The 112,719-nt window shown below is 65.3% G+C and carries 108 protein-coding genes and 5 tRNA genes (2 of these 113 only partly in view); 71 read left to right on the top strand and 42 right to left on the bottom strand.

Features of this window, described 5'->3' with window-relative positions; translation table 11 throughout:
• The 4 genes from nusA to truB form a co-directional block, all read left to right on the top strand.
• Positions 1-918, top strand: the 3' portion of a protein-coding gene (nusA, locus tag U5809_RS19570; RefSeq protein ID WP_322087762.1) for a transcription termination factor NusA. Its footprint begins 558 nt before the window's first position; 918 of the gene's 1,476 nt are visible here — the last part of the coding sequence; its start codon lies off the left edge, out of view; its stop codon occupies positions 916-918.
• A gap of 91 nt (positions 919-1,009) precedes the next feature.
• A complete protein-coding gene (infB, locus tag U5809_RS19565) occupies positions 1,010-3,925 on the top strand; it encodes a translation initiation factor IF-2 (protein ID WP_322087761.1) in 2,916 nt (971 codons plus the stop codon).
• A 114-nt stretch (positions 3,926-4,039) separates the two neighbouring features.
• Entirely contained in the window at positions 4,040-4,438 is a 399-nt protein-coding gene (gene rbfA / locus U5809_RS19560; protein WP_282507357.1) for a 30S ribosome-binding factor RbfA, read from the top strand.
• A gap of 13 nt (positions 4,439-4,451) precedes the next feature.
• Positions 4,452-5,384 carry a tRNA pseudouridine(55) synthase TruB gene (gene truB, locus U5809_RS19555; RefSeq protein ID WP_322087760.1) on the top strand — a complete coding sequence of 311 codons (933 nt, stop codon included), beginning with the start codon at positions 4,452-4,454 and terminating at the stop codon, positions 5,382-5,384.
• A 99-nt stretch (positions 5,385-5,483) separates the two neighbouring features.
• Here the strand turns inward: truB and U5809_RS19550 are convergent, their stop codons facing one another.
• The 4 genes from U5809_RS19550 to U5809_RS19535 form a co-directional block, all read right to left on the bottom strand.
• Positions 5,484-7,043: a DHA2 family efflux MFS transporter permease subunit gene (locus U5809_RS19550; protein ID WP_322087759.1), complete on the bottom strand. Its 1,560-nt coding sequence runs from the start codon at positions 7,041-7,043 to the stop codon at positions 5,484-5,486.
• A 28-nt stretch (positions 7,044-7,071) separates the two neighbouring features.
• Positions 7,072-8,286 (bottom strand): efflux RND transporter periplasmic adaptor subunit, encoded by a 1,215-nt coding sequence (locus U5809_RS19545; protein WP_282507360.1) that lies wholly within the window; start codon positions 8,284-8,286, stop codon positions 7,072-7,074.
• Between the two features lie 52 nt (positions 8,287-8,338).
• A complete protein-coding gene (locus U5809_RS19540; RefSeq protein ID WP_322087758.1) occupies positions 8,339-9,835 on the bottom strand; it encodes an efflux transporter outer membrane subunit in 1,497 nt (498 codons plus the stop codon).
• A gap of 87 nt (positions 9,836-9,922) precedes the next feature.
• On the bottom strand, positions 9,923-10,414 hold the full coding sequence (locus tag U5809_RS19535) for a MarR family winged helix-turn-helix transcriptional regulator (RefSeq protein WP_114176862.1): 492 nt from the start codon (positions 10,412-10,414) through the stop codon (positions 9,923-9,925).
• A gap of 328 nt (positions 10,415-10,742) precedes the next feature.
• Between U5809_RS19535 and typA the strand changes: the two genes are divergently transcribed.
• The 6 genes from typA (at position 10,743) to U5809_RS19505 (ending at position 20,424) form a co-directional block, all read left to right on the top strand.
• Positions 10,743-12,569 carry a translational GTPase TypA gene (typA, locus tag U5809_RS19530; RefSeq protein WP_176051239.1) on the top strand — a complete coding sequence of 609 codons (1,827 nt, stop codon included), beginning with the start codon at positions 10,743-10,745 and terminating at the stop codon, positions 12,567-12,569.
• A 318-nt stretch (positions 12,570-12,887) separates the two neighbouring features.
• Complete coding sequence (locus tag U5809_RS19525; protein ID WP_282507362.1) at positions 12,888-15,752, top strand: 2-oxoglutarate dehydrogenase E1 component; 2,865 nt, start codon at positions 12,888-12,890, stop codon at positions 15,750-15,752.
• 135 nt (positions 15,753-15,887) lie between these two features.
• A complete protein-coding gene (gene odhB, locus U5809_RS19520; protein ID WP_322087757.1) occupies positions 15,888-17,162 on the top strand; it encodes a 2-oxoglutarate dehydrogenase complex dihydrolipoyllysine-residue succinyltransferase in 1,275 nt (424 codons plus the stop codon).
• Positions 17,163-17,243: 81 nt separating this feature from the next.
• Complete coding sequence (gene lpdA / locus U5809_RS19515) at positions 17,244-18,674, top strand: dihydrolipoyl dehydrogenase (RefSeq protein WP_176051242.1); 1,431 nt, start codon at positions 17,244-17,246, stop codon at positions 18,672-18,674.
• 97 nt (positions 18,675-18,771) lie between these two features.
• Entirely contained in the window at positions 18,772-19,869 is a 1,098-nt protein-coding gene (gene zapE, locus U5809_RS19510; protein WP_322087756.1) for a cell division protein ZapE, read from the top strand.
• A gap of 144 nt (positions 19,870-20,013) precedes the next feature.
• Positions 20,014-20,424: a transposase gene (locus U5809_RS19505; protein WP_322087755.1), complete on the top strand. Its 411-nt coding sequence runs from the start codon at positions 20,014-20,016 to the stop codon at positions 20,422-20,424.
• A 102-nt stretch (positions 20,425-20,526) separates the two neighbouring features.
• On the opposite strand, the gene U5809_RS19500 is transcribed toward U5809_RS19505, so the two are convergent.
• From U5809_RS19500 to U5809_RS19485, 4 genes are all read right to left on the bottom strand, one after another.
• Positions 20,527-20,988, bottom strand: coding sequence for a DUF2147 domain-containing protein (locus U5809_RS19500; protein ID WP_322087754.1), 462 nt, complete (start codon positions 20,986-20,988; stop codon positions 20,527-20,529).
• A 166-nt stretch (positions 20,989-21,154) separates the two neighbouring features.
• Positions 21,155-22,840 carry a ShlB/FhaC/HecB family hemolysin secretion/activation protein gene (locus tag U5809_RS19495; protein ID WP_282507365.1) on the bottom strand — a complete coding sequence of 562 codons (1,686 nt, stop codon included), beginning with the start codon at positions 22,838-22,840 and terminating at the stop codon, positions 21,155-21,157.
• Positions 22,841-22,988: 148 nt separating this feature from the next.
• Positions 22,989-24,410, bottom strand: a complete 1,422-nt coding sequence (locus U5809_RS19490) for a collagen-like triple helix repeat-containing protein (RefSeq protein WP_322087753.1) — start codon at positions 24,408-24,410, stop codon at positions 22,989-22,991.
• Positions 24,411-24,450: 40 nt separating this feature from the next.
• Entirely contained in the window at positions 24,451-26,127 is a 1,677-nt protein-coding gene (locus U5809_RS19485) for a collagen-like triple helix repeat-containing protein (RefSeq protein ID WP_322087752.1), read from the bottom strand.
• Positions 26,128-26,803: 676 nt separating this feature from the next.
• Here U5809_RS19485 and U5809_RS19480 point away from each other — a divergent pair.
• The 14 genes from U5809_RS19480 to U5809_RS19415 all read left to right on the top strand — a co-directional run bounded on the left by U5809_RS19480 (position 26,804) and on the right by U5809_RS19415 (position 40,266).
• Complete coding sequence (locus tag U5809_RS19480) at positions 26,804-26,974, top strand: Flp family type IVb pilin (RefSeq protein WP_049032155.1); 171 nt, start codon at positions 26,804-26,806, stop codon at positions 26,972-26,974.
• 88 nt (positions 26,975-27,062) lie between these two features.
• Positions 27,063-27,557 (top strand): prepilin peptidase, encoded by a 495-nt coding sequence (locus U5809_RS19475; protein ID WP_322087751.1) that lies wholly within the window; start codon positions 27,063-27,065, stop codon positions 27,555-27,557.
• Positions 27,554-28,048 carry a TadE family protein gene (locus U5809_RS19470; protein ID WP_322087750.1) on the top strand — a complete coding sequence of 165 codons (495 nt, stop codon included), beginning with the start codon at positions 27,554-27,556 and terminating at the stop codon, positions 28,046-28,048. Before U5809_RS19475 ends, U5809_RS19470 begins: the two co-directional genes overlap by 4 nt.
• 95 nt (positions 28,049-28,143) lie before the next feature.
• Positions 28,144-29,043, top strand: a complete 900-nt coding sequence (cpaB, locus tag U5809_RS19465; protein WP_322087749.1) for a Flp pilus assembly protein CpaB — start codon at positions 28,144-28,146, stop codon at positions 29,041-29,043.
• 53 nt (positions 29,044-29,096) lie between these two features.
• Entirely contained in the window at positions 29,097-30,428 is a 1,332-nt protein-coding gene (locus U5809_RS19460) for a type II and III secretion system protein family protein (RefSeq protein ID WP_322087748.1), read from the top strand.
• A 75-nt stretch (positions 30,429-30,503) separates the two neighbouring features.
• Entirely contained in the window at positions 30,504-31,742 is a 1,239-nt protein-coding gene (locus tag U5809_RS19455; protein ID WP_322087747.1) for a fimbrial protein, read from the top strand.
• Between the two features lie 3 nt (positions 31,743-31,745).
• Entirely contained in the window at positions 31,746-33,089 is a 1,344-nt protein-coding gene (locus U5809_RS19450) for a CpaF family protein (protein ID WP_322087746.1), read from the top strand.
• On the top strand, positions 33,082-34,062 hold the full coding sequence (locus tag U5809_RS19445; RefSeq protein ID WP_322087745.1) for a type II secretion system F family protein: 981 nt from the start codon (positions 33,082-33,084) through the stop codon (positions 34,060-34,062). Before U5809_RS19450 ends, U5809_RS19445 begins: the two co-directional genes overlap by 8 nt.
• A 4-nt stretch (positions 34,063-34,066) precedes the next feature.
• Complete coding sequence (locus tag U5809_RS19440; protein ID WP_322087744.1) at positions 34,067-35,065, top strand: type II secretion system F family protein; 999 nt, start codon at positions 34,067-34,069, stop codon at positions 35,063-35,065.
• Positions 35,066-35,094: 29 nt separating this feature from the next.
• Positions 35,095-35,922: a pilus assembly protein gene (locus U5809_RS19435; RefSeq protein ID WP_322087743.1), complete on the top strand. Its 828-nt coding sequence runs from the start codon at positions 35,095-35,097 to the stop codon at positions 35,920-35,922.
• Between the two features lie 23 nt (positions 35,923-35,945).
• The gene (locus tag U5809_RS19430; RefSeq protein ID WP_322087742.1) at positions 35,946-36,275 is read left to right on the top strand and encodes a DUF3613 domain-containing protein; all 330 of its coding nucleotides are present in this window, start codon (positions 35,946-35,948) and stop codon (positions 36,273-36,275) included.
• Positions 36,276-36,287: 12 nt separating this feature from the next.
• Positions 36,288-38,099 carry a TadG family pilus assembly protein gene (locus tag U5809_RS19425; protein ID WP_322087741.1) on the top strand — a complete coding sequence of 604 codons (1,812 nt, stop codon included), beginning with the start codon at positions 36,288-36,290 and terminating at the stop codon, positions 38,097-38,099.
• Between the two features lie 13 nt (positions 38,100-38,112).
• Positions 38,113-39,504: a sigma-54 dependent transcriptional regulator gene (locus U5809_RS19420; protein ID WP_322087740.1), complete on the top strand. Its 1,392-nt coding sequence runs from the start codon at positions 38,113-38,115 to the stop codon at positions 39,502-39,504.
• 54 nt (positions 39,505-39,558) lie between these two features.
• Complete coding sequence (locus tag U5809_RS19415) at positions 39,559-40,266, top strand: DUF2968 domain-containing protein (RefSeq protein WP_322087739.1); 708 nt, start codon at positions 39,559-39,561, stop codon at positions 40,264-40,266.
• A gap of 77 nt (positions 40,267-40,343) precedes the next feature.
• Here U5809_RS19415 and hfq read toward each other — a convergent pair whose 3' ends face one another.
• Positions 40,344-40,925, bottom strand: coding sequence for an RNA chaperone Hfq (hfq, locus tag U5809_RS19410; protein ID WP_176051275.1), 582 nt, complete (start codon positions 40,923-40,925; stop codon positions 40,344-40,346).
• Positions 40,926-41,220: 295 nt separating this feature from the next.
• On the opposite strand from hfq, the gene U5809_RS19405 reads away from it, so the two are divergent.
• Positions 41,221-41,502, top strand: coding sequence for a PXPV repeat protein (locus U5809_RS19405; RefSeq protein ID WP_124454877.1), 282 nt, complete (start codon positions 41,221-41,223; stop codon positions 41,500-41,502).
• A gap of 27 nt (positions 41,503-41,529) precedes the next feature.
• On the opposite strand, the gene U5809_RS19400 is transcribed toward U5809_RS19405, so the two are convergent.
• The 4 genes from U5809_RS19400 to U5809_RS19385 all read right to left on the bottom strand — a co-directional run bounded on the left by U5809_RS19400 (position 41,530) and on the right by U5809_RS19385 (position 46,643).
• On the bottom strand, positions 41,530-42,447 hold the full coding sequence (locus U5809_RS19400) for a DUF1571 domain-containing protein (protein WP_322087738.1): 918 nt from the start codon (positions 42,445-42,447) through the stop codon (positions 41,530-41,532).
• A 29-nt stretch (positions 42,448-42,476) separates the two neighbouring features.
• The gene (locus U5809_RS19395; protein WP_322087737.1) at positions 42,477-44,231 is read right to left on the bottom strand and encodes an AMP-binding protein; all 1,755 of its coding nucleotides are present in this window, start codon (positions 44,229-44,231) and stop codon (positions 42,477-42,479) included.
• Between the two features lie 157 nt (positions 44,232-44,388).
• Positions 44,389-45,207 (bottom strand): TetR/AcrR family transcriptional regulator, encoded by an 819-nt coding sequence (locus U5809_RS19390; protein ID WP_322087736.1) that lies wholly within the window; start codon positions 45,205-45,207, stop codon positions 44,389-44,391.
• Positions 45,208-45,422: 215 nt separating this feature from the next.
• Positions 45,423-46,643: an MFS transporter gene (locus tag U5809_RS19385; protein ID WP_322087735.1), complete on the bottom strand. Its 1,221-nt coding sequence runs from the start codon at positions 46,641-46,643 to the stop codon at positions 45,423-45,425.
• Positions 46,644-46,924: 281 nt separating this feature from the next.
• Here U5809_RS19385 and U5809_RS19380 point away from each other — a divergent pair, with 281 nt between their 5' ends.
• From U5809_RS19380 to U5809_RS19370, 3 genes are all read left to right on the top strand, one after another.
• On the top strand, positions 46,925-47,467 hold the full coding sequence (locus tag U5809_RS19380) for a GNAT family N-acetyltransferase (RefSeq protein ID WP_322087734.1): 543 nt from the start codon (positions 46,925-46,927) through the stop codon (positions 47,465-47,467).
• Between the two features lie 130 nt (positions 47,468-47,597).
• Positions 47,598-48,224: a ParB-like protein gene (locus tag U5809_RS19375; RefSeq protein WP_322087733.1), complete on the top strand. Its 627-nt coding sequence runs from the start codon at positions 47,598-47,600 to the stop codon at positions 48,222-48,224.
• 24 nt (positions 48,225-48,248) lie between these two features.
• The gene (locus U5809_RS19370) at positions 48,249-49,979 is read left to right on the top strand and encodes a SulP family inorganic anion transporter (RefSeq protein WP_322087732.1); all 1,731 of its coding nucleotides are present in this window, start codon (positions 48,249-48,251) and stop codon (positions 49,977-49,979) included.
• A gap of 22 nt (positions 49,980-50,001) precedes the next feature.
• Here the strand turns inward: U5809_RS19370 and U5809_RS19365 are convergent, their stop codons facing one another.
• From U5809_RS19365 to U5809_RS19345, 5 genes are all read right to left on the bottom strand, one after another.
• A complete protein-coding gene (locus U5809_RS19365; RefSeq protein WP_322087731.1) occupies positions 50,002-50,937 on the bottom strand; it encodes a carbohydrate kinase in 936 nt (311 codons plus the stop codon).
• Between the two features lie 128 nt (positions 50,938-51,065).
• The gene (locus U5809_RS19360) at positions 51,066-52,010 is read right to left on the bottom strand and encodes an ABC transporter substrate-binding protein (RefSeq protein WP_176051271.1); all 945 of its coding nucleotides are present in this window, start codon (positions 52,008-52,010) and stop codon (positions 51,066-51,068) included.
• Positions 52,011-52,093: 83 nt separating this feature from the next.
• Positions 52,094-53,131, bottom strand: a complete 1,038-nt coding sequence (locus U5809_RS19355; protein ID WP_282507386.1) for an ABC transporter permease subunit — start codon at positions 53,129-53,131, stop codon at positions 52,094-52,096.
• A 40-nt stretch (positions 53,132-53,171) separates the two neighbouring features.
• Complete coding sequence (locus tag U5809_RS19350; RefSeq protein WP_322087730.1) at positions 53,172-54,725, bottom strand: sugar ABC transporter ATP-binding protein; 1,554 nt, start codon at positions 54,723-54,725, stop codon at positions 53,172-53,174.
• A complete protein-coding gene (locus U5809_RS19345; RefSeq protein ID WP_322087729.1) occupies positions 54,712-55,959 on the bottom strand; it encodes an ROK family protein in 1,248 nt (415 codons plus the stop codon). The genes U5809_RS19350 and U5809_RS19345 overlap by 14 nt, the downstream gene beginning before the upstream one ends.
• Before the next feature lie 149 nt (positions 55,960-56,108).
• Here U5809_RS19345 and U5809_RS19340 point away from each other — a divergent pair, with 149 nt between their 5' ends.
• Positions 56,109-56,468, top strand: a complete 360-nt coding sequence (locus U5809_RS19340) for a hypothetical protein (protein WP_322087728.1) — start codon at positions 56,109-56,111, stop codon at positions 56,466-56,468.
• 42 nt (positions 56,469-56,510) lie between these two features.
• Here the strand turns inward: U5809_RS19340 and U5809_RS19335 are convergent.
• The 4 genes from U5809_RS19335 to U5809_RS19320 all read right to left on the bottom strand — a co-directional run bounded on the left by U5809_RS19335 (position 56,511) and on the right by U5809_RS19320 (position 58,601).
• A tRNA-Leu gene (locus U5809_RS19335) sits at positions 56,511-56,597 on the bottom strand.
• Positions 56,598-56,989: 392 nt separating this feature from the next.
• A tRNA-Leu gene (locus tag U5809_RS19330) sits at positions 56,990-57,076 on the bottom strand.
• A 110-nt stretch (positions 57,077-57,186) separates the two neighbouring features.
• Complete coding sequence (locus U5809_RS19325) at positions 57,187-58,176, bottom strand: aliphatic sulfonate ABC transporter substrate-binding protein (protein ID WP_322087727.1); 990 nt, start codon at positions 58,174-58,176, stop codon at positions 57,187-57,189.
• Between the two features lie 338 nt (positions 58,177-58,514).
• A tRNA-Leu gene (locus tag U5809_RS19320) sits at positions 58,515-58,601 on the bottom strand.
• 251 nt (positions 58,602-58,852) lie between these two features.
• Between U5809_RS19320 and rnr the strand changes: the two genes are divergently transcribed.
• From rnr to U5809_RS19290, 6 genes are all read left to right on the top strand, one after another.
• On the top strand, positions 58,853-61,327 hold the full coding sequence (rnr, locus tag U5809_RS19315; protein ID WP_322087726.1) for a ribonuclease R: 2,475 nt from the start codon (positions 58,853-58,855) through the stop codon (positions 61,325-61,327).
• Between the two features lie 148 nt (positions 61,328-61,475).
• On the top strand, positions 61,476-62,219 hold the full coding sequence (gene rlmB, locus U5809_RS19310; RefSeq protein WP_176048207.1) for a 23S rRNA (guanosine(2251)-2'-O)-methyltransferase RlmB: 744 nt from the start codon (positions 61,476-61,478) through the stop codon (positions 62,217-62,219).
• Between the two features lie 99 nt (positions 62,220-62,318).
• On the top strand, positions 62,319-63,191 hold the full coding sequence (locus U5809_RS19305; RefSeq protein ID WP_322087725.1) for an N-acetylmuramoyl-L-alanine amidase: 873 nt from the start codon (positions 62,319-62,321) through the stop codon (positions 63,189-63,191).
• A gap of 92 nt (positions 63,192-63,283) precedes the next feature.
• Positions 63,284-63,979 (top strand): ribose-5-phosphate isomerase RpiA, encoded by a 696-nt coding sequence (gene rpiA / locus U5809_RS19300; protein ID WP_322087724.1) that lies wholly within the window; start codon positions 63,284-63,286, stop codon positions 63,977-63,979.
• 279 nt (positions 63,980-64,258) lie between these two features.
• Positions 64,259-64,975 carry a FadR/GntR family transcriptional regulator gene (locus U5809_RS19295; protein ID WP_175961523.1) on the top strand — a complete coding sequence of 239 codons (717 nt, stop codon included), beginning with the start codon at positions 64,259-64,261 and terminating at the stop codon, positions 64,973-64,975.
• A 101-nt stretch (positions 64,976-65,076) separates the two neighbouring features.
• On the top strand, positions 65,077-66,063 hold the full coding sequence (locus U5809_RS19290; protein WP_322087723.1) for a Gfo/Idh/MocA family oxidoreductase: 987 nt from the start codon (positions 65,077-65,079) through the stop codon (positions 66,061-66,063).
• 55 nt (positions 66,064-66,118) lie between these two features.
• On the opposite strand, the gene U5809_RS19285 is transcribed toward U5809_RS19290, so the two are convergent.
• From U5809_RS19285 to U5809_RS19255, 7 genes are all read right to left on the bottom strand, one after another.
• Positions 66,119-66,811, bottom strand: coding sequence for an amino acid ABC transporter permease (locus tag U5809_RS19285; RefSeq protein ID WP_176048203.1), 693 nt, complete (start codon positions 66,809-66,811; stop codon positions 66,119-66,121).
• Positions 66,812-66,933: 122 nt separating this feature from the next.
• Complete coding sequence (locus tag U5809_RS19280) at positions 66,934-67,728, bottom strand: cystine ABC transporter substrate-binding protein (RefSeq protein ID WP_322087722.1); 795 nt, start codon at positions 67,726-67,728, stop codon at positions 66,934-66,936.
• 100 nt (positions 67,729-67,828) lie between these two features.
• Positions 67,829-68,866, bottom strand: coding sequence for a quinone-dependent dihydroorotate dehydrogenase (locus U5809_RS19275; RefSeq protein ID WP_282507397.1), 1,038 nt, complete (start codon positions 68,864-68,866; stop codon positions 67,829-67,831).
• 99 nt (positions 68,867-68,965) lie between these two features.
• Complete coding sequence (locus U5809_RS19270; protein WP_282507398.1) at positions 68,966-69,796, bottom strand: arginyltransferase; 831 nt, start codon at positions 69,794-69,796, stop codon at positions 68,966-68,968.
• 33 nt (positions 69,797-69,829) lie between these two features.
• Entirely contained in the window at positions 69,830-70,594 is a 765-nt protein-coding gene (gene aat, locus U5809_RS19265; protein WP_322087721.1) for a leucyl/phenylalanyl-tRNA--protein transferase, read from the bottom strand.
• A gap of 11 nt (positions 70,595-70,605) precedes the next feature.
• Positions 70,606-71,151 (bottom strand): NUDIX hydrolase, encoded by a 546-nt coding sequence (locus tag U5809_RS19260; protein ID WP_021161562.1) that lies wholly within the window; start codon positions 71,149-71,151, stop codon positions 70,606-70,608.
• 185 nt (positions 71,152-71,336) lie between these two features.
• A tRNA-Met gene (locus tag U5809_RS19255) sits at positions 71,337-71,413 on the bottom strand.
• A gap of 198 nt (positions 71,414-71,611) precedes the next feature.
• Here U5809_RS19255 and U5809_RS19250 point away from each other — a divergent pair.
• From U5809_RS19250 to U5809_RS19240, 3 genes are read left to right on the top strand one after another with little or no spacing between them, the layout of a single operon-like run.
• A complete protein-coding gene (locus U5809_RS19250) occupies positions 71,612-72,109 on the top strand; it encodes a heme-degrading domain-containing protein (RefSeq protein WP_322087720.1) in 498 nt (165 codons plus the stop codon).
• A gap of 9 nt (positions 72,110-72,118) precedes the next feature.
• Positions 72,119-72,451, top strand: coding sequence for a DMT family transporter (locus U5809_RS19245; RefSeq protein WP_376698763.1), 333 nt, complete (start codon positions 72,119-72,121; stop codon positions 72,449-72,451).
• Positions 72,452-72,482: 31 nt separating this feature from the next.
• A complete protein-coding gene (locus U5809_RS19240; RefSeq protein WP_322087719.1) occupies positions 72,483-73,625 on the top strand; it encodes an enoyl-CoA hydratase/isomerase family protein in 1,143 nt (380 codons plus the stop codon).
• A gap of 120 nt (positions 73,626-73,745) precedes the next feature.
• On the opposite strand, the gene U5809_RS19235 is transcribed toward U5809_RS19240, so the two are convergent.
• A complete protein-coding gene (locus tag U5809_RS19235; protein WP_043182670.1) occupies positions 73,746-74,174 on the bottom strand; it encodes a hypothetical protein in 429 nt (142 codons plus the stop codon).
• 341 nt (positions 74,175-74,515) lie between these two features.
• Here U5809_RS19235 and ssuD point away from each other — a divergent pair, with 341 nt between their 5' ends.
• The 10 genes from ssuD (at position 74,516) to U5809_RS19185 (ending at position 81,111) form a co-directional block, all read left to right on the top strand.
• A complete protein-coding gene (gene ssuD, locus U5809_RS19230; RefSeq protein ID WP_059234577.1) occupies positions 74,516-75,673 on the top strand; it encodes an FMNH2-dependent alkanesulfonate monooxygenase in 1,158 nt (385 codons plus the stop codon).
• Positions 75,674-75,690: 17 nt separating this feature from the next.
• Positions 75,691-76,503 (top strand): aliphatic sulfonate ABC transporter permease SsuC, encoded by an 813-nt coding sequence (ssuC, locus tag U5809_RS19225; protein ID WP_176048197.1) that lies wholly within the window; start codon positions 75,691-75,693, stop codon positions 76,501-76,503.
• Entirely contained in the window at positions 76,500-77,459 is a 960-nt protein-coding gene (locus tag U5809_RS19220) for an ATP-binding cassette domain-containing protein (RefSeq protein ID WP_322087718.1), read from the top strand. The genes ssuC and U5809_RS19220 overlap by 4 nt, the downstream gene beginning before the upstream one ends.
• Before the next feature lie 57 nt (positions 77,460-77,516).
• Positions 77,517-77,732 (top strand): TOBE domain-containing protein, encoded by a 216-nt coding sequence (locus tag U5809_RS19215; protein WP_006476104.1) that lies wholly within the window; start codon positions 77,517-77,519, stop codon positions 77,730-77,732.
• Positions 77,733-77,876: 144 nt separating this feature from the next.
• The gene (locus tag U5809_RS19210; RefSeq protein WP_059234572.1) at positions 77,877-78,074 is read left to right on the top strand and encodes a hypothetical protein; all 198 of its coding nucleotides are present in this window, start codon (positions 77,877-77,879) and stop codon (positions 78,072-78,074) included.
• 55 nt (positions 78,075-78,129) lie between these two features.
• A complete protein-coding gene (locus U5809_RS19205) occupies positions 78,130-78,378 on the top strand; it encodes a hypothetical protein (protein ID WP_176048195.1) in 249 nt (82 codons plus the stop codon).
• Positions 78,379-78,507: 129 nt separating this feature from the next.
• Positions 78,508-79,494, top strand: a complete 987-nt coding sequence (dusA, locus tag U5809_RS19200) for a tRNA dihydrouridine(20/20a) synthase DusA (RefSeq protein WP_282507403.1) — start codon at positions 78,508-78,510, stop codon at positions 79,492-79,494.
• A 54-nt stretch (positions 79,495-79,548) separates the two neighbouring features.
• Positions 79,549-79,624: transfer RNA gene (locus tag U5809_RS19195), tRNA-His, on the top strand.
• A gap of 216 nt (positions 79,625-79,840) precedes the next feature.
• The gene (locus tag U5809_RS19190) at positions 79,841-80,071 is read left to right on the top strand and encodes a DUF6566 family protein (protein WP_322087717.1); all 231 of its coding nucleotides are present in this window, start codon (positions 79,841-79,843) and stop codon (positions 80,069-80,071) included.
• Positions 80,072-80,595: 524 nt separating this feature from the next.
• On the top strand, positions 80,596-81,111 hold the full coding sequence (locus U5809_RS19185) for a GNAT family N-acetyltransferase (protein ID WP_322087716.1): 516 nt from the start codon (positions 80,596-80,598) through the stop codon (positions 81,109-81,111).
• Positions 81,112-81,153: 42 nt separating this feature from the next.
• Here the strand turns inward: U5809_RS19185 and U5809_RS19180 are convergent, their stop codons facing one another.
• A complete protein-coding gene (locus U5809_RS19180) occupies positions 81,154-81,618 on the bottom strand; it encodes a plasmid fertility inhibition factor family protein (RefSeq protein ID WP_322087715.1) in 465 nt (154 codons plus the stop codon).
• 313 nt (positions 81,619-81,931) lie between these two features.
• Between U5809_RS19180 and U5809_RS19175 the strand changes: the two genes are divergently transcribed.
• Positions 81,932-82,342 (top strand): hypothetical protein, encoded by a 411-nt coding sequence (locus U5809_RS19175; RefSeq protein ID WP_322087714.1) that lies wholly within the window; start codon positions 81,932-81,934, stop codon positions 82,340-82,342.
• A 964-nt stretch (positions 82,343-83,306) separates the two neighbouring features.
• Here the strand turns inward: U5809_RS19175 and U5809_RS19170 are convergent.
• Positions 83,307-84,050 carry a DUF695 domain-containing protein gene (locus U5809_RS19170; protein WP_322087713.1) on the bottom strand — a complete coding sequence of 248 codons (744 nt, stop codon included), beginning with the start codon at positions 84,048-84,050 and terminating at the stop codon, positions 83,307-83,309.
• A 182-nt stretch (positions 84,051-84,232) separates the two neighbouring features.
• Between U5809_RS19170 and U5809_RS19165 the strand changes: the two genes are divergently transcribed.
• The 4 genes from U5809_RS19165 (at position 84,233) to U5809_RS19150 (ending at position 86,255) form a co-directional block, all read left to right on the top strand.
• Entirely contained in the window at positions 84,233-84,541 is a 309-nt protein-coding gene (locus U5809_RS19165; protein ID WP_282507419.1) for a phosphatidylserine/phosphatidylglycerophosphate/cardiolipin synthase, read from the top strand.
• 205 nt (positions 84,542-84,746) lie between these two features.
• The gene (locus U5809_RS19160) at positions 84,747-84,986 is read left to right on the top strand and encodes a hypothetical protein (RefSeq protein ID WP_322087712.1); all 240 of its coding nucleotides are present in this window, start codon (positions 84,747-84,749) and stop codon (positions 84,984-84,986) included.
• A gap of 107 nt (positions 84,987-85,093) precedes the next feature.
• Complete coding sequence (locus U5809_RS19155; protein ID WP_322087711.1) at positions 85,094-85,633, top strand: aspartyl-tRNA synthetase; 540 nt, start codon at positions 85,094-85,096, stop codon at positions 85,631-85,633.
• 148 nt (positions 85,634-85,781) lie between these two features.
• Positions 85,782-86,255 carry a VOC family protein gene (locus U5809_RS19150; protein ID WP_322087710.1) on the top strand — a complete coding sequence of 158 codons (474 nt, stop codon included), beginning with the start codon at positions 85,782-85,784 and terminating at the stop codon, positions 86,253-86,255.
• A 63-nt stretch (positions 86,256-86,318) separates the two neighbouring features.
• Here the strand turns inward: U5809_RS19150 and U5809_RS19145 are convergent, their stop codons facing one another.
• Positions 86,319-87,290, bottom strand: coding sequence for a sensor domain-containing diguanylate cyclase (locus U5809_RS19145; protein ID WP_282507423.1), 972 nt, complete (start codon positions 87,288-87,290; stop codon positions 86,319-86,321).
• Positions 87,291-87,554: 264 nt separating this feature from the next.
• Here U5809_RS19145 and U5809_RS19140 point away from each other — a divergent pair, with 264 nt between their 5' ends.
• On the top strand, positions 87,555-87,770 hold the full coding sequence (locus U5809_RS19140; RefSeq protein ID WP_322087709.1) for a hypothetical protein: 216 nt from the start codon (positions 87,555-87,557) through the stop codon (positions 87,768-87,770).
• Positions 87,771-87,921: 151 nt separating this feature from the next.
• On the opposite strand, the gene U5809_RS19135 is transcribed toward U5809_RS19140, so the two are convergent.
• Both U5809_RS19135 and U5809_RS19130 read right to left on the bottom strand, forming a co-directional pair.
• Positions 87,922-88,545 (bottom strand): phospholipase D family protein, encoded by a 624-nt coding sequence (locus tag U5809_RS19135; protein ID WP_174991448.1) that lies wholly within the window; start codon positions 88,543-88,545, stop codon positions 87,922-87,924.
• A gap of 140 nt (positions 88,546-88,685) precedes the next feature.
• The gene (locus U5809_RS19130; protein ID WP_322087708.1) at positions 88,686-89,174 is read right to left on the bottom strand and encodes a helix-turn-helix domain-containing protein; all 489 of its coding nucleotides are present in this window, start codon (positions 89,172-89,174) and stop codon (positions 88,686-88,688) included.
• 182 nt (positions 89,175-89,356) lie between these two features.
• On the opposite strand from U5809_RS19130, the gene U5809_RS19125 reads away from it, so the two are divergent.
• Positions 89,357-89,794 carry a PaaI family thioesterase gene (locus U5809_RS19125; protein WP_322087782.1) on the top strand — a complete coding sequence of 146 codons (438 nt, stop codon included), beginning with the start codon at positions 89,357-89,359 and terminating at the stop codon, positions 89,792-89,794.
• A 146-nt stretch (positions 89,795-89,940) separates the two neighbouring features.
• Complete coding sequence (locus U5809_RS19120) at positions 89,941-90,993, top strand: NADP(H)-dependent aldo-keto reductase (RefSeq protein WP_282507427.1); 1,053 nt, start codon at positions 89,941-89,943, stop codon at positions 90,991-90,993.
• Positions 90,994-91,071: 78 nt separating this feature from the next.
• On the opposite strand, the gene U5809_RS19115 is transcribed toward U5809_RS19120, so the two are convergent.
• Together U5809_RS19115 and U5809_RS19110 are read right to left on the bottom strand one after the other, a co-directional pair.
• On the bottom strand, positions 91,072-92,358 hold the full coding sequence (locus U5809_RS19115; protein WP_322087707.1) for an MFS transporter: 1,287 nt from the start codon (positions 92,356-92,358) through the stop codon (positions 91,072-91,074).
• A gap of 35 nt (positions 92,359-92,393) precedes the next feature.
• Positions 92,394-93,815 (bottom strand): M20 family metallopeptidase, encoded by a 1,422-nt coding sequence (locus U5809_RS19110; protein ID WP_322087706.1) that lies wholly within the window; start codon positions 93,813-93,815, stop codon positions 92,394-92,396.
• Positions 93,816-93,980: 165 nt separating this feature from the next.
• Between U5809_RS19110 and U5809_RS19105 the strand changes: the two genes are divergently transcribed.
• From U5809_RS19105 to U5809_RS19090, 4 genes are all read left to right on the top strand, one after another.
• Positions 93,981-94,934 carry a LysR family transcriptional regulator gene (locus U5809_RS19105; RefSeq protein WP_176048112.1) on the top strand — a complete coding sequence of 318 codons (954 nt, stop codon included), beginning with the start codon at positions 93,981-93,983 and terminating at the stop codon, positions 94,932-94,934.
• Positions 94,935-94,998: 64 nt separating this feature from the next.
• Positions 94,999-96,126, top strand: a complete 1,128-nt coding sequence (gene mnmH / locus U5809_RS19100; RefSeq protein WP_322087705.1) for a tRNA 2-selenouridine(34) synthase MnmH — start codon at positions 94,999-95,001, stop codon at positions 96,124-96,126.
• On the top strand, positions 96,123-97,181 hold the full coding sequence (locus U5809_RS19095) for a permease (RefSeq protein ID WP_322087704.1): 1,059 nt from the start codon (positions 96,123-96,125) through the stop codon (positions 97,179-97,181). The genes mnmH and U5809_RS19095 overlap by 4 nt, the downstream gene beginning before the upstream one ends.
• Positions 97,182-97,277: 96 nt before the next feature.
• Positions 97,278-97,700, top strand: coding sequence for a hypothetical protein (locus U5809_RS19090; protein WP_176048109.1), 423 nt, complete (start codon positions 97,278-97,280; stop codon positions 97,698-97,700).
• 37 nt (positions 97,701-97,737) lie between these two features.
• Here the strand turns inward: U5809_RS19090 and U5809_RS19085 are convergent, their stop codons facing one another.
• Together U5809_RS19085 and nodI are read right to left on the bottom strand one after the other, a co-directional pair.
• A complete protein-coding gene (locus U5809_RS19085; RefSeq protein WP_176048108.1) occupies positions 97,738-98,571 on the bottom strand; it encodes an ABC transporter permease in 834 nt (277 codons plus the stop codon).
• A gap of 6 nt (positions 98,572-98,577) precedes the next feature.
• Positions 98,578-99,492, bottom strand: a complete 915-nt coding sequence (gene nodI, locus U5809_RS19080) for a nodulation factor ABC transporter ATP-binding protein NodI (protein ID WP_282507433.1) — start codon at positions 99,490-99,492, stop codon at positions 98,578-98,580.
• A gap of 332 nt (positions 99,493-99,824) precedes the next feature.
• Between nodI and U5809_RS19075 the strand changes: the two genes are divergently transcribed.
• The gene (locus U5809_RS19075) at positions 99,825-100,322 is read left to right on the top strand and encodes a universal stress protein (protein ID WP_166964207.1); all 498 of its coding nucleotides are present in this window, start codon (positions 99,825-99,827) and stop codon (positions 100,320-100,322) included.
• 85 nt (positions 100,323-100,407) lie between these two features.
• Here U5809_RS19075 and U5809_RS19070 read toward each other — a convergent pair whose 3' ends face one another.
• Genes U5809_RS19070 through lexA form a run of 3 tightly spaced genes read right to left on the bottom strand, consistent with a single transcriptional unit; the run spans position 100,408 to position 102,157 of the window.
• A complete protein-coding gene (locus U5809_RS19070) occupies positions 100,408-101,118 on the bottom strand; it encodes a DUF2939 domain-containing protein (protein WP_322087781.1) in 711 nt (236 codons plus the stop codon).
• 29 nt (positions 101,119-101,147) lie between these two features.
• A complete protein-coding gene (locus U5809_RS19065; RefSeq protein ID WP_322087703.1) occupies positions 101,148-101,483 on the bottom strand; it encodes a hypothetical protein in 336 nt (111 codons plus the stop codon).
• A 26-nt stretch (positions 101,484-101,509) separates the two neighbouring features.
• Complete coding sequence (gene lexA, locus U5809_RS19060) at positions 101,510-102,157, bottom strand: transcriptional repressor LexA (protein WP_006754655.1); 648 nt, start codon at positions 102,155-102,157, stop codon at positions 101,510-101,512.
• A gap of 264 nt (positions 102,158-102,421) precedes the next feature.
• On the opposite strand from lexA, the gene U5809_RS19050 reads away from it, so the two are divergent.
• From U5809_RS19050 to U5809_RS19005, 10 genes are all read left to right on the top strand, one after another.
• On the top strand, positions 102,422-103,459 hold the full coding sequence (locus U5809_RS19050; protein ID WP_059234392.1) for a sulfate ABC transporter substrate-binding protein: 1,038 nt from the start codon (positions 102,422-102,424) through the stop codon (positions 103,457-103,459).
• A 121-nt stretch (positions 103,460-103,580) separates the two neighbouring features.
• On the top strand, positions 103,581-104,474 hold the full coding sequence (cysT, locus tag U5809_RS19045) for a sulfate ABC transporter permease subunit CysT (protein ID WP_176048105.1): 894 nt from the start codon (positions 103,581-103,583) through the stop codon (positions 104,472-104,474).
• Complete coding sequence (cysW, locus tag U5809_RS19040; RefSeq protein WP_322087702.1) at positions 104,471-105,415, top strand: sulfate ABC transporter permease subunit CysW; 945 nt, start codon at positions 104,471-104,473, stop codon at positions 105,413-105,415. The genes cysT and cysW overlap by 4 nt, the downstream gene beginning before the upstream one ends.
• A gap of 13 nt (positions 105,416-105,428) precedes the next feature.
• A complete protein-coding gene (locus U5809_RS19035; RefSeq protein WP_322087701.1) occupies positions 105,429-106,487 on the top strand; it encodes a sulfate ABC transporter ATP-binding protein in 1,059 nt (352 codons plus the stop codon).
• A 75-nt stretch (positions 106,488-106,562) separates the two neighbouring features.
• Positions 106,563-107,489 (top strand): CysB family HTH-type transcriptional regulator, encoded by a 927-nt coding sequence (locus U5809_RS19030; protein WP_006484201.1) that lies wholly within the window; start codon positions 106,563-106,565, stop codon positions 107,487-107,489.
• A gap of 334 nt (positions 107,490-107,823) precedes the next feature.
• The gene (locus U5809_RS19025) at positions 107,824-108,210 is read left to right on the top strand and encodes a DUF805 domain-containing protein (protein ID WP_322087700.1); all 387 of its coding nucleotides are present in this window, start codon (positions 107,824-107,826) and stop codon (positions 108,208-108,210) included.
• A gap of 325 nt (positions 108,211-108,535) precedes the next feature.
• Positions 108,536-109,486 carry a sugar ABC transporter substrate-binding protein gene (locus U5809_RS19020; protein ID WP_322087699.1) on the top strand — a complete coding sequence of 317 codons (951 nt, stop codon included), beginning with the start codon at positions 108,536-108,538 and terminating at the stop codon, positions 109,484-109,486.
• A 145-nt stretch (positions 109,487-109,631) separates the two neighbouring features.
• Positions 109,632-111,245, top strand: coding sequence for a sugar ABC transporter ATP-binding protein (locus U5809_RS19015; protein WP_322087698.1), 1,614 nt, complete (start codon positions 109,632-109,634; stop codon positions 111,243-111,245).
• On the top strand, positions 111,242-112,261 hold the full coding sequence (locus U5809_RS19010; protein WP_322087697.1) for an ABC transporter permease: 1,020 nt from the start codon (positions 111,242-111,244) through the stop codon (positions 112,259-112,261). The genes U5809_RS19015 and U5809_RS19010 overlap by 4 nt, the downstream gene beginning before the upstream one ends.
• Positions 112,262-112,296: 35 nt before the next feature.
• Positions 112,297-112,719: the beginning of a LacI family DNA-binding transcriptional regulator gene (locus U5809_RS19005; protein ID WP_176048098.1), read on the top strand. Its footprint extends 609 nt past the window's final position; only the first 423 of its 1,032 coding nucleotides appear in the window; the start codon lies at positions 112,297-112,299; the stop codon falls past the right edge of the window.

Genomic DNA, 112,719 nt, shown 5'->3' with positions numbered 1-112,719 from the left:
AAGGTCGACCGTACCGCGCGCGGCCCGCAGATCGACCTGTCGCGTACGGCGCCCGAATTCCTGATGAAGCTGTTCGAGATGGAAGTGCCGGAAATCGAGCAGGGCCTGCTCGAAATCAAGGCGGCTGCCCGTGATCCGGGCGTGCGCGCGAAGATCGGCGTCATCGCCTACGACAAGCGGATCGATCCGATCGGCACCTGCGTCGGCATCCGCGGCTCGCGCGTGCAGGCTGTGCGCAACGAGCTCGGTGGCGAAAACATCGACATCGTGCTATGGTCGGAGGATCCCGCCCAGTTCGTGATCGGCGCGCTCGCGCCGGCAGCTGTCCAGTCGATCGTCGTCGATGAAGAAAAGCATTCGATGGACGTCGTCGTCGACGAGAACGAACTGGCTGTCGCGATCGGCCGCAGCGGTCAGAACGTTCGCCTTGCCGGTGAGCTGACCGGCTGGCAGATCAACATCATGACGCCGGACGAATCCGCCCTGAAGCAGGGTGAAGAGCGCGACCGGCTGCGTGCACTGTTCATGGCGCGTCTCGACGTCGACGAAGAAGTTGCCGACATCCTGATCGACGAAGGCTTCACGAGCCTCGAAGAGATCGCCTACGTGCCGCTCAACGAAATGCTCGAAATCGAAGCGTTCGACGAGGACACCGTGCACGAACTGCGCAACCGCGCACGCGACGCGCTGTTGACGATGGCCATCGCGAACGAAGAAAAGGTCGAGAACGCAGCGCTGGATCTCAAGAGCCTCGACGGCATCACGCCGGAGCTGCTCGCGAAGCTGGCCGAACACGGTGTGCAGACGCGGGACGATCTCGCCGAGCTGGCTGTGGATGAACTGGTCGACATGACCGGGATGGAAGAGGATGCCGCTAAGGCGTTGATCATGAAAGCACGTGAACACTGGTTCCAGTGAGAAATGACCATGGCGCACTGATTTGATGGCGGCCGTATGGCCTGACCCGATGCTAACCGCAAGGAATCGGTCCTTGCACTAAGAGGAATGAATGGCGAGTAACAACGTAGCCCAATTTGCCGCGGAACTGAAAATGCCTGCTGGTGTGCTGCTCGAACAGCTGCAGGCAGCGGGCGTCCAGAAAGCGAGTGAGGACGATGCGCTGTCCGAAACGGACAAGGCGCGTCTGCTCGATCATTTGCGCAAGTCGCACGGCGCAACCGACGGCGACAAGCGCAAGATCACGCTGACCCGCAAGCATACGTCGGAGATCAAGCAATCTGACGCGACGGGCAAGGCTCGCACCATTCAGGTCGAGGTCCGCAAGAAGCGCACGTTCGTCAAGCGCGACGACGTGAGCGAGGGTGCGGAACAGGGTCAGGCGCAGGTCGCCGAAGCGGACGACGATGCGGAACTGAAGCGTCGCGAAGAAGAAGCGCGCCGCGAGGCCGAGCTGCTCGAGAAGCAGGCGCAGGAACTGCGCGAGCGCCAGGAACGCTTGGAGCGCGACGAAGCCGAACGCCGCGCCCGCGAGGAAGCGGCCGAAGCCGAGCGTCGTCGTGCCGAGGAAGAAGCGGCGAAGCGTGCCGCGGCCGAAGCCGCTGTGGCACAGCAGCAGGCGGCAGCGCAGCAGGCTGCCGCGGCCGAGCAGGAAACGGCAAGCGCACAGTCCGCGCAGGACGAGGCACGTGCGGCCGCCGAACGTGCGGCCCAGCGCGAAGCAGCGAAGAAGGCCGAGGACGCAGCCCGCGAGGCGGCGGACAAGGCACGCGCCGAGCAGGAAGAGATCAGCAAGCGTCGCGCGGCGGCAGAAGCCGAAGCACGCGCGATCCGCGAAATGATGAACACGCCGCGCAAGGCCGTGGTCAAGGCAGTCGAGCCGCCGAAGCCGGTCGAGCCGCCGAAGCCAGCCGAAGCGAAGGGTACGCTGCACAAGCCGGCGAAGCCGGAAGGCGCGCAGGCGCGTCCGGCCGTGAAGAAGCCGGCCGGTGCTGCCACCCCGGCAACGACGCAGGCGCCGGCAGGCGCGGGCGACCGCAACAAGAAGCCGGGCGCAGGCAAGGGCGGCTGGCAGGACGACGCATCGAAGCGCCGCGGCATCAAGACGCGCGGCGATTCGAGCGGCGGCGTCGACCGCGGCTGGCGCGGCGGCCCGAAGGGTCGCGGCCGTCACCAGGACAGCTCGACGTTCCAGGCGCCGACCGAACCGATCATCCGTGAAGTGCACGTGCCGGAAACCGTGTCGGTTGCCGATCTCGCGCACAAGATGTCGATCAAGGCCTCCGAAGTCATCAAGGTGATGATGAAGATGGGCCAGATGGTCACGATCAACCAGGTGCTGGACCAGGAAACGGCGATGATCATCGTCGAGGAACTGGGCCACCGCGCGGTTGCCGCGAAGCTGGACGATCCGGAAGCGCTGCTCGTCGAAGGCGAAACGGGTACCGATGCGGAGCAACTGCCGCGTCCGCCGGTCGTCACGGTCATGGGTCACGTCGACCACGGCAAGACCTCGCTGCTGGACCACATCCGCCGCGCGAAGGTTGCCGCTGGCGAAGCGGGCGGCATTACGCAGCACATCGGCGCTTATCACGTCGACACGCCGCGTGGCGTCATCACGTTCCTCGATACGCCGGGTCACGAAGCGTTCACGGCAATGCGCGCACGCGGCGCGAAGGCGACCGACATCGTGGTGCTGGTGGTGGCAGCCGACGACGGCGTGATGCCGCAGACGAAGGAAGCCATCGCCCACGCGAAGGCGGGCGGTGTGCCGATCGTCGTGGCGATCAACAAGATCGACAAGCCGGACGCGAACCTCGATCGCGTCAAGCAGGAGCTGGTCGCGGAAGGCGTCGTGCCGGAAGAGTACGGTGGCGATTCGCCGTTCGTGCCGGTGTCGGCCAAGACGGGCGCGGGTATCGACGATCTGCTCGAGAACGTGCTGCTGCAAGCCGAAGTGCTGGAGTTGAAGGCACCGGTCGAAGCACCGGCCAAGGGCATCGTGATCGAAGCGAAGCTCGACAAGGGCAAAGGCCCGGTCGCGACGATCCTCGTGCAGTCCGGTACGCTGAACCGCGGCGACATCGTGCTGGCGGGTACGGCCTACGGCCGCGTGCGTGCGATGCTCGACGAGAACGGCAAGCCGGCGAAGGAAGCCGGCCCGTCGATCCCGGTCGAAATCCAGGGTCTGTCGGAAGTGCCGGGCGCGGGCGAAGAAGTGATCGTGCTGCCGGACGAGCGCAAGGCGCGTGAAATCGCCCTGTTCCGTCAGGGCAAGTTCCGCGACGTGAAGCTGGCGAAGCAGCAGGCCGCGAAGCTGGAAAGCATGCTCGAGCAGATGGGCGAAGGCGAAGTGCAGAACCTGCCGCTCATCATCAAGGCAGACGTGCAGGGTTCGCAGGAAGCACTCGTGCAGTCGCTGCTCAAGCTGTCGACCGACGAAGTGCGCGTGCAGATCGTGCACAGCGCGGTGGGTGGCATCAGCGAAAACGACGTCAACCTCGCGACGGCATCGAAGGCGGTCATCATCGGCTTCAACACGCGTGCGGATGCACAGGCACGCAAGCTGGCCGAGTCGAACGGCATCGACATCCGTTACTACAACATCATCTATGACGCAGTGGATGAGGTGAAGGCGGCGATGTCGGGCATGCTGGCGCCGGAGAAGCGCGAAGTCATCACCGGCATGGTCGAGGTGCGCCAGGTCTTCAAGGTGCCGAAGATCGGTGCAGTCGCCGGCTGTATGGTGACGGACGGTATCGTCAAGCGCTCGTCGTCGGTGCGCGTGCTGCGCAACAACGTCGTGATCTTCACGGGCGAACTCGAATCGCTGAAGCGTTTCAAGGACGACGTGAAGGAAGTGAAGCAAGGCTTCGAGTGCGGTATGTCGGTGAAGAACTTCAACGACATCGTCGAAGGCGACCAGTTCGAAGTCTTCGAAGTGACCGAAGTCGCGCGTACGCTGTAATCGTCGCGCATCGGCTCATGGGCGGGGCAGGCTTGGGCCTGTCCCGCCCATTTTCATGGTGGCGTGCCGACAATGGCTGCCGCTTTATCCTGATAAACGGATCACGGATCGATCATGTCCAGGAAGCGTACTTCCCCCAATCGCAACGTTCAGATCGCCGACCAGATTCAGCGCGATCTGTCCGAACTCATCATGCGCGAGGTCAAAGACCCGCGTATCGGCATCGTGACCATCCAGAGTGTGGAACTCACGCCTGACTATGCGCACGCGAAGGTCTACTTCACTGCGCTCACGGGCGATCCGGAAAAGACGCAGGAGGCGCTGAACCACGCGTCGGGTCACCTGCACAACCTGCTGTTCAAGCGCCTGCACATTCATACGGTGCCGACGCTGCATTTCCATTACGACCAGACGATCGAGAAGGCCGTCGAAATGTCGCGCCTGATCAAGGAAGCGAACTCGACGCGCGCGAAGGACGACGACGAGGCCGATGCGCCCTCCAAGGACGACTGAGCTCGACCGGCCTATGACGACTGCAGCACCCCAACGTCCGCGCGTGCCCCGGCGCGTCCTGGACGGCGTCCTCCTGCTCGACAAGCCGGTCGGCCTGTCGAGCAACGATGCGCTGATTCGCGCGAAGCGCCTGCTCCTCGCGAAGAAAGCCGGTCACACCGGTACGCTTGATCCACTGGCTTCTGGCCTGCTGCCGCTGTGTTTCGGCGAGGCGACCAAGTTTTCTCAGGATTTGCTCGAGGCTGACAAGACCTACGAAGCGACGATGCGTCTTGGCCAGCGTACGGCCACCGGCGATGCGGAAGGCGACGTGATCGACACACGGCCCGTCGAATGCGACCGGGCCGCGGTGGACGCCGCGCTCGTGCGCTTCACCGGCGAGATTGTGCAGGTGCCGCCGATGTATTCGGCGCTCAAGCGTGATGGCAAGCCGCTGTACGAATACGCGCGTGCGGGCCAGACTGTCGAGCGGGAAGGCCGTAACGTGACGATTCATCTGCTCGAGCTACTCGCTTGCGAGTTGCCCGACGTGACGTTTCGCGTGACCTGCAGCAAGGGCACGTACGTGCGTACGCTCGCGGAAGACATCGGCGAGGCGCTCGGTTGCGGCGCGCATCTGACGATGCTGCGTCGCACGGGCGTCGGCGCGCTGACGCTCGAACATGCGGTGACGCTCGATGCGTTGTCGGATGCAGCCGAATCGGCGCGCGATGCATGGCTCCAGCCGGTCGATGCGTTGTTGTCGACGTTTCCGCTCGTTCGTCTCGACGACGCGTCCGCGAAGCGGTTCCTGCACGGCCAGCGCCTGCCGCTGTCGGAGCTCGGGCCGGTCGATGCGGCCGACGGCGAGCGTGTGCGCGTCTATGACGCCACGCGGCTGCTCGGCGTGGCGCGCAAGGCAAATGGCGTACTTGCACCGGAACGGCTCGTTGTGACGGCGGCCTGACGCAGCAGCGCGAATATGCCGCAGTCGGCACAAGAAAAAGCCCGGTCGAATCGACCGGGCTTTTTAGTTTGATGCGTCAGCAGCGTTGCGGCATCGCGCTCAGTGCGCCGCCGATGCGGCCGCCCCGGCATCGCCGCCGCCCGAGCGCTCGGGCTTGGTGATCCAGATCAGCGCGATCAGCAACACGAAGATCGCCGCGGAGATGTAGAACAGATCGTTGACACCGAGCTGTGCGGCCTGTTGGGTAGCCAGGTTGTTGATCAGCCCGTGTGCCTGGTCCTGCGTCAGCCCGAGGTTGCCCATCTGCGTGACGGCCTGGTTGAACGTCGGGTTGTACACGTTCGTCTGTTCGACCAGTTGCGCGTGATGGAAGTTGTTACGGTGATCCCACGCAGTCTGGAAGATCGACGTGCCGATGCCGCCACACATGATCCGCACGAAGTTCGACAGGCCGGACGCCGCGGGAATGCGGTGGCCGGGCAGGCCGGATAGCGTGATCGACACGAGCGGGATGAAGAAGCCGGCCATCGCGATGCCCTGTACGAGCGTCGGCAGCGTCAGCGACCATTCGTCGACACCGGTCGTGTAGCGTGAGCGCATCCAGAAGCACAGTGCGAACGTCAGGAATGCGGCGGTCGCGATGTAGCGCGGATCGGTGCGCGGCAGGAACTTGCCGGTCAACGGCGACAGCAGGATCGCGAACAGCCCGACCGGTGCCATCACGAGGCCGGCGTCGGTCGCCGTGTAGCCGATCTGGGTCTGCAACCACAGTGGCAGCAGCACGAGGTTGCCGAAATAGAGCCCGTAACCGACTGCCAGTGCGACCGTACCACCCGTGAAGTTGCGCCGGCGGAACAGCGACAGGTCGACGACGGGGTGCTCGGCGGTCAGTTCCCAGATCACGAAGAACGCGAACGAGATGATTGCGATCAGCGCAAGCGCGATGATCGTCGTCGACGAGAACCAGTCCAGATCCTTGCCCTTGTCGAGCATGATCTGCAGCGAGCCGACCCACAGCACGAGCAGTGCCAGGCCGACACCGTCGATCGGCGCGCGGCGCACCGTCGATTCACGCGTGCGATAGATCGACCACGTGGCAAGCGCGGCGGCGATGCCGACCGGGATGTTCACGTAGAAGATCCACGGCCACGAGTAGTTGTCCGAAATCCAGCCGCCGAGAATCGGGCCCGCGACCGGCGCGATCAGCGTCGTCATCGACCACAGCGCAAGCGCCATCGGCGCCTTCGCACGTGGATAGCTCGACAGCAGCAGCGATTGCGACAGCGGAATCATCGGGCCGGCGACCGCGCCCTGCAGCACGCGCGACGCGAGCAGGAACGGCAGGCTCGGCGCGAGGCCGCACATCCACGACGAGATGACGAACAGGATGATCGACGCGAGGAACAGGCGGACCTGCCCGAAGCGATCGGTCAGCCAGCCCGTCAGCGGCACCGAGATCGCGTTCGCGACCGCGAACGACGTGATGACCCACGTGCCCTGGTCGGACGACACGCCGAGATCGCCCGAGATGGTCGGGATCGCGACGTTCGCGATGGACGTGTCGAGCACGTTCATGAACACCGCGAGCGATACCGCGATCGTCCCGAGCAAAAGTTTCCCGCCCTGCAAGGGCGGGTACGAGACAGGAGCCTGTGCCATGTCGGTTGTCTTTCCGGAGTCGGAACGATTACATCATTTTCGCGGCGCTGTTCGGCTTCGCTGCGACGGGTGCCGACGCGTTGCCGCCTGCGTTCTCGGCGATGACGCGCGCGATTTCCGCATCGGCTTCGTCGCCGTACTTCGCGAACACGTTGGTCTCGTAGACGGTGTTCGGCGCGTTGACGAGCTGGTCGCCGCGTTCGTCCTTGATGTCCACGTCGACCTGCATCGACAGGCCGATGCGCAGCGGATGCTTGTCGAGATCCTTCGGGTCGAGCTCGATCCGCACCGGCAGGCGCTGCACGACCTTGATCCAGTTGCCGGTCGCATTCTGCGCCGGCAGCAGCGAGAACGCCGAGCCCGTACCGGCCGAGAAGCCGATGACCTTGCCGTGGTAGGTGACCGACGAGCCGTAGATGTCGGCCGTCATCTCGACCGGCTGGCCGATGCGCATGTGCTTCAGCTGGACTTCCTTGAAGTTCGCGTCGACCCACACGGCGTTCAGCGGCACCACCGACATCAGCGGCGTGCCCGGCGACACGCGCTGGCCGACCTGCACCGAGCGCTTCGCGACGTAGCCGGTGACCGGCGCCGGCAGCACGTTACGTGCATTCGCGAGGTAGGCGTCGCGAACCTTCGCGGCTGCGGCCATCACGTTCGGGTGCGATGCGATCGTCGTGTTCGCGGTCAGCGCGCGATTCGACGCGAGCTGCTGCTGCGCTGCGTCGACCGATGCCTGCGCGGCCTTCACGGCGTCGCGTGCGTGCGAGATTTCTTCCTGCGACACGGCGCCCGTCTGCGCGACGGCCATGCGACGACGCAGGTCGTCCTGGGCCTTCGACAGGTCGGACTGGCGCAGCGCGACCTGCGCGCGGTACTGGTCGTCGTTGACGAACAGGCCGCGCACCTGACGCACCGTCTGCGCGAGATTCGCTTCCGCCTGCTGCAGCGCGACCTGCGAATCGGCCGGGTCGAGCACGACCAGCGGGTCGCCGGACTTGACCGTCTGCGTATCGTCCGCCTTCACGGCAATCACGGTGCCGGTGACCTGCGGCGTGATCTGCACGACGTTGCCGTTCACGTAAGCATCGTCGGTGCCTTCATGGAAGCGGGCGACGAGGAAGTAATACAGGCCGTACGCGATGGCCGCGATCACGATGACCGCGACGAGCAGCGTCATCATTCGTTTGCGCTTGCCGTTGTTCTGCGGCTGCGCGCTGGCGGCGTTTTGTTGGTCGCTCATGGCGATTTTCTCCGTCCGTTATTTCGAGTGTCTGCGTATTGGTGGCGCCGGATCAGTTGGCGGCCTGTTTTGTCGGCTTGGCTGCGTCGGGCGCGGCGAGCGGCGTACCGGTCGCATCGAACCCGCCGCCCAGTGCCTTGATCAGCGCGAGCTGCATGTCGCGACGGCGCATCTTCAGGTTGGTCACCGTCTGTTCGGATGCGAGACGGTTGCTGTCCGCGGTCAGCACCTGCAGTTGCGGCGACAGGCCGGCCTTGTAACGAATTACCGCGAGATCGTAGGCGCGCGTCGACGCGTCGAGTGCGTTTTGCGCGTCGCCCATCTGGCGGTCGACCGCGCGGATCGACGCGACCTGCGTCGCGACGTCGTTCAGCGCGCTGATCAGCGTCTGGTTGTAGTTCGCCACCGACAGGTCGAAGTCCGCATAGCGGCCCTTGAGCTGGGCGCGCAGCGCGCCGGCATCGAAGATCGGCAGGTGGATCGCCGGGCCGAACTGCGCCTGGCGGCTCGCGAAGTTCAGGAATTTGCCCCAGCCGAACGCATCGAAACCGAAGCCGGCCGCGAGGTTCACGTCGGGGTAGAACTCGGCCTTCGCTTCCTTGACGTCGTGCATCGCGGCCTCGACCTGCCAGCGCGCGGCGACGATGTCGGGGCGGCGCGACACGAGATCGGCCGGCAGGTTGCCGGGCAGCGCGACTTCAGCGGTCGGGTTCATCACGGGCGCCGCGATCTGCAGCCCGCGATCCGGACCCTTGCCGAGCAGCGCGGCGAGCTGGTAGCGCACCGTCGTGATCTGGCCGTCGAGGTCCGACAGCGAAGCCTGCGTCGTCGCGATGTTGCCGCGGGCCGTCTGGCGTTCGACGTTGGTATCGAGGCCGGCCGACACACGGCCGTCGGTGATCTTGCCGACCGTTTCGCGATTGGAGATCTCGCGTTTCGCGATGTCGCGCAGCGCATAGAGCTGCGCGAGCGAGTTGTAGGTGCGCGCGACCGACGACGCGAGCGTGATGCGCGCCTGCTGCATGTCGGCTTCGGCGGACTTCTCCTGCGACACGGCGGTGTGCAGGCGTTCGCGGTTCTTGCCCCACAGGTCGAGTTCCCACGACGCGCTCGCGAGCGCGTTGTTCTCGCTGTACCACTGGCCGCCGTACGGGGGCGGGAACAGCGCGTTCGACGAGTACAGCTCGCGCGTCCACGAGTAGCTGGCTTCGGCCTTCGGCATCAGGTTCGAACGCGACGATTCGATGTACGACGATGCCTTCGCGATGCGTGCCTGCGCCTGCGCAATCGACGGATTGCCCTGCAGCGCTTCGTCGATCAGCTTCGGCAGTTGCGGATCGCCGAACTGGTTGGCCCAGTCGAGCGCCGGCCACTGGCCGCCCTGGGCCGGGAGGCTCTGGGCGGATTCGAATTGCGATGCGGGGGCGATCTGCTTGTCGCTCTTGATGCCGATGTAGTTTGCGCAGCCCGCCAGTGCGAATGCGGCGACCGCGGCGGCAACGGCAGCGCGGCACGACCCGGCGCGCACGGACAACGGGGAGGATTTCATCGCGCTGACCCCTGACTCGGAATGAATGATGGACACTGCAAGGATTTCCTTACATTAATCTGTCAAAAGTAATTGTTATGGCAACTATTACGCGATGCTACCGCCGGCCGTCTCGCAATAGTTGCTGAGAATGCGGCGCAGCATGCTCTTCAGGAACCCGACTTCTTCCGGCGTAAACCCGTCCAGCACCTGGTCGAGCACGCTGCGGAAAATGGGCGGCAGCCGTTCGGCAAGCGCGCGGCCTTCGTCGGTCAGTTCGAGGCGGACGACGCGACGATCCTCGATGCTGCGCACGCGGGACAGCAGGCCGCGTTTCTCGACCCGGTCGAGCAGGCGCGTGACCGCGCTCGCATCGATCCCGTATTCGCGCGCGAGCTCGGCGGCCGTCGAGCACTTGCCGACCGCGATCATGAACAGCATGCTCGCCTGCGTGCCCGTGATGCCGAGCTCTTCCTGCGTGCGTTGCGTGACGAGGTTGGTCATCACCGACTTCACGCGCGACATCAGATAGCCGACGCTGTCGTTCATCTGATACGAAGACAGCGGCGAAACGGGCGGTTGGGTAGAAGAATCCGACATAAAACCCTGAAGCTGCAATAGTTGACTAGGCAGCATTATAGGTACAATTGCTTGCCGCGGCAAATGTTAATCGAACGGCAAAGGGCGCGCTTCGCGGTGCGAAAATCCCTTATGTAGGTAAGGTTTTTCGGCGTGCCGGGCGGCGATGCATTCGATCGCTTCGCCGGTTCGAGGGGAGGGGCGCGGCCCCGGTTTTGTTGCGTCGTGACGTGTCCGTCAGCTCTCGACATTCTCACGTGCTATAATTTGTGGCTTTCCAAGCTGCAACAGCGCGCGCCCGTGAAAACGAGCGGGCGCGTTTGCGCGTTCAAACGATTTCCAGGTTTCTATGACCCGCGCCCTTCGCAATATCGCCATCATCGCTCACGTCGACCACGGCAAGACGACGCTCGTCGACCAACTGCTTCGCCAGTCCGGCACCTTCCGCGACAACCAGCAAGTCGTCGAGCGTGTGATGGACTCGAACGACATCGAAAAGGAACGCGGGATCACGATTCTCGCGAAGAACTGCGCGGTCGAATACGAAGGCACGCACGTCAACATCGTCGACACCCCGGGGCACGCAGACTTCGGTGGTGAAGTCGAGCGCGTGCTGTCGATGGTCGACTCGGTGCTGCTGCTGGTCGACGCGGTCGAGGGCCCGATGCCGCAGACGCGCTTCGTCACGAAGAAGGCGCTGGCGCTCGGCCTGAAGCCGATCGTCGTCGTCAACAAGATCGACCGCCCGGGCGCACGGATCGACTGGGTGATCAATCAGACCTTCGACCTGTTCGACAAGCTCGGTGCGACCGAAGAGCAGCTCGACTTCCCGATCGTCTACGCGTCGGGCCTGAACGGCTACGCATCGCTCGACCCGGCTGCACGCGAAGGCGACATGCGCCCGCTGTTCGAGGCGATCCTCGAGCACGTGCCGGTTCGTCCGGCCGATCCGGAAGCGCCGCTGCAGCTCCAGATCACGTCGCTCGACTATTCGACGTACGTCGGCCGGATCGGCGTCGGCCGTATCACGCGCGGCCGCATCAAGCCGGGTCAGCCGGTCGTGATGCGTTTCGGCCCGGAAGGCGACGTGCTGAACCGCAAGATCAACCAGGTGCTGTCGTTCAAGGGTCTCGAGCGCGTGCAGGTCGAGTCGGCCGAAGCGGGCGACATCGTGCTGATCAACGGTATTGAAGACGTCGGCATCGGCGCGACGATCTGCGCGGTCGATACGCCGGAAGCGCTGCCGATGATTACCGTCGACGAACCGACGCTGACGATGAACTTCCTCGTCAACTCGTCGCCGCTCGCGGGCCGCGAGGGCAAGTTCGTGACGAGCCGCCAGATCCGCGACCGCCTGATGAAGGAACTGAACCACAACGTCGCGCTGCGCGTGAAGGACACGGGCGACGAAACGGTGTTCGAAGTGTCGGGCCGTGGCGAACTGCACCTGACGATTCTCGTCGAGAACATGCGCCGCGAAGGCTACGAGCTGGCCGTGTCGCGTCCGCGCGTCGTGATGCAGGAAATCGACGGCGTGCGTCACGAGCCGTTCGAGCTGCTGACCGTCGACGTCGAAGACGAACACCAGGGCGGCGTGATGGAAGAGCTCGGTCGCCGCAAGGGCGAAATGCTCGACATGGCGTCGGACGGCCGTGGCCGCACGCGTCTGGAATACAAGATCTCGGCACGTGGCCTGATCGGCTTCCAGAGCGAATTCCTGACGCTTACGCGCGGCACGGGTCTGATGAGCCACATCTTCGATTCGTACGCACCGGTCAAGGACGGCTCGGTCTTCGAGCGCCGCAACGGCGTGCTGATCTCGCAGGACGACGGCGCGGCCGTGGCCTACGCACTCTGGAAGCTGCAGGATCGCGGCCGCATGTTCGTGAAGCCGGGCGACGCGCTGTATGAGGGCATGATCATCGGCATCCACAGCCGCGACAACGACCTCGTCGTGAACCCGATCAAGGGCAAGCAGCTGACCAACGTGCGTGCGTCGGGTACCGACGAAGCCGTGCGTCTCGTGCCGCCGGTCCAGATGTCGCTGGAATACGCGGTCGAATTCATCGACGACGACGAGCTCGTCGAAGTGACGCCGCAGTCGATTCGCCTGCGCAAGCGCTTCCTGAAGGAGCACGAGCGTCGCCGCGCGAGCCGCGAAGGCGCGGTCGACTAAGCGGTTCGACTGTTCGCTGCATCACGGAAAAGGCTGCCTTCGGGCAGCCTTTTTTGCATCTGCGCGATACGCAACCGGATTGCCTGCAAAACACTGTTCCCGCGGGTCGTGGCAATCCGGCAAAACCCCGTCGCGCGGTGCTTTCAGGCACATTTCGCCGTGAACTCCGGTATCGGTTCTGTGATATGCTGCGCGCACGCAAGTTTTAGGTCCTTCCAAGCAAGACTTGATTCGCAATCCGCTAAACGGTCAGGCCGTGTCGCGGAAGGTTGAGTAACCCGCTATTTCTCGAGAAGCTCGAAGAAAGGTGAGCGTAAAATGTCAGATGTAATGAAGCAGTTTCAGCTGAACTCCTATCTGTTCGGCGGCAATGCTTCGTACGTTGAAGAACTGTACGATGCATACCTCAACAATCCGGCGTCGGTGCCGGAGAACTGGCGAGAGTATTTCGACGCGCTGCAGAACGTTCCTGCAACGGACGGCTCGAGTGCCAATGACGTCGCTCATTTTCCGATCGTCGAATCGTTCGCCGAGCGTGCAAAGGCCAATGCCTTCATCCCGCGCGAAAGCAGCACCAACCTTGCTGCAGCGCGCAAGCAAGTTCACGTGCAGTCCCTCATCAGCGCTTATCGCTTCCTTGGCTCGCAATGGGCCAATCTCGATCCGCTGAAGCGTCGCGAACGTCCCGCCATTCCCGAACTCGAACCCGCGTTCTACGACTTCTCCGAAGGCGACCTCGACCAGACGTACAGTGCCAGCAACCTGTATTTCGGTTTCGACCAGGCTTCGCTGCGCGACATCGTCAAGGGCCTGCGTGACACGTACTGCGGCACGATCGGCGCCGAGTACATGTACATCAGCGACCCGGAACAGAAGCGCTGGTGGCAGGAGCGCCTGGAATCGACCCGCGCGACGCCGAACTTCTCGGCAGACGAGAAGAAGCACATCCTGAATCGCCTGACGGCCGCTGAAGGCCTCGAGCGCTACCTGCACACCAAGTACGTCGGCCAGAAGCGCTTCTCGCTCGAAGGCGGCGAAAGCTTCATCGCGGCGATGGACGAAGTCGTCCAGCACGCAGGCAAGAGCGGCGTGCAGGAAATCATCATCGGCATGGCCCACCGCGGCCGTCTGAACGTGCTGGTCAACACGCTGGGCAAGATGCCGGCCGACCTGTTCGCCGAATTCGAAGGCAAGCACGTCGACGACCTGCCGGCAGGCGACGTGAAGTACCACAAGGGCTTCTCGTCGGACGTGTCGACGCAAGGCGGCCCGGTCCACCTGTCGCTCGCGTTCAACCCGTCGCACCTCGAAATCGTGAACCCGGTGGTCGAAGGTTCCGCGAAGGCGCGGATGGACCGTCGCGGCGACGAAGACGGCCTGCAAGTGCTGCCGGTGCAGATCCACGGCGACGCGGCCTTCGCTGGCCAGGGCGTCGTGATGGAAACGCTGAACCTCGCGCAGACGCGCGGTTACGGCACGCACGGCACGCTGCACATCGTCATCAACAACCAGATCGGCTTCACGACGTCCGACCCGCGCGACGCGCGCTCGACGCTGTACTGTACCGACGTCGTCAAGATGATCGAGGCGCCGGTGCTGCACGTGAACGGCGACGATCCGGAAGCCGTGATCCTCGCGACGCAGATCGCGATCGATTACCGGATGCAGTTCCACAAGGATGTCGTGATCGACATCGTCTGCTTCCGCAAGCTGGGTCATAACGAGCAGGACACGCCGGCCGTCACGCAGCCGCTGATGTACAAGAAGATCGCGCAGCACCCGGGCACCCGTGCGCTGTACGCCGAGAAGCTCGTGCAGCAGGGTGTGATCACCGCGGAAGACGCCGACGGCTACGTGAAGGCGTACCGCAAGGCGATGGACGACGGTCACCACACGGTCGACCCGGTCCTGTCGAACTACAAGAGCAAGTACGCGGTCGACTGGGTTCCGTTCCTGAACCGCAAGTGGACGGATGCGGCCGACACGGCCGTGCCGCTCGCCGAACTGAAGCGTCTCGGCGAGCGCATCACGACGGTCCCGGAAAACTTCAAGGTCCACCCGCTCGTCGAGCGCGTGATCAACGACCGCCGCAACATGGCGCGTGGCGACCAGCCGCTCGACTGGGGCATGGGCGAACACCTCGCATTCGCGTCGCTCGTCGCATCGGGCTACTCGGTGCGCCTGACGGGCCAGGACTCGGGCCGCGGCACGTTCACGCACCGTCACGCGGTGCTGCACGACCAGAACCGCGAGCGCTGGAACGACGGTACGTACGTGCCGCTGCAGAACATCGCCGAAGGCCAGGCGAAGTTCACGGTGATCGACTCGGTGCTGTCGGAAGAAGCGGTGCTGGGCTTCGAATACGGTTACTCGACCGCCGAGCCGAACACGCTCGTGCTGTGGGAAGCGCAGTTCGGCGACTTCGTCAACGGCGCACAGGTCGTGATCGACCAGTTCATCTCGTCGGGCGAAGTGAAGTGGGGCCGCGTGTCGGGTCTCACGATGCTGCTGCCGCACGGCTATGAAGGGCAAGGTCCGGAACACTCGTCGACGCGTATCGAGCGTTTCCTGCAGCTGTGTGCAGATCACAACATGCAGGTCGTTCAGCCGACGACGCCGGCACAGATTTTCCACCTGCTGCGCCGCCAGATGATCCGCTTGTTCCGCAAGCCGCTGATCATCGCAACGCCGAAGTCGCTGCTGCGTCACAAGGAAGCGGTGTCGGACCTGTCGGAACTGGCGAAGGGTTCGTTCCAGCCGGTGCTGGGCGAGACCGACGGCGGCATCGACGCGAAGAAGGTCAAGCGCGTGCTGGCCTGCTCGGGCCGCGTGTATTACGACCTCGTTGCGCATCGCCGCGAAGCGAAGGCGAACGACGTCGCGATCATCCGTATCGAGCAGCTGTATCCGTTCGCGCACAAGCAGTTCGAAGCCGAAATGAAGAAGTACGAGAACGCGACTGAAGTGGTCTGGGTGCAGGACGAGCCGCAGAACCAGGGCCCCTGGTTCTACGTCGAGCACCACCTGAAGGAAGGCATGAAGGAAGGGCAGAAGCTGGCATACAGCGGCCGTCCGGCTTCGGCCTCGCCGGCGGTTGGCTACTACGCGAAGCACTACGAGCAGCAGAAGGCCCTGATCGAAGGTGCTTTCGGCCGCCTGAAGAGCGGATCGATCGCGAAATAACCGACGGAAGCGAAACGGGAAGGCGCGCGGCGCTTTCCCGTCTCTTTTGGCCTGCCGGGCGCGTGGCGCGCCGTACCGGCCAAAGGAATCGCACGAACCTCGTCATTACCCAGATTAAGCATCCAGGAAAATCACATGGCTATCGTAGAAGTCAAAGTCCCCCAGCTTTCGGAGTCGGTTTCGGAAGCGACCATGCTGCAGTGGAAGAAGAAGCCGGGCGAAGCAGTCGCGCAGGACGAAATCCTGATCGAACTCGAGACCGACAAGGTCGTGCTCGAAGTGCCGGCACCGGCAGCGGGCGTGCTCGCGCAAGTGCTGCAGAACGACGGTGATACGGTCGTTGCCGACCAGCTGATCGCGACGATCGACACCGAAGCGAAGGCAGGTGCCGCCGAAGCAGCGGCGGGCGCCGCCGAAGTCAAGCCGGCAGCAGCGCCTGCTGCAGCCGCGCCGGTTGCACAGCCGGCCGCTGCAACGGCATCGAGCTCGGCTACGGCATCGCCGGCCGCATCGAAGCTGCTGGCCGAGAAGGGCCTGTCGGCAGGCGACGTCGCAGGTTCGGGTCGCGACGGCCGCGTCACGAAGGGCGACGCGCTGGCCGCTGGCAGCGCACCGAAGGCTGCTCCGGCTGCCGCACCGGCAAAGACCGCGGCGAAGCCGTCGCTGCCGGAAGTGAAGGTGCCGGCGTCGGCGACGACCTGGCTGAACGATCGTCCGGAGCAGCGTGTGCCGATGTCGCGCCTGCGTGCGCGTATCGCCGAGCGTCTGCTCGAATCGCAGCAGACCAACGCGATCCTGACGACGTTCAACGAAGTCAACATGGCTCCGGTCATGGAACTGCGCAACAAGTACAAGGACAAGTTCGAGAAGGAACATGGCGTGAAGCTCGGCTTCATGTCGTTCTTCGTGAAGGCGGCCGTGCACGCGCTGAAGAAGTTCCCGCTCGTGAACGCGTCGATCGACGGTAACGACATCGTCTACCACGGCTACTTCGACATCGGTATCGCTGTCGGCTCGCCGCGTGGCCTCGTCGTGCCGATCCTGCGCAACGCGGATCAACTGAGCCTCGCCGAGATCGAAAAGAAGATCGCCGAATTCGGCCAGAAGGCGAAGGACGGCAAGCTGTCGATCGAGGAAATGACGGGCGGTACGTTCTCGATCTCGAACGGCGGCGTGTTCGGCTCGATGCTGTCGACCCCGATCATCAACCCGCCGCAGTCGGCCATCCTCGGCGTGCACGCGACGAAGGAGCGCCCGGTTGTCGAAAACGGCCAGATCGTGATCCGTCCGATCAACTATCTCGCGCTGTCGTACGACCACCGCATCATCGACGGCCGCGAAGCCGTGCTGTCGCTCGTCGCGATGAAGGATGCGCTGGAAGATCCGGCCCGCCTGCTGCTCGACCTGTAAGCCGAGTCTCACTGCATTGACCCGCTCCGCGGGTTCGCGCCCACGCGCGAACCCGCGGGCGTACAAGTAGAAAGGATTGTCATGTCCAAGGAATTTGACGTCGTCGTGATCGGCGCCGGCCCCGGCGGCTACATCGCCGCGATTCGCGCCGCGCAGCTCGGCAAGACCGTTGCCTGTATCGAGAAGTGGAAGAACCCGGCCGGCGCGCTGAAGCTCGGCGGCACGTGCCTGAACGTCGGCTGCATCCCGTCGAAGGCGCTGCTCGCGTCGTCGGAAGAGTTCGAGAACACGTCGCATCACCTGGCCGACCACGGCATCACGGTCGACGGCGTGAAGATCGACGTCGCGAAGATGCTCGGTCGCAAGGACGCGATCGTCGAGAAGATGACGAGCGGGATCGAGTTCCTGTTCAAGAAGAACAAGATCACCTGGCTGAAGGGCCATGGCAAGTTCACCGGCAAGACCGACGCCGGCGTGCAGATCGAAGTGAGCGGCGAGGGTGAAACCGAAGTCGTCACCGCGAAGAACGTGATCATCGCGACGGGCTCGAAGGCGCGTCACCTGCCGGGCATCCCGGTCGACAACAAGATCGTGTCGGACAACGAAGGTGCGCTGACGTTCGACGCGGTGCCGAAGAAGCTCGCCGTGATCGGCGCAGGCGTGATCGGCCTCGAGCTCGGCTCGGTGTGGCGCCGCCTGGGTGCCGAAGTGACGGTGCTCGAAGCGCTGCCGGCATTCCTCGGCGCAGCCGACGAAGCGCTCGCCAAGGAAGCGGCCAAGCTGTTCAAGAAGCAGGGCCTCGACATCAATCTCGGCGTGAAGATCGGTGAAGTGAAGGCGACCGCCGACGGCGTGTCGATCGCCTACACGGACAAGGACGGCAACGCGCAGACGCTCGACGCCGACCGCCTGATCGTGTCGGTCGGCCGCGTGCCGAACACCGACAACCTCGGCCTCGAGGCAATCGGCCTGAAGGCGAACGAGCGCGGCTTCATCGACGTCGACGATCATTGCCGTACGGCGGTGCCGAACGTGTACGCGATCGGCGACGTGGTGCGTGGCCCGATGCTCGCGCACAAGGCGGAAGACGAAGGCGTGCTGGTCGCGGAAGTGATCGACGGCCAGAAGCCGCACATCGACTACAACTGCATTCCCTGGGTGATCTACACGTACCCGGAAATCGCATGGGTCGGCAAGACGGAGCAGCAGCTGAAGGCGGAAGGCCGCGAGATCAAGTCGGGCAAGTTCCCGTTCTCGATCAACGGCCGCGCGCTCGGCATGAACGCGCCGGACGGCTTCGTGAAGATGATCGCGGATGCGAAGACCGACGAACTGCTCGGCGTGCATGTGATCGCCGCGAACGCGTCGGACCTGATCGCGGAAGCCGTGGTGGCGATGGAATTCAAGGCGGCGTCGGAAGACATCGCCCGCATCTGCCATCCGCACCCGTCGATGTCGGAAGTGATGCGCGAAGCGGCGCTCGCCGTCGACAAGCGCTCGCTGAACAGCTGAGCACGGTAAGCGCCTGCCGGCCGCCGGCCGGCGCAACCGTCTCATGACGAGGGCGGGCGGGGTTTCCCGTCCGCCTTCGTTTTTTCCGGTTTGCCCGATGAACGTCACCGAATACTACACGCGCGAACTGAGCACGCGCGGCTATCAGTCCGATCCCGCGCAGCGCGCGGCCGTCGATCGCCTGCAGCAATGTTTCGACGAGTGGGTCGAGTACAAGGCGCGCCGCTCGAACGCATTCAAGAAGCTCATCAATCATCCCGACCTCCCGCGCGGCGTCTACATGTGGGGCGGCGTCGGTCGCGGCAAGAGCTTCCTGATGGACAGCTTCTATGCGGTCGTGCCCGTGCAGCGCAAGACGCGCCTGCATTTCCACGAGTTCATGCGCGAAGTACATCGCGAACTCGAGGAACTGAAAGGGCAGGCCGATCCGCTCGACGAACTCGCGCGGCGCATTGCGAAGCGCTACCGGCTGATCTGCTTCGACGAATTCCACGTGTCGGACATTGCGGACGCGATGATCCTGTACCGTCTGCTCGACCGCCTGTTCAACAACGGCGTGCAGTTCGTGATGACGTCCAACTACGATCCCGACGACCTGTATCCCGATGGCCTGCATCGCGACCGCATGCTGCCGGCGATCGCGCTGATCAAGGACAGGCTCGACGTGCTGAACGTCGACGCGGGCGTCGATTATCGCCAGCGCACGCTCGCGCAGGTGAAGATGTATCACACGCCGCTCGGCGCGGACGCCGATCGCGAACTGCGCCATGCGTTCGGCAAGCTCGCGGCGGTACCCGACGAAAGCCCGATCCTGCATATCGAGAAGCGCGAGTTGAAGGCGCTGCGCAAGGCGGACGGTGTCGTCTGGTTCGACTTCGCGACGCTGTGCGGCGGTCCGCGTTCGCAGAACGACTACCTCGAACTGGCGAGCCGCTTCCATGCGATCGTGCTGTCCGAGGTGCCCCAGATGTCGCCGCGGATGGCGTCCGAGGCGCGCCGCTTCACGTGGCTCATCGACGTGCTGTACGACCACAAGGTCAAGCTGCTGATGTCGGCGGCGGTGCCGGCGGAGCAGTTGTACGTCGAAGGCCCGATGGCCAACGAATTCGCGCGCACGGTGTCGCGAATCGTCGAGATGCAGTCGAAGGAGTATCTCGAAACGCCGCGTCGCATCGTCGATACCTCGCTGACCTGATTGCGTCGTCCGGTAATTGACGGGATTCAAACGTCAATTTCGGTCAAATTCGCGCAATCTCGGGGTATTTTCGGATTTGTCTTATATGCATCGTTGAGGTGAGCCGATATCGTTGTGTCATGGTTACCAAGGCTGGAGATGTCCATGACACCGTATCGCGATCTGACCGACCACGAGTGGCGCAGCGTTGTGCCACTTCTGCCCGAAATGCAGCCGCGCACCGAGTTGCGCGGCCGTCCGTTGGCCAATACGCGGGCCGTCCTGAACGGCGTGCTCTGGGTGATTTACAGCGGCGCAACGTGGTCCGCGATACCGCGTCGTTACCCGTCGTATCAAACGTGCCATCGCCGCTTCAAGGTCTGGCATGAGACGGGCACGCTGTTGAGTGTGATGCGCGAACTCTATGGCGACCCGGGCGTGAATCTGTGCAACGAATTGACCGCACGGATGCGCAAGCACACGCAATCGAAGGCGGCGGAGGCACGTGGCAACGCGGTACCCGCGTATCGCACGCCGGGCAGTTATGCACCCGATTCGCTGAAGCATGCGGCGTGATACCGATCAATTTCTGTTGCGCCCGCACCCAAATAAAATCGGCCTGACGACTTAGTCGCAGGCCGATTTTTCATTGCGCCGCGCGTCTGCGCGCGTGCTGCGTTACTGCTGGCGAACCCAGGTCTGCGACCGGCCGAGCAGCGATACGCCGATGTAACCGCGCACCACGAGTTTCTGGCCGCCGTCTTCAAGCGTCATCTTGCACTTGTAGACCTTGCCGTTCTCCGGATCGAGAATGTTGCCACCGTCCCAGTGGTCGCCTTCCTTCTTCATTGCCTTGATGATCGTCATGCCCTTGATGAGCTGATCCTTGCGCTCGTCCGTGCAGGCGGAGCAGCGGCGGTCGGGCGTATCGTTCGCGCCGAGGCCCTTGACGACCTTGCCCGTCAGCGCACCGTCGCTGTCTTCGGCGATCTGCACGAGTGCCTTCGGCTGATGGGTGTTGTCATCGATCGTCTGCCACATGCCGACGGGATTGTCGGCTTGTGCGAACGTGGGGGCTGCGCAGGCGAGCAGTGCGCCGGCAACGGCGATTGCACGCAACGGGCGGGTCAGTTGAATCATTGTCGTCCTCCTTGTTTTGCAAGTCGTGTTCGATTCGCCCGCACGACCGTCTGCATGGGGCGGGCATGTTGCGAGCTTCGCCAGAATACGTGAAACCGCGCGGCAAGTTTGATAGAGGGGACTCTAATCGAAACAGCCCGCGTGACGCGGGCTGTTTGGTGTCCGATCAGTTGAGCTGATACGAGAATGCGGCGTTGATGCGTGGGCTGCGCGATGCGCTTTCGACGGGCGCGTCGCCGATCGGCTTCGCAACATTCAGGTCGAGACTGTAGAAACGGCTGTCGGTAAACCGCACACCGATGCCGACCGACGACATGCGGTTGGGTGACGGTGTGCCCGAGTGCAGGTAGACGCGTGCCATGTCGTACGCGACGTACGGCGTGATCGATTTCAGATACGTCCAGCCCGGCGTGAAGCCGCGATTGACCTCAAGCGACATCCCCCAGCCCGAGTCGCCCGATGCTTCGCCAGGCTGGTAGCCGAGCGCGTAGCGGGTCGAGCCGAACGAGATCTGTTCGGACGTCGGCAGCGAGTCGGGGCTGTATTGGCCGGTCAGCGAAACCGACGTGCCGATCCGGAACGGCCATTCGTTGGTTTGCGTGACAGTCGCGCCGGTGCGAACGAAGGTGAGCGAAATCGGATCTGCATAGGTGACCCCCACGCCGTTAACCAGGCCGGTCTGTGATTTCGATGCGCCGAGGATGTCGAACGCCTTGGCCACGTTGACGCTCAGTTTTCGCACCTGTTTCGGTTCGACACTGGTGTAGTCGAGTTGCAGTTGCAGCACGCGAACTTGAGACCGGTTGTCGAGCGTATTGCCGTTGAGCTGGCTTTGATAGCGATCTTCGTTATGCGCTGCGTAGCCCGATACCGTGCCGAGCAAGCTGCGCTGGTTGTTCAGCAGGATTGGGTAGGATGCCGAAAGACCGAGCTTCTCGTTCTTCACAGTGCGCTGAACGGTTGACGGCAGCCCCGGGTTGTCGGTCGGCTTGCCGCGATACGTGCTTGCGTCGAGGCGCGTGATCAGGCCGCTGCTGCCGACGGGCACCGCGCCACTGAACGCGAAGTAGGTCTGCTTGTCACGTCCCGGCGGCGCGAGCGCCGAGATGCTCAGCTGCTCGCCGAACCGCGTGAGGCCGTTTTCGGTCGCGGTGATGAGGCCTTGGACGCCCGGGTGGTTGAAGTCGATGCCGGTGCTGACGTTGAACGCCTTGCGGTCGACCGCGAGTTCGAGCGTCGTGGCGCCGTCGGTGGTTTGCGGCGGCGGGACATTCGCCTTCACCGTGAGGCCGGGCAGCAGGCCGAACGTGTTTACGTAGCGTTCGAACGTCGCGCGACGCAGCGGGCGATCGGCCGTGATGTGCGCAGCGATCGCGCGGATCTTCGGTTCCATCGCACCGGGCTTGCCGGTGACCTTGACGTCGGACACATAGCCTTCGACAACCGTGATGCGCACGACGCCGTTCTCGAACGTCTGCGCGGGAACGAACGCGAACGACAGCGCGTAGCCGCGCTCCTGGTACAGCTTCGTCACGCCGTTGGCGGTTTCGATCAGGTCGCCGATCGTGATGTCCTTGCCGACGAGGGGGGTGAAGCGGCGCGAGATTTCCTCGAACGGCACCGACTTCACGCCTTCGACCTGAAACGTCGACGGTGTCAGGTGGCGCGACAGCAGTTCCTGTAACTGCGGCGCTTGCGGCGCGACCTGCACGGTCACGTTCGGGCCGGATTTCGGTGCGTTGATCTGGGGAAGGGAGTCGAGCGGGTTACCGCCGACGCGCGATTGCGCATGTGCCGTGCCTGCCGCCGCGATCGCGAGCAGCACCATCCATCTGTCGAGTCTGGATTTCATTGTTCTTTCTTCCTCGTAGGCCTTGCTTTTCGTCTTCTTTGTAATGCCGACGCGCGACACCAGGGTGTCGCGCGTCGCGTGCCGCCATGCCGGTTGTGTTTGTACGGCCGCGCCATTCGCTCCGGCTGCGATGGTGCGACCGTCCTCCTTACTTGCCAACGCTACCCAGCGTGCCCAGCAACCCCGTTACCGGTGCCAGCAGGCCTGTCGAGCCGCTACCCGACGAGGCCGTACCCGTGACACTGCCGACCAGCGAGGTGACCGGCGCGAGCGGGCTCGCGCCCCCCGATCCCGCTGCACCGCCCACTGCTCCGGTGACAGTATTCAGCAAACCGGTGACGGGCGCGAGAGGGTTTGCACTGCCTGCGCCGCCCGTTGCGCCACCGAGCGTGCCCGTCACCGTCGACACGAGATTCGTGACGGGGGCGAGCGGGCCGCCGCTGCCGCCTGCCGCGCCGCTCAGTGCGCCGGTGACCGTCGACACCAGGCCCGTGACCGGTGCGAGCGGGCCGCTGCCCGAGCCGCCCGTTGCGCCGCCGAGTGCACCCGTGAGCGAGCCGAGCGGCGTCGAGCCGAGACCGGACAGCAGGCCGCCGAGCGGGTTCGTCGAGCCGGAACCCGACGACGTGCCGTTCTGGACGGTCGCCGTCGAGCCGCCGACGAGGCTCGTGATCAGGCCGGGGATCGGTGCTGCGCCGTTCGGGCCGTTCGGGTTGACGAGGCCGCCCGCGTTGGTCACGGTGTTGCCGACTGCGGTCACGAGCTGACCGACGTCGCCGACGAGCGGCTGGCTCGACGTGCCACCGACCTGCTTGCCTGCCGAGCTGATTGCGCCGCCGACCTGGCCGAGCAGGCCGGAGACGGGCTGGCCGAGACCGGTCGTCGTACCGACCTGTTGCGTGACCTGGCCGGCCGTGATCACGAGCGGCGTGATCGCCGAGCTGATCGGTTGCGTGACCTGCTGGACGGCACCCGACGACAGCGTCGAGCCGATCGTCGTGCCGGCGGCCGTCAGGCCGTTGGCGACCGTGTCGAGCACGGTGCCGACCGGGGTCGTGACCGGAGCGAGCGGCGCGAGCGGGCCCGTACCGAGCGCCTTCACCGTCGAGCTCAGGCCGGACACCGTGTTGCTCGTCGCACCGACGACATTGCCGAGACCGGCAACCGTCGTGCCGACCGGATCCTTCGTCGAGCCGATCTGTCCCAGCCCGTTGCTCACGGCATCGGCGGCTGCGCCGACGATCGTGCCGGTGCTGGAGAGCGTGCTGCCGACGCCCTTCGTCACGCCGTCGCCGAGGCCCGGCAGGCTGATGTTGCCGACCGTGCTGCCGAGGTCGGTGGCCGTCTGGCCGACCGTGCTGACGACACCCTTGGTGCCGGTCGGCGAGCCGCTGGTGCCGCTCGTGCTGGGCGTACCGCTCGTGCTCGGGTTGTTGTTATTGCTGCTGGTCGGCGGCGAGCTGACGCCGCCGCCGCCGCAGGCGGCCAGCAGGCAGGCTGCGGCGAAGGCGGTGAGGGGGGCGCGCCACTGGCGCAGGGCGACGGTCGTGATGGAACGTTGCTGGGACATGATGGACTCCTCGCTGTCTTTTCGATGAATGGATGTCGGATTACTTGCCGTGCGTGCCGCCAAGCAGGCCGCCGATCAGCGACGTGACGGGCGCGAGCGGGTTCGACGACGAGCCCGAGTTCGTGACGGCACCCGTGCCGCCGCTCAGTGCCGGTGCGCCGACCGCGCTGGTGACCGTGGAGACGACGTTCGTCACAGGAGCGAGCGGGCTGCTGCCGCCTGCGCCGCCCGTCACGCCGCCGAGGGCACCCGTGACCGCGCCGAGGAGACCCGTGACCGGTGCGAGCGGGCCGCCGCTCGTTCCGCCCGTTGCACCGCCGAGCGCGCCGGTGACCGTCGAGACGAGGCCGGTGACCGGCGCGAGCGGGCCGCCGCTGCCGCCCGCTGCGCCACCGAGTGCGCCGGTGACTGTCGAGACGAGGCCGGTGACCGGTGCGAGCGGGCCGCTGCCACCGCCTGCCGCGCCGCCGAGTGCACCGGTGACCGTGGAGACGAGGCCGGTGACCGGTGCGAGCGGGCCGCTGCCGCCACCCGTTGCGCCGCCGAGTGCGCCGGTGACCGTCGAGACAAGGCCGGTGACCGGTGCGAGCGGGCCGCTGCCGCCGCCCGTTGCGCCGCCGAGTGTGCCGGTGAGCGTCGAGACGAGGCCCGTGAGCGGGGCGAGCGGGTTGGTCACGCCGCCGGTGCCGCCCGTGAGCAGGCCGCCGACGGCCTTCACGGTATTGCCCGTCGCCGAGACGGTGTTGCCGAGGCCCGTCGTGACAGGGTTGCCGCCGGTCGACGCGAGCAGTGCGCCGGCCTGGTTCAACCCGTTGCCGACCGTGCCGAGCAGCGTGTTGACGGGGGCGCCGAGGCCGGTCGCCGTGCCGATCGTCTGGGTCGTCTGGCCGACCATCGTCGTGATCGGCGTGATGGCCGAGCTGACCGTCTGCGTGACTTGCTGGATCGGGCCGGTCGACAGTGCATTGGTAAGGGTCGTGCCGCCGTTCGATACGGCGCCGCCGAGCGTCGACACGAGGCCGCCGACGGCACCCGTGACCGGTGCGAGCGGCGACAGCGGGCCACTGCCGAGGCTCGTGACCAGCTTGCCCGTGTCCGTGACTGCGCCGCCGAGCTGGTTGACCACGCCACCCGTGCTGGCGAGCGTGGTGCCGAGCGGATCCTTCGTTGCGCCGAGCTGGCCGAGACCGTTGCCGAGGCCGTTGCCGAGCGCGGTCACCGCGCCGCCGACGCTTTGCACGATGCCGCCCGCGGCTTGCGTGGTGGCCGGGTTGACGCCCGGCAGCGACTGGCTGCCGATGACGGAGCCGAGGCCCGATACGGTGCCGCCGGCACCCGTGATGATATTGCTGCTGTTTGCGAGGACTTGTCCCACCGGGTTCGCCGACACACCCGACGTACCGCTCGTGCCCGAGGAGGTTCCGCTGGTACCGGAGGTGCCGCTCGTGCCCGAGGTTCCGCTGGTACCGGACGTACCGCTCGTGCCCGAGGTGCCGCTGGTGCCGGACGAACCGCTCGTACCCGAGGTGCCGCTCGTGCCGGAGGTGCCGCCACCCGACGTCGAGATCGAATCACCGCCGCCCGAGCTCGAGCCGCCGCCGAGCCCCTGGCTGATCGAACCGGAACCGCCGCACGCGGAGAGGGAAAGCATGGCTGCAACGGTGGCCGCGATCAGAGTCGTCCGGAGCACGCCATGAGGGATAACCTTGATGTCCATTTCTTCCTCGCATTAAAGATGTGTTGTGAACTGCGTTGTGTTGGGTGGTGCGAGGACTACTCTGCAACTGTCGTGCCATTTCGATGCCCGACGGTTCGACAACGGGTTTTAAACGAGCCAATTCCTTGTCGGGAAAGGAAGTTATGGAAATTGAAAGATTGTTGAATCTGTTTAAGTGCAGACGAATGAGAACGGTTTCGGCCGTTTCGTAACGTAACGTCACAACATTGGCGTTACGCGTGCGGCGTAACGTGGGAGGGGAACAGGCTTGGTGGACGAGGCAATTGTTTTACTGGTGGATTAGGCGTGCACATCTAACCTATCGTAAATCCTATGTGTAAGTCGTACCGAAACGCCGTACAAATACGTTGTGCTCCTGAAGACTTTTTTTCCGGCAGAGTCGTTAAAAGAGGTTGGAACTTAAATAGGATCGGATATAGAATCCGGAGCAGATGTAAGGAAATGTACGGTTCGGTACACAACGTTCGAGGAGGATCACTATCGCGAATGTTAACTTCCATCAAATTGTGAGCAATGCCCTTTGGGGCGACCTATAAAGAAAGCGCACCTGGTTGTCGTTACAGCAGATGTGGCGAACAGCGGGGCAAGGGCCAGATATGCGGGGATGTATACGTATAAAAGGCCAAAGAACGTAAATACAGGCACGAGGAATAAAATGAAAGCAATCATCAAGCGTTTCCTTTCGGAAGAAAACGGGGTTACCGCAGTCGAGTACGGACTCATTGCCGGACTTATCGCAGTCGCTCTCGTCAGTGCCATGAGCACGTTGACGGGCGGCATCTCGGGGGCGTTCAGCTACATCGCGAGCAAGTTGCCGGCGGCATAACGAACGAGCTTTCGCTCAATTCCCTGCAGATAGGGGCGCGGATTGCTTCGGCAATCCGCGTAGGTAAGTTTTGCCGCTCGGGGCGTAAATGATCCTGCTAACTGGCGTCGGGGTTTTCCTCGCGTGGGCGGTACTCGTCGCGCTCGAGGACATTCGCCACAGGCGTATCCCAAATTCACTGGTGGTCGGTGGACTCGTGTCTGCGTTTCTGCTCTCCGGACACAATCCATTCGGCATATCCGTAAATCAGGCGCTCATCGGCGTACTGATCGGCTTTGTCAGTCTTTTTCCATTTTTCGTGCTGCGCGTAATGGGTGCCGCGGATGTCAAGGTATTCACGGTGCTGGGTGCGTGGTGCGGTCCCCATGCGCTGTTGTGGCTCTGGATCGTTGCGAGCCTGCTCGCGTTTGCCCATGCCGGCACGCTGATCTTTGCCACTCGTACACCGGTATCTGCGCTCTGGCAGCGGCGGGCTCCGACGATGGAGATTGCCGGTTTTCGCGCGTCGCCGTATGCCGCGTTTCTCGTGATTCCAGCGGCGTTGTGGTGCCTGTACCGGATCGCAATCGGGGGAATGCAATGACGCTTTCTCGTCGTGCATCAGGAGGGCGGCGTCGCGAGCGCGGTGCGACGGCTATTGAATTTGCATTGATGCTGCCGGTGTTCTTTCTGATCCTGTACGCCATCATCACGTACGGAATGATCTTCGCCGCGCAGCAAAACCTGACACTTGCGGCGACAGAGGGCGCTCGCGCTGCGCTGAATTATCAGCAGGTGGGAGCGGCTGCGTCGGTACAGGCGGCACAGCAAGCCGCACTTGCCGCGCGGGCCCAGGCCGCCTGCACGGCCGCAACGAACCTGACCACTTGGCTGAAAGGATCGACATGCACGCCGACGCAGCAAGGTAGCTGTTCGTACGACACGACGATGCTGTGCGTGCAGATCACGCTGACCTATCCGTACTCGCAGAACCCGCTGGTCCCGCCGTTTCCGCTGCTCGGCTCGCTGTTGCCGGTGCCCTCGGCACTCATCGGAACTGCGATGGTGCAGATCAGCCCGGTCAACATCATATAGACGGCAGCGATGGCGTCGTGCCGGGTCAAGAGCGCCCGATCGGTAACGTCGCGCGAAGAATTCAATCGTGAGTAGCGGGGAAGCATAACAACACTATGGCCAACAACCTGACGAAGATCATTGCGGGCTTGCTGATCGCGATAGCGATCCTGCTCGGAGTCTATGCGTGGATGCTCGGTCGCAAGCCGGCCGACGTCGCGCCGGTGGCCGCGACGGTGGCGACGCAAAGCGTGCCTGTCGTCGTGGCGACCCGGCCATTGCAGGCCGGTCAGCCGATTCCAGCCGATGCGCTGAAAGTTCAGCAGTCGACTGCCGCGCCGACGGGCGCGTTTGCCGATCCGCTGCAACTGGTTGGTCGCATCCCGGCCGCCGACATTCCCGCGCAAGCGGCCGTCGTCGCAAGCGCATTGTCATCCGGTCTGGCCGAGCAGATCGCGCCGGGAGAACGCGCCGTCGCGATCAAGGTCGACGAGACCAACGCGGTCGGCAACCGCGTGCGGCCCGGCAACTATGTCGACGTGTTCCTGAACCTGAAACGCGATGGGACTGGCGTGGCGATTGGCGGGACGTCGACGGCCGAGATCGTGAATACCCAGGCGCGATTGCTGATGTCGAAGGTCCGCGTGCTGTCGTTTGGCGATGCCACAACCGAGCGAGATAGTTCGAACGGTTCCGTGGTCGGGATGCGGACCGCGGTGCTGGCAGTGCCGACCGCGCTGGTGGATGCGCTGACGCTCGCGGAGCAGAGCGGCCGGCTCGTGCTCGCACTTCGTAGCCCGCGCGACGACGATGTCGCAGCGCAGACCGTCGCGGTTCGGGTGGGCGACGACAAGAGCCCGTCGGCGCTTGCCGCAGCAGGTGTAATGCTGGGCGAGTTGTCGAAGAGTGCGACGGCGCCGGCTCCGCGTGCGGTTGTGCGGACAGCCACGCGGCATGCGGGCGGTGGCAGCATCGAAGTGATTCGGGGTGGGCGGACCGAGACGGTCGCCTATTGAGCAGGACGAAGACGACAACCAGAGAAGGGGGGCGGACCGATGCCTCCAAAACAATGAAAAAGAAACTGATTGGATTGGCTATTGCATTGAGCGCGCTGGCAATGCCGCCGCTGTCGGACGCGGCCGACACGAGCGGGACGATCAGCCTTGCGATCGGCGCACAACGGCAGCTTGCAATGGGGCATGCGCTGCAGCGGGTTGCGGTCGGCGATCCGTCGGTTGCCGATGTGCTTGTCGTGAAGGGCGGGCGCGGCGGTGTGCTGCTTGTCGCGAAGAGCGCCGGGTCGACGAACGTGATGATATGGGAGCGCGGCCGCGACGAACCGACCGTCTACAACGTGAGTGTCACGAGCGGTGCCGCGCGTGCGCTGCTTGACGGCGCATCGCCGAGCGTGAACACGTACGGCGGCACGACGGTGATCGGCGGTGCGTCCGGGACGCTCGACGGGCATCAGCGGGCGGTTCATGCGGCGAAGACGGTCAGCGGCAAGGATGGGACGACTCTTGATGCATCGACGATTTCCGGCAAGAACGTCGTGCAGGTCGACGTGCGTGTCGTCGAATTCAGCCGTTCAGTGCTGAAGCAGGCGGGTCTCAACTTCTTCAAGCAGAGCAATGGTTTTTCGTTCGGTGCATTCGCGCCGACAGGGCTGACGTCGATTACCGGTACGCCGGGCGGCTCGCTCACCTACAACACGAACGTGCCGATCTCGTCGGCATTCAACCTCGTCGTCAATTCGGTGTCGCATGGGCTGTTCGCGGATCTGTCGATTCTCGAAGCGAACAATCTTGCTCGCGTGCTTGCACAGCCTACGCTCGTCGCGTTGTCGGGCCAGAGTGCGAACTTCCTCGCAGGCGGAGAAATTCCGGTGCCGGTGCCGCAATCGCTCGGCACGATTTCCATCGAGTGGAAACCTTATGGCGTCGGACTCACTGTCACACCGACCGTGCTGAACCCACGGCGAATCGCGCTGAAGGTCGCGCCCGAGTCGAGCCAGCTCGACTTCGTGCATTCGATCACGATCAACGGAGTTCAGGTGCCCGCACTAACGACGCGGCGCGCGGACACGACGGTCGAACTTGGCGATGGGGAAAGCTTCGTGATCGGCGGCTTGGTCGACCGGGAGACGACGTCCAACGTCAACAAGGTGCCGTTTCTGGGCGATTTGCCCATCATCGGCGCGTTTTTCAAGAATCTGAGTTACCAGCAGAACGACAAGGAACTCGTGATCATCGTGACGCCACACCTCGTCGCACCGATTGCGCAAGGCGCATCGCTGCCGGCGACGCCGGGTGAACTGTCCGAACAGCGCGATGCTCCCGTGTGGCGTTCCTATCTGGGTGGCATGGCATCGCCGGACGCAGGGCCGGGGTTCTCGAAATGAGCGCGCCGATTCAATACGGGACAGCGCAGGCCGTCGCGCGCGACGCGATGCCTTGCTTCATTGGGAGTATCCAAGATGAATGCGAGAACCTATTCTTTGGCTGAGCCCGCCGTCACCGACCACTTCGTGTGCGCATCCTCGCTTGCGGAGCATGTGCAATGGCTGTCGCAGTCGCTGGTCTCGGCCGGCGCAGTCGAGGGCGCACCGCTCGACGGTGCGGCGTTGTCGCAGCGCATCGGCGTGTTGAATCCGGCGCTGGTATTCATCGATTTTTCGGGTGATTGCACGGCGGCGAGCACGGTTGTCGCCGCGGTACGCGTGTCGCATCCGGGAGTGCCGGTCGTCGCGCTGGGTTCGCTTGCGCAACCGGAGGGGGCACTCGCCGCGCTGCGCGCGGGCGTGCGCGATTTCGTCGATTTTTCCGCACCGGCCGACGAGGCGTTGCGGATCACGCGAGTGTTGCTCGATAACGTAGGCGAGCCGGCGAATCGCCACGGGAAGGTCACCGCGTTGCTCGGCGCTCGCGCCGGAATGGGTGTGAGCACGCTGGCTGCGAACTTGTCGGTGCTGATGCAGCGACGGCCCGCCGATCCTGCACTGACGGCGGCACTCCTTGATCTCGGATTGCCGGCTGGCGACGGTGCATTGTTCCTGAACACGCGCTGTGAATTCCATTTCGTCGAGGCCGTCCGCAACCTGCGTCGAATCGACCGCACGTTCGTGACGACCGCGCTTGCACGCCATTCGAGCGGTGTTGCACTGACGACGTTGCCGCCGAACCTCGCCGATCTGCGCGAGGTTGCAACGGCGTCGTGTTCGGCATTGCTGAATCGGCTGCGGGCATTCTTCGATCACCAGATTGTCGATCTCGGTGGTTTCCCGAATCGCGAATTCATCGCACAGGTCGTGAATCTTGCGGACGAAGCATGGCTCGTTTGCGACCAGGGTGTGGCGTCGGTCGTATCGGCGGTCGAGATGCTGGACGGGCTGCGCGATGCGGGGGCCGCGACTGAACGGATTCGGCTCGTCGTCAACCAGTTCGACGCAGATCTCGGGCTAATGCCTGCACAGATCGCCGAGCGGTTGGAGTTGTCGCTGGTTGCGACGTTACCGTCACGGCGCGTGTCCATCGGGCATGCAGCGAACCAGGGCAAGCTGATTGCGGAAGTCGCGGAACGCGACCCATACGTACGTGCGCTTGGACCGTTGGTCGAGCGCCTCGTGGGTGCGCCTGCGCCAGGAGCGGCACAGCGCGCGGCCGGTGGCCTCTCGGCGCTCAGGCGAATCATTCAATCCTCAACGAAGCGGTCGTAAGTGATGGCACACGACATTCAATTTGCCGACGGCGCAGCGCCGTTCTCGCAAACGCAGCAGTTCCACGACATCAAGAATGCCGCTCACGAACATCTGCTCACGCGGATTGAGGAACTGGGTGCCGAATTCGGCCGTTGGTCGCGGCAGGCGATCAACCAGTTCGTCGATCTCGAGATCGACAGCTTCGTGCGGCTACGGCGGATCCCGCTCAACGAGAGTGAGGTGCGTGCGGTTGCCGAGGCGCTGACGAAAGAGCTCGCCGGTTTCGGGCCGATCGAAGACCTGTTGGCCGATCCGCACGTCGAGGACATCCTGATCAACGGCTACAACGATATCTACGTGTCACGGCACGGGATACTGTCGAAGCTGCCGATTCGCTTTACCGATAATGCCCATCTGCTGCGAATCGTGCGGCGGATTCTCGCGCCGGTCGGCCGGCGACTCGACGAATCGAATCCGATGGTCGATGCGCGACTGCCCGATGGCGGCCGTGTCAACGTGGTGATCGAACCGCTGTCGATCGACGGTCCGGTCGTGTCGATCCGTAAGTTTCGCAAGGACCCGCTGAAGCCCGAGGACCTGCTGGGCAACGGTACCTACAACGAAGAAATCGGCCGGCTGCTCGAGGCCGCGGTCGAGGCGCGCTGCAATGTCCTCGTGTCGGGTGGCACCAGTTCGGGCAAGACGTCGCTGCTGAACGCGCTAGCGTTCCATATCCCCATGGCCGAACGCGTCGTGACGATCGAGGATACGGCCGAACTTTCGCTGAATCACCCGCACGTTGTGCGGCTCGAGAGCCGTCCGGGCGGGTTCGACGGCAGCGGCGTCGTGACGATTCGCGATCTGTTGCGAAACACGTTGCGGATGCGGCCGGACCGGATCATCGTCGGCGAAGTGCGCGGCGGCGAAGTGCTCGAAATGCTGCAGGCGATGAATACCGGCCACGACGGATCGATGGGCACGGTGCACGCGAGTTCGCCGCGCGAGTGTCTGTATCGGCTCGAGATGCTTGCCGGTTTCGCGGGTTTTCAGGGGACCGAGGCAAGTCTGCGCAGGCAGATCGCCAACGCGATCGATTTCATCGTGCAGATTGGCCGGCTGTCCAACGGTCGTCGGCGCATCCTGTCGATCACCGAAGTCACCGGCATGTCGGACAACATCGTATCGACGCAGGAACTGTATCGCTACGAGGCACGCGTTACGCCTGAGGGCGACGAGATCGATCATTGGGAGTCGCTCGGCATTCATCCGCATTCGCCGAAGCTCGCACGTTTCCGCAACACGCTGGTGGCGAGCGGCGGCGGGTTCGGCGGCAGTTTCGGGCGAGGCGGAGGTTTCAATGTCTAGCGGCACCTTGCTCGCGCTGATGTTCGCGCTGATCTGCGCGGCGGCCGGGTTGCTGCTGTGGCGCGGAAGCCAGGTGCGGGAAGGGCGTGCGCATACGCAACGGTTCTTCGACAGCCGGGTGGGTCAGGGCGCGCGTACCGAACTGCCGGCTGGCGACGCACGCACCATGCGTACCGCGGCGGCCGGTATGGTGAACGCGCAGGAGCCGGAACAGGGTTTGGCGCGCTGGCGATCGTTGGTGCTCGGCGGGTGGACTGTGCTGTCCGACCGCGCGGGGCTCGATGAAGTGCGCGCTGGCCTCGTGCTGGGTCTCGCGATCATTGCGCTGCTCGCGCTGTGGGCAGGCACGGCTGGCGGGCTGCTCGCGGCAGCAGCTGCGCTCGTTGCGGGCGGGGTGCTCGTCATCCTGTGGATCACGTCGCGCATCAGCAGGCGCCGCCTGAAGATCGTCCGTCAGTTGCCGTCGTTCCTCGACGGGATCGTGCGGCTCGTGACCCTCGGGAACAGCGTGCCGGCGGCCTTCCAGTCAGCGCTTCAGACGGCCGAGATGCCGCTGCGCCGCTGCCTCGACGACGTTTCACAGATGCTGCGCTCAGGCGTCGAGATCGATCGCGCGATGCTGCACATTGCACACACGTACCGGATCCGCGAATTCGAACTGGTCGGTGCGGTGCTGCGTCTGTCGGTCCGCTACGGTGGGCGGGCGGACGTGATGCTCGATCGGATGTCGACGTTCATGCGCGATCTCGAGCAGGCTGAGCGCGAACTGTCCGCGATGTCGGCCGAGACCCGGCTGTCGGCATGGGTGCTGGCGCTGTTGCCGATCGCAGTCGGCAGTTTCGTCATCTCCACGAGCCCGCGCTACTTCACGGCGATGTGGAATGACGACTCTGGGCGCCAGCTGATTTATCTGGCGTTTGCGCTGCAGGCGGTGGGCGGTTTTTGGCTGTACCGGCTCGCGCGGCTGAGGTGAATCGATGGATGCAAACCGTTTAGGCGCACTGGCGCTGGTGCTCGGATCGGTCGGCGTGCTGCTGCTTGCCGTGCTCGCGATCGTTCGCGTTGTGCTCGTGCAGCGTGCCGAGCGCGCGCTGGTGAATGCGCTTGACCGCCGGACCGCGGCAATCGAAGCGGCCGCTGCGCGAGCCGGTTCCGCCGAGCCTGCGCGCGATGCGGCTGCACCTGCTGCTGCGCGCGGACGTTTCGCGGGGCTGCGAGAACGCTTCGAAGCTGTCGGGATGCGGTGGCTCGAGACCGGCTTCAGCCGATATCTGATTGCCGACGAAGATCGTCAACTGCTGGATCAGTGCGGTTTTGTCGACGTCCGTGCGAGAGCGCTGTTCGTCAGTGCGCGCATCGTTGGCGCCATCCTGCTGCCGGCGTTCGCCGTGTTGATACTGATCAGCCGCGGACACGAGGCGCGCTGGCCGCTCTGGATCTCCTTCGCGCTCGTGACCGGCTACATGTTGCCGAAAATATACGTGCGCCGGCGTGCCGCTGCGCGCCGACAGAGTATCGCGGCCGAATTGCCGCTGCTCGTTGACATGCTGAGGCTTCTGCAGGGTGTTGGCCTGTCGCTCGACCAGAGCATTCAGGTTGTTACGCACGATTTCCAGACCATGCTGCCCGTATTGTCGTGGGAGCTCGGCGTTGCGCAACGGCAGTTCGCGGCCGGACGCACGCGCGAACAATCGCTGCAACGTCTCACGAACAGCTTCGACAACGAGGATCTGCGTGCGATCGTGCGATTGCTGATCCAGGTGGACAAGCACGGCGGCGCGGTGCAAGAGCCGCTGAAGCAGTTTGGCGATCGACTGCGGGAAGGGCGTCGCGCGACGCTGCGTGAGCAGATCGGCCGCCTGACGGTGAAGATGACCGGCGTGATGATCGTCACGTTGTTGCCTGCGCTGTTGATCGTTACCGCGGGGCCCGGGATCATGACCGTGCTGTCCGCGCTTGCTGCGTTTCAGCACTGACGCGGCACGAGGGGAAGGAGCGACACAAGATGAATCGATTTGGTTGGATCCGCGCGATCGCAGGGGCGACGGCGTTCGGGTTGCTCGCCAGCGGGTGCTCGGTGTTCAAGGAGTCCGGATACGGGATCGGTGCGCAGGCCGAGCGCGGCGCGCTGATGCAGGCTGCTGCCGACAAGAGTGCGCCGCCCGATACGCCAGGCATGTACCTGGGCCTGATCGAGCGGATGCAGGGGCAAGGACTGTATTTTGCGTCACTGGCGCACATCGATCAGTACGAGAAGCAATATGGTGCATCGCCGGACACGATCCTGCTGCGTGCCGACGCATTGCGCGCGACGGGCCAGTACGACGCCGGCGTGGCTGCCTATACGAAGTTGCTGACGACGCCGCTCGCCGCGCGCGGGTATCGCGGGCTGGGTCTGACCGCCGGCGCCCGCGGCGATTTTGCGCTTGCCGCGCAGCAACTCGAACAGGCGACGGTGCTTGCGCCGACCGACGCGGCGACGCTGTCCGACCTCGCATATTCGAAGATGCGCGAAGGCGATCTGGCAGGCGCACGCGTGCCGCTGCTGAAGGCAGCCGAACTCGAGCAGAAGAACCCGAAAATCCTCAGCAACTTTGTGCTTTACCTGCTCGCGAGCGGCCATGCGAAGGATGCGCGGCGACTGATGGATCAGCAGAAGCTTTCGTCCGCGGTACGTGGCCAGATCCACGACGACGAGACGAAGGTCGAGGCCGCGATGCGCGCAAAGCAACGCGCAGTCGCACACGTGCCGGGCAATGTGTCCGCGCCCTCGGTCGCGAGCAGCGACAACTTCGATCTTGCGGTGCCGCTGCTGCAGCGTTTCGCGCGATAACGACGATATTCACGGAGGCCATCATGTTTCACCTTTCCTCAATCCGCGTGCGAGCCGTGTGCATTGCGTTCGCGTGCGCGCTTGGCGCGGGCATCGCGCATGCGCAGGGCGATACGCCGGTGTCCGAAATCGGTCATGCGACGAACGCGCTGCTCGACCTGCAGCGCTCGAATCGCGCGGCCGTCACGCCGCAACCGATCGACGGCGCGGCCGGGACGTATGCCTATCAGCGCTATATCGACTCGTTCAAGACGACGATTCCGCAGTGGTTCGGCACGATGTCGGCGTCGGGCGGCGGTAATGGCGGTGGCAGCGGCGGCGGTGGACTGTCCGGTGGCGACCTCGCGCGCTGACGGAGCAAAACGGTGAATACCCGGCACAGTGGCGGTGTTATCCGCCGCGCGTCACGGCAGCGCGGCGCGTTCTCGGTGATGGCGATCATCGCGACGCTGATCGCCATTACGACGCTCGGCGCCATTGGCGTCGGTAATCTCTTTTATCAGCGTCGGGACGTGCAGCGGATTGCCGACATGGCGGCGCTCGCGGCCGTGCAGCGGATGGATGACGCGTGTTCACAGCCGACGGCCACCGCGACCAGCAATGCGCAGTCGAACGGGCTCAACGCATCGAACGGCGACACGATCAGCGTCGAATGCGGCCGCTGGGACACGGCGGTCAACCCGAAACCCAGCTACTACGCTTCCGCGACCCCAGGGACCACGCAGTTGAACGCGGCCAAGGTGATCGTCACGCGTCAGGTGCCGTTTTTCTTCGTCGGACCGCCGCAGCCCGTATCCGCGGTATCGACCGCGCGTTCGACGAACATCGATACGTTCTCGGTCGGCGCAACCCTTGCCGCGCTCGGCGGTGTCGGCTGCGCTGGCGGATCCGCACCGACATCCGGCAATCCGGGGCTCGTCAACGGACTGATTGGCGGGCTGCTCGGCGCCAGCCTGAACCTGAATATCGGGTCGTATCAATCACTCGCATGTACGAACGTGACGGTCGGCGATCTCGTCGTGGCGGCTGGTGTCGGCACGGTCGATCAGTTGCTCGCATTGAAGCTAACATTGCCACAACTGGTCCAGCTGATGGTGAACGCGGCCACGCAGACGACCGTCGCGAATGCAAACCTGCAGGCGAGCCTCGCCACGCTGCAGGCGATCCTGAGCGCCAACATTCCGGGGACGTCGATCGGCCTCGGCGGAGCGGGCGGGTTGCTGAACGTCGCACTCGCGGATACGCAGGCGGCGCTCAACGCGCAGGTGGACCTGCTCGACCTGCTGCTCGTCAGCGCGGAAATCGCGGCAACGGGCAAGCCGGCGGTCACGGTCAATGTGCCGTCGTTGAATCTCGGCGGGCTGACGGGGACGCAACTGCAGGTGCAGATCATCAGCCCGCCTTCGATCGGCATCGGCGAAGGCGGGATCGATCCGTCGACGGGAACGTGGCGCACGAAGGCGTCGACCGCTGCGGTGGGCGTGTATCTCAATGTCGATCTTGGCACGACGCAGTTGCCCCTGGTCGGCGCATTGCTGAATTTGCTGAACGTGAATGTCGATGTGAATCTGCCGATCTATCTGCAAGTCGGTACCGGCACTGCGACGTTGAATTCAACGCAGTGTGCGTCCACACAGGCGGCAAGCACGGTCGTCATTACCGCGCAACCGGGCGTAGCCAATCTGTGCATCGGCCAGCCGCCACTCGATTCGTCCGGCAAGATCAGCCTGTCGTCGACTTACAGTTGTACGTCGCCCGGGCAGATCATCAATGCGAATGTGCTCGGGCTTGCGCAGTTGACGGCGACCCTGTCCAACGTATCGGTTCAGGTGCAAGGCGCTGCCCAATCGCATACCTTCAATGGCGTGCCCGGGATCGATGCGGACTACTGGACAGTGAACTCGAATGCGCTCGGTTCGGCGCTTAGTTCGGCCTTGACGCAGCTCGCGGCTGCGAAGATCACCGTCAACCTCGGCTTGTTCGGTGCGAATATCCTGACAGTCCCAGGGAACTTCGTTTCCACCTTGCTCTCGTTTTTGACCGGCCTGCTCGGCCCGCTCCTGTCGAGTCTTGACGCAGTCCTCGTTCCGCTGCTGAATCTGCTTGGCGTTCAGGTCGGCGCGGCGACGGTCCATCAGATCTCGCTCAATTGCGGGGTCGCCCAAACGGTTTACTGAAGAAGCAGATCAGATGAGAAATACGCCCGCAATCGAAGAGCTCGACCTGTACGTCTGGGAAGGCAAGGCGGACATCGTCGACCGCGTCGCCCGGTGCATGGCGAGCTTCGACGTCGAAGTGATCCGCGCCGACAACGCGGAGATCTCGCCCGAGCGCGCCGCATTGCGGCCGTCGCTCGCGATCATCAGCGTGACGATGATCGAAGGCGGCGCCGCGTTCCTGCGCGACTGGCAGGCCAACATCGGCATGCCGGTGGTCTGGGTCGGCGCGGCGCGCGACCACGACGCGTCGCAGTATCCGCCCGATTATTCGCACATCCTGCCGCTCGACTTCACGTGCGCCGAGCTGCGCGGCATGATCGGCAAGCTCGTCACGCAACTGCGTGCGCACTCGGCCGAAACGTTGCAGCCGTCCGAACTCGTCGCGCACTCCGAATCGATGCAGGCGCTGCTGCACGAAGTCGATACGTTCGCCGACTGCGATACCAACGTGCTGCTGCACGGCGAAACCGGCGTCGGCAAGGAGCGCATCGCGCAACTGCTGCACGCAAAGCATTCGCGCTACCGGCACGGCGAATTCGTGCCGGTGAACTGCGGCGCAATCCCCGACGGCCTGTTCGAATCGCTGTTCTTCGGTCATGCGAAAGGATCGTTCACGGGCGCGGTTGTTGCGCATAAAGGCTATTTCGAGCAGGCGGGCGGCGGCACGCTGTTCCTAGACGAAGTCGGCGATCTGCCGCTGTATCAGCAGGTCAAGCTGCTGCGCGTGCTCGAGGACGGCGCGGTGCTGCGCGTCGGCGCGACGGCGCCGGTCAAGGTCGATTTCCGGCTGGTCGCGGCGAGCAACAAGAAGCTGCCGCAGCTCGTGAAGGAGGGGCTGTTCCGCGCCGATCTCTACTACCGGCTCGCGGTGATCGAGCTGAGCATTCCGTCGCTGGAAGAGCGCGGTGCAGTCGACAAGATCGCGCTGTTCAAGTCGTTCGTCGCGCAGGTCGTTGGCGAGGAGCGGCTCGCGGAGTTGTCCGATCTGCCTTACTGGCTGACGGATTCGGTCGCGGACAGCTATTTCCCCGGCAACGTGCGCGAACTGCGCAACCTCGCCGAGCGTGTCGGCGTGACGGTGCGGCAGACGGGCGGGTGGGATGCGGCGCGGCTGCAGCGGCTGATCGCGCACGCGCGCAATTCGGCTCAGCCGGTGCCGGTGGAGAGCGCGGCGGAGGTGTTCGTCGATCGCAGCAAGTGGGACATGAACGAGCGCAGCCGCGTCATTGCGGCGCTCGACGCAAACGGTTGGCGTCGTCAGGATACGGCGCAGCAACTCGGCATCAGCCGCAAGGTACTGTGGGAAAAAATGCGCAAATATCAGATCTTTGACGAAGAGCCCGAGACACGCGAAAGCGAGTAATTAATGAGATAAAATCGCGCTGAATTACAACGACTCGGGCGGGAATAAAACTTCATGAGCCATATGACGGGGTTGGGGCGGGTGAGCGTGTTGCTCGCCCTGGTGGGAGGCATGCAGGGCGCGTTCGCGCAGGGGCTGGCCGGCAGCGATTCGCCGGCGGTGCAGCAGGCGTCGGCACCGGTGGCGGCGATTCCGGTGATCGATCAGCAGGGCCAGATGTCGGTGCAGCCGCAGGCGGGCGAATCGACGGGGCCGAGCACGGTCGACGATCTGCAGCGCCAGATCCAGGCGCATTCGCTGACGGAAATGCGCACGAGCTACAACGGCAGCTACGGCGCGAGCCTGCTGTTCAATGTGAAGGACGGTGCGTACTTCGTCGCGCTGTTCCAGCAGAAGGCGTTCTGGCGCGTGATCAAGACGTACGACGAAACGCGCGCGGAAGCGATCTATCGCGATTTCTCGCGTCAGGCGGAGCGGCTGGCCATCAACGAACTGCGGGCGGCGAAGCTGGAATCGCAGAAGGCGCAAATGGACAAGCAGATCGAGGTCACGCAGGATCGTGCAAGGCGCCTGCAGGCCGACATCTCGATCGCACGCCAGCAGCAGGCGGCGGTCGCGGATCGCCAGAAGAGTGTGCGCAGCGAGACGGCGGCATTGCAGGCGCAACAGGCCGAACTTCAGTCGCAACTGCGCGCGTTGCAGCAGCAGGTGCGTTCGCTGCAGCGTGAGGCCGATGCGGGCCTGCCGACGACGGCACGCTGAACCCGGCAGCGGTGCGGCGACATGCCGCGCCGGCTGCACAAGTAAAAAGGGCAAGCCGGTTGGCTTGCCCTTTTGTTTTACTGGCCGTCCGGCACGATTCGCCGACGGCGTGTGACGATCACCGGACCGTTGCCGCCGCGTGCATCCGACGACGACGCGTTGCCGGAAGCATCACCGCTGTCGCGCGGCGCGCCATAGCTTTCGCGCGGTTCACGGGGTTCGCGCGGGGCGCCGTAGCCTTCACGCGGCTCACGCGAGCCGTAACCTTCGCGCGGTTCGCGCGAGCCATAGCCTTCACGCGGTTCGCGGGAACCGTAGCCGCCGCCGTCGCCGCGTGATTCGCGCGGGCCGCCGTGCGAGCCGTACGGGCTGTGACCGCCGCCTTCACGGCCGCCGGGGCGACCGCCGGTGCGCGGCCCGCGAGGACCGCCGCCGCCCGGGCGCGAGCCGCCGGTGTCGAGCTGGATGGTGGAAATCGCGCGCTTGTAGATGCCTTGCAGACCCACGGGGGTGCGCAGCATCACCAGGTACTGGTCGAACGACTCGATGCACCCCGTCAGACGAATGCCGTTGACGAGATAGATTTCAACGCGCTTACGTTCCTTGCGCGCCGAATTGATGAAGTCGTTTTGCGGATGGGATTCTGCGGGATTGGCCATTGAGGTGCGGCAGGAGCCTGCGTCAGAGAATATGTTGTGCGTGTGTGTGGCGTGTTCGTCCACAAGGTGTTTGGCGGGATTCTACCCTGTTCAATAGGGAAGCGCGCAGTCGTCATTGTGTCGAACCGTAACCCACTATAGACGTTCCAGCGCATTTTCGCGATTCGGCCGAATAGCTAAAGCCGTTTCGTTACGTCGCGTTACGACTCTCGCAGCGCCGTATCACCTCGCCGCGTGCGGTGCGCTTACATTCGTCGCGTGAGCCGGGCGGGCCGGCGTATCAGGGATGCAGAACATGAACATGAGGCAATGGGCAGGGTGGGTCGGCGGCGTGGCGTTGCTGGCTTCCGGCAGTGCAATGGCGCACGTCGACCTGTCGGTCGGCATCGGCGTACCGGTCGCACCGGTCTATGTCGAGCCGGCACCGGTCTATGTGGCGCCGCAGCCGGCCGTCGTCGCTTATCCGGGCTACGGATACGGCTACTATGGCGATGACGACGACGATCGCTACCGGAAGTGGCGCAAGCACTATTACAAGCATTGGCGCAAACACCACGGCGACGACGATGACGATTGATCCCGACTTCAACCGCGCCGGTACGCATCAGAACGCGTAGTCCGGGTTTTTCGGATCGAATGCGGTGTCGTCGAGCGTGGCCGGCGCGATTTTCTCGATGACGATCCGCTCGAAGATCTTGCCGTCGTTGTCATAGGACTCGACGGTCCGGAAATAGGGCGCGTGCAGGTCGAGCCCGAGGACTTCCTTCTTCGCGTAGAACTGCGGCCGGCCGGTCGGCGTCTCGTAGGTGAGCGCGACGACGCGTACGCCGCCGATCGATTTTGCTTCGACCTGGGTCGGCCGTTGCACGCCGGCTTCCAGGTACTTCTTCCCTTCGGTCAGGTACAGGTTCGTGATGAACTCGGTGCCGAGATCCTTCACCTGGTGATTCGACTGGGCACGCGCCAGCGCGCCGTCGAGCGCCGTCCACAGCGGAATCTTGCCGAGCAGGCCGCCGAGATGGCCGTACATCTCGTCCTTGCGCTGCGTCGTGTCGTAGATGGTTTCCTGTCCCGCATGCGCGCCGCCCGGCAGCCACTTTGCATATACGCGCAGCGGTTCACGGGTGGTCTTCACCAGCATGCGGTCGGGCGTGTCGGACCATTTCCCGCTGATGCGCTCCTGGCGCACCATCGTGAACTGGTACGCCGGATAACCGTTAGGACCATTTCGGATATAGAGCGGCACGGCGAGCGGGTCGAGCGCCTTGAAGAGCGCGGTGAGCGTCGCGTCGTCGAGCTGCGCGAGCGTGCCGCGCTGCGCGGCCGCGCGCAGCCAGCGGGCCTGTTGCGCGATCGGTTCGCGCGTGACTTTCGCCAGGTCCGCCGGCAGCGCGACCTCCTGTGCCGCACTCGCGGCATCGGCCGTTTCCTGCGCATGCAGGCCCGCGTGCGCGAGCGACAGCACGCAAGCGACTGCCGCAGCGGCCGCATGCCGCTTATAGCGCTTCATTCCTTGGTTCATCGACAGCGTCTCCCGGAGCGATGGATCGTTCAGCCTTGCTTCGCGGCCTTGATTTTGGCGAGTTCCTCGTCGCGCAGCGCGCGGCGCAGGATCTTGCCGACGTTCGTCTGTGGGAGAGCGTCGCGGAACTCGACGAATTTCGGCATCTTGTAGCCGGTCAGGTTCTTGCGGCAGTGCGCGAGCACGTCCTCGACCGTCAGCGACGGGTCGCGGCGCACGACGAACACCTTGATCCGTTCGCCCTGTACCTCGTCAGGAATGCCGATCGCCGCGGCCTCGCTGATGCCCGGATGCATCACCAGCACTTCCTCGATCTCGTTCGGATATACGTTGAAGCCCGACACGAGGATCATGTCCTTCTTGCGGTCGATCAGGCGGATGAAACCGCGCTCGTCCATCACGCCGATGTCGCCGGTGCCGAGCCAGCCGTCGGCGTCGATCACCTTGGCCGTCTCGTCCGGGCGCTGCCAATAGCCGCGCATCACCTGCGGGCCGTGCACGCACAGCTCGCCGGGCTCGCCGACGGGCGCCCAGGTGCCGTCCTCGCGGCGAAAGCGCACGACGGTCGACGGCGCGGGCAGGCCGATCGAGCCGCTGAACGCGGCCATGTCGTTCAGGTCCACGGGGTTCATCGTGACGATCGGCGAGCATTCGGTGAGGCCGTAGCCTTCGACGACCGGCCGCCCCGTCACCTGCTGGAAGCGCTCCGCGACCGCGCGCTGCATCGCCATCCCGCCGGCCATCGCGAGCTTGAGCTTCGAGAAGTCGCGCTTGCGGAATTCCTCGTTGTCGAGGAACGCGTTGTACAGCGTGTTGATGCCGGTGATCCCCGTGAACGTTTCGTTGCGGATGATCTTCATCACCATCTTCATGTCGCGCGGGTTCGCGATCAGGATGTTGCGCCCGCCGAGTCCCATGAAGATGAACGCGTTCACCGTCAGCGAATAGATGTGATACAGCGGCAGCGGCGTGAGCACGGTTTCGACGTCGCCCGACACCTGGTCGGCGATCCACGCCTTCGCTTGCAGCAGGTTCGCGATCAGGTTGCCGTGCGTGAGCATCGCGCCTTTCGCGACACCGGTCGTGCCGCCCGTGTATTGCAGGAACGCGAGGTCGTCGCGCGTCGTCTGCACCGGCTGCGGCTTGCCGCGCGCGCCGAGCGCGAGGGCGGAGCGCAGCCGGATGGCCTGCGGCAGGTGGTAGGCCGGCACGAGCTTCTTCACGTGCTTCAGCACGAAATTGATCAGGCGTCCTTTCGCATTGAAACCGTCGGCGAGCAGATCGCCGAGCGCGGTGACGACGATGTTCTTCACCTGCGTTTCCGGCAGCGCGTCCTGCAGTGTGCGCGCGAAGTTCTCGAACACGACGATCGTCTGCGCTCCGCTGTCCTTCAACTGGTGTGCGAGTTCGCGCACGGTGTAGAGCGGATTGACGTTGACGACGATCGCACCGGCCTTCAGCGTGCCGAACAGCGCGACCGGGTACTGGAACGTGTTGGGCAGCATGATCGCGACGCGATCGCCCGGCTTCACGCCGAGGCTTTGCAGGTACGACGCGAATGCGTCGACTTTCCGCGCGAGCGTGCGATAGGTCATCGACGCGCCGGCGCTCACGTACGCGACGCGATCGGCGAAGCGGGTCGTGCATTCGTCGAAGAACTGCACGAGCGACGCGTATTGCGCGACGTCGATTTCGTGCGGGACGCCGGGCGGATATGACGCGTACCAGATGCCGTCGGTGTTCGGCGGGATCTGGGCCGCTGTGGTTGCTGCGGAAGATGACATGACGTGTCTCCGGTCTTTGCTCTCGGCGAGGGCGGGCGTTTCGACGCCTGCCCATGCCCCGTGCTTCGCGGTCGATCGGCGTGGGCGCCTCGACGCCCCGCAGGACCGCGCGTATCAATCAAATCATGAACAGGAAGCCGCGCGTGGCCCCGCGCGCTCAGTTCGTGGAATGCAGTGTCGCCGTATCGGCAGCGGCCGCAGACGACGGCAGCCCGAACACTTCGCTGGCGCCCGCGTCGTCAAGCACTGCCGCGAAGATCGACAGCTGCGCGCTGTCGGGCATCGGCGCCTTCAGCGCGGCGACGATCAGCGACGACAGCCGGGCGATCATCTGCACGTCGTTCATCGTGCGGCCCTGCGAGAACTCGTCGATCAGGCTTTCCGTCTCGGCGCCCGCGAGTGCGCCGGACAGCGCGCCGATCGCGAAGTGCAGCCGCCAGCCGAGCTCGGTGCGCGGCAGATGCGGCAACGCGCGCTGGAACGCGTCGAAGAAGCGGCCCGCGACGCTCGCGTAGTGCGCGGTCAGGAAGTTGCGCACGAACGGCGATGGATCGGTGTACGCGCGGCCGATCAGCCGGAGGAACCCGGGCCCGCCGCGTTCGGGATTGCGCGACGCCTTCAGCGCGGGAATGAACATCGCGCCGAGTACGTGCTCGCAGGTGATGTGCGTGCCGAGCTGTGCGTCGAAGCGGTCGAGGATGCCGAGACGCTCCTGGTTGAGCTGGTCGAGCCGACGCGACAGCATTGCGTGGATCAGCGCTTCCTTGCTGCCGAAGTGGTAGTTGACCGCCGCGAGGTTGACCGCCGCGCGCGATGTGATCTGCCGCATCGACATCGCTTCGAAGCCATGCTCGATGAACAGGTCCTCGGCTGCATCGAGGATGCGCGCCTTCGTCCCGCCGGTCTGCCGAGTGCCGGATGACCGCGCGCCGGACGGCCGTCCCGCGGATGGCCGCCCCTCCTGACTTACTGCCATGTTCCGCCTCCCATGCCGGTTTCCCGGCCGCGAACAGGTGATTTGATTATCTGATTCAAACAGTCGTTTTTATTAAGATAAAAAAACGCGGGCATGGCGGGCAAGCAGGGAATCTGGACAAATTCCTCTAGTTCGATGTGCGAATGCGGAAAGTATGACGCGCGGCCCCGGCCAGGCGGGGCACGCGCGATGGTGCGGTGCGACAACGCGTGGAGTCAGCCGACGCTGCTACGCGTATTGACCGATTGCGTCATGTCGATGCCGCGCCTTTCGCGGCTGAACAGGATCAGCACGGCGATCACGACGGCGACGGTGCCGGCGACAAGCGCAAGCGCAAGGCCGTAGTTGTTGCCGTGCGAAACGGCGAGCGACGCCTGCATCGTCGCGTTGCCGGACGCGAGCAGGTTGCCGAGCTGATAGACGACACCGGGGAAGGTCGCGCGGATTTCGTCGGGCGAGATCTCGTTCAGGTGGACCGGGATCACCCCCCACGCGCCCTGGACCGAAATCTGCATCAGGAACGCGCCGGCGGCGAGCGCAACCGGGCCGCTCGAGAACGCCCACAGCGGCAGCACGGGCAGTGCGATCAGCGCGGCGATGAAGATTGCGCGGCGCCGGCCGATCCGCTCCGAGATCGAGCCGAACGACAGGCCGCCGACGATCGCGCCGATATTCAGCACGATCGTGATCCACGACACGGTATGCGGATCGAAGTGATGCTGTTCGCGCAGGAAGGTCGGATAGAGATCCTGCGTGCCGTGCGAGAAGAAGTTGAACGCGGTCATCAGCACGATCGCGTAGATCGTGAGCTTCCAGTTCTGCTTCATCGTGGCGCCGAGGCTTGGGCGCGGGCGCTTCTCCATCTGTTTCCACGCGGGCGATTCGGGCACGTGCGCCCGGACGTACAGCACGAGCAGCGCGGGCAGCACGCCGACCATGAACATTCCGCGCCAGCCAATGTACTGGTAGAACAGACCGAACACGACGGACGCGAGCAGGTAGCCGCTCGGATAGCCGGCCTGAAGCAGCCCCGACACGAAGCCGCGCGCATGGGTCGGCACGGTCTCCATCGTCAGCGCGGAGCCGACGCCCCATTCGCCGCCCATCGCGACGCCGAACAGTGCGCGCAGCACGAGCAGCGCCGTGAGGCTCGGCGCGAAACCCGACGCGAGCTCGAGCAGCGAATAGCACGCAATGTTGACCATCAGCGTCGGGCGTCGGCCGAAGCGATCGGCGAGCCGGCCGAAGATCAGTGCGCCGAGCGGGCGCATCGCAAGCGTCAGCGTGAGCGCGAACGCAACGGCGGGGATCGTCGACGCGAATTCCGCGGCGATGTCCTTCAGCACGAAGACCATCAGGAAAAAATCGAACGCATCGAGCGTCCAGCCGAGATAGGCGGCGATCGTGACGTTGCGTTGTTCGCGGGTCCAGCTCATGTCCGAAATCTCCACGTTGGCTTGCGCGCTCACGATGTGCATGCGGATGCCGGTCCGGCCTGCGCGCGGTGCGGGGGCATGGATCGAGTGTAGGCCGCAGCGCCGCGCGATGTAGGGCGCGATAACGCCGAATCGGGAATAATCCCTACGAAATGAACTGTTTCGGAAACGGAAACGGCGCCGCGCGAGCCAGGCGACAGGCATCTGTATCATTCCGGAAGGCTGTTTGTATTTGTTCTGTAATGCGCTCGATGCGCATCGTCACCGAATCAGGAGTCCCGATGACCGAACGTTCCATCGACGCGCTGCCCGTGCTCGAAACGGCGAGGTTGTGGCTGCGTCCGCGCGTGCTGGCCGATCTCGATGCGTGCCTCGCGATGGATCGCGATCCCGAGGTCACGCGGCACATCGCGGGCCCGTGGCACGACCCTGACGAGCATCGCCGCTTCGTCACGCACCGGATCACGCGCGATTATCCGCCGGGCCTCGGTTACTGGTCGATCTTCGAGAAGGCCGCGCCCGACGCGTTCATCGGCTGGATCCTGCTGATTCCCGACTATGCGGATGGCGCGCGCGACGTCGAGATCGGCTGGCGGCTCGTGCGTGCGACCTGGGGGCGCGGCATCGCGAGCGAGGCCGCGCAAGCCGTCGTGAGTCACGCGTTCGACACCGTGCGCCTGCCGCGCGTGATCGCCGATATCGCGGAAGCCAACAGCGGCTCGTTGAACGTCGCGCGCAAGCTCGGAATGCATCGCGTGAGTGTCGTGGCAGACGGCATTCCTTACATTCGTCATCGACTCGAACGCAACGATCTGCGCGCGTAGCGCAGCGTCGTGCGCAGGCATGGACGGTTGTCAGAAATCGTCAATCGAATGCGTATCGAGGTCATGACGTATTAACGGTTCGCGCGATCAGGAGTATCGTTGCCGGAATTTCGCAACATGGGGTACGACCATGGCACTCGGCAACGATGTTCACCTGATTCCCGTCAAGCTGGAAGAACTGCGTCCCACGCAGATGACGGTCGGCTATCGCGAAGTCAAGGCGAAGCGCAAGCACTGGAAGGCGCTCAGCAAGCGCGCGCGCAAGGCAGCGATCGAATCGCACTGGTTCCCGGCCGTGCTCGGCCCGGACGGCCTGCACTACATCACGGATCATCACCATCTCGGCCTCGCGCTGATCGAGGAAGGCGAGGCGCGCGTGAACGCGATGCTGCTGAAGGATCTGTCCTGGCTCGACGACACGATCTTCTGGCGGATGATGGAACACAACCAGTGGGTGCATCCGTTCGGCGCGGACGGTACGCGCCGCGACTATGAGTATTTGCCGAAGGCGCTGACGGGGCTCGTGGACGATCCGTACCGCAGCCTCGCGGGCGAGCTGCGCACCGCGGGCGGCTATGCGAAGGACGCGACGCCGTTCCGCGAATTCCTGTGGGCCGACTACCTGCGCCAGCACATCTCGCTCGACCAGATTCGCAAGAATTTCGCGAAGTCGCTCGACGTCGCGCTGCACCGCGCGCATGAGCAGGATGCGCGTTATCTGCCCGGCTGGTCGGGCGTCATCGCCGTCAAACCCTGACCGGCACACGGCGCCGACCGCCTCATGACGACCGCTCCGATCCGCCCCGACGCCGGCCCGCAGCATGCCGATCATTTCGCGCCGCTCGATGCGGCTTCGCCGCCGCCCAGGCGACGCATCGGCCTCGATGCGCTGGCCGGCCTGTCGATTGCCGGGCTGCTGATTCCTGAAGCGGTCGCGTATGCGGGGCTCGCCAACTTGCCGCCGCAAGCCGGCCTGATCGCGCTGTTGTCGGGGCTCGTCGTCTACGCGCTCACGGGCAGCAGCCGCTTCGCGATCGTGTCGTCGACGTCGTCGTCGGCCGCGGTGCTCGCGGCAACCGTGCTCGCCGAATCGGGGATGGCGCTGGCCGCGCAGCTCGCGCTCGCGGCCGCGCTCGTCGCGATGACGGGCGTGCTGTTCATCCTCGCGGGCGCCGCGCGGCTCGGCGGCATGTCGGATTTCGTCGCGCGGCCCGTGCTGCGCGGCTTCACGTTCGGCCTTGCGCTGACGATCGTCATCAAGCAGTTGCCGAAGATTCTCGCGATCTCCGTGCAGCACAGCGATGCGCCGCATGTCGCGCTCGACCTGATTACCGGCGCGCCGCATGCGAACCTCGCGAGTGTCGTGCTCGGCGCGACCGCACTGGCGTTGCTGTTCGCGCTCGGGCGGAGCTCGCGCGTGCCCGCGACGCTCGTCGTGATCGTGCTGTCGATCGCGGCCGGCTATGCGATCGACTGGCAGCGATACGGGATCGCGATCGTCGGCCGCATCGACTTCCGGCATCTCGAGTTCGGCCTGCCGACGCTCGACCGCAACGCTTGGATGCAGACCATCGAGCTTGCGTTCGCGTTGATGCTGATCCTGTACGCGGAATCGTACGGATCGATCCGCAACTTCGCGCTCAAGCACGGCGACAGCGTGTCGCCGAACCGCGATCTCGTCGCGCTCGGCTGCGCGAATCTCGTATCGGGCCTGTTGCACGGGATGCCTGTCGGCGCCGGCTATTCGGCGACGTCGGCGAACGAGGCGGCCGGCGCGCAGTCGCGTTTTGCCGGCCTGTGGGCGGCCGGCGTGGTTGCATTGATCGTCTGGCTGCTGCTGCCGCAGCTCGCGCGCACGCCGGAGCCCGTGCTCGCGGCGATCGTGATTTTCGCGGTCAGCCACTCGCTGCATCCGTCGGTATTCCGGCCGTACTGGGCGTGGCATCGCGACCGGCTCGTCGTGATCGCGGCGCTGCTCGCGGTGCTCGTGCTCGGTGTGCTGCACGGGCTGCTCGCGGCCATCGGCGTGAGCCTGCTGCTGACTCTGCGCAAGCTGTCCGAACCGAACGTGAGCGTGCTCGGCCGGCTGCGCGACAGCCACGATTTCGTCGACGTCGCGAGCCACGCCGATGCGAAACCGGTGCCGGGCGTGCTGATCGTGCGGCCCGAGGCGCAGCTGTTCTTCGCGAACGCGGACCGGATGCTCAATCGCGTGCGTGCGCTGATGAAGGCCGCGCCGGATACGCATACCGTGATGCTGAGCCTCGAGGAAACGCCGGATGTCGACGGCACGACGATCGAATCGTTGCGCACCTTCGCGGCTGAATGCGCGGCGCGCGGGTTGCGGCTCGCGCTGGTACGACTGAAGGTGCATGCACTGCATGCATTGCGTCGCGCGGCGGACGATACGCTTCACGACGATGCGATGTCGGAGCTGAGCGTCGACGAAAGCCTGCAACTGCTGAAGGCAGGCATGCCGCCGGACGGCAGCGACGGCACGACCGCCGCGTGACACGGCGGCGCGACGGCGCCGTCTAGAGCGAAAGCGCGGCGCCGGCCGTGCGATCGATCATGTCGATCACTTCCTCTGCAGTCGGCGCATAGGCGCCTGCGTGCGCACAGGCGACCGCCGCGCACGCGGCCGCGTAGCGCAGATGTTCAACGGCCGTTGCATCGGGGCGCGCAAGCTGGCTCGCGAGCCAGCCGCCGATGCTCGCATCGCCGCAACCGACGGTGTCGGCGACTTCGGTCGGGAACGCGGGCTGGAACAGCTCGGTGTCGCGATGCAGGAGCTGCATGCCCGATGCGCCGCGCGTGACGAGCAGTGTCGCGTCGGGTGCCCATTCGCGCAGTTGCGCGAGCGCGGCTGCCTCGTCGAGTTCGGGAAACAGCCCGCGCAGATCCTCGTCGGATACCTTGATCCAGTGCGCGAGCGCGGACAGCCGGCGCAGCGTGTCGCGATACGACGGCGCGGCCATCGGCGCGCGGAAGTTCGGGTCGAACGAAATCCGCTTGCCGGCCGCATGCGCGGCCTGCGCGACATCGATCAGGCGCGACGCGAGCGGCTCGCGCACGACGCCGAGCGAGCCGACGTGCACGATTTCGGCCGCATCGAAGGCGCCGGCGGGCAGGTCTGCCGGATCGAAGGCCAGATCGGCGCTGTTTTCACCGATGAAGAAATAGTGGGGCGGTTGCTTCGACACGACCATCGCGAGCAGCGGCGCGCGGTCGACCTGCCGGATGAAGCGCATGTCGAGCCCTGCGTCGGCGCTCTCGCGCATCAGCTCGTCGCCGAAGGTGTCGCGGCTGACCGTGCCGGCGAAGGCCGTCGGCATGCCGAGCCGCGCGCCGACGCGCGCGACGTTCCAGCATGAGCCGCCGGCGACGCTGTGCCAGTGCTGCGCGTCGTCGCGGATGAAGTCGGTCAGCGCTTCGCCGAATACGATCAGGCGGGGGAACGTCGTCGTCATGTCGAAACCTTGTGCCGTGGCGTGGCGCACGGCCGTACAGCGGTTGATCCGAAAAGGCGGGCAGTGCGGGGCCGTCGCGCATGGCGACACGGCCCCGCACCGCCCGGTTGCGCGGGCGGGCGGCGCGATCAGCGCGGCGTGCTCCAGCCCTTGTAGGTTTTCACGTTGTCGCGCGTGATGAGCGTCGGCTCGATCAGGATCATCGGATTGGCCGGCTTCTGTCCGTTCATGATCCCGTAGCCGACGTTGACCGCCTGCTGCGCCATCGCCCACGGATCCTGGCTCGACGACGCCTGCACGAGCGTGTTGGACTTGAGCGCGACTTCGATGTCCGGTGCGCCGTCGACCGACGTGATCACGATACCCGGGCGATTCAACTGCTTCGCGGCGAGGTCGCTGCCGATCGCCTGCGGGTCGTTGATCGTGAACACCGCATCGAGCTTCGGAAAGCGCGTCAGGTAGCCCTGCATCGCGTTCATCCCGCCTTCGCGCGAGCCCTTGCCGTCCTGGTCGCTCGACAGCAGCTTGATGCCGGCGTTTTTCGCGAGCACGGTCTTGCAGCCGTTGACGCGATCGATCACGGCCGATACCTGCGGGCCGTTCTCGATGATCACGTTGCCCTTGCCGTTGAGTTTCTTCGCGATGTAGTCGCACGCGAGTTCGCCGGCCTTCACGTTGTTGGTCTGCACGGTCGCGTTTGCGCCGGCCGCGGCCACGTCGACCGCGACGACCGTGATGCCGGCCGCCTGCGCTTTCTTCACCGCCGGCTCGATCGCCTTCGGATCGGTCGCGTTGAGCAGGATCATGTCGACGTGCGCGGAGATGAAGTTGTCGATCTGCGTGAACTGCTTGTTCAGGTCGTAGTCGGCCGAGACGGCCGTGACCTTTGCGTTCGGGTTGAGCTGCTTCGCGCGTGCTTCGGCACCCTTGACGATCGTGACGAAGTACGGATTGCCGAGCGACCCGACCGTGACGCCGATCGATTTGAGCGGCTTGTCGGCCGCGTGTGCGGCGGAAGCGCCGAAGGCGAGTGCGCAGGCGACGGCGGTCAGGGCGGCGGTGTGCTTGAACATGTCGTTGTGTCTCCGTGAGGTCTGTTGGTGAACGGGCGCAGGCGACCCGGCCTGCGCCGCAAGGTTGAATCGACGGGAAAGGCTCAGGTGCGCGCCGAGTCGCGCTGGCGGTAGCGATCGAGCGCGACGGCGCCGATGATCACGAGCCCCTTGATGATGTACTGCCAGATGTCGGATACGCCGAGCAGCACGAGGCCGTTCGTCAGGACCGCGATGATCAGCGCACCGATCAGCGTGCCGACGATCGAGCCGACGCCGCCGACGAAGCTCGTGCCGCCGAGGATCACCGCGGCGATCGCGTCGAGTTCGTAGGACTGTCCGAGCTGCAGGCCGTTGGCCGCATAGAGCCGCGCGGCCGACATCACCGCGCCGAGGCCCGCAAGCAGCCCGGATGCGGCATAGACGAACATCTGGATCGCCCGCACGTTGATGCCCGACAGGCGCGCGGCTTCCGGATTGCCGCCGACCGAATAGATCCGCATCCCGAGCACCGTGCGGCGCAGGATGAACCACGAGATCGCGATCACCGCGCATGCGATCACGACGAGCCACGGCACGCCGAGGATCGTGCCGTTGCCGATGAACGCGAACGGCAGTTGCGGATTGAACACGGTCGTGTCGTTGCCGATCAGGCGCGCGACGCCGCGCACGGCCGTCATCGCGCCGAGCGTGACGATGAACGGCGGCAGGCGCAGGAACGAGATCAGCCCGCCGTTGATCGCGCCGAACGCGAGGCCGACGACGAGTGCGAAGGGCACGCCGAGCCAGCCCCAACCGGGGATCGTCGACGCGAGCAGCGCGGCAACGGCCGCGGCGGCGAGCACCGAGCCGACCGACAGGTCGATGCCGCCCGTCAGGATCACGAAGGTCATGCCGGCCGCGAGCACGATGTTGATCGACGCCTGCTGCGTGACGATCGACAGGTTCTGCAGCGTGAAGAAGCCGTCGGTCAGGACGCCGAATCCGATGCACAGAACCAGCAGCACCGGCAGCATGCCGGCCGTGCGGATCAGCGATTGCATGCGGGCGCGTTGATCGGCGCCGCGCAACAGCGGCGTACGGTTGGCCGCCGGATGGGCCGTCGCGGAAGCGAGGTTCCGCTGCTTGGTCGGGTTGATCATTTCGGTAACCTGAATGTAAGAGTGAAATGAAAGGGCGGGTTCAGTGCGTGGCGGCGAGTTCGGCCTGCGAGCCGGTGGCGAGCGCGATGATCGCTTCCTGCGTGATCGGCGTGTGCGTGTGGCCGCCGAGTTCTCCCGCGATCTCGCCTTCGCGCATCACGAGCACGCGATCCGCGACGCCGATGATTTCCGGCAGCTCGCTCGAGATCACGATCACGCCCACGCCGGCGCGCGCCAGTTCGTTGATGATTCGGTAGATCTCGGATTTCGCGCCGATGTCGACGCCGCGCGTCGGTTCGTCGAGGATCAGCACGCGCGGCTTCGTCTCGAGCAGCCGCGACAGCAGCACTTTCTGCTGGTTGCCGCCCGACAGCGCGCCGACGTTGACGTTCGCGTGAGGGACGCGGATCGACAACGACGCGATCGCGTCGCGCGCGCGCTCGGCGCCGCGTGCGAGATCGAGCGCGCCGAGCCGGGCATCGCGGTTGCATACCGAGATGTTGATGTTGTCGCGCACGCTCATGTCGAGGAACAGGCCCTGGCGTTTGCGGTCTTCGGTCAGGTAAACGAGGCCCGCGTCGATCGCGTCGCGCGGCGAGTGTGCGCCGAACGTGCGGTCGCCCAGCTTCACGTCGCCGCGCACGCGCGGCTCGGCGCCGAAGATCAGCCGCGCGAGTTCGGTGCGACCCGCGCCGACGAGGCCGGCGATGCCGAGCACTTCACCGGCATGCAGGTCGAGGCTGCAGCCGCGCACGCGGGTGCCGTCGGCAATGTCGCGGACCGACAGCAGCAGGTGGCCGGGATCGTACTGCGCGTGTTCCTTCTTGTAGAAGCCGGAGATGTCGCGGCCGACCATCATCGCGACGAGCCGCTCGGCCGATAGCGATGCGCGTTCGAGCGTGCCGACGTATGCGCCGTCGCGCAGGACCGACACGCGATCGGACAGTTCGTAGATCTCCGCCATCCGGTGGCTGATGTAGATGATCGCAAGGCCTTCCTCGCGCAACTGGCGGATCAGGCTGAACAGGTGCTCCGTTTCGCGCGACGACAGCGGCGTCGTCGGCTCGTCCATCACGAGGATGCGGGCACGCGTATGCACGGCGCGTGCGATTTCGACGAGCTGCTGTTCGGCGATCGACAGCGTGTCGACCAGCGTGTCGGGTCCGAACGGTGCGCCCAGGCGCGCGAGCACGTCCTGGCAGCCGCGCGCCATGGCCGCGCGGTCGATCGTGCCCCAGCGCCGGTTGCCGCGCCGCAGTTCGCGGCCGATGTAGATGTTCTCGGCGACGGTCAGGTTCGGCGACAGGCACAGCTCCTGGTAGATCACCGCGACACCCGCATCGCGCGCGGCAAGCGGGCCGTCGATTTCGATGCGTTCGCCGTCGATCAGGATCTCGCCGCCGGCGTCGGCGCGGTACGCGCCCGACAGGATCTTCATCAGCGTCGATTTGCCCGCGCCGTTCTCGCCCATCAGCGAGTGGATCTCGCCGGGATAGACGGTCAAGCTGACTTTGTCGAGCGCGCGTACGGCCGGGAACGTCTTGCTGATCCCGCGCATCTCGAGCAAAGGACGGGGCGACTCAGATCGCGACATGGTTGACCTCCTGCGAGTCGGTGCGGGCGCCCTTGAGGATGCCGGCCCGCGGGGAGAAGTTGAAGAACATCGGTAGCGTCGCCGCGCCGATCGCGCCGGCGTCGGCGCCGAACGTGCCGCGCACGAGCGTCGGCGTGCCGCGCGCTTCGGGCGCGGTGGCCACCAGCGCCGAGCGCAGGCGCGTCGTGACCGCGTCGAGCAGGCCCGCGTCGGTATCGGCATCGAGCACGACCACCGGCGCATCGACCACGCACAGCACCGAGCGCAACGCCGGGGCAAGCGCGTCGACACAGTCGTCGATCCACTCGTCCACTGCTGGCAGGCCGCGGGCGATGCACGCTTCGAGATCGGCGCGGTTGTCGACCGTCTCGCCGTGATGGCGCAGATGGCGCACAAGCGCATGCAGTGACGCGCGCGCGAGCAGGATGTCCCACGGGCCGCGCGGCGTCGGCGCGGAAGTGAGCCGGCTCGGCGGCACCGGAATCACGGCGATGTCGCCTGCATTGCCGGTCACGCCGCGCAGGCAGTCGCCGTCGATCGCGATGCCGCCGCCGATCGCCGGCCCGATGAACAGGTAGACGAAGTCGTCGCACTGTCGGCCGTATCCGTAGAACAGTTCGGCGATCGCGGCTGCGTTGCCGTCGTTTTCGCCGAAGACGGGCAGCGACAGCGTGCGGCCGAGGTCGGCCGCGAAATCGACGTCTTCCCACGCGCGGAATGTGTCGGGCGCAAGGCCGAGCTCGCGCATCCACGCGCCGAGGTTGTACGGCTGCGCGACGCCGATGCCGCTCAGGCGTGCGCGTTCGTGGTCGGGGAGCAGGGCCTGCATTGCGTCGATGTCGTGACGCACGATCTCGAGCACGTTGGCAGGAGGCGGCAGCAAGGTGTCGTGCGAGCGGCGGCCGAGCACGTCGCCTGCGAAGTTGACGAGTGCGGTCTCGATGCGCATCCGGTCGAGATGGACGCCGATGCCGAACGCGCCGCGCGGGTCGAGACGGATCAGCGAGGCCGGCTGGCCGCGCTGGCCTTCGGTGCGGCCCGCGAATTCGATCAGCTTCGCGTCGGCGAGCGAGTCGATGATGCTGCCGACCGCCGTGCCCGTCATGTTCGCGAGACGGGCGAGGTCGGCCTTCGACGCGCTGCCCACGCGGCGCAGCGTCTTCAGCAACAGGCGCTCGTTGTAACGGCGCACGTTGGCCGAATTGCTTCCCTGGCCGATGTGCGGGCTTCTCATGGCGTCTCCTTCCATGTTGCACCGCTCGGCGGCGCATTAAATAAATCACGTTGATTTATTTAACCGCGTGAGCGCGGGCATGTCAGCCTAGGGAAATCCCGGTTTGGTGGGCGGCAGGAAGGGTTTTATGCCGGCAAGGGGAATCGGGGATGGATCGCGAATGCCCGGACATCGGGAATTCGTCGGATGGCATGTTTGCGCTCGAGCTGGATGTCGAGGTCCGCATGCCGGCTGTCGATCTTGTTAGCGCGGGTGCGTTGGCGGCGGAAACGGAAGCGATATGTCCGTACGCCAAGATGGCGGGAGATGTGCGCGCGATCGGAGCGAGGCAAGTTGCGATTTCGGCGCCGGAAATACAAAAAGGTCGGCTAGAAGCCGACCTTTTTGTATCAATCGAGTGGTGCCCAGGAGAGGACTCGGTCACACATGCGCGACCCCGGCTGCGCTTGCAAGCGCAGCCTTTCGAGGCCTCACGCAAAGCGCGCAGGCGCTTTGCTTCCTGGGCTTGAAAAAGAAAAAGGCCGGCTAAGAAGCCGACCTTTTTAAATAAGTGGTGCCCAGGAGAGGACTCGAACCTCCACGATGTTGCCACCGCTAGGACCTGAACCTAGTGCGTCTACCAATTCCGCCACCTGGGCACGTTTTGCAGTGAGCTGCTTGCTGCAAAGAAGCGAAATTATAGCGCGTCTTGCCGAGCTGTCAACACTATTTGAGGTCGCGAACGAAAATATTTGATCGGACGTGTTCGGGTGGGGCGGGTAGCGCGCTAACCCGTTGCGACGAACGTGAGCACCGATATCGGCGTGCGTGCTCGGGCATCGATTCCGGCGCTGGAAATGAAAAAAGGCCGGCTAGAAGCCGACCTTTTTAAATAAGTGGTGCCCAGGAGAGGACTCGGTCACACATGCGCGACCCCGGCTGCGCTTGCAAGCGCAGCCTTTCGAGTCCTCGCGCAAAGCGCGCAGGCGCTTTGCTTCCTGGGCTTGAAATGAAAAAAGGCCGGCTAGAAGCCGACCTTTTTAAAAACAGATGGTGCCCAGGAGAGGACTCGAACCTCCACGATGTTGCCACCGCTAGGACCTGAACCTAGTGCGTCTACCAATTCCGCCACCTGGGCACGTTTCGCTTGCTGCAGTGCGAAGACCGCTATTCTAGCGTGTCAGCAGAGTCTGTCAACACAATTTCATCCGAAGTGATAAAAATATCCGCCCCTTGCGTGGCAGGTCCTCACGCGCTGACCGGCTCCGCACGCTTTGCCGTGAAATTCCAACGCTGCGCCTGTCCCGTATCGACGCGAGCGGGTAGCAGTCCGGCCGCGAGGAAGGTGTCGGCGATCTTCTGTTGTTCACCGAAGTTTTGCGCGACCACGGCACGGACGAGATAGCTGCGTCGCGCATTCGCGCGCGCGATCGTTGCCGCGTCGAGTCCCCAGATCGGCGCGAGCGTACTCGCGGCTTCCTGCGGGTGGTCACGCAGCCACGTGCCGGCTTGCGACAACTGGTCGAACAGGATCTGGACGGCATTGGGTCGCGCGGCGGCGAAACTGCTCGATGCGAGGTAGTAGCGCTGGTACGACGCGAGCCCGTCGCCGTCGGCCAGAATCCGCACGTCGGGATTCCGGTCGACCGACGCGACATAGGGATCCCACGTGATCCATGCGTCCACGCTGCCGCGCTCGAACGCTGCGCGGCCATCCGCGGGCGTCAGGTAGTGGATCGCCGCGTCGGCGGGCGCGAGCTTCGCGCGTGCGAGCGCGGCAAGCAGCAGGTAATGGCTGCCGGCCGCCTTCGTGACCGCGATGCGTTTGCCTTTGAGGTCGGTGAGCGTGCGCAGCGCGCTGTCCTGCTTCACGACGATCGCCTGCGCTTTCGGTGAAGGCGCTTCCTGCGCGACGTACACGAAACGCGCATGCGCGGCTTGTGCGAAGACCGGAACCGTATCGGCCACGTCGGCGCTGAAATCGACGGCGCCCACGTTGAGTGCTTCGGTCAGCGGCAATCCGCTTGCGAATTCATGCCACGTCACACGCAGGCCGAGCGGTGTCAGCACCTGCTCGAGCGTGCCGCGCGTCTTCAGCAGTGTGATGAGCGTCGACGACTTCTGGTAACCGATGCGTAGCGTGGCAGGCGTGTTCTCGGCGCGCGCCCGGATGCCTGCGACAGTGAGGCCTGCGGCCAGCATCGCACGCGCGAACGCGCGGCGGTTCATCGACGTCATGAAGCGTGCTCCTCGTTGGATGCGTTGAAAGCAAGGCGGCTAACGTAACAACGGGGAGGGCGATTGATAACCGATTAATTCTGCTATCGATCGGAGCGGCGGACATAAGGCTGATGGCAGCGCGCGTCGAGATACGGGCGCTGAAATGAAAAAAGGTCGGCTAGAAGCCGACCTCTTTAAATAAGTGGTGCCCAGGAGAGGACTCGGTCACACATGCGCGACCCCGGCTGCGCTTGCAAGCGCAGCCTTTCGAGGCCTCACGCAAAGCGCGCAGGCGCTTTGCTTCCTGGGTTTGAAAAAGAAAAAGGCCGGCTAAGAAGCCGACCTTTTTAAATAAGTGGTGCCCAGGAGAGGACTCGAACCTCCACGATGTTGCCACCGCTAGGACCTGAACCTAGTGCGTCTACCAATTCCGCCACCTGGGCACGTTTTGCAGTGAGCTGCTTGCTGCAAAGAAGCGAAATTATAGCGCCCCAATTATTCGTGTCAACACTTTTTTGCGATGCATCGCAAACCGGCTGCCGTCGCGCCTGCTCGCGGCAATCCCCGTCATTTGGCGACACAGGCGGGTGATAGAATGACCCGCCGCCGTCAATATAGAACTGTCTGACGGACACCTCTATGTTGATGCCGTGCACCATCAGTCAACGCAACGAGAACAATCATCGACAAACCCTTGAGCAAATATCCGTACCCCATTCCGAGCCGTGAAGAAATTCTCGGCGTGCTGCGTACGAGCGACGCGTCGCTGGCTGCCAACGACATCGCCGAAGCCCTGTCGATCAAGCGTCAGGAGCGCGAGGGGTTCTTCCGGCGTGTCGCCGCGATGGAGCGCGACGGCCAGATCCGCCTCGACAAGCGTGGCCATTATCAGTTGACCCATCCGTCGAACTTCGTCGCCGGGCGCGTGCAGGGGCATCGCGACGGCTACGGGTTCGTGATCCGCGACGACGGCCAGGACGACCTGTTCCTGCCGAACGGCGAAATGCAAAAGGTGATGCACAACGATCGCGTGCTCGCGCGAATCGTCGGCTACGATCGCCGCGGCCGCCCGGAAGGGCATGTGGTCGAAGTCACCGAACGCGCGAACAAGCGCGTGATCGGCCGCCTGCTCAACGAGAACGGTGCGCTGATCGTCGCGCCGGAAGACAAGCGCATCGGCCACGACATCCTGATCACGCAGAACGTGAAGAAGGCGAAGGTCGGGCAGGTCGTTGTCGTCGAGTTGACCGATTTCCCGAGCCGTCATTCGCAGCCGCTCGGCCGTGTCGTCGAAGTGCTCGGCGACATCGACGATCCGGGCATGGAAATCGAAATCGCGGTGCGCAAGTACGGCGTGCCGCACGAATTCAGCCAGCCGGCGCTCGACGAAGCCGCCGCGCTGCCCGACAAGGTGCGGCCGACCGACCTGCGCTTCCGCGTCGACCTGCGCGACGTGCCGCTCGTGACGATCGACGGCGAGGACGCCCGCGACTTCGACGACGCCGTCTACTGCGAGCCGGTCAAGGTCGGCCGTGGCGACGGCTACCGGCTGATCGTCGCGATCGCGGACGTGTCGCACTACGTACAGCCGGGCACGGGCCTCGATGCCGATGCGCTCGAACGCAGCACGTCGGTGTATTTCCCGCGCCGCGTGATCCCGATGCTGCCGGAGAAGCTGTCGAACGGCCTGTGCTCGCTGAATCCGCACGTCGACCGCTGCGTGCTCGCGTGCGACATGGTGATCACCGCGCGCGGCGAGATCAAGGCGTACCAGTTCTACCCGGCCGTGATCCATTCGGCTGCACGTCTCACGTACACCGAAGTCGCGGCCGTGCTGTCGAACACGAAGGGCCCGGAGGCCGCGCGCCGCGCGGACCTGTTGCCGCATCTGCAGGATCTGTACGGCGTCTACAAGTCGCTGTTCGCCGCCCGTCAGAAGCGCGGCGCGATCGACTTCGACACGACCGAGACCTACATCGTCTGCAACTCGCAGGGCAAGATCGAGCAGATCGTGCCGCGTCAGCGCAACGACGCACACAAGCTGATCGAGGAATGCATGCTGGCCGCGAACGTCTGCGCGGCCGATTTCCTGAAGCGCAACAAGCATCCGGGCCTGTACCGCGTGCACGCGGGGCCGACGCCGGAGAAGCTCGAGAACCTGCGTGCATTCCTGCGCGGCATGGGCCTGTCGCTCGGTGGCGGCGACAAGCCGCATGCGAGCGACTACGCTGCGTTGATGGCACAGATCCGCGACCGGCCCGATGCGCAGATGCTGCAGCCGATGCTGCTGCGCTCGATGCAGCAGGCCGTCTACAGCCCGGACAACATCGGCCACTTCGGTCTCGCCTACGAGGCGTACGCGCACTTCACGAGCCCGATCCGCCGTTATCCCGACCTGCTCACGCACCGTGCGATCTACGCAATCCTGTCCGGCAAGAAGTACGTGCCGAAGGCGCCGGACGGCTTCGAGCTGAACACCGCGCTGTCGCCGCGTGCGCGCGCCATGCAGCAGGCCGACGACGAATCGCGCGGCCGCTCGCGCTCGAACACGGCGATCTGGGAAGAGCTCGGCCTGCACTGCTCGGCGAACGAGCGTCGTGCGGACGAAGCGTCGCGCGACGTCGAGGCATGGCTCAAGTGCTACTTCATGCGTGACAAGCTCGGCGAGGAGTACGGCGGGATGGTGAACGGCGTCACGTCGTTCGGCATCTTCGTGCAGCTCGACACGCTGTTCATCGAAGGGCTCGTGCACGTCACGGAACTCGGCTCGGACTACTTCCAGTACGACGAGATCAAGAACGAGCTGCGCGGTGAGCGGACGGGTATTCGCTATCGTCTGTCGGATCGCGTGCGCGTCCAGGTGAGCCGCGTCGATCTCGACGCGCGCAAGATCGACTTCCGCCTCGTGCGCGATACGCCGGTGAAGGCGCCGCGTCCGTCGCCCGCGCCGGCTGCCGGCGGTGCCGATCGCAACGGCAACGGCCCGCGCGTGCGCGCGCTGCCGGCGTCGTCGGAAGAGTCGGCGCCGCGTCGCAAGAAAGCGGCGAGCGCGCCGAGCGTCGCGGTGCAGGAAGCGCGCGCCGCGCGTGGTGCCGCGAAGAAGAAGGCCGGGGGCGGTGCGCCCGCGAAGCCGACCGCGAAGAAGACTCGCGCCCGCAAGAAGTATTGAGCGTTCGGGGCGGCGCACGCGCACGCCCTGCAGTATCGAGAGACGCCGCGTCACCGGTCATCGGCCGGCAACGCGGCGCTTTCCTTTTCCATGGATCGCGGTTGCGCGCGTTGCGCGACCGCACGTTTGATCGAAGGTTGTTCCAGTCATGTCACGTCTGAAGGTTCTTTACGGTTTTCATGCGGTGACCGCACGTTTGCGGCACGATGCATCGACGGTTGCGGAGGTGCTGTACGACCAGACGCGCCGCGACCGCCGCATGCAGGACTTCCTGCACACCGCGAAGGAAGCGGGCGTGCGGTTGATTGCAGCCGACGAAACGCGCCTGTGGGGTCTTGCTCACACCGAGCGCCACCAGGGCGTCGTCGCGCGTGTCGAGGACATGCCGCTCGCGCAGAACCTGTCGGAGCTGCTCGACGGCATCCACGGCCCGGCGCTGCTGCTCGTGCTCGACGGCGTCACCGATCCGCACAACCTCGGCGCGTGCCTGCGTGTCGCCGATTCGGCCGGCGCGCATGCGGTGATCGCCCCGCGCGACCGTGCAGTCGGCCTGAACGCGACGGCAGCCAAAGTGGCAAGCGGCGCCGCCGATACCGTGCCGTACATCACGGTGACGAACCTCGCCCGCGCGTTGCGCGAGCTGAAGGAAGCCGGCGTGTGGATCATCGGCACGTCGGACGAGGCGTCGGCGACGCTCTACGAAACCAAGCTCGACGGCCCCGTTGCGCTCGTGATGGGCGCCGAAGGCGAAGGCATGCGCCGGCTCACGCGCGATACCTGCGACGAAGTGATGAGCATCCCGATGGCCGGCAGCGTGGAAAGCCTGAACGTGTCGGTCGCCAGCGGCGTGTGCCTGTACGAGGCCGTGCGCCAGCGGCGCGTGAAGGGCTGACACCAGCTCGGTCCCGCGCGATCCGCGCGGGCCTCGAATGACCCGAACGACGCGTGCCGTGATGCGGTGTGGCACGCGCCTCTCCGGAACCCGTGACCGATGCACCTGTTTCGTGTTGGCGCCTCTTGCGCCGTGTTGTGCCTGCTGGCGGCCTGCACGTCGCCGTCGCTCGTCGAACGCGGCACGTACTACGCCGACACGAGCCTGCATGCGCGCGGTGCCGATTCGCGGGTTCGCTTTCTTGTGATGCATTACACCGAAAGCGACGAGGCGAAGTCGCTGCGCACGCTGACGGGCGATTCGGTCAGCGTGCATTACGTCATCCCGCCGCAGCCGCGCACCGAACACGGGATGCCCGTGGTCTACCAGCTCGTTCCTGAAGCGCAACGCGCGTGGCACGCAGGCGTGAGCGAGTGGCAGGGCACGACGGAGCTGAACGCGGTGTCGATCGGCATCGAGAACGTGAACCGCGGCCCGCTCGATGCGCAGAATCGTACCTGGCAGCCGTATCCGCCCGAACAGGTCCACGCATTGATCAACCTGTCGAAGGACATCGTCGCGCGCTACGGCATCCCGCCGACGCGCGTGGTCGGGCACAGCGACATCGCACCGCAACGCAAGATCGATCCGGGTCCGTTGTTTCCATGGCGTGCGCTCGCGCAGGCCGGCGTCGGTGCGTGGCCGGACGAGGCGACCGTGGCCGCGCGGCTTGGCGGCCGCGATCCGCGTGCGCCCGTCGATGTGCGCGAACTGCAGCTCAGGCTCGCGCGCTACGGCTACGACGTGCCGATCGACGGCGTGCTCGACGCACGCACGCGGCGTGTGTTCGCGGCATTCCAGATGCATTTCCGGCCGTCGGACTATGCGGGCAACCCGGACGCCGAAACCGATGCAATTGCGCAGGCGTTGCTCGACAAATACCTTCCCGGCGCGCAACCGTCGGACAACGCGCCCGCGGCAGGCGCACCCTGAATACGCGGGCGCGTCACGCGCCGAAAAACCCGGGCCGTCATCCGAGTCCGGTAAACTGGCGGTTTTCCGTAATCCCGCAGCACGACCACTCCATGACTCAAGACGAACTCAAACGCCTCGTCGGCCAGGCCGCCGCCGACTACGTGATCCAGAACGTGCCGGAAGGCGCCGTGATCGGCGTCGGCACCGGCTCGACCGCCAACTGTTTCATCGACGCGCTCGCCGTCGTCAAGTCGCGCTATCGCGGCGCCGTGTCGAGTTCCGTTGCCACGACCGAGCGCCTGAAATCGCACGGCATCAAGGTATTCGACCTGAACGAGGTCGACTCGCTGCAGGTGTACGTCGACGGCGCCGACGAGATCGATGCGAGCGGCGCGATGATCAAGGGCGGCGGCGGTGCGCTGACGCGCGAGAAGATCGTCGCGTCGGTGGCCGACACGTTCGTCTGCATCGCGGACGGCAGCAAGCGCGTGCCGGTGCTCGGCGCGTTCCCGCTGCCGATCGAGGTCGTGCCGATGGCGCGTACGGCGATCGGCCGGCGCGTGACCGCGCTCGGCGGCGTGCCCGTGCTGCGCGTGACGAAAGACGGCGCACCGTACATCACCGACAACGGCAACGAGATCATCGACGTGAAGGGGCTGCAGATCGCCGATCCGCGCGGCTTCGAAGCGCAGGTGAATGCATGGCCGGGCGTCGTGACGGTCGGCCTGTTCGCCGAGCGCGGCGCAAATCTGTGCTTGCTCGGCACGGAAAACGGCGTTGAAACGATCGTTTATTCGGCTAATTGAAAGAAATGGCAAGCAGTCCGTAGCGGCACGTTATCGACCGCAATGGACTGAATGTTTAAATCTTGTGGAAATCGGGACCCGGCAGGCGCGGCGCGCTTTCCGGGTCTTTTTTTTAGACGTATAAATCACCCCGTCAAAAAGAGGGATAACCCTGTCAGGTGTTTACCAGATAGCGAAATATCCTCGAACTCATCAACTTATAGATCATAAGAACAGTAGTAACCAGGGCCGGCGGAACTGCGGAGCAGGTGTTCGCAAATCGACGCACGGGGAGGTGTCATGGAGCAGGGCAAAGACCGGTCACTGGTCGCCAAAGTGATGGATGGGCTTGTCTCGGGTATCGTCGAAGACAAGTACGGCGGCATCTTGCCGCCACAGGACGTGCTGTCGAAAGAGTTCGATGTGAGCCGCACTGTGATGCGGGAAGCGTTGTCGATGTTGCTTGCGCGCGACATGCTGGACGTGCGGCCGAAAGTCGGCACGCGCGTGCGGCCGATGCGCGACTGGCGCATGATCGACGAAGACGTCGTGAGCTGGCGGTTTCGGGCAAAACCCGATCCGCAGTTCATGCGCGACGTCATCGAATTCCGGATGCTGATCGAACCACGGGCGACCGCGCAGGCGGCGGTGCGTGCGACGGCAGCCGACATCGCGGGCATTCGCGAGGCGTTCGATGCGTTCAAGGTGCTGCAGCCGGGAGACCCCGGCTACGACACGGCGGACGAGTTGCTGCACACGCGGATCGTGCAGGCAAGCGGCAACCAGTTCTTCCAGCAGATGGCGGCGATCGTGCGCGGTGCAGTGCGCCTCGTGAATCCGCGCGTGGTGCAGAAGGAAGGGGCGCACGAGATCGCGGTGAAGGCGCATGCGCGTGTGGTTGACGCGATCGAGCGGCGCGATCCGCGCGAAGCCGAAGCGGCGTCGCTCGCGCTGATCGATTTCAGCGCCGACGAAATCTCGCGCGATTTCTCCGTCGACGTGCCGGTGCGTGCCTGACGTTGTTCGTGTCGCTCTTCCGAGTGCTGGCGAGCCGTTTATCATGACGGCCGACCGGCAGCGTGCCGGTCACCGTCATATGACCGACACGGAAGATCAGGATGAACGACAACGACCAACGCCCGGTGCGCTTCGGCATCGTCGGCGCGGGCAGCATTGCGCGCCGCTTCGCGCAAAGCCTCCCGCACGTGCCCGGTGCCACGCTCGCCGGTGCCTGGGCCCGCCGCGCCGACGCTGCGGCAGCCTTTTGCGACACTTGCGGCGGCACACCTGCCGCGAGCCTCGAAGCGCTCCTCGCGAGCGATATCGACGCGGTTTATATCGCGACACTCCATGACAGTCACGCGCAGTACACGCTGGCCGCACTGGCCGCCGGCAAGGCCGTGCTGTGCGAAAAGCCCGCGACGCTGAATGGGGCGCAACTCGACACCGTGCTGCAGGCGGCACGTGACGCCGGATTGCTGTTCATGGAAGCGATGAAGCCGCCGTTCTTTCCGCTGTACCGTCAATTGCGGGCGCATCTCCATAACGATCCGATCGGCGAGATCCGGCTCGTCCGTGCAGGATGCGCATCGTCGTCGGTGCCCGGCGACCATTCCGTCTATCGCCTCGACCGCGCGGGCGGCGCGCTGCTCGATATCGGGATCTACGAGGCATTTCTCGCGGTCGACTGGCTTGGCGCGGCGCTCGACGTGCAGACGCTCGGCCGTGTCGGCGCGACGGGCGTCGACGTGTTCGCGAGCCTGAACAGCGTGCATGCGAACGGCGGGATCGCCCAGCTCTTTTGCGGGCTCGATATGATGGGGCGCGGCGACGCGCTGATCGCCGCGGCCGGCGGCCATGTGACGATCCACGAGAAGTGGTGGAACCCTGCACGCGCGACGATCCGCTATGCGGACGGGCGTACCGTCGAACTCGATGCACCGGTCGACGGCGGCGGGTTGAACTACGAGACCGCGCATTTCTGCGACCTGCTGCGCGCGGGCAAGACAGAAAGCCCGATCATGACGCACGACCATTCGCGGCAGATGATCGCGATGACCGATGCGGCGCGCGCCGCGCTCGGCGTGCGTTATTCGGGCGAGTAGGCGGGAAAAACGGGGCGCCGGGCGCGCGTGCGCGGCCCGGCGGAGTTGCGTGCGCTCAGTGCCGCGACGGCAGCGACAGGCGTTTTTCGTACCAGCGCTGCACCCATTCGAGGATCTGGCACAGGATCCAGTACACGGCCGCGGCGGCGAGATAGAGCGGCAGCGGCTGATAGGTCGCCGCGATGACTTCCTGCGCGCTGCGCAGCAGTTCGGTGACGGTGATCACGGAGACGAGTGACGTGTCCTTGATCAGGCTGATCAGGCTGTTCGACAGGCTCGGCACCGCGATGCGCAGCGCCTGCGGGCCGATCACGTAGCGTAGCGTCTGCCCCCACGACAGCCCGAGGCTGTACGCGGCGAGCCACTGGCCGCGCGCGATTCCGTTGATGGCGCCGCGCATGCTTTCGGACATGTAAGCCGCGACGTTCGCGGACAGCGCGATGACGCCGGCCGGCGTCGGGTCGAGCGAGATGCCGAGGCTCGGCAGCCCATAGTAGATGACGAAGATCTGCACGAGCAGCGGCGTGCCGCGCATCAGGCTCACGTACGCGCGTGCGAGCCACGCGAGCGCGTTGACCCAGACGCGTTCGAAGCCGTCGAGTGCTTCGCTTTGCCGGATGCCCATCATCGCGAGCACGACGGCGCCAAAGAGGCCGAACACCATCGACAGCACGGCGAACTTGACGGTCAGTACGGCGCCCTGGGCGAGCACCGGCAGCGATTGGACGAGCAGGGACGTTGTCGACATGGAATGCGAATCGAATGCGTGCGCGAAAGCGCAATCATAAACCGGACGAATAAAACAAAGGGCGGCATCGTAACGGATGCCGCCCTTTCCGCCCCGCCGTCAGGCGGGCAATGCAGGCGTACTTACTTGATCGGTTTGGTCACGTCGATGCCGAACCACTTGTCCGAGATCTTCGTGAACGTGCCGTCGGCCGCGAGTTGCGCCATCGCGTCGTCGATCGCCTTCTGGAACTTCGGGTTGCCCTTCTTGAACGGGATGCCCGACGGGTTCGCCGAGCCGACGTTCGCACCCGGGCGCAGCGGCAGCTGCGAGTTCTTGGTCAGGTACGCGAGCATCAGGCGGTCGTTGAGCGCGGCGTCGAGGCGGCCGGCCGCGAGATCGCGCAGGTACTCGGGCGCACCCGGGTACGTCTTCACGTCGATGCCGGGCACCGACTTCGCCATGTCCATGTAGTTCGTGCCGAGCGCGACGCCGAGCTTCTTGCCCTTCAGGTCATCCAGCGACTTGAATTCGCGCGTGTCGTCCTTGCGCTGGATCAGCTGCGCGGACGAGAACGTGTACGCCGGCGAGAAGTCGAGCGTCTCCTTGCGCTTGTCGGTGATGCCGACCTGGTTGGCGATCACGTCGAACTTGCCGGCTTGCAGGCCGGCGATGATGCCGCTCCATTCGGTCGTCACGAATTCCGCCTTCACGCCGAGCTTCGCGGCCACGGCTTTCGCGATGTCGACGTCGAAGCCGACGAGTTCGCCTTGCGGGTTCTTCGAGTTGAACGGCGGGAACGTGCCTTCGAGGCCGACGCGCAGCGTGCCGCGCTGTTTGACCTGATCGAGGAGGTCGGCCGCATGCGCGGTCGCGGCGGCGAACGACGTGCCGATCAGGCCGGCAACCAGCAGCTTCTTCAGCAGCGAAAATTTCATCGTGTGTGTCCTTGCCCTGTCCGGGTCAATGATTCTGATAGTGCGGCTGATGATAGCAAAAACGCTATCGACCATTAAATACAGTTTGTTTATGTCTATATTACGCGGTGCGTTCGCGGGCGATCGCCTTCACGCACTCCGACACGAGCGCCGGGCCGCGGTAAATGAATCCGGTGTAAAGCTGGACGAGCGCCGCGCCGGCCGCGAGCTTCGCGCGGGCGTCCTCGCCCGAGAAAATGCCGCCGACGCCGATGATCGGCACGTCGTTGCCGACTTCGGCGTGCAGCTTGCGGATCACTTCGTTCGACGCGTCGAACACCGGGCGGCCCGACAGGCCGCCGGCTTCGTCCGCATGCGGCAGGCCCTGGACGGCCGCGCGCGACAGCGTCGTGTTGGTGGCGATGACCGCTTCGATCTTGTGGCGCAGCAGCGTGTCGCCGATTTCCTTGACCTGTTCGTCGTCGAGATCGGGCGCGATCTTCAGTGCGAGCGGCACGAGCTTGCCGTGCATGTCGGCGAGGCGTTGCTGCTTGTCCTTCAGCGCGGCGAGCAGGGCGTCGAGTTCGCCGGCGCCTTGCAGCTGGCGCAGGTTCTTCGTGTTCGGCGACGAGATGTTGATCGTCACGTAGCTCGCGAACGGGTACACGCGCTCGAGACAGTACAGGTAGTCCTCGGCGGCGCGCTCGATCGGCGTGTCGGCGTTCTTGCCGATGTTCAGGCCCAGGATGCCGCGATAACGGGCGGCCTGGACGTTCTTCACGAACTGGTCGACGCCGTGATTGTTGAAGCCCATCCGGTTGATCAGCGCCTCGGCCTGCGGCAGGCGGAACATCCGCGGGCGCGGGTTGCCGGGCTGGGCGCGCGGCGTGACCGTGCCGACCTCGATGAAGCCGAAGCCGAGCGCCGCGAGGCCGTCGATGGCCGCGCCGTCCTTGTCGAGGCCGGCCGCGAGGCCGACCGGGTTGCGGAACGTGAGCCCCATCACGGTGCGCGGCGCGTCGGGCACGCGGGCCGACAGCGCGCAGGCGAGGCCCGTGCGGCCGGCCGCGCCGAGCGCGCGCAGCGTGAGGTGGTGAGCGTCTTCCGCATCCATTTTGAACAGGGATGCGCGGGCCAGCGGATAGAGGGAACTGAACACGGGAATTGGGCGGACAGCCGGAATGAATGACAACCCACTATTTTACCGGGAGTTGCGCGGCAGGGGCGTGCTTCGCTTCGTAGCCCCCTGCGGCGTGCATCAATTCGAGCCGGAATGCCCGCCCGGCAACGGCGCGCGGGCCAGCGCCGCGTCGACCGGCGGCAGGTCGATCCGTTCCGGATCGAGCGTCTTCCAGCGGCCGTCGATCAGCCCCTCGAGCGGGTGGAAGTTCGCCTTGTACGCCATCTTCGGGCTCTCGCGGATCCAGTAGCCGAGGTACACGTACGGCAGGCCGAGGCTCTTTGCCTGCTCGATCTGCCACAGGATGTTGTACGTGCCGTAGCTCGTGTGGTGGTCGTCGGGCTCGAAGAACGTGTAGACCGACGACAGCCCGTCGCCGAGGATGTCGATCATGCTGACCATGCGCAGCTTGCCGGGCTCGCCGCCCGGCGCGTCGAGGTCGCGGAATTCGACGAGGCGCGAGTTGATCCGGCTCTGCAGCAGGAACTGCTCGTACTGGTCGCGGCTGTCGCGATCCATGCCGCCGCCCGCGTGGCGCGCGGACTGGTAGCGCATGTAGAGCGCGTAGTGCTCTTCGTCGTAGTGCAACGGCGAAACCGTTGCGATCAGCGCGCGGTGCCGTTTCCACATCCTGCGCTGCGTGCGCGACGGCACGAACTCGCCCACGGGTACGCGCACCGGCACGCATGCGCGACAGCCGTCGCAGTACGGGCGGTACGTGAACACGCCCGAGCGACGGAAGCCGGCCTTGACGAGCTCGGTGTAGATGTCGGAGTTGATCAGGTGGCTCGGCGTCGCGACTTGCGAGCGTGCGATGCGGCCGTCCAGATAGCTGCACGGATAGGGCGCCGTTGCATAGAATTGCAGCGCCGAAAGCGGTGAAAGCGGCAGCTCAGTCGGGTGAGTCATGGGCAGCTCTCGATGCAGGGAAGGAGTGCCGCGCTAGCGCTCGATCCCGGAGGGCGCCGCCGTTTCGGCGGGGCCCGTCAGCGCGGCGAGCACGCGCTTGTCGAACTGCCACGGAATCGGCGGCTCGGCTACCGCGCTGCGCACGTGAGCGACAAACGCCTTGCGTGCGATCTCGCGGCCGCCGAGCGACGCTAGATGCGACGTATTCTGCTGGCAGTCTATCATCTCCAGCCCCTGCCCGCGAAGGTGCGCGATGAGCGTGGCCAGTGCGATCTTCGACGCGTCGGTCACGTCCGCATACATCGATTCGCCGAAAAACATCCGCCCGAACGACACGCCGTACAGGCCGCCGACACGGCGCCCGTCGTGCCACGTCTCGATGCTGTGCGCATTGCCGGAGCGGTAGAGCGACGTATAGGCGTCGATGATCTCGGCCGTGATCCACGTGCCGCGCTGCCCGCGGCGCGGCGCCTGTGCGCACGCGCGCATCACGCCCGGAAAGTCGTGGTCGACGCGCACTTCCCATTCGGGCTCGCGCAGCACGCGCTTCAGCGTCTTGCGCAGCGAAGGCGACACCTTGAATTCGGCCGGCGCGAGGATCATGCGCGGGTCGGGGCTCCACCACAGCACGGGCTGGCCGTCCGAGTACCACGGGAAAATGCCGCGCAGGTACGCGTCGATGAGGCGCGACGGCAGCAGGTCGGCGCTCGCGGCGAGCAGCCCGGGCGCGCCGGTCGCGGGACCGAGCGCGCGCTCGATGGGCGGAAACGGATCGTCCGGGCCGAGCCAGGGGACCATGGGTCGCGGGCTCAGCCGTTGCGCAGCGAGCGGAAGATATCGCCGGTGTGCACGCCGTAGTCGCCGGCGGCGCGATCGGCGAAGAAGAATCGCAGGGTCTGGCTGACGGTCGGGAACGCGATCTCGTCCCACGGAATGTCGGCTTCGTCGAACAGCTTCACTTCGAGGCTTTCCTCGCCGGCTTCGAAACCCGGATCGGTGAGTCGCGCGAGGTAGAACAGGTGGACCTGGTGCACGTGCGGCACATTGAGCAGCGTGAACAGGTTCTGCACCTCGACGCGCGCGCCGGCTTCCTCGAGCGTTTCGCGCGCGGCGGCTTCCGCCGTCGTCTCGCCCATTTCCATGAAGCCTGCCGGCAGCGTCCAGAACCCGTAGCGCGGTTCGATCGCGCGGCGGCACAGCAGGATCTGATCGCCCCAGACCGGGACCGTGCCGACGACGTTGCGCGGATTCTGGTAGTGGATCGTGCCGCAGTGATCGCAGACGAAGCGCTCGCGGTTGTCGCCCGGAGGAATGCGCGCGATGACTTCGTGACCGCAGACGGAGCAGAATTTCATGTCGAGTGGAAGGGACGAGGTGATGCGAGTGTATCACCGGGGCGCGACATTCTTGAACGCCTGCGCATGCGGGCGGCATGTCGTGCGAGGCGGAAGCGCGCATGCGCGAAGAGGGCGCGGCGCACGGGCGCGGAAAAACAAAAAGCCCGGCGCGGGGCCGGGCTTTTTGCGTAATGCTGGACGGTTGGTTGCGGGGGTAGGATTTGAACCTACGACCTTCGGGTTATGAGCCCGACGAGCTGCCAGACTGCTCCACCCCGCGTCCGTCGAAGAATTGAATTATATGGACTCTTCCAAATGCGTGCAAGCGTTTTTTGACAATCGCGTTGCAAGCGCTTGTGGGGCCGATACGTGGAGCGCGTGCGCTAGAATCGAGCGGTTTGTGTCGTCATCCCGGCAGCGGGGCCGTGCGCGATCGCATCGGCGCCGTTGCGACTCTCATTACTGAATCGACGGATTCATGGACATCGCTCACGATCTGCAATCGATCGGCGCGCAGGAACAGGCGCTCGTGTTTCCCCATTTCGACCCGGCCCGCGCGTGGGCGCTCGGCAACCGGATGCATGCGCTCGCGACGTCGCGCGGCCATGCGGTCGCGCTCGACATCGTCACGTTCGGCCAGCCGCTGTTTTATGCGGCGCTCGCCGGCGCGACGCCCGACAATGCCGACTGGGTGCGCCGCAAGCGCAACGTCGTCGCGCATTTTCGCCGCAGCTCGTACGCGATCGGCCTGCGCATGCAGCAGGCCGGCGCCACGCTCGCGGACAAGCACGGGCTGCCGATCGCCGAATATTCGCCGCATGGCGGCTCGTTCCCGCTGACCGTCGCCGGTGCCGGCGTGATCGGCTCGATCACCGCGTCGGGGCTGCCGCAGCGCGCGGATCACGAGTTCGTCGTCGAGGCGCTGTGCGCGGAACTCGGCCACGACTACGCCGTGCTGGCCCTCGCAAGGAGCTGAGCGATGCAACTGCCCGGTTACGCATGGCTCGCGATCGCGATCGTCGCGGAAGTGGTCGGCACGTCCGCGCTGCGTGCGGCGGACGGCTTCACGCGCTTCTGGCCGTCGGCGCTCGTCGTCGCCGGTTACGGCATCGCGTTCTACTGTCTGTCGCTCACGTTGCGCACGATGCCCGTCGGCATCATCTATGCAGTCTGGTCGGGCGCCGGCATCGTGCTGATCACGCTCGTCGCGATGCTGCTCTATCGTCAGGTGCCGGACCTGCCGGCGGTGATCGGCCTCGGGCTGATCATCTCGGGCGTCGTGGTGCTGAACCTGTTCTCGAAGATGCAGGCGCACTGACCGTGCGACTGCCGTTTGCCGGATGACTTTCATGACCGATTCCACTTCCGCTGAATCCGCCCAGCCCGATGTCCGCGCGTATGTCGCGAACCGCATCGGTTTTCTCGAACTGAACCGGCCGAAGGCGCTGAATGCGCTGTCGGTCGGCATGATCCGGCTGATGCAGCAGGCGCTCGACGCATGGCGCAACGATCCCGATGTCGTCGCCGTCGTCGTGCACAGCCCGCACCCGCGCGCGTTCTGCGCGGGTGGCGACGTGCGCTTCTTCCACGACGCGTGGCAGCGCGGCGACCGCGATGCGGTCGACACGTTCTTCATCGAGGAATACACGCTGAACCATGCGATCTTCACGTATCCGAAGCCGTACATCGCGCTGATGCATGGCGTCGTGATGGGCGGTGGCATGGGGATTTCACAGGCCGCGCGGCATACGGGCGGCCTGCGGGTCGTGACCGATTCGACGAAGATGGCGATGCCCGAAACGCGCATCGGCCTGTTCCCGGATGTCGGGATGAGCTGGTTTCTCGCGCGCACGCCTGGCGCGATCGGCCGCTATCTCGCCGTGACCGGTGCGCCGCTTGGCGCAGCCGATGCGCTGTATGCGCAGCTCGCCGATGTCTATCTGCCCGATGCCGCGCTGCCGGCGCTGCTCGATACGCTGCGCAGCGCGCCGATCGACAACGGCGCGCAGGCGGTGGCCTGCGTCGCCGAGGCGGCCGCCGCGCACAAGGTCGTGCCGACGCCCGACACGTCGGCGCTGGCCGATGCGCGCGCCGGGATCGACCGGCATTTCGCGCAGCCCGACATCAATGCGATCCTCGCGTCGCTCGACGCAGAGCAGGATTGCGCGGCCGTCGATGGATGGGTCGAAAAGGCGACCCACGCGATGCGCGAACAGTTGTCGCCGTTGTCGATGGCTGTATCGCTCGAAGTCGTTGATCGCGCGCGCGGCGCGACGATGGCCGATTGCCTGCGACGCGATCTCGATCTCACGCGCTCGACGTTCGCCCACGGTGACGTGATCGAAGGCGTGCGCGCGTTGATCGTCGACAAGGATCACCAGCCGGACTGGCGCTTCAAGTCGGCCGCCGACGTCGATCGCGCCGACGTGCTCGCGATGTTCGACTGCCCGTGGGCGCCCGACACGCATCCGCTGCGCAATCTGAAGGACTGAAGTCGGTCGGGCTGACCCGCACGCGAGACAGAAACGAAAAGGCCGCCTGCATTTGCAGGCGGCCTTTTTTTGCGGATGTCGACCGGCCAGCGGTCGAAGGGCGTAGCGCCCGCGCGAGCGTTATTCGTCGCCCGCGTCATCCGACATGAACGCGCGCATGAACACGAGCGCGCCGAAGCCCCATACCGCGTTCGCCGCGAAGCCGGCTGCGAGCACCGGCATCATGTTGCCCGACGGCCAGATGCCGCGCAGCGGGTCGATCGCGAACACGCGGGCGGCCGTCAGCACGATGCCGCCGAACACGAGCGCACCGATCCACGATGCCTCGCGTTCCGGCGATACGCGCAGCAGCCACGCCATCGGAACGGCGCAGCATGCGCTGATCAGCGCATTCGCGACAAATTCAGGAATGCCGAGCGGCGCGAACGGCTGTGTCGAGAAGCCGGTTGCGGCGATCAGGTCAGCCGTGTGAAGGAGGGCGAGCGTCGCCTCGCGGAAGAACAGGGCGGCCAGGAAGCCGGACAGGAATGGCAGGATGACTTTCTGCATCGATGAGTGCACCGCAGGCGCGCACGGCCGGGGCTGTACGCGCGGAGTTATTCGGATAGGTGCGCCATTATAGGGCCCGCCCGCGGCGATATTCGCTCCAGCGTCGTGCTAATCACGAAAGCGGAAAACCTAAGATCAAAAAAATCGTTCCAAAGCCCTGCACCGATCCCTAGACTGATTTCCCAGAAACAGCCGTGCAATCGCGTCCTCGCCCGCTGCACGGACTGACCGGCGAGCCATCCCGAATCGAACGCACACCATGCATGCGTCGCGCATCCGCGACGCGAGCAGGGCGATGTTTTTTCCAAATTTCGGCAGTGACAGTCAAGCAGGAGCAGCAGATGAATGTGTTCTGGTTTATCCCCACGCATGGCGACAGCCGCTATCTCGGCACGGCCGAAGGTGCGCGCGCCGCGGATTACGATTACTTCAAGCAGGTCGCCGTCGCGGCCGACACGCTCGGCTACGACGGCGTGCTGCTGCCGACCGGCCGCTCCTGCGAGGATGCGTGGGTCGTCGCGTCGAGCCTCATCCCTGCGACGCAGCGCCTGAAATTCCTGGTCGCCGTGCGCCCCGGCATCGCTTCGCCGGGCCTCGCGGCACGGATGGCCGCGACGTTCGACCGCCTGTCGGGCGGCCGCCTGCTGATCAACGTCGTGACGGGTGGCGATGCGGCCGAACTCGAAGGCGACGGCCTGTTCGCCGATCACGACACGCGCTACGAGATCACCGACGATTTCCTGAACATCTGGCGCGGGCTGCTGGCCGCGTCGCACGACAACGGCGGCTTCGACTACATCGGCAAGCACCTTCAGTCGAAAGGCGGCAAGGCGCTTTATCCGCCCGTGCAGCGTCCGCATCCGCCGCTGTGGTTCGGCGGTTCGTCGCCGGCGGCCCACGCGATTGCCGCCGATCACATCGACACCTATCTGACCTGGGGCGAGCCGCCCGAGGCCGTCGCGAAGAAGATCGCCGACATCCGCGCCCGCGCCGAAGCACGCGGCCGCAAGATCAAGTTCGGAATTCGCCTGCACGTGATCGTGCGCGAGACCGAGGACGAAGCATGGCGCGACGCCGAGCGCCTGATCAGCCGTCTCGACGACGACACGATCGCGCGTGCCCAGCAGGCGTTCGCGAACATGGATTCCGAAGGCCAGCGCCGGATGGCCGCGCTGCACGGCGGCAAGCGCGGCGGCCGCGACGCGCTCGAGGTGTATCCGAACCTGTGGGCCGGCGTCGGCCTCGTGCGTGGCGGCGCGGGCACGGCGCTCGTCGGCAATCCCGAGCAGGTCGCGGAACGCATGCGCGAATACGCGGATCTCGGCATCGAGACGTTCATCCTGTCCGGCTATCCGCACCTCGAGGAATCGTATCGCTTCGCCGAACTCGTGTTCCCGCTGATCAAGGGCAAGGGCGCGGAGAAGGCGACCGGCCCGCTGTCGGGGCCGTTCGGCGAGATCGTCGGCAACAGTTATCTGCCGAAGGCGAGCCAGAGCTGAGCGAGAGGAGGCTTGCGATGACAACGAAAACGTCGACGACGGGCGCCGTCGTGGCTGCCCGCGCGTGGCGCAGCGTCGCGCCGTGGCTCGTGCCGCTCGCACTGCTGGCGGCCTGGGAGGTCGGGGCGCGCACCGGCTGGCTGTCGACCCGCGTGCTGCCCGAGCCGGTTGCGGTCGTGCGCGCGGCCTGGTCGCTCGTGACGTCGGGTGAAATGTGGGCGAACGTAAAAGTCAGCACGTGGCGCGCGCTGTTCGGCTTTGCGATCGGTGGCGGCGTCGGCCTTGCGCTCGGGCTCGCGACCGGCCTGTCGAAGGCGGCCGAAGTGGCGCTCGACTCGACGATCCAGATGATCCGCAACATCCCGGCGCTGGCGATGATTCCGCTCGTGATTCTGTGGTTCGGCATCGACGAGAAGGCGAAGCTGTTCCTCGTCGCGCTCGGTGTGTTCTTTCCGGTCTACATCAACACGTATCACGGGATCCGCTCGGTCGACGCGAACCTGATCGAGATGGCGAAGAGCTACGGCGTGCGCGGTTTTGCACTGTACCGCGACGTGATTCTGCCCGGTGCGCTGCCGTCGATCCTCGTCGGCGTGCGTTTCGCGCTCGGGCTGATGTGGGTGATGCTGATCGTCGCGGAAACGATCTCCGCGCAGTCGGGCATCGGCTACATGACGATGAACGCACGTGAATTCCTGCAAACCGACGTGGTGGTGGTCGGCATCCTGCTGTACGCGGTGCTCGGCAAGCTGGCCGACGTGCTGGCGAAATGGCTCGAGCGCGTGACGCTGCGCTGGCACCCCGCTTATCAATCAGGAGCAAAGGCATGAATGCGACGACTTCGGCGGCCGCCTACGGCCCGCTCGCCGGCGCAGACCTCGAGGTCGAACTGGCGCAGGCACGCGTCGCGGACGGCGACGCGCGCGACGCGGCGATTCTCGATCGTGACGGCGGCGCATCGGTCGTGCCGCTCGCGCGGCGGCGCGCGGGCAGCTCGGCACCCGACGACGCAGTGACGCTGTCGGGCGTCAGCAAGCGCTTCGGCGCACGCACCGTGCTCGACAACGTCGAGCTCGGCATCGCACGCGGCAGCTTCGTCGCGATCGTCGGCCGCAGCGGCTGCGGGAAATCGACGCTGCTGCGTCTCGTCGCGGGACTCGAGCAGCCGAGCAGCGGCGCACTCGTGACGCGCGGCGAGGGCGGTGGCGTGCTCGATACGCGGATCATGTACCAGGATGCGCGCCTGCTGCCGTGGAAGACCGTGCTGCAGAACGTGATGCTGGGCCTCGGGCGCGGCGCGCGCGACCAGGCGCGTGCGGTGCTCGATGAAGTCGGCCTGCTGGAACGCGCCAACGACTGGCCCGCGCAACTGTCGGGCGGCCAGCGGCAGCGCGTTGCACTGGCCCGCGCGCTCGTGCACCGGCCGCAACTGCTGTTGCTCGACGAGCCGCTCGGCGCGCTCGACGCGCTCACCCGTATCGAGATGCATGCGCTGATCGAGCGGCTGTGGCGCGAGCATCGATTCACCGCGCTGCTCGTTACGCACGACGTGCAGGAGGCCGTCGCGCTCGGCGACCGCATCCTGCTGATCGAGCAGGGGCGTGTGGCGCTCGATCAGCCCGTGCCGCTCGACCGGCCGCGTGCCCGCGCATCGGCGGCGTTTGCCGCGCTCGAGGATCGCGTGCTGAAGCGCGTGCTCGCCGGCGGGCCTGGCGCGGCCGATCAGGACACGGAGCATTGGGCAGACAACGTTCGACCGGTCGGGCAGATCCGCTGGGCCGTTTAATTCCGGGCGGCTCCGGCCGCCCGTTCTGAGACTTTTTTCTTCGGAGCGATCATCCCGATGAGCATCACTGCAATCAACGTACGTAACCAGTTCAAGGGCAAGGTGAAGGAGATCATTCGCGGGTCCGTGGTCTCCGAGGTCGACGTGGAGACGCCGTTCGGCATCGTCACGTCGGTCATCACGACCCGCTCGGTCGACGAACTCGAACTGAAGGTCGGCGCGGAAGTCGTCGCGCTCGTGAAGTCCACTGAAGTATCGATCGCGCGTCTCTGAACGCGCGTGTCCTGCACCGGTGCGGCGCCGACGGCCAGTGTGCCCGTCGGCGCCGCATTTGCATTTGCGCAGCGCGCTCGCCTCGGTATTCGACGTCCGGATGAAGTGCTAGGATGGAACGAAACCGACGGCGGAGGCCAACGCATGACCCCCATCCTTTCTCCTGAAGCCATCGAGGCGCTGAAATGGATCGACCAGTTCGGCGAAAGCCGGCCGGTTCCGGCCGCGTTCGACGACGTCGTCTATGCGTTGCTGAACGAGGGGCTGATCTATCAGGCGACGGCCGACCGGGTCGACCTGACGGCCGATGGCAAATCCTTTTTGTCCAACGAATACGATTGAGCGTCCGGCGCCGGTTGCACGAGCGGCCTGGCGTCGCGTCGCCACGGAGCGTGCGATGGAACCGAGAGGCAGCGACCTCGGCGATTTCAGCGAGCCGTACCGCGGCTTCGAGATCGAGGTGAAGACCGAGCAGGTCTGGGACGGCGAGCATGCGCACTATCGTGTGCTGCAAGGCGATGCCGTGCGGATCGACTGGCGGCTCGTCAAGGTCGACGGGTTGCTGCTGACCGAGCGTCGCGTGATCGAGCGCGTGTTCGACGAGGCGCGCCGGGCCGTCGATGCGGAGCTGGGCGAGGGCGGCTAGCGGGGCGTCGGGCAGGAGCGGCCCGTGTTGCGGTAAAATACCCGGTTGTTTCCGTGCCGCCTGGCCTGTTGCCCGAATTCCATGTCCGTTCCGTCCTCGCTTCCTCCCCGCCGCGTCTCCGTCGCGCCCATGCTCGACTGGACCGACCGTCATTGCCGGTCGTTCCACCGTACGCTGACGCGCAACACGTGGCTGTATACGGAGATGATCACGACGGGCGCGCTGCTGTTCGGCGATGCCCAGCGGCATCTCGCGTTCACGCCGAGCGAATCGCCGATCGCGCTGCAACTGGGCGGCAGCGAGCGTGACGATCTCGCGCGCGCCGCGAAGCTCGGCGAACAGTGGGGCTACGACGAAATCAACCTGAATTGTGGATGCCCGTCCGAGCGCGTGCAGCGCGGTGCGTTCGGCGCGTGCCTGATGAACGAGCCGCAGCTCGTCGCCGACGGCGTGAAGGCGATGCGCGATGCGGTGTCGGTGCCGGTCACGGTCAAGCACCGAATCGGCGTCGACGCGGTCGAGGACTACGCGTTCGTGCGAGACTTCGTCGGCACGGTGGCCGAGGCCGGTTGCGAAACGTTCGTCGTGCATGCGCGCAACGCGATCCTGAAGGGGTTGTCGCCGAAGGAGAATCGCGAGATCCCGCCGCTCAAGTACGACTATGCGTATCAGTTGAAGCGCGATTTTCCGTCGCTGGAGATCGTCATCAACGGCGGTATCACGACGCTCGATGAAGTCGCGCAGCATCTGGAACACGTCGACGGCGTGATGCTGGGGCGCGAGGCATATCACAACCCGTTTGTGCTGGCCGAAGTCGATACGCGCTTCTACGGATCGACCGCCGCGGTGCCGACGCGCGAAGAAGCCGAAGCGCAGCTGATCGAATATTGCGCGGCCGAACTGAAGCGCGGGACCTATCTCGGCGCGATCGTGCGGCATGCGCTCGGGCTGTATCGCGGCATGCCGGGCGCGCGTGGCTGGCGTCGCGTGCTGTCCGATAACAAGAAGCTCGCGCGCGCCGATCTGGCCGTGTTCGACGAGGCGCGCGCGCACCTGAACGAAGCCGAAGAAATTTTTGAAAAAAAGGCTTTGCAAGATTCAAAAGACTTCGTATAATCTTGTTCTTCGCTGCTGAAACAAAACAGCGAAGCGAAGTAAGCAGTATCAGTGGTGGCTGTAGCTCAGTTGGTAGAGTCCAGGATTGTGATTCCTGTCGTCGTGGGTTCGAGTCCCATCAGCCACCCCAAAAATTCAAGCAAAAAGCCCGGTTCAATGAACCGGGCTTTTTGCTTTCCGGCGCAGCCACAGCGCGGTGGTTTTTCGTCAGGGTGTCTTTGACGAAGTGGTATGCCCGCATTCAACTCGTCGAGCAAGGCGTAGTTTCGGTGTTGATCTTCAAAAGAGCCGCTTCGTAAAGCCGCTTACCCAACAGCAACATCGGGTGAATGTGCACGGACACCCTATGCACAAAAGAATCGAATGCCATATCGACGCATTCAACGGTTACGAAATCATCGTCGAGTCCGTACAGCCGGCACCCGGCAGCACATGGATGGCGAACGTTCGGGTTCGCAAAGACGGAGTCGAATCGCCCAGGCGACATGACTTCGATACCGAGTACGAGACCTCGGATGAGGCGAAGCAGGCAGGTGTCGAAATTGGGCGCGAGATCGTGCGCGACATCAATCGATAGTGCGACTTCATTGACCTCTGCAACGTGGATGGCGCGGAGGCGAAAGAAGGCCCGAGTCCGAACTCCGCCGTGTTTCCCGGTCGTTGCGCCGACAACGTTCACCTCCGTTCGCCCACGACGTTATCTCTCCCGCTAAGGTTCGCGCGTTCCGTGCCGTTATCTTTCCTGGACAGCCCTCGTGCCTCGAATGCTGATCCGTTTTCTTGCCTGCTCGCGTCACGCGTGAGCAGGCTTTTTTCGTTTACGGCGCTGCATCGAGGACTGATTGGCGGAATGGAACAGGGACTTGGCGCGAGCCGACAAAGCGCGACAGTCTTACGTTGGTGTAATGTATCGTCTTCCTCGTGCCCTCATGCTTTGCAGGGCCGTTCGATCCCGACGACCCATGAAGGCGCCGGGATTTTTTTTGCGTACGCGCTGATGGCCCCGCGCCGTGCCACCGAGCATTGCATTCCGCAAAGCACGGTATATTTTGCGACGAGACATACCGTTCGAGAGAACACGCTACAAGGAGTCGCCGACCCATGCCGGACATCCGGACCACGCTGCGCGCCGCGACCACACACGACGCGTCCCTCATCGCCCGCCTGCATACGCTGAGCTGGCAGACCGCATACAGCCATATCCTTCCGGCCGCCTATCTGTCCGACGAGGTGCCGACGGAGCACGCGATCCGGTGGCGCAAGTATCTCGATCGCAACGAGGACGAGTGGGGCCTGGTGCTGATCGCCGAATTGGATGGCGAGCCCGTCGGCTTCGTCAGTGCGGAACGCCCCGTCGATCCGGCGCTCGGGGTGCTGCTCGATTGCCTGCATGTCCATCCTTCGCATCACGGCAGCGGGACGGGCAAGCGCATGATCGAAGCCGTACGCGCCTGGGCGCGGTCGATCGGCGTAGGCAAGGTCCACCTGCAGGTGCTGGACGGCAACGTGCGTGCGATCGGCTTCTACGAGCACAACGGCTGGCAATTGGCCGGTATTGAAACAAGCCGCATCGGCCCGACGGAAGTCACCGATCGGATTTACGCGATACAGGCTTGAAGCCTTGCCGGCATCGGGGCGAAAGCCGGACGCGCTTCGCCGTTACTCGCCGCAATATCGAATCAGCAAATCAGCTTCGGTCTCGTGGATCTCGACGGGCAGGTCTGTTGCGCCTGCGTAGGCAAGATAGCGCGCACGATGCTGGCCGTTGCGAAACGACGCGACGCCGATTTTCGACAGGCCGGGAATGCCGAACAGCGTTCGCGTTCTGGTCTCGCGAAACGTGATGAACGGCATGTCGGGAATCCTGTCCTGATCCGGATCGAGGAATTCGCGAATACCCGCGGCTTTTCCAGGAGCCCAGTACTGAACTGACGGCAGCACATAGTCCGTGGTGTCGCGGTCGGCGCAGGCCAGCAATTTCTTCAGGTCGATCGTCACGACCCGATGTCGCGAGTCGTCGGACGAGAACACCCGCTTGAGGTGCGTATAGGCATACGGGGCATGCCCGGGGAGCTGGATAATCCAGACATCTACGCCGCTCTGTTGTGCGTGGGCGAGTGTCATTATTTCCTCTTCTGGCGCAATCGGTCTCTTTGGTTTGAGTTTAGCAGCGCGATCGCGGCCGCGGAGCAGATCGATACCCGGAATAGAAAAACGGAGCGAGTCGCCGCGTAGCCGGAGTTGCAGAGAAAACAGGTGGAAAAGCAGGGGCAGTCATGCATCGGCGGTCGATATCGACAGGTTGCGAGAATATCGCGATACTGCCAGCCGAAGTGACACGCTGTGCAATAGTCATGCAAGATTCACGCAGTGGCGCGAAACGCGGCACGCGCGGGTCATCATGAGAACGGAGCGGGCGGAGTGACGGGAGCAAACCATGTCGTCGAAACTTGAGATCGAGTATCTCGATTTCCGTTTCACCGCGACGCTCGAAATCAGGGCGTCCGGCCGGACAGCCGTTGTCGACTGGCAACTCGAATCCGACGCGCGAAGCAAGACGCTCGCGTGGATCGTGTTCGATCGCTTTCTCGCGCGGAACGACTTCGCCGATGAAGAGGATGCGCGTGCCAATATCGTCGACTGGCTGGAGCGGCTTGCTGACCCGCGGTCCGGCGCATCTGCCGAGATCGCGAAGGCTGGTGTGGCGGCTTCCGGAGCGGCGGCTGCCGGGGGCGTGGCGACAGACGCATCGGCTACCGAAATCGTCGGCGAAACCGTCATTGAAATCGTCAGCGATCTGGACTGGATCGACATGGTTGTCGACTGGTTTTCCAGCGGTTCGCCTTGATGGCGAAACCGGATTGTCGCGATTCTGGTGTGATTCCGGTTATGGCGCGCGTGAAATGCGGCTTCACAAAATCAGGCGCAAGAAAATGCAGCCGAAATCTCGGCGCTTGAAAAAATAGAATAATGCTGCTTTGACAATATACGTGCCTTACCGGAAACTGCCCAGATTCCGAGGACGTCCGCTTGTACTAAATAAAAAGTAGAACGCCAGACATGAAAAGAAGAACGCCGCTGACGGCTGGAAGCGACCAAAATCGCTGCCGACCTGGCAGGCCGCACCACCGTGCCGTTCAATGACGGCAGAAATATTCCTGCATCTTCGCACGTTCGAGTATCGCGACGCCGTATTGGCGTCGTCTTGCCGGCAATCGATCGAGGTATCGCGATGCGGACTCGTCGCGCGGGGTGGAGGGATCGCGGGCAGATTCCATTTCGCACTTCACCGCACCGTTATGACCGACTGCCGACCGTGCGATGGCGATCGGGGTGATGGCGCTAACGCCCATCCTCGTCGGAGTGCTCGCATCGCGACCGCGGCTCTCGCTCCCGGCCAGTGAGGCTGTCGGTCGTCGCCGCATTGTCACCAAAGGGTGAGTTGCCGCACAGACCATCGCGTCACCCGCGGTCACAATTTGGCCGGTTGACCGTTCTTCCCCGGCCCGGTCAACCATTTCCCCGCTCGCTCGCGCAGGAGCGGGGGCTTTTTGCCCATCCGACGCCGGAAGGTTGCGTCGGCGGAACCGGACAGGCGTTCGGCAGGCTGCGCGACGGTATCCACTGCGCGCCCCGGCAACCGTTCGCCTGATCCGCACGAATCACTTTCCTCGTGCCTGAGCGAACCCTCAGGCCCATCGCCGGTTTCGGCCGGCGATGCCTTGATCCCGGCGGCGCGTCACAACGCTGCCGGGAGTTTTTTGCGCGAGACGCATTGCGTCACGTCGTGCGCAGCAGTCACGCCGATCTATTTAGCCAGCCTGTTCGACGCTGGTTTCCCATCCGTCGTATTCCCCGCCGAGCGAACGCACTTCGCGATTGATCGCGATCGTATGGCGTGTGATGTCGGCCAGCGCCATCGTGCCTTCGTGCGAAAACCGTACGGCCGACTTGCCGTCTTCGGTCGGCGCGACCGATTCGACCGGATAGCCTTTCGCTTCGGCCCAGTCCGCGAACTGGTGGGCGTCGCTCGGGTCCGGGAAGTACGCCCAATGCATCACGCGCCGGCTCACGTCGCTGGCGTCGCCTTTCTCCCGCAGTGCATCCAGCACGCGCATGTCGCGCATCATCTGCCAGTCGTCGTCGGTCGGGTAAAGGGTCTGCCAGTACGCTTCCTTGTCCTGATCGTCCTGATGCGCGTACTGAAGCGCGTAGGCCGTCTGTTCGGCCAGCGCGTCGACGATCTCGGCCGCGGCCGCTTCGTCGAACGGCACGTAGAACAGGAAATCCCGGTTGCCGTCCACGGTGATGCGGCCGACCTGCACGCCGCCTTTCGCGGTGATCGTCGCATCCAGCAGATCCTCGATCTTCGCGAGATCGGCGAATTCGTCGCCGGCCGGCAAGCCTTCGGGCGTCGGATGCGCGAACGGCACGCGCACGGTGAGCAGCGACGTGCGCGGATCGCCTTCGGCGATTTCCGCGAAGCTGTGGTTGAAGCTGATGAAAGCCTGATGGTCGCCCATTCTGGCAGGGAAGGTTCCCCAGGCGTCGGTCATGTGTTTCTCCCGTGCACGATTGTCTGTTGACGGTTGTAAAGCGTCCCAATGTATCATCGAAAATCGCGTTGGCAGGGCAAGCGCGCATCATTGCGGCCGCGCCGGAAATGCAGGCGAGATCCGGCCGCCCGTGACTCGCCGCAGGTGTGCGACGGGCCGCAGGAAATTCGAAGGAGATTCCGATGTCGATGTTTGCGGTGAATGGTGTTCGAATCGATCTGCTCACCGCGCGCGTGACGCACGTGCGCTGGGCGGCCGTGAATCCGGCCGACCGTTCGTGGGCGGCGACGCCGAGCGAGGCGCCGGTGGCCGACGTGGCGCGTGCGCTTGCGTCCGGCAGCGATGTCCGCGCGATCTTCTCGGCATCGGACGACACCGCGATCGGGCCCAGGCTGAAACGCGTGCGGTATCGTGATGCGTCGGAAGGCATCGAACTCGACATCGATGCAACGAGCGAGTCGCGCACGTTGCACGATCTTCCGCAAATCTGACCGGAACGGCCTGCGCCGGCATTCGCGTGCGCTTCTGCATCGACTGCGGTGCCCGGCCGGACGGCCGTTCGCACAACCTCGATCGCGAGGCGTAGTATCGGGTCATCACCATACTGCATGCCGGTTGCGCCAGAACGATCTGGAGGGGCATGCGATGTGCGGCGAGCCGGTATCCGAATCGAATCGCGCAAACGCGTACGAGATCATGTCCAGGCCTGTCATCGCTCCGTTGGCATTCGCACTTTGTCTGGCGCTCGCTGCCTGCCAGATCGCGCCCGAGACGCCGCTTCCGCAGCCGTCGCCCGAGACCGCATCGGCAGCCGTGTCGGCATCGTCGCCGGCCGAGCCGATTCGCGGCATGGGCATGGCGCCGTATCTGGCAGGGCAAAGTCACTGGGCCGTCGGTCAGTGCACGACCAACGGCACCGTCAAGGTGTGCAATTAATTGACTTGAGCCGACAGCGCGGCACTTGTTCCGCATGAACGAGATCGGAACCTTGACCAGGCACCCGCGCCGATGGGCCGGTTGCCGCCGACGCGAGCAAGCGAGCAATGAACGAGGAACCCGCAACAAACGATTCCGGCTTGCCTGTCGATCCCGCCGAGGGAACCGTCATCGGCCAGTTGCCGATGACGCTGGCGGTCGACGGCCGGAGCCTGAAAAGAAGGGCGATGGTGTGTGCGGTGCTGGCCGTGGCGAGCCTGTGCGGTTATGCGGCCGATCCGACGCTCTGGCCCGTGGCGGCGCTGGCCGCGATGCTGGTGCTGGCCAGCGCGGCCTTCTTCATCTCGTCGCGGCGCAAGATGGCGCTGCATATCGACGAAACGGGCTTCAGGCTGATCGGGGCCGCACGTGAAAAGCCCGTCACGCCATGGCGCGACGTTACCGAATTCAGGATCATCAGCGTGGCCGGGAATCGTTACATCGGCTACCAGTTCTCGCCGCATTCGTCGCGCACCAAGGTGCCGGGTGGCGTGATGCTGCCGATCGCCCGATTTGTCGAGCTTCCGCTCGACGCGGTGGCCGGGTTGCTGGAGGCATGCCGCCGTCAGTTCGGCACGTCGGTCGATCGAGCCGACCGAATGGAGTGACGCCGCCCGATTCGCGGCTCAAGAAAACAAAAAAATGTTCGCCGTCGTGTCGAATTCCGCCGAGGTCGTCCGTCGTAGCATCGGAGGCGTGCGCATCGCGCGTCCGTCCCGATTTTCGATACGACAACCGACTGAAGGAGCGACACCCATGTCCACGTCCGTCAAACCGATCCCGGAAGGGATGCGCACGCTGACGCCGCACCTGATCTGCGCCGGCGCGACAGCCGCCATCGACTTCTACAAGCGCGCATTCAATGCAATCGAACAGTTTCGCCTGGCGATGCCCGACGGCCGGCTCGCGCACGCGTGCCTCATGATTGGCGATTCGACGCTGATGCTGGTGGATGAAATGCCCGAACACGGCGCGCTCGGGCCGAAGGCGCTGAAAGGCACGTCGGTCAGCCTGCATCTGTATGTACCGGATACCGACGCCGCGATTGCGAAGGCCGTCGCTGCCGGCGCGACGGTCACGATGCCGGCTGCCGACATGTTCTGGGGCGATCGCTATGGCCAGGTCGAGGATCCGTTCGGCCATCGCTGGTCGCTCGCGACGCATCAGCGCGACCTGACGCCCGAGCAGATTGCGGAGGCCATGGCCAGCGCGCCGCCGTGCGGGAACTGATGCAACCGCGCAACCGCGGCTGAAAGGGGCGGCGGCGGGCGCTCGCCCCCGATTTGCCCGCGCTTACGCGCCAGTCGTCTTGCCGCGCTGCTTGTCCTCGTACATCAGGTGATCGGCCGAGGCGAGCAGGTCGGCCACGGCCGGATGGCGCGCGGGATCGTACGCGACGTGCCCGACGCTGAACCGGATGGCATAGCCGCGCGCGTCGGCCGCGTTGCGCAACGCGAGCGCCTGCGTCACGCGTTCGACCGGCTCGACGACGTCGGCCGGATCGGTGGCGCTCAGCAGCACGACGAATTCGTCGCCGCCGAGCCGGGCGATCACGTCGCTGTCGCGCAGTGCGCCGGTCAGCGTCTCGGCGAATGTCTTGAGCGCACGATCGCCTTCGGCATGACCGAAGCGGTCGTTGACCGCCTTGAAATCGTTCAGGTCGAAGAACAGCAGCACCGCGTGCCGGCCGAGGCGATCGCACAGACTCAGCACGTGGCGGGCGAGGATCTCGAAGCCGCGCCGGTTCGTCAGTTGCGTGAGCTCATCGGTGGTCGCGAAATGCAGTGCGGCGATCTCGCGTTCGGTCATGTGGGCGAGATCGCCGAGCAGTGCGAGTTCTTCGGGTTCGAGCGAACGCGGCCGCGTGTCGATCAGGCACAGTGTGCCGATGGGTGCACCGTTCGGTGCCGCGAGCGGCCGGCCGGCGTAGAAGCGAATGCCCGGCGTACCGGTGACGAGCGGGTTGTCGTGGAAGCGGTTGTCGTTCAACGCGTCCTGGATGACCATCGTATTGCCCGCGAGCAGCGCGTGCGCGCAGAACGATACGTCGCGCGACGTCTGCGTGGCGTCGAGGCCCGCATGGCTCTTGAACCACTGGCGATGCTCGTCGACGAGACTGACGAGCGCGATCGGTACGTCGAACAGCCGGCGCGCGAGACGCGTCAGGCGGTCGAATCGCTCTTCGGGCGGCGTGTCGAGGATCGAGAGCGAATGAAGCGTGTCGAGCCGGGCGGCCTCGTCGGCCGGTTTCGGTGCGATTTGCATGGGCCTGGTCTCTTGTCCCGGCTGCAACGCCGGTCACGGGATCGTATGCCGGACAGTATCGCGCATTATTCGGCGCATCGCCAACTCGCGAGTCCGGCGGCGGGCATTTCCGGCGTCGTCCCGATCGATGCAGATGCGGTGAGAAGCAGGTGTCATGAGTCTGCATTGCATCACGATGCAGAATCGTTTGCGCGACGTCTCAAGGTGCTCGGCGTAATGCCGTAAATAGGGCGAGTCCAATCGTTCATCGCATCCCACCGCACCATGGTTCGAATTCTGTACGCGGGCTATCTCGCGTTTGCGCTGTATCTTCTTTACCCGATGGTTGAGAACACACTGGCGTTCAGCACGGATTGCGTGCGCAATGCGCTGCCTGGTTTGTCGACGTCTTCGGCACGCAGCGTGGACGGGCGCGCGAACCGCTGTGCGCCGACCGCGCAGGCCGGCGCCGCCACCGGGAGGATGCCCGAAATCCATTGAGTGCGGCGGCCGTCGCGCATGTCGTGCGATGCGTGACGCGGCGTACTGGCCATTCGGCCGAATTGAACATCGCACCATGCTCGCCGATCATCTGCATCACGACGGTTCGAACGCGAGGTGTCGAGAAACGGCGCCAGGCGCGCGGCGTGCGTCAGTAGCTGGAGCGGTACGGCGTGCCCTGATCGAAGCGGCTTTGCCAGTGCGTGAGATAGCGTGACGCGAGTTGCGGATTGTTCCAGACCACGACGACGTTTTCCGAGTTGCGGCTGGCCGCCGACGCGCTGTAGTTGAACGAACCCGTTTCGACGTGCTCGGCGTCGATCACGAGGTACTTGTCGTGATGAATCGCATAGGCGTCGATCGTGCGTGTCGGGATGCCGGCATTGACGAGCAGGTTCAGCGCCTGCTTGCTGCTCTTGGCACGGTTGCCCTTGTCGTCGACGACCACCGCGACATTCACGCCGCGTCGCTTCGCATCGAGTAGTGCGCGCGTGACGGGCGGCGATGTGAACGAATACGCGGCAACCCGGATCGAGCTGCGGGCGGCGCCGATCGCTTTCAGCACGAGTGCCTCGGCGCCGCCGTCGGGCGAGAATGCCGATTCGACGACTTGTGTCGCGGGTGCTTCGTGAGTGGGCGCAGGCAGCCATCGTGACACGAGGTCGATCGCCTGCTGGAGCAGCGATTCACTTTGTGTCTTGCCGAAGGCGGCGAAGGGTGTGGCAAGCAGGGAAGCGGCGAGACAGGCAGCGGCGAGGCGATTGCGCGACAACATCGTGGACAGCGAATAATTTCGAGACAGCGGGCCGTGAGTGTAACGCAGACGTAGCGGCGCGGTCACGCGAGTATCGCGACGCGATTGCCCGCGCGATGTTCACGCGTGGCAGAGGCGATGACGCAACGTTGCGTCGAGCGTCAATCCTTGACCGTCGGCGCGCCGATTTCGCCGGATGCGATCCATCCCGGTCCAGGCTCGGGCTCTACGTCGCGCGCATCGAGCGGTTCGCCGCAGGCCGAGCATACGGTGAGCGCATGCATCAACTGGCCGCAGGTACGGTGGCGCAATTGCACTGGCGGCCCCTGGCCGTCGTCCTTCCAGCGGTCGCCCCATGCCATCAGCGCAAGCAGGGCCGGGTAGAGGTCGAGGCCCTTGTCCGTCAACCGGTATTCGAAGCGCGGCGGCCGCTCCTGATACGCACGCTTGACCAGCACGCCTTCGTCGACGAGCCGCGCGAGCCGCTCGGCCAGCACGTGGCGCGTGAGGCCAAGCTCGGTCTGGAACGCATCGAAGCGGCGGCAGCCAAGGAATGCGTTGCGCAGGATCAGCATGGTCCAGCGGTCGCCGAGCACGGCGAGCGTGCGCGCGACCGAACAGTTCAGCGTGCCGATGTCATCCCATTTCATCGTCGAGTCTCTTGCCTCTTGCGGCGGTTCAGCGAAATGGCGGGTTCTATTATAGAACCCGTCTTCGGTTGTCACGGGCGCGGCTGCGTTGACAACGGCCGGCATCGTTGTCGATAATGAGTTCCAATTTGGAACTTACTAGCGCGGCGACGCGCTTTCAACCCGGAGACAACCCGATGACGATGAATCCGCGTTCCCTGTCAGGTCTCGATCTGCTGCGCGCAGCTGTGTCGGGCGATGCGCCGCTCGCATCGATTTCCGAGACGATTCCGATGCGTCCGCTCGACGTCGAGCTCGGTTACGTGAAGTTTTCGGCGCGGGCGGACGGCCGGCACTTGAATCCGCTCGGCGGCGTGCATGGCGGGTTCGCCGCCACGGTGCTCGATTCGGTCACCGGGTGCGCGGTGCATTCGATGCTCGACGCGGGCGTCGGCTACGGTACGGTCGATCTGCACGTGAAGATGCTGCGGCCGGTGCCGCGCGACGTCGAGCTGATCGCGGAAGGGCGCGTGATTCACCTGTCGCGTTCGCTGGGCGTCGCGGAGGGCACGCTGAAGACGCCGGACGACAAGATCGTCGCGCATGCGTCGGCGACCTGCTTCATTCAGCGGCCGCAGTAACGGCTGGCGGCGGCGCCGTCGTCCAGGCTGCGCACGAACCTCCGGAGCGGCGTCGAAGGCCGTCTGTAAGCATGGGCGGCGCGAGTCTGAAGCGGTCGCTTCAATGTGATAGCGTTTCTGCTTTCCACCGACGCGACAGGAACAGCATGGAATACCGCACACTCGGCGATTCGGGCATCGAGGTCAGCCTGGTCGGGCTCGGCACGATGACGTGGGGCGAACAGAATTCGGAACGCGACGCGCACGAGCAGATCGACTACGCGATCGCCCAGGGCGTGACGCTGATCGATGCCGCGGAGATGTATCCGGTGCCGCCGAAGCCCGACACGCAGGGCCGCACCGAGCAGTACATCGGCACCTGGCTCGCGCAGCATCGCGCGCAGCGCGAGCGCATCGTGCTCGCGACGAAGATCGCGGGTCCCGCGCGGCAGCCGCACAACCCGCGCCATATCCGCGGCGAGGGCAACCAGTTCGACCGCAAGAACCTGACCGAGGCGCTCGACGGCAGTCTCAAGCGCCTGCAGACCGACTACGTCGATCTCTATCAGCTGCACTGGCCCGATCGCAGCACGACGACGTTCGGCCGTCCCGCGTATCCGTGGGTCGACGACGCGTACACGGTGCCGATCGAGGAAACGCTCGGCGTGCTCGCGGAATTCGTGAAGGCAGGCAAGGTGCGGGCGATCGGCGTGTCGAACGAAACGCCGTGGGGCGTCGCGCAGTTCCTGCGTGCGGCCGAGAAGCTCGGGCTGCCGCGCATCGCGAGCATCCAGAATCCGTACAGCCTGCTGAACCGTACGTTCGAGAACGGGCTGTCGGAATTCACGCATCGCGACGGCGTTGGCCTGCTCGCGTATTCGCCGCTCGCGTTCGGCTGGCTGTCCGGCAAGTACGAGAACGGCGCGCGTCCGGCTGGTGCACGCATCACGCTGTTCGAGCGCTTTCAGCGCTACAGCAAGCCGCAGGCAGTCGAGGCGACGTCGCGTTACGTCGCGCTCGCGCAGCGTCACGGGCTGTCGCCCGCGCAACTGGCGCTTGCGTTCGTCAACAGCAGGCCGTTCGTGCGCAGCAACCTGGTGGGCGCAACGTCGATCGAGCAGTTGAAGGAGAACATCGGCAGCATCGACGTTAAGCTGTCCGACGAGATCCTCGCCGAGATCGACGCGCTGCACGAACTGCAGCCGAACCCGGCGCCGTAAACGGCGCGCGGCCCGTCGCGGCATTGCTCCGGGACGGGCCGCACCGGCGGCGCATCGCTGCGCCGTCGCTTCCCAGGGTTATCGCATCTTGAGCCGCGTGCGCGCGACGAACAGCGCGGCGAGGCTCAGCACCGCACAGCCCATCAGATAGAGCGCCGGCGACAGGCGGTTGCCGGTCGTGCTGATCAGCCAGGTGATCACGAACGGCGCAAAGCCGCCGAACAGCGTGACGCCCGTGTTGTAGCTGACCGCGAGCCCCGTCGCGCGCGTCTGCGACGGGAACAGTTCGGCCATCAGCGCCGGCAGCGCGCCGCAGTACATCGCTTTCAGCATACCGATCCAGACCAGTGCGGCGAGCATCGTCGCGAACGACGCGTGACGCGTCAGCCACGCGAACGTCGGCCACACGGTGACGAGCATCAGCAGTGCCGCGACCGCCATCATGCGGATCCGCCCGGTACTGTCGGACAGATGACCGACGATCGGCGTGACGAGGGTCAGCACGAAGCCGGTCGCAAGCGTCGCGGCGAAGCCCGTCGACGCAGGCAGCCCGAGCTGCTTGATTGCGTAGGTCGGCATGTACAGGATCATGTAGTTGATCGCGGTCGAGATCACGAGCGCGCCGATCGACAGCAGGACCTGCAGCTTTTGTTCCGCGAATAGCTCGCGCACGGGCGCCTCCGAGCGTGCCTGCGTCTTGAACTCGACACCTTCGTCGACGTAACGGCGGATATACAGCCCGACCGGGCCGATCGCAAGCCCGAACAGGAACGGCACGCGCCAGCCCCAGCTTTCGAGTTGGGCGGTTGTCAGCGTGGCCGTCAGCAGCGCGCCGAAGCCTGATGCGAGCAGCGTCGCGAGGCCCTGGCTCGCGAACTGCCAGCTCGACATGAAGCCGCGCCGCTGCGGCGCGTGTTCGACGAGGAACGCAGTCGAGCTCGCGAATTCGCCGCCGGCGGAAAAGCCCTGCATCAGCCGCGACAGCATGATCCCGAGTGGCGCGAGAATGCCGATCGATGCATAGGTCGGCATCAGCGCGATCAGCAGCGTGCCGGCCATCATCATCGCGATCGACAGCAGCAGCGACGCCTTGCGGCCCGCGCGGTCCGCGTACGCGCCGAGCACGAACCCGCCGATCGGCCGGATCAGGTAGGACAACCCGAACGTGCCGAGCGTCAGCATCAGCGACGTCGCTTCGCTCGTCGCGGGGAAGAACAGCTTGGCGATCGTCACCGCGAAGAAGCCGTAGACGATCAGGTCGAACCATTCGAGCGCGTTGCCGATCGACGCCGCGAAGATGAGGCGCCGGATCTTCGCGGCGCTGGGGCGCGCGGCGTCCTGCGAGGTCAGGGTGGTCGTGTTCATCGTATGTGCAGGTCCCGTGAAAGGGGCGAAGCGCGTTACAGGGCGGCGCCGGCCGCGGCGGGTGCCGCGCGGCGAACGGATGGTGCGTCGTCGCCGAGATCCCAGAAGAGGCCGGCCATCATCTGCAGCCCCTCGCTGACGACGCTCGCGAGCAGGTGCTCGTCGGGCGCGTGCTGCGAGCATGCCGGGTACGAGTGCGGCACCCACAGCGTCGGCAGCCCGAGCGTGTCGGCGAACACTTCGTTCGGCAGCGTGCCGCCGAGATTCGGCAGGATCGCGGGCTTCTTGCCGGTGGTGCGCGCCAGCGATGCGACGGCCCAGCGGACCCACGGATCGTCCGGCGGCACACGCGTCGCCGGGGCGCCGCGTTCGACGTCGATCTCGATGTCGGCGAAGCCGTGCGCATCGAGGTGCGCGCGCAGGTGCGCATGCAGCGCTTCCCAGTCGGTGCCGACGACGAAGCGCAACTGGCAGTGCGCGTACGCGACGGGCGGGATCGCATTGACAGGGTGCTCGGGATTGCCGGCCTTGAACGCGAGGATCTCGAACGTGTTCCAGCCGAACACGCGCTCGGCCGCGGAGAGACCGGGCTCGCCCCAGTCGGCGTCGAGGGCCGGGTCGCCGGGGCCGCCGCCGACGGACAGATCGGCGAGCGCGTCGCGCACGGTGGCCGGGATCGGCGGCGGGCGCAGCCCTTCGACGCAAATTGCGCCGCGCGCGTCGACGAGGCTCGCGAGCGCATGCGCGAGCACGATCGCCGGGTTGCGCAGCAGCCCGCCCCAGTTACCGGAGTGATGCGCGCCGTCGCGGGCGCGCAGGCTCAGCTTGAAGTTGACCGAGCCGCGCGAGCCGAGGAACACGGTCGGGCGTGCGGCGGCGATGCGCGGGCCGTCGGACGCGATCAGCACGTCGGCCGCGAGCGCGTCGCGTTCCTGGCGGCACAGCGCGTCGAGGCCCGGCGATCCCGTTTCCTCACCCATCTCGATCAGCAGCTTCGCGTTGAAGCCGAGCCGGCCGCCGCGTGCGTCGAGCACGCTGGCGAGCGCGGCCAGGTTGATCGTGTGCTGGCCCTTGTTGTCGGCGCTGCCGCGGCCGTACCAGCGGTCGCCGTCGGCCGTCAGCGTCCACGGCGACAGCGGCGCGCGCCACTGCGCGTCGTAGCCGCGCACGACGTCGCCGTGGCCGTAGATCAGCACGGTCGGCAGCGCGTCGTCTTCATGGCGCGATGCGAGCAGGAACGGGCCGCCGCCGTCGACGGGGTTGGCGACGATCCGCGACGTGAAGCCGAGGCGGGCAGCCTCGGGCGCGATTTCGTCGGTCAGGTACGTGCGCAGCGCGGCTTCGTTGCCGCTGTCCTGGCTTTCGGTGCGCAGGCCGACGCGGCGGCTCAGGGTCGTGAAGAACGCACCGGATTCGAACTGGTTCAGCGCGTGCTGGATGGCGGCGGTACGGCTCAAGTCGTGTCTCCTCTGACGGGGTCGCCACGCGCGCGGACCGCGCATGCAACGTGAAGTGCGATCGATTCTAGAAAGCCGTTTTTTTTGTCACAATGATCGAATTTCGAACCTTTCTTTGCCAAAAAGGCAAAGCAGCGCGGCCGGATGCGGCGCGGAGACAGAACGATGGCGGCTTTCCTGCATGGCCTGGCGTTGCGGTATTTCGTCGAGGTGGCGCGCACCGGCTCGATCAGCGACGCGTCCGCGCGGCTGCATGTGGCCGTGTCGGCGATCAGTCGCCAGATCGCGAAGCTCGAGAGCGAGCTCGGCGCGCCGCTGTTCGAGCGCCGGCCGCGCGGGATGGCGCTGTCGGAGGCCGGCGAGCGGCTGCTGGCGTTCGCGCAGCGCAGCCTGCTGGAAGCCGAGCACGTGATGAAGGACATCGGCGGGCTCGACGCGCTGCACGGCAGCCTGCTGAAACTCGCGTGCTCGGAAGGGTTCGCGATCGATTTCCTGCCCGGCGCGCTTGCGAGCTTCAAGGCGCGCCACCCGGGCGTCGATTTCACCGTGTGGGTCGTGTCGCCGGCGGAAGCGACGCGGCGCGTGCGTGACGGCGACGCGGACATCGCGTTGACCTTCAGTCTCGCGCCGGAGAAGGGCGTGCGCGTCGAGCACACCGAGCGCGCACCGGTCTTCGCGCTGGTGCGGCACGACCATCCGCTCGCGACGCGCGACGCGGTGTCGCTCGCCGACGTCGCGCGGCACGCGCATGTGCTGCCCGAGGCCGGCACGACGGTGCGCCAACTGATCGACATTGCGTGCGCGCTCGACGGGCTGCTGCTCGAGCCCGAACTGACGAGCAACAACACCGCGGCGATGTACGGCTACGCGCGGCGCACGGGCGCGGTGATGTTCACGGGGCTGCTGTCGGTGCGCGACCGTTTCGATGCGGACGGCTTCGTCGTCGTGCCCGTGACGAACCCGCAACTGCGCGAGCGCAGCATCCAGGTGCAGACGATGGCGGGGCGCGATCTGCCCGCGTCGGTACGGGCGTTCCGCGATCACCTGATCGACGCGATGCAGGTCGCATCGGCGCCGCCGACTGCCGTGCGCGGCCCGAGACGCCGGCCCGTGAGATAATCGTCAATCCGCCTTCCGTGTCCATGCGGCTCATCGAGCCGCATCGCCCCTGTTCGACGCCAAATTGAAGAACCTGATTGTCACCCTCGATCGCGCCGGCGAGTTCGACGAGATCATCGACGTGCGCACGCCGCTCGAGTTCGCCGAGGATCATATTCCCGGCGCGCTGAACGCGCCCGTGCTCAGCAACGAAGAACGCGTGCTCGTCGGCACGATGTACCGCCAGGTGTCGCCGTACGAGGCGACGCGCGTCGGCGCGGCGATTGTCGCGCGCAACATCGCGCGCCATCTCGACACGACGTTCGCCGACCGGCCGCGCAACTGGCGGCCGCTGATCTACTGCTGGCGCGGCGGCAAGCGCTCGGGCTCGATGACGACCTGGTTCAATCTCATCGGCTGGAAGGCGCGCCAGCTCGACGGCGGCTACAAGGCGTACCGCCAGTCGGTGTGCGCGACGCTCGATTCGCTGCCGACGCGCTTTCGTTACATCGCGCTCGTCGGCCATACGGGCTGCGGCAAGACGCGCCTGCTGAACGCGCTGCACGACGTGGGCGCGCAGACGCTCGATCTCGAGGCGCTCGCGTGCCATCGCGGTTCGCTGCTCGGCGCGCTGCCGGGCAAGCCGCAGCCGACGCAGAAGGGATTCGATTCGGGGCTCGTCGAAACGCTTGGACGTTTCGACCCCGAATGGCCGGTGTTCGTCGAATCGGAAAGCCGCAGGATCGGGCTCGTTCAGTTGCCGATCGCGCTGATCGAAGCGTTTCACGCAGGGCCGTGGGTGCATGTCGACGCGGCGCACGACGAGCGGATCGCGTTCCTTCTCGACGATTACGCGCACCTGTTCGACGAACCGGACGCGTTCAAGGCGCAGCTTCATCGGCTGATCGGCCTGCATAGCCGTGAACAGGTGACGCACTGGAATGCGCTGATCGACGCGAACGCGCGCGCCGACCTGTTCACCGAGCTGATCGACAAGCATTACGATCCTGCCTACGCACGGACCTACCGCGCGACGTACAACAAGCCGAACCGGGCGTTGACGTTCACGTTCCGGCCCAACGCGGCCGACGTGCGCGACCAGGCGCGCACGCTGCTGGCCGAACTCGCGCAAACCGGGTTGCCCGCGTCGGCCGCGCTTGCCGCAGGCGCGAAATCCGAAACCGACCAAGACCAATCGACGACCACACGATGACGACCACACGCGCCCAACCCAGTCCAGCCCTCGGCTGGATGACTTTCCTGCTGATCGCGGTCGCGGGATTGTTCTATGTGAAATGGTTTCCGTACTACAACAAGGCGTTCGTTGCCGCCGAGCACCATTCGATCGGCCAGTCGATCCTGATGGGCACGTCGGCGACTGCCCCCGAGCCGTCGCTGAAGGCCGCGCTCGACTACGCATGGGCGTACGGCAAGGCGATCTGGCAGGCGATGGTGCTCGGCTTGCTGCTCGGCTCGGCCGTGCAGGCGCTGCTGCCCGCGCACTGGGTCGCGCGCGTGCTCGGCCGTACCGGGTTCGGCAGCGTGGCCGCGGGCGGCCTGCTGTCGCTGCCCGGAATGATGTGCACGTGCTGCGCGGCGCCGGTCGTCGCGGGCCTGCGTGCGCGCCATGCGTCGCCGGGCGGCGCGGTCGCGTTCTGGCTCGGCAACACGGTGCTGAATCCGGCCGCGCTGGTGTTCATGGGCTTCGTGCTCGGCTGGCACTGGAGCGCGCTGCGCCTCGTGCTGGGCATCGCGATGGTGTTCGGGATCGGCTATCTGCTGAACCGCATTGCGCGACCTGAAGACCGCAGCATCGACGATGCGCAGCTCGCCGCGCTGGCGGCCGAGCAGGCCGCGGCCGGCAATCCGTTCGTCCGCTGGATGAAGCTGCTCGTGCGCATGGCCGTGCGGCTCGTGCCCGAATACATCGTGCTCGTGCTGCTGCTCGGCGCCGCGCGCGCATGGCTGTTCCCGCATATCGGCCCGGACATCGGCAATCACCTGGGCTGGATCGTCGCATTCGCGGTCGCGGGCATGCTGTTCGTGATCCCGACTGCCGGCGAGGTGCCGATCATCCAGGCGATGCTGTCGCTCGGCATGGGCGTCGGTCCGGCCGCCGCGCTGCTGATGACGCTGCCGCCGATCAGCGTGCCGTCGCTCGCGATGCTCGCGCGTTCGTTCAAGCCGTACATGCTGGCGATCGTCGCGATGCTCGTCGTCGTGTTCGGGATCGTGAGCGGCTTGCTCGCGATCGCGTTCGGGTTCTGACGCGCGCCGGCCCGGTGCGATAGCCGCATTCATATTCATCCGGCGCCGCCGCTTCACGCGTGCGGCGCCCTTTACAAGAAGCAAACAGGAAAACGCATGACCCAACCGAAGATCCATCCTCGACTCGAAAAGGCGCTGACGCGCGGCGATCTCGCGATCCGCCAGGCCAATTCCGCGCGGGCAACTGCCGTGCTGAACGCGCTCGGCACGATGATCATCGAAGCCTCTTCAACGATCGGCGTCGAAGCCAGCATCGACATTCCGCAGGGCGACCGCATTTACGATCCCGTCAATGGCCTGTGGCCGCAGAAGATGCTGGTATCGTTCGACGGCCCGGTGGACGAAGCCGATGCGGACGAACTGCGTTCGGTCTATCTGGTGGCCGACGATCCGGGTACGCAGTTCCGCGTCGAATGGCATCGCGCGGACGGCAAGCTCGGTCGCCAGGAAGGCGGCCCGCTCGCGACCGTCGCGTTCCTGACCGACGTCGAGATCCCGTGGAGCGACGACGACGAGTAACGTCGTCGCATGAAGCCGGCGCCTGGTGCGCCGGCCGTCAGCGCATCATCCGCCGCCGGAACAGCCACGCGGACAGCAGGAATCCGCCGACCGCGTAGCCCGCGAGCACCGCGACGTGCAACGCGATGTCGGTGGCCGGCCGTCCGAGCATCGCGGGCCGGATCAGCTCGACCGCGTTCGCGAGCGGCAGCGCTTGCGCCGCGTGCTGCGCGACGGGCGGCAACTGCGTGATCGGGAAGAACACGCCCGACAGCAGCAGCATCGGCGTCAGCACGAGCGTCTGATAAAACATGAAGAAATCGTAGGACGGCGCGAGCGCCGTGACGATCATCGCGATGCTGGCAAACGCGAGGCCCGCGAGCGCGATCACGGGCAGCGCCGCAAGCATCGACGGAAACTGCGCATAGCCGAGCGCACTCGCGACCAGCATGATCGCGACCCCCGACAGCATCGCCTTGCTGGCACCCCAGACGATTTCGCCGAGCACGATGTCGCCGAGCGCGAGCGGCGTATGCATGATCGCTTCCCACGTGCGCTGTACGTGCATCCGCGAGAAGCCCGAATACATCGACTCGAAGCTCGCGGACATCATCACGCTCGACCCGACCGTGCCGGCCGCCAGGAACGCGATATACGACACGCCGTCGACATGGCCGAGCATCAGGCCGAGCCCGAAACCCAGCCCGAACAGATAGATCATCGGATCGGCAAGATTGCCGAACATCGACGCGAGCGCGAGCTTGCGCCAGACGAGATAGTTGCGCCGCCAGACGGCAATCCAGTTCGTTGCGTTCGCGGGCATCGCGATCGCGAAGCGTGACTCGCGCGGCGGCGCGGACGGTGTGGCGGCGGAATAGTTGCGCACGTCCATGATCGATCAGTCCTGCATTTCGCGGCCCGTGAGCCGCAGGAACACATCTTCCAGATTGGCCGGGCGATGCAGATAGCGCAACCCCGTGCGACCCTTGAGTCGCGCGCTGAGCGGCTCCGCGTCGCTGACGTAGCAGAACAGCGTCTCGCCGCTGATCTCGGTGTGCTTCGCGAATGCCGACAACTCGTCGCGCAGCGCGGCCGGGTCCGGCCCGTAGATCTCGATCACGTCGCAACCGATCTCCGATTCGATCAGTGCGTGCGGCGCGCCTTCGGCGATCTTGCGGCCTTCCTCGATCACGCACAGCCGATCGCACAGGCGTTCGGCTTCCTCCATGAAATGCGTGGTGATCAGGATCGTCTTGCCGCGTGCGAGCAGCGAGCGCAACCGCTCCCACATCAGGTGCCGCGCCTGCGGATCGAGGCCCGTCGTCGGCTCGTCGAGCACCAGCACGTCGGGATCGTTGACGAGCGCGCGGGCGAGCGTGAGGCGCCGCCGCATGCCGCCCGACAGTTCGCCGACCTTCGCATCGGCTTTGCTCTCGAGCTTCGCGAATTCGAGCAGCGGCTGCACGAGTGCGCGTGCGGCCTGCGCGGACATCCCGAAATAGCGGCTGAACACGAGCAGGTTCTCGCGGACAGTGAAGTCGGGGTCGAGATTGTCGAATTGCGGGACGACGCCGACGCGCTGGCGTGCATGCCGCGCACGCGATGGAACCGGTTCGCCACACAGGGAAATGGTGCCGGCATCGGGATGCGCGAGACCGAGCAGCATTTTCAGCGTGGTGGTCTTGCCGGCGCCGTTCGGACCGAGCAGGCCGTAGCATTCGCCGGCCTGCACGTTGAAGGACAGGTCGTTGACGACGAGCTTGTCGCCATAGCGCTTTTCGACGTTGCGGAAATCGATCGGTGCGACGGACATGGGCATGTTGTCGTTGTAAGCGGGCGCGCCTGGCGGCCCGATGCGTGGCCGGTTGGCGAACGGATCGCGCGATTGCTTGTCACACGGGCATGACCGAAGCGCGCGACGCCGGCGTGTTGATGGCCCGCTGGAGTACGGACGGGCCATTCTAGTGCATCGGCTGCGTCTCTTCAGGGCATGCCTGCACGGTGCGATGCATGCACGCACCGATCGTGCACTGCATCATCGCGCACGCGCCGAGCGGGGCGAATCAGCGTTTTCCATCCCTTGCGTCCTGAATTGCGGCGCACCATGATGAATGCGTAGGCTCGTTGTCGCGATAGGGAGGTTTCATGGCTAGCTACAACAAGATTTTGCTGTGTTACGACGGCACGCTCGAAGGGCGCAAGGCACTGCGCTGCGGTGCCAATCTCGCAATGGACCTGAAGGCCGAAACGCACTTGCTGTCGGTCGTCGACATGCGTTCGAGCATTGCGCAAAGCGCGGGTCTGCTGACCGATGTCGCGTGCGGACGGTTCGAGGAAACCGCGCGTGAAATCCTGCAGGAAGGCGTGAACTGGCTGCGTGAGCGCGGTGTGCAGGCCGAGGGCCATTTCGCATTTGGCTATCCGATCGACGAAATCGCGAATCTCGCGACGGAACTGAAGGTTGACCTCGTCGTCGTCGGCCACCGCTGCCGCAGCGGGCTGTCGAGATGGTGGATGGGGTCGGGCAATACGCAACTGCTCGATCGCGTGAACTGCAGCATCCTGGTGGCGTGTTCGTCGGCACAGGAGCAGAAGGAAGAAATCGCCCGCGAGCGGGAAGCCGCGACGGCGAACGGCAAATGATCGAATGATTCGATGACGGCCCGACCGGCGATGCGCGCAGGTCAGGCGCCGTGCCGCATCAGCGGCACGGGTACCGCGCGGCCTGCTACGCGTGCAGGTCGATCGCGGACAATTTCCACGAGAACAGCCCGAAGCGGTGAAATACCGCCGCGTAGCGCGTGCCGTCGGCACTGCGCTGGTACGTCACGACGAATTCGTCGATATTCCGGTAGCCCGCGCTGGTTTGCTGCTGATGCGGCGCATGCGTTGCATCGTTCGCACCGGCCGGTGTGGCAGAGGTGGGTGCCGGCGATGACGCAGCCGCCGCGTCGTTGCCCGGAGCGGCGGTGCTTGCCGGTGCCGGATTGGCCTGCGGTGTGGCCGGCGTGTTTGCCGGTGCATTGCCTTGCGGCTGATTCGACCAGTCGGGCGGGCGCTCTCCCGGATTGCCGCGTGGCGGCAACCCACTCATCAGCGCGGCCACACCCTCCGGTGTTGCGTACGCATCGACCAGCGGGCCGACCAGTGCGGACCCGATCAGCGCGCCGATGACTGCGAACGGATTGTTCTTCTTCACCGCGTCGATCCGGCGCATCAACTCTTCCGTGACCTGCTGCTTCAGGCTGATGCGCAGCGACGGGAAATCGACATATTCGCTGATGGCCTGCGCATCGCGCGCGTCGATCGCCGATTTCAGGCGACCGAGCGCGACATACGGTGACGCGTACGCATAGCCGATCGCCGCCACGACGGCGACGGCCAGCACGATGATCAGCAGGGGCTTGAGCCGCCGTGCGCGGCCCGAAGATCCAGTCACGTTGCCTCCGGTGCGGGGATGTTCCGCAATCAGAGACCGCCAGGCGTAGCCGATCGTTCCTCTGCGATGCAGCGGTCGATCATCCGGCATACAGCATCGATCGTACCGACCATGATCAGGCGCGAACGGCCGTGATAGACGCGCACCGGCGCGCGGCGCGCGGGTTCCGCGTGATTCAGGCCGGCGTTCAGCGATACCCGCGCGAACGCGGGGAGCGCCGACGGCAGCAGGGACGCCTGCCGATCGACTGCGACTTCTTCTTGCACGGGCGCGGCCGCGGAGAGCGGTGCGCAGGGCGTCCGGCCGCGCAGATGACGCAGGCGACCGAATTGACGGAAAGGCAGCAGGCGGGCAAGGCGTTCCATGATGTTCTCCTCAGCGAGACGGAATGTCAGAGTTCGCCCGAGCGGATCAGCCCGACGGCGATGCCTTCCAGCGCGAATTCCGCGCTGCCGGCCTTGACGAAGATGTTTTCGTAATCCGGGTTCTCCGCGATCAGCTCGAGACCGCCCGGCCGGCGCATCAGGCGCTTGACCGTGACGTCGTCGCCGAGACGCGCGACGATGATCTGGCCGTCCTTCGCTTCCGTGCGCTTCTGCACGGCGAGGAGGTCGCCGTCGAGAATGCCGGCGTCGCGCATCGACAGGCCGCGCACCTTCAACAGGTAGTCGGGCTTGCTCGTGAACAGCGCGGGATCGCACGCGTAGTGCTGCGAGATGTGCTCCTGCGCAAGGATCGGGCTACCGGCTGCGACGCGGCCGACGAGCGGCAGCGACAACTGCATCAGGCCGGCGTGCGGCAGCGTGAACTGGTGCGGGGCATCGTCGATGCCGAGCAGGCGGATGCCGCGCGACGCGCCGGCAGCCAGCTCGATCACGCCCTTGCGTGCCAGCGCACGCAGGTGCTCCTCGGCCGCATTCGGCGAGCTGAAGCCCAGTTCGGCCGCGATCTCGGCGCGGGTGGGCGGGAATCCGGAGCGCTCGATCGCGCGACGGATCAAGTCGAACACTTGCTGCTGACGGGCGGTGAGTTTGGTCATGGCTCAACTGTATGGATAGACAGTGAGCTGTATTTTTATACAGTATTTCGGGAATTTCAAGTGTTACTTGAGGTTCGACGCGATCACGCCGGTTCCGGCGTGATTTCGCGACGTCCGGACGGCGGTTTATCTGCCGCAACCGTCCATCCCGTCTGCGTTAGCACTTTTGAGTATTAAAAAATGAAGAACGATTATTTTTAATCATGTAACCCGTTCGTTAGACTGGCCCGACATCGCAATACCGACAACACTGGAGAACCAAGGATGGCGAAGCGCAATACGGGGCTGGTGGGCGGAGTGGGCCGCCTGATCGCAACACTCGCGCTGGGCGCGGCGGCGGCGCTGGGCGTCGCGACGCATGCCCAGGCCGATACGACGTTCCTGAACGTGTCGTACGACCCGACGCGCGAGCTGTATCAGGACTTCAACCAGGCGTTCGGCAAGGAGTGGAAGGCGAAGACGGGCGAGACCGTCAACTTCAAGCAGTCGCACGGCGGGTCCGGCGCGCAGGCGCGCTCGGTGCTCGACGGCCTGCAGGCCGACGTCGTCACGCTGGCACTCGCGTACGACATCGACGCGCTCGCGAACAAGGGGCTCGTGAACAAGGACTGGCAGAAGCGCCTGCCCGACAACGCGTCGCCGTACACGTCGACGATCGTGTTCCTGGTGCGCAAGGGCAATCCGAAGGGGATCAAGGACTGGGACGACCTGACCAAGCCGGGCATCTCGATCGTCACGCCGAATCCGAAGACCTCGGGCGGCGCACGCTGGAACTACCTGGCCGCATGGGCGTACGCCGTGCACAAGCCGGGCGGCAACGAGCAGACGGCCAAGGAATTCGTCACGAAGCTCTACAAGAACGCAGGCGTGCTGGATTCGGGCGCGCGAGGCGCGACGACGAGCTTCGTGCAGCGCGGGATCGGCGACGTGCTGATCGCATGGGAAAACGAGGCATTCCTGTCGGTGAAGGAATTCGGCACCGACAAGTTCGAGATCGTCGTGCCGTCGGTGAGCATCCTGGCCGAGCCGCCCGTCGCGGTCGTCGACAAGGTGGTCGACAAGAAGGGCACGCGCAAGCTGGCCGACGCGTACCTGAATTTCCTGTACAGCCCGCAGGGCCAGGAGATCGCGGCGCGCAACTACTACCGGCCGCGTTCGAAGAACGTGCCGGCGGAACTGACGAAGCAGTTCCCGAAGCTGAAGCTGTACACGGTCGACGACACGTTCGGCGGCTGGACGAATGCGCAGAAGACGCATTTTGCGGACGGCGGCGTGTTCGACTCGATCTACAAGCCGCAGTAAAGCCATAACGACAGCGGCGCGCCATGCAGCGCGCCGCATCCCTGACGGCCCGCCGGCGCGATTCACTGCGCCGGCGTTTGCGTCGGACCCATGAGCAGCATCGACCCAGCAAGAGCATCCGATGACGACGTACACCTTTCGCAAGCCGAGCGCGCTGCCCGGTTTCGGCGTGACACTCGGCATCACGGTGGCCTATTTGAGCCTCGTGGTGCTGATCCCGCTCGCCGCCACGTTCCTGAAGACCGCGACGCTGTCGTGGGACCAGTTCGTCACCGCCGTCACGTCGCCGCGCGTGCTCGCGTCGTACCGGCTGACGTTCACGTCCGCACTTGGCGGCGCGCTGATCAACGCCGTGTTCGGCTTTCTCGTCGCGTGGGTGCTCGTGCGCTACACGTTCCCGTTCAAGCGCCTCGTCGATGCGATCGTCGACCTGCCGTTCGCGCTGCCGACGTCGGTCGCCGGCATCTCGCTCGCGGCCGTCTACGCGACCAACGGCTGGGTCGGCCAGTATCTCGCGCCGCTCGGCATCAAGATCGCGTTCACGCCGGCCGGCGTGCTGGTCGCGCTGACCTTCATCGGGCTGCCGTTCGTCGTGCGCACCGTGCAGCCGGTGCTGGAGGATTTCGAGCGCGAGCAGGAAGAAGCGGCCGCATGCCTCGGCGCATCGCGCTGGCTGACGTTCCGCCGCGTCGTGCTGCCGGCCGTGCTGCCGGCGCTCCTCACCGGCTTCGCGCTCGCGTTCGCGCGTGCGCTCGGCGAATACGGGTCGGTGATCTTCATCGCCGGCAACGTGCCGATGAAATCCGAGATCACGTCGCTGCTGATCATCACGAAGCTCGAGCAGTACGACTACGCGGGCGCGACCGCGCTGGCGGTCGTGATGCTGGTCGTGTCGTTCCTGATGCTGCTGCTGATCAATACGCTGCAGTGGTATCTGCAGCGTCGCACGAGCAAGGGCGCCAGCGGCCCCGCGCCCGCCGCCGTCACCGCCGTCGCAGCAGGAGGCCAGCAATGAGCCAGGAGGCCACCGTCGTGCTGAAAACCCAGTCGCCGGCCGTGCGCGCCACGAAACGGCTCGACCCCGTCAGCGAGTCGCGCGTCGTGCGCTGGCTGCTCACGGGCATCGCGATGGCGTTCCTCGCGTTCTTCCTCGTCGTGCCGCTTGCCGCGGTGTTCGTCGAGGCGCTGCGCAAGGGCGTCGGCTTCTATCTCGAATCGCTGGCCGATCCCGATGCGTGGTCGGCGATCAAGCTGACGCTGACCGTCGCCGTGATCGCCGTGCCGCTGAACCTGGTGTTCGGCGTGTGTGCGTCGTGGGCGATCGCGAAGTTCGAATTCCGCGGCAAGGCGCTGCTGACGACGCTGATCGACCTGCCGTTCTCGGTGTCGCCGGTGATCTCGGGCCTCGTGTACGTGCTGCTGTTCGGCGCGCAGGGCTGGCTTGGGCCGTGGCTGCAGGACCACGACGTGCAGATCATCTTCGCGGTGCCGGGCATCGTGCTCGCGACGATCTTCGTCACGTTCCCGTTCGTCGCGCGCGAGCTGATCCCGCTGATGCAGGCGCAAGGCACCGACGAGGAGGAAGCCGCACGCGTGCTCGGCGCGTCGGGCTGGCAGATCTTCCGCCGCGTGACGCTGCCGAACGTGAGGTGGGGCCTGCTGTACGGCGTGATCCTGTGCAACGCGCGCGCGATGGGCGAGTTCGGCGCAGTATCGGTCGTGTCGGGCCACATCCGCGGCGTGACCGACACGATGCCGCTGCACGTCGAGATCCTGTACAACGAATACAACTTCGCGGCGGCGTTCGCGGTGGCGTCGGTGCTGGCGCTGCTCGCGCTCGTCACGCTCGCGCTGAAGCTGATCGCCGAGCGTCATCTCGCCGCCGAACTGGCCGGCGCGAGCGACACCGTTCCCGCACATGCCGGCCCCGTCGCCGCCGTTTCGTCGAAATCGTAAAGAGGCAACCAGAATGGGTATCACCGTCCGTAACCTTCAGAAGCGCTTCGGCGATTTCACCGCGCTCGACAACGTATCGCTCGACTTTCCGCCGGGCGAACTGGTTGCACTGCTCGGGCCGTCCGGCTGCGGCAAGACCACGCTGCTGCGCGTGATCGCGGGCCTCGAGCACGCGGACGCCGGCCAGGTCGTGCTGCAGGGGCTCGACGTCGCGTCGGTCGGCGCGCGCGATCGCCAGGTCGGCTTCGTGTTCCAGCATTACGCGCTGTTCCGCCACATGACGGTATTCGAGAACGTCGCATTCGGGCTGCGCGTGAAGCCCCGACGCGAGCGGCCGTCGGAGGCGGCGATTCGCGACAAGGTGCATGAATTGCTGAAGCTCGTGCAGCTCGACTGGCTCGCGCAGCGCTATCCGTCCGAGCTGTCGGGCGGCCAGCGCCAGCGCATCGCGCTGGCCCGCGCGCTCGCGGTCGAACCGAAGGTGCTGCTGCTCGACGAGCCGTTCGGCGCGCTCGACGCGAAGGTCCGCAAGGAGTTGCGCGGCTGGCTGCGCCGGCTGCACGACGACCTGCACATCTCGACGATCTTCGTCACGCACGACCAGGAGGAGGCACTGGAAGTCGCGGACCGCATCGTCGTGCTGAACCGCGGCCACGTCGAGCAGGTCGGCAGCCCGCAGGAGGTCTACGATCATCCGCAAAGCGCGTTCGTGTACGAGTTTCTCGGCGCGGCGAACCGGCTGCCCGGTACAGTGGCCGGGCGCGGCTTCGTCGCCGAGGGCGCGGCTGCGCCGATCGAGGTCGACGCCGATTTCGCGGGCCCCGCGAACGCCTACGTGCGACCGCACGACCTGCAGCTGTGGCCGGTGGGCGAAGGGCACCGCGACGGCATCGCGGTGGACGTGCGCCGCGTGATTCCGCTCGGCGGGTCCGTGCGCGTGGAGCTCGAAGCGCGCGCGGGCGGTGCGCTCGAGGCCGAACTCGATCGCGATGCATGGCGGGCGCTGTCGTTGCAGGTCGGCGACGGTGCGACGGCCGTGCCGCGCGCGGTGCGTGTGTTTCCCGCGCGTTGACGAGAAAATGCAGGGCAGGGGGCGGAACACGCTCCGAATCGACAATCAAACAACGACAGCCTAAGAGGCATACCCATGAATTTTCAGCAATTGCGGTTCGTGCGCGAAGCGGTGCGCCAGAACATGAACCTGACGGAAGTCGCGAACGTGCTGTACACGTCCCAGTCGGGCGTGTCGAAGCAGATCAAGGATCTCGAGGATGAACTGGGCGTCGACATCTTCATACGGCGCGGCAAGCGGTTGACGGGCCTCACGGAGCCCGGCAAGGCCGTGCACCAGCTGATCGAGCGGATGCTGCTCGATGCCGAGAACCTGCGCCGTGTCGCGCGCCAGTTCGCCGACCAGGACAGCGGCCACCTCGTCGTCGCGACGACGCACACGCAGGCGCGCTACGCGCTGCCGAAGGTGATCCGGCAGTTCACCGACGTGTTCCCGAAGGTGCATCTGGCGCTGCGCCAGGGCAGCCCGCAGCAGATCGCGCAGATGATCCTGAACGGTGAAGCCGATCTCGGCATCTCGACCGAGGCGCTCGACCGCTATCCGGACATCGTCACGTTCCCGTGCTATTCGTGGCACCACACGGTCGTCGTGCCGAAGGGGCACCCGCTCGTCGGCCGCGAGAACCTGACGCTCGAGGAAATCGCCGAGTACCCGATCATCACGTACGACCAGGACTTCACGGGCCGCTCGCACATCGACCAGGCGTTCACGCAGGCGGGCGCGGTGCCGGACGTCGTGCTGACCGCAATCGATGCGGACGTGATCAAGACCTACGTCGAGCTCGGGATGGGGATCGGCGTGGTCGCCGCGATGGCCTACGATCCGCAGCGCGACACGGGGCTCGTCGCGCTCGATACGCAGCACCTGTTCGAGGCGAGCACGACGCGTGTCGGTCTGCGCAAGGGCGCGTTCCTGCGCGCGTATGCGTACCGGCTGATCGAGATGTTCGCCCCGCACCTGAACGAAGCGGAAATCGCGGGGCTGTTGCGCGAAGCCGTTTGACGGTTGCGCGCCGCGCGCGCCGTCCGAGCAGTCGCCCCGGATGGCGCGACGTGCGCGCATCGCGTCGTACACCGGGCGGCGGCAGCGGAACGGCCGCCGTCACGGTTGCATGATTCATCGGGCCATCGGTTGCGGTTGCTGCTCCGGGCCCGGTTCTTCGCCATGAGCGGCGATCGACACGCATTCTCGTGCCAACAGAACCACAAGACGGCACCGGCGAACGCTTCGATCCGGTGCCGGCCATCCAGGCCGGGCCATGTTTCGGAAGATATGATTCAATGCGCGTGCATTGTCTGATGGCGGGTGTTCACGCCGCACGACGAAGAGGCGAACAATGAATCTGAAGTGGTTTCTCTTTTCCTTCAAAGGCCGGACCGAGCGCCTGCCGTGGTGGATCTACACGCTGGTTTCCGGGTTGATCGGCGTGTTCTTCGACGCGGGGGCGCGCGGTTCGTCGAACGACGATCTGCCGCTGCTGGTGGTGCTTGTCGCGATCGCGATCGCCGTCGTCGCGACGTGGTCGTGGCTGGCGGTCACCGTGAAGCGGCTGCACGACATCGACAAGTCGGGGTGGTGGATGCTGCTGCTGTTCGTGCCGATCGCCGGTGCGATCGCGTTGTTCGTGATGAACGGTTTCATCGCCGGTACGCCGCATGCGAACCGCTTCGGCGAGCCGCCGGCGATCGACGTGGACGAACCCGCGTCGCACGATCCGGCGTGATGTGTGGCGGCGTTGCGACTGTCGCATTTGCGCGTCACGCGGCACGATCTGGCACTCCGAATAAACCCTTAAATATTGATCAGACAGGTTGCGCGTCGAAGCGAATCGGTACAGCATAGCTTTCACTCCGCCGGCGTCCCGCCGGCGGCGGCGCGTCAATGACAGCACGCGCCAGGCAGTCGGCCGTCTGCCTCGCTTCCATTCCGTGGTACCGACAGCAGCATCGATGGCCATTGCCCGGGTAGTGTGGCGCAAACGTTTGCTCACATTAAAACAACAGTCAAACAACAGTCCGGCCCTACGGGCCAGTCGCCAGGAGATGTGTATGAATGTCCGCTTTCGCCGTCGCTTCCTGACCGCCGCGCTCGCCGCCGTCGCGGTTGCTGCCGCACCGGCCGTCCACGCGCAATCCGCGGCCAAGCCGAAGGTCGCGCTCGTGATGAAGTCGCTCGCCAACGAGTTCTTCCTGACCATGGAAACCGGCGCGAAGGAATACCAGAAGCACAACGCGAATCAGTTCGACCTGGTCACCAACGGCATCAAGGACGAGACCGACACCGCGAACCAGATCCGCATCGTCGAGCAGATGATCGTGTCGAAGGTCGATGCGATCGTGCTCGCGCCGGCCGATTCGAAGGCGCTCGTGCCGGTCGTGAAGAAGGCGGTCGACGCGGGCATCATCGTCGTGAACATCGACAACCGGCTCGATCCCGACGTGTTGAAGTCGAAGAACCTGAACGTGCCGTTCGTCGGCCCGGACAACCGCAAGGGGGCGCGCAAGATCGGCGATTACCTCGCGAAGCGGTTGAAGGCGGGCGACCAGGTCGGCATCGTCGAAGGCGTGTCGACGACGACCAATGCGCAGCAGCGCACGGCCGGCTTCCAGGACGCGATGAAGGCGGGCGGGATGAAGGTCGTGTCGGTGCAATCGGGCGAATGGGAGATCGACAAGGGCAATGCGGTGGCTGCCGCGATGCTCAACGAATACCCGAACCTGAAGGCGCTGCTGTGCGGCAACGACAACATGGCGATCGGCGCGGTGTCGGCCGTGCGCGCGGCCGGCAAGCAGGGCAAGGTGCTCGTGGTCGGCTACGACAACATCAACGCGATCAAGCCGATGCTGAAGGACGGCCGCGTGCTCGCGACTGCCGACCAGTACGCGGCGAAGCAGGCCGTATTCGGCATCGACACCGCGCTCAAGGCGATCTCCGAGCATCGCAAGCAGGCCGACATGTCCGGCGTGGTCGAGACGCCGGTGGATCTCGTGACGAAGTGACGCGGCTCCGGGCCGGCCGCCGCCCTCAAGAATCCGGCGTGGCGGCCGTTATCCGGAGTGAGCGCGATCACGGCCACTGCATGCACATGCACTTGTGAGCGTCACACCCGCGCGCCGCGTGCGCGCGGCCGCAACCAGGATCGCGATGGAATCGACCTTCCAACCCTCCCGTTCAGCCCCTCCCGTGCTGTCCGTATCCGGCATCGGCAAGACCTATGCCGAACCCGTGCTCGCCGACGTCACGCTGACGCTCGAAGCGGGCCAGGCGCTCGCGCTGACGGGCGAGAACGGCGCCGGCAAGAGCACGCTGTCGAAGATCATCGGCGGGCTCGTCGACCCGACCACCGGCACGATGCAGCTCGGCGGCCACGCGTATGCGCCGGCCAGCCGCACGCAGGCCGAGGCGCTCGGCGTGCGCATGGTGATGCAGGAGCTGAACCTGCTGCCGACGCTGACGATCGCCGAAAACCTGTTCCTGAACCGCCTGCCGCGCCGCTTCGGGATCATCGATCGTGCGCGGCTGCGCGAGGACGCGCGTGCCGCGATGGCGCAGGTCGGGCTCGACGCGGTCGATCCCGATACGCCGGTCGGCGCACTCGGCATCGGCCATCAGCAGATGGTCGAGATCGCGCGCAACCTGATCGGCGACTGCCGCGTGCTGATTCTCGACGAGCCGACCGCGATGCTGACCGCGCGCGAAGTCGAGCTGCTGTTCGAGCAGATCGACCGGCTGAAGGCGCGCGGCGTCGCGATCGTCTACATCTCGCACCGGCTCGAGGAACTCGCGCGTGTTGCCGAGCGCGTCGCGGTGTTGCGCGACGGCCGCCTCGTGCATGCGGGCGACATGGCCGCGACGACGTCCGACGGGCTCGTCACGCTGATGGTCGGGCGCGAGATCGGCGAGCAGATCGATCTCGGCGAGCGCCATATCGGCGCGCCGCGGCTCGTCGTGTCGGGGCTCACGCGCGGGACGGCCGTGCGCGACGTGTCGCTCGAGGTGCGCGCGGGCGAGATCTTCGGCATCTCGGGGCTGATCGGCGCCGGGCGCACCGAGCTGCTGCGGCTGATTTACGGCGCCGATACGCCGGATGCGGGGATGATCGCGGTCGGCCAGCCGCTGAAGCCGGCGAAGATCGATTCTCCCGTCGATGCGGTGAAGCTGGGTATCGCGCTGATTACCGAGGATCGCAAGGGCGAAGGGCTGCTGCTGTCGCAGTCGATCACCGCGAACGTGTCGCTCGGCCAGCTCGACCGGCTCGCGCGCGGCGGCATCGTCGATTCCGCGCGTGAAACGGCACTCGCCGAGCAGCAGATCGACGCGCTGCGGATCCGCACGCACGGTGCGGCGCAGGCGGTCGGCGAGCTGTCGGGCGGCAACCAGCAGAAGGTCGTGATCGGCCGCTGGCTCGCGCGCGACATGGGCGTGCTGCTGTTCGACGAGCCGACGCGCGGGATAGATGTCGGCGCGAAGTTCGAGATCTACACTTTGATGGGCGCGCTCGCGCGTGAAGGCCGCGCGCTCGTCGTCGTGTCGAGCGACCTGCGCGAGCTGATGCTGATCTGTGACCGGATCGGCGTGATGTCGGCCGGCCGCATGACCGCCGTGTTCGAGCGCGGCAACTGGACCCAGGATGGGCTGCTGGCCGCGGCGTTCGCCGGCTTCGGCCGCGAGACGCCGCCGGGCGGCGCGCAGCATCCGGACGCGGGGCAGGCGCCAGGCGCCGCTCCGGGCAATTCGACGACAGGACGACAGCAATGACCCAGCCTCCCGTTTCCCCGACCGACGCAGGCGCCCAGCAGGACGTGACGGGGCGCCGCGCGCGCATGCTGTCCGGCACGCGCCTCGGCCTGTCGAACTATCTCGGGCTCGCCGGCGCGCTCGCGGCGATGATCGCGCTGTTTTCGGTGCTGAGCTCGCATTTCCTGACCTACGACACGTTCAGCACGATCGCGAACCAGATTCCCGATCTCGTCGTGATGTCGGTCGGGATGACCTTCGTGCTGATCATCGCCGGGATCGACCTGTCGGTCGGCTCGGTGCTCGCGCTCGCCGCGTCGATGGTCAGCGTCGCCGCGCTGAAATGGCAGTGGGGGCCGCTGCCGGCCGCACTGATCGGGATCGCGGTCGCGACCGTCACGGGTGCGCTGACCGGCGCGGTGACGGTCGGCTGGCGGATCCCGTCGTTCATCGTGTCGCTCGGCGTGCTGGAGGCCGCGCGCGGCCTCGCGTACCAGCTGACGAATTCGCGTACGGCGTATATCGGCGACGCGTTCGATTTCCTGTCGAACCCGATCGCGCTCGGCATCTCGCCGGCGTTCCTGATTGCGGTCGCGGTGATGATCGCGGCCCAGTTCGTGCTCTCGCGTACGGTGTTCGGGCGCTATCTCGTCGGGATCGGCACGAACGAGGAAGCGGTCAGACTTGCGGGGGTTAACCCGCGTCCGTATAAAATTCTCGTATTCGCGTTGATGGGCGCGCTCGCGGGGCTTGCGTCGCTGTTCCAGATTTCGCGGCTCGAGGCGGCCGACCCGAATGCGGGCGTGGGCCTCGAACTGCAGGTCATCGCGGCCGTCGTGATCGGCGGCACGAGCCTGATGGGCGGGCGCGGCTCGGTGATCAGCACGTTTTTCGGCGTGTTGATCATCTCCGTGCTGGCCGCGGGGCTGGCGCAGATCGGCGCGAACGAGCCGACGAAACGGATCATCACCGGCGCGGTGATCGTGGTGGCCGTCGTGCTCGATACGTATCGCAGCCGGCGCTCGCGCGCGCGGTAGAAAGACAGACAGAACAGACCAGAGAGAAACGGGAAATGGCGACGATCAAGGATGTGGCAGCCATGGCGGGCGTGTCGTTTACGACCGTCTCGCACGTGGTGAACAATTCGCGGCCGGTGTCCGCGGACGTGCGTGCGAAGGTCGAGGGTGCGATCCGCGAGCTGAATTACGTGCCGTCGGCCGTGGCGCGCTCGCTGAAGGCGCGCGCGACGGCGACCATCGGCCTCGTCGTGCCGAACAGCACGAATCCGTATTTTGCCGAGCTCGCGCGCGGCATCGAGGATCAGTGCGCGGCCAACGGCTATTGCGTGTTCTTCTGCAACTCGGACGACGATCCGGTGAAGCAGCGCAATTATCTGCGCGTGCTGCAGGAAAAGCGCATCGACGGGCTGATCGTCGCATCGGCCGGCGAGGACGCGGTGCTCGCACAGACGCTCGCGGATATCCATGCGCCGCTC

Source organism: Burkholderia sp. BCC1999 (assembly GCF_905339975.1).
GTDB lineage: Bacteria > Pseudomonadota > Gammaproteobacteria > Burkholderiales > Burkholderiaceae > Burkholderia.
This window is presented reverse-complemented; position numbering and strand designations above follow the sequence as displayed.

Bases quoted from the DNA above. Each gene is read 5' to 3' on its own strand.
- infB (WP_322087761.1), top strand. From the start codon at position 1,010: ATGGCGAGTAACAACGTAGCCCAATTTGCCGCGGAACTGAAAATGCCT.
- rbfA (WP_282507357.1), top strand. From the start codon at position 4,040: ATGTCCAGGAAGCGTACTTCCCCCAATCGCAACGTTCAGATCGCCGAC.
- truB (WP_322087760.1), top strand. From the start codon at position 4,452: ATGACGACTGCAGCACCCCAACGTCCGCGCGTGCCCCGGCGCGTCCTG.
- U5809_RS19550 (WP_322087759.1), bottom strand. From the start codon at position 7,043: ATGGCACAGGCTCCTGTCTCGTACCCGCCCTTGCAGGGCGGGAAACTT.
- U5809_RS19545 (WP_282507360.1), bottom strand. From the start codon at position 8,286: ATGAGCGACCAACAAAACGCCGCCAGCGCGCAGCCGCAGAACAACGGC.
- U5809_RS19540 (WP_322087758.1), bottom strand. From the start codon at position 9,835: ATGAAATCCTCCCCGTTGTCCGTGCGCGCCGGGTCGTGCCGCGCTGCC.
- U5809_RS19535 (WP_114176862.1), bottom strand. From the start codon at position 10,414: ATGTCGGATTCTTCTACCCAACCGCCCGTTTCGCCGCTGTCTTCGTAT.
- typA (WP_176051239.1), top strand. From the start codon at position 10,743: ATGACCCGCGCCCTTCGCAATATCGCCATCATCGCTCACGTCGACCAC.
- U5809_RS19525 (WP_282507362.1), top strand. From the start codon at position 12,888: ATGTCAGATGTAATGAAGCAGTTTCAGCTGAACTCCTATCTGTTCGGC.
- odhB (WP_322087757.1), top strand. From the start codon at position 15,888: ATGGCTATCGTAGAAGTCAAAGTCCCCCAGCTTTCGGAGTCGGTTTCG.
- lpdA (WP_176051242.1), top strand. From the start codon at position 17,244: ATGTCCAAGGAATTTGACGTCGTCGTGATCGGCGCCGGCCCCGGCGGC.
- zapE (WP_322087756.1), top strand. From the start codon at position 18,772: ATGAACGTCACCGAATACTACACGCGCGAACTGAGCACGCGCGGCTAT.
- U5809_RS19505 (WP_322087755.1), top strand. From the start codon at position 20,014: ATGACACCGTATCGCGATCTGACCGACCACGAGTGGCGCAGCGTTGTG.
- U5809_RS19500 (WP_322087754.1), bottom strand. From the start codon at position 20,988: ATGATTCAACTGACCCGCCCGTTGCGTGCAATCGCCGTTGCCGGCGCA.
- U5809_RS19495 (WP_282507365.1), bottom strand. From the start codon at position 22,840: ATGAAATCCAGACTCGACAGATGGATGGTGCTGCTCGCGATCGCGGCG.
- U5809_RS19490 (WP_322087753.1), bottom strand. From the start codon at position 24,410: ATGTCCCAGCAACGTTCCATCACGACCGTCGCCCTGCGCCAGTGGCGC.
- U5809_RS19485 (WP_322087752.1), bottom strand. From the start codon at position 26,127: ATGGACATCAAGGTTATCCCTCATGGCGTGCTCCGGACGACTCTGATC.
- U5809_RS19480 (WP_049032155.1), top strand. From the start codon at position 26,804: ATGAAAGCAATCATCAAGCGTTTCCTTTCGGAAGAAAACGGGGTTACC.
- U5809_RS19475 (WP_322087751.1), top strand. From the start codon at position 27,063: ATGATCCTGCTAACTGGCGTCGGGGTTTTCCTCGCGTGGGCGGTACTC.
- U5809_RS19470 (WP_322087750.1), top strand. From the start codon at position 27,554: ATGACGCTTTCTCGTCGTGCATCAGGAGGGCGGCGTCGCGAGCGCGGT.
- cpaB (WP_322087749.1), top strand. From the start codon at position 28,144: ATGGCCAACAACCTGACGAAGATCATTGCGGGCTTGCTGATCGCGATA.
- U5809_RS19460 (WP_322087748.1), top strand. From the start codon at position 29,097: ATGAAAAAGAAACTGATTGGATTGGCTATTGCATTGAGCGCGCTGGCA.
- U5809_RS19455 (WP_322087747.1), top strand. From the start codon at position 30,504: ATGAATGCGAGAACCTATTCTTTGGCTGAGCCCGCCGTCACCGACCAC.
- U5809_RS19450 (WP_322087746.1), top strand. From the start codon at position 31,746: ATGGCACACGACATTCAATTTGCCGACGGCGCAGCGCCGTTCTCGCAA.
- U5809_RS19445 (WP_322087745.1), top strand. From the start codon at position 33,082: ATGTCTAGCGGCACCTTGCTCGCGCTGATGTTCGCGCTGATCTGCGCG.
- U5809_RS19440 (WP_322087744.1), top strand. From the start codon at position 34,067: ATGGATGCAAACCGTTTAGGCGCACTGGCGCTGGTGCTCGGATCGGTC.
- U5809_RS19435 (WP_322087743.1), top strand. From the start codon at position 35,095: ATGAATCGATTTGGTTGGATCCGCGCGATCGCAGGGGCGACGGCGTTC.
- U5809_RS19430 (WP_322087742.1), top strand. From the start codon at position 35,946: ATGTTTCACCTTTCCTCAATCCGCGTGCGAGCCGTGTGCATTGCGTTC.
- U5809_RS19420 (WP_322087740.1), top strand. From the start codon at position 38,113: ATGAGAAATACGCCCGCAATCGAAGAGCTCGACCTGTACGTCTGGGAA.
- U5809_RS19415 (WP_322087739.1), top strand. From the start codon at position 39,559: ATGAGCCATATGACGGGGTTGGGGCGGGTGAGCGTGTTGCTCGCCCTG.
- hfq (WP_176051275.1), bottom strand. From the start codon at position 40,925: ATGGCCAATCCCGCAGAATCCCATCCGCAAAACGACTTCATCAATTCG.
- U5809_RS19405 (WP_124454877.1), top strand. From the start codon at position 41,221: ATGAACATGAGGCAATGGGCAGGGTGGGTCGGCGGCGTGGCGTTGCTG.
- U5809_RS19400 (WP_322087738.1), bottom strand. From the start codon at position 42,447: ATGAACCAAGGAATGAAGCGCTATAAGCGGCATGCGGCCGCTGCGGCA.
- U5809_RS19395 (WP_322087737.1), bottom strand. From the start codon at position 44,231: ATGTCATCTTCCGCAGCAACCACAGCGGCCCAGATCCCGCCGAACACC.
- U5809_RS19390 (WP_322087736.1), bottom strand. From the start codon at position 45,207: ATGGCAGTAAGTCAGGAGGGGCGGCCATCCGCGGGACGGCCGTCCGGC.
- U5809_RS19385 (WP_322087735.1), bottom strand. From the start codon at position 46,643: ATGAGCTGGACCCGCGAACAACGCAACGTCACGATCGCCGCCTATCTC.
- U5809_RS19380 (WP_322087734.1), top strand. From the start codon at position 46,925: ATGACCGAACGTTCCATCGACGCGCTGCCCGTGCTCGAAACGGCGAGG.
- U5809_RS19375 (WP_322087733.1), top strand. From the start codon at position 47,598: ATGGCACTCGGCAACGATGTTCACCTGATTCCCGTCAAGCTGGAAGAA.
- U5809_RS19370 (WP_322087732.1), top strand. From the start codon at position 48,249: ATGACGACCGCTCCGATCCGCCCCGACGCCGGCCCGCAGCATGCCGAT.
- U5809_RS19365 (WP_322087731.1), bottom strand. From the start codon at position 50,937: ATGACGACGACGTTCCCCCGCCTGATCGTATTCGGCGAAGCGCTGACC.
- U5809_RS19360 (WP_176051271.1), bottom strand. From the start codon at position 52,010: ATGTTCAAGCACACCGCCGCCCTGACCGCCGTCGCCTGCGCACTCGCC.
- U5809_RS19355 (WP_282507386.1), bottom strand. From the start codon at position 53,131: ATGATCAACCCGACCAAGCAGCGGAACCTCGCTTCCGCGACGGCCCAT.
- U5809_RS19350 (WP_322087730.1), bottom strand. From the start codon at position 54,725: ATGTCGCGATCTGAGTCGCCCCGTCCTTTGCTCGAGATGCGCGGGATC.
- U5809_RS19345 (WP_322087729.1), bottom strand. From the start codon at position 55,959: ATGAGAAGCCCGCACATCGGCCAGGGAAGCAATTCGGCCAACGTGCGC.
- U5809_RS19340 (WP_322087728.1), top strand. From the start codon at position 56,109: ATGGATCGCGAATGCCCGGACATCGGGAATTCGTCGGATGGCATGTTT.
- U5809_RS19325 (WP_322087727.1), bottom strand. From the start codon at position 58,176: ATGACGTCGATGAACCGCCGCGCGTTCGCGCGTGCGATGCTGGCCGCA.
- rlmB (WP_176048207.1), top strand. From the start codon at position 61,476: ATGTCACGTCTGAAGGTTCTTTACGGTTTTCATGCGGTGACCGCACGT.
- U5809_RS19305 (WP_322087725.1), top strand. From the start codon at position 62,319: ATGCACCTGTTTCGTGTTGGCGCCTCTTGCGCCGTGTTGTGCCTGCTG.
- rpiA (WP_322087724.1), top strand. From the start codon at position 63,284: ATGACTCAAGACGAACTCAAACGCCTCGTCGGCCAGGCCGCCGCCGAC.
- U5809_RS19295 (WP_175961523.1), top strand. From the start codon at position 64,259: ATGGAGCAGGGCAAAGACCGGTCACTGGTCGCCAAAGTGATGGATGGG.
- U5809_RS19290 (WP_322087723.1), top strand. From the start codon at position 65,077: ATGAACGACAACGACCAACGCCCGGTGCGCTTCGGCATCGTCGGCGCG.
- U5809_RS19285 (WP_176048203.1), bottom strand. From the start codon at position 66,811: ATGTCGACAACGTCCCTGCTCGTCCAATCGCTGCCGGTGCTCGCCCAG.
- U5809_RS19280 (WP_322087722.1), bottom strand. From the start codon at position 67,728: ATGAAATTTTCGCTGCTGAAGAAGCTGCTGGTTGCCGGCCTGATCGGC.
- U5809_RS19270 (WP_282507398.1), bottom strand. From the start codon at position 69,796: ATGACTCACCCGACTGAGCTGCCGCTTTCACCGCTTTCGGCGCTGCAA.
- aat (WP_322087721.1), bottom strand. From the start codon at position 70,594: ATGGTCCCCTGGCTCGGCCCGGACGATCCGTTTCCGCCCATCGAGCGC.
- U5809_RS19260 (WP_021161562.1), bottom strand. From the start codon at position 71,151: ATGAAATTCTGCTCCGTCTGCGGTCACGAAGTCATCGCGCGCATTCCT.
- U5809_RS19250 (WP_322087720.1), top strand. From the start codon at position 71,612: ATGGACATCGCTCACGATCTGCAATCGATCGGCGCGCAGGAACAGGCG.
- U5809_RS19240 (WP_322087719.1), top strand. From the start codon at position 72,483: ATGACCGATTCCACTTCCGCTGAATCCGCCCAGCCCGATGTCCGCGCG.
- U5809_RS19235 (WP_043182670.1), bottom strand. From the start codon at position 74,174: ATGCAGAAAGTCATCCTGCCATTCCTGTCCGGCTTCCTGGCCGCCCTG.
- ssuD (WP_059234577.1), top strand. From the start codon at position 74,516: ATGAATGTGTTCTGGTTTATCCCCACGCATGGCGACAGCCGCTATCTC.
- ssuC (WP_176048197.1), top strand. From the start codon at position 75,691: ATGACAACGAAAACGTCGACGACGGGCGCCGTCGTGGCTGCCCGCGCG.
- U5809_RS19220 (WP_322087718.1), top strand. From the start codon at position 76,500: ATGAATGCGACGACTTCGGCGGCCGCCTACGGCCCGCTCGCCGGCGCA.
- U5809_RS19215 (WP_006476104.1), top strand. From the start codon at position 77,517: ATGAGCATCACTGCAATCAACGTACGTAACCAGTTCAAGGGCAAGGTG.
- U5809_RS19210 (WP_059234572.1), top strand. From the start codon at position 77,877: ATGACCCCCATCCTTTCTCCTGAAGCCATCGAGGCGCTGAAATGGATC.
- U5809_RS19205 (WP_176048195.1), top strand. From the start codon at position 78,130: ATGGAACCGAGAGGCAGCGACCTCGGCGATTTCAGCGAGCCGTACCGC.
- dusA (WP_282507403.1), top strand. From the start codon at position 78,508: ATGCTCGACTGGACCGACCGTCATTGCCGGTCGTTCCACCGTACGCTG.
- U5809_RS19190 (WP_322087717.1), top strand. From the start codon at position 79,841: ATGCACAAAAGAATCGAATGCCATATCGACGCATTCAACGGTTACGAA.
- U5809_RS19185 (WP_322087716.1), top strand. From the start codon at position 80,596: ATGCCGGACATCCGGACCACGCTGCGCGCCGCGACCACACACGACGCG.
- U5809_RS19180 (WP_322087715.1), bottom strand. From the start codon at position 81,618: ATGACACTCGCCCACGCACAACAGAGCGGCGTAGATGTCTGGATTATC.
- U5809_RS19175 (WP_322087714.1), top strand. From the start codon at position 81,932: ATGTCGTCGAAACTTGAGATCGAGTATCTCGATTTCCGTTTCACCGCG.
- U5809_RS19170 (WP_322087713.1), bottom strand. From the start codon at position 84,050: ATGACCGACGCCTGGGGAACCTTCCCTGCCAGAATGGGCGACCATCAG.
- U5809_RS19165 (WP_282507419.1), top strand. From the start codon at position 84,233: ATGTCGATGTTTGCGGTGAATGGTGTTCGAATCGATCTGCTCACCGCG.
- U5809_RS19160 (WP_322087712.1), top strand. From the start codon at position 84,747: ATGTCCAGGCCTGTCATCGCTCCGTTGGCATTCGCACTTTGTCTGGCG.
- U5809_RS19155 (WP_322087711.1), top strand. From the start codon at position 85,094: ATGAACGAGGAACCCGCAACAAACGATTCCGGCTTGCCTGTCGATCCC.
- U5809_RS19150 (WP_322087710.1), top strand. From the start codon at position 85,782: ATGTCCACGTCCGTCAAACCGATCCCGGAAGGGATGCGCACGCTGACG.
- U5809_RS19145 (WP_282507423.1), bottom strand. From the start codon at position 87,290: ATGCAAATCGCACCGAAACCGGCCGACGAGGCCGCCCGGCTCGACACG.
- U5809_RS19140 (WP_322087709.1), top strand. From the start codon at position 87,555: ATGGTTCGAATTCTGTACGCGGGCTATCTCGCGTTTGCGCTGTATCTT.
- U5809_RS19135 (WP_174991448.1), bottom strand. From the start codon at position 88,545: ATGTTGTCGCGCAATCGCCTCGCCGCTGCCTGTCTCGCCGCTTCCCTG.
- U5809_RS19130 (WP_322087708.1), bottom strand. From the start codon at position 89,174: ATGAAATGGGATGACATCGGCACGCTGAACTGTTCGGTCGCGCGCACG.
- U5809_RS19125 (WP_322087782.1), top strand. From the start codon at position 89,357: ATGAATCCGCGTTCCCTGTCAGGTCTCGATCTGCTGCGCGCAGCTGTG.
- U5809_RS19120 (WP_282507427.1), top strand. From the start codon at position 89,941: ATGGAATACCGCACACTCGGCGATTCGGGCATCGAGGTCAGCCTGGTC.
- U5809_RS19115 (WP_322087707.1), bottom strand. From the start codon at position 92,358: ATGAACACGACCACCCTGACCTCGCAGGACGCCGCGCGCCCCAGCGCC.
- U5809_RS19105 (WP_176048112.1), top strand. From the start codon at position 93,981: ATGGCGGCTTTCCTGCATGGCCTGGCGTTGCGGTATTTCGTCGAGGTG.
- U5809_RS19095 (WP_322087704.1), top strand. From the start codon at position 96,123: ATGACGACCACACGCGCCCAACCCAGTCCAGCCCTCGGCTGGATGACT.
- U5809_RS19090 (WP_176048109.1), top strand. From the start codon at position 97,278: ATGACCCAACCGAAGATCCATCCTCGACTCGAAAAGGCGCTGACGCGC.
- U5809_RS19085 (WP_176048108.1), bottom strand. From the start codon at position 98,571: ATGGACGTGCGCAACTATTCCGCCGCCACACCGTCCGCGCCGCCGCGC.
- nodI (WP_282507433.1), bottom strand. From the start codon at position 99,492: ATGTCCGTCGCACCGATCGATTTCCGCAACGTCGAAAAGCGCTATGGC.
- U5809_RS19075 (WP_166964207.1), top strand. From the start codon at position 99,825: ATGGCTAGCTACAACAAGATTTTGCTGTGTTACGACGGCACGCTCGAA.
- U5809_RS19065 (WP_322087703.1), bottom strand. From the start codon at position 101,483: ATGGAACGCCTTGCCCGCCTGCTGCCTTTCCGTCAATTCGGTCGCCTG.
- lexA (WP_006754655.1), bottom strand. From the start codon at position 102,157: ATGACCAAACTCACCGCCCGTCAGCAGCAAGTGTTCGACTTGATCCGT.
- U5809_RS19050 (WP_059234392.1), top strand. From the start codon at position 102,422: ATGGCGAAGCGCAATACGGGGCTGGTGGGCGGAGTGGGCCGCCTGATC.
- cysT (WP_176048105.1), top strand. From the start codon at position 103,581: ATGACGACGTACACCTTTCGCAAGCCGAGCGCGCTGCCCGGTTTCGGC.
- cysW (WP_322087702.1), top strand. From the start codon at position 104,471: ATGAGCCAGGAGGCCACCGTCGTGCTGAAAACCCAGTCGCCGGCCGTG.
- U5809_RS19035 (WP_322087701.1), top strand. From the start codon at position 105,429: ATGGGTATCACCGTCCGTAACCTTCAGAAGCGCTTCGGCGATTTCACC.
- U5809_RS19030 (WP_006484201.1), top strand. From the start codon at position 106,563: ATGAATTTTCAGCAATTGCGGTTCGTGCGCGAAGCGGTGCGCCAGAAC.
- U5809_RS19025 (WP_322087700.1), top strand. From the start codon at position 107,824: ATGAATCTGAAGTGGTTTCTCTTTTCCTTCAAAGGCCGGACCGAGCGC.
- U5809_RS19020 (WP_322087699.1), top strand. From the start codon at position 108,536: ATGAATGTCCGCTTTCGCCGTCGCTTCCTGACCGCCGCGCTCGCCGCC.
- U5809_RS19015 (WP_322087698.1), top strand. From the start codon at position 109,632: ATGGAATCGACCTTCCAACCCTCCCGTTCAGCCCCTCCCGTGCTGTCC.
- U5809_RS19010 (WP_322087697.1), top strand. From the start codon at position 111,242: ATGACCCAGCCTCCCGTTTCCCCGACCGACGCAGGCGCCCAGCAGGAC.